The sequence below is a fragment of the Lacticaseibacillus jixianensis genome, assembly GCF_003946485.1.
GTDB classification, from domain to species: Bacteria; Bacillota; Bacilli; order Lactobacillales; family Lactobacillaceae; genus Lacticaseibacillus; species Lacticaseibacillus jixianensis.
Window position 1 is genome coordinate 1 of sequence record NZ_RHOJ01000002.1, and the last position, 115343, is coordinate 115343.

Consider the following 115343-nt stretch of genomic DNA (forward strand, 5'->3'; position numbering starts at 1 on the left):
CCCCGGTTGAGTATCGGGAACAAGTCATCGTGGCTTAATTCAAATTCTAATTCGTCTAACTTTTCTATTGCACTTCAATCGTCGTCAGGGTCTTTTTGGCGGGGCTTGGCTCAGTGCTGCTCGGTTGAAGCGGCGCTTGACTCAGTCGAACTGGCGGTGTCACTCGACTCAGTGTTGCTCGACGGCACGGTAGCGCTGGTGTCGTCGCTGACGCTGCTGCTCGAAGACTCGCTGCTCGTCGAAGCCGCCGGGGTGCTGGCGGTGCTAGTGGATTCACTGGTCGTTGATGAAGTGGCGCTGGTGCTGCTTGGCGTCTCGATCGCCGCCGTTTGGGTGGCCGGGCCGTGGCCGCGCACGTACAGCTCCCGGGTGGTGTTGGCCGTATTGCCGGTCACCGCGGTGCCCGGGTTGGAACCCTTCAGGATGTGGGCAACTTGAACCGAGCTGGGTTTGTGCCAATCCTGGTTCGGGAGGTTCTCTGAGTCAACGAGGTAGCTCATCATGGCCTTGTAGATCTGCTGGGCGATCAGGTTGGAGCTGGCACCCAGGCCGTTTTGCAGCGGCTTGTCGTAGCCGGTCCAGATCGACATCACGCGCTGGGTGGTGTAGCCGGTGAACCAGATGTCTTTGGCCAGGCCCGAAAGCGCGGGGTTGGTTTTCAGCTCGGGGGCGCCGTAGTCTGACGTGCCGGTTTTACCCGCTTCGTAAAGGCCCGGAATGCGGGCGTAAATGCCGGTCCCACGGGTCATGACGCTCTTGAGGATATCGGTGATCATGTAGGCGGTGCTGGCCTTCATCGCCTTCGTTCCCTGATGCTCAAACGTCGTGGTGCGGCCGTCCATGTCGACGATCTTGCGGACGTAGGAAGGCTTGTAGTAAGTCCCCCCGTTGGCAAAAGCGCCGTAAGCGGCGGCCTCTTGTTCGGTCGTCGCCGAGGCGCCGATCGCACTCGGGTAGACCCTCTGATTGCTCGGCAGCGTGATGCCGAGCCCCTTCAGAAAGTTCAGCCCCTTGGCGAGCCCGACTGCTTCCAGGGTGCGGCCGGCCACCGGGTTGCGCGACTTCACCAGCGCGTCGCGGATCGAGATGCGGCCCAAGAACTTGTGGTCGATGTTGTTCACCGGGACGTCGCTGCCAGGCCACATGTATGGTGCGTCCTCCATTTGCTGGTAGGTCGAGTAGTTCAAGTACTCGATCGCCGGCCCGTAATCGAGGAGGGGTTTCATGGTCGACCCGTTGCTCCGGTCATTTTGCGTGGCCCGGTTGTAGGCCAGGCGCACGTTGCCGGTTTTGCGGCCGCCGCTTTGCGCGATGACCCGACCGGTTTGGGGATCGGTGATGGTCACCGCCGTTTGCAGGCTGTCGTTCGGGAAGGTCACGTAATCGTTGGTGTTCACGATGTCGTACAGCCGGCGCTGCGCTTTCATGTCGATGTTCGTGTAGATCTTAAGGTTCTCGCTGTACGGATCGATGCCCGTTTCCTTCTTGACTTCCTTAATCACCGAGGTCAGGTAGGAATCGATCACTTTGTCGGTGGTCGAATCATTGGTCTGCGCCTTCTTCTTGGCGAGCCCATCGGTCACTGGCTTTGCCTTGGCGGCATTCGCCTCGGCTTGCGAAACCTTCTTGTTGGTCACCATGGCCTGCAGGACCTCGTTGCGCCGGTTCAAGGCCGCCTCCGGGTGCTCGTAGGGGTCATACCCGGCCGGGGACTGCGGCATGCCGGCAAGCAAAGCCAGCTGGGAGAGGTCAAGCTGCTTGAGGTCCTTGTTGAAGTAGTAATGCGCGGCCGTACCCATGCCGCGCTGCGCGTTATCCATGTAGACCTTGTTGATGTAGTACTCGAGGATCTGCTCCTTGCTGTACTTCTGCTCCAACTTGATGGCAAGCCACGCCTCTTGCGCTTTGCGCTTAAGCGTCTGGTCCGAGGCCTTGGTGGAAAACACTGACAGCTTGATCAGCTGCTGCGTCAGCGTCGAGCCGCCTTGCAGGCCGTTGCTGCGACCGGTCAGCCTGCCCATCACGTTGCTGAAGGTCGCCCCCACGATGCGAATGGGGTCGATGCCCCAGCGTTCTTGGTAGAAACGGCGGTCTTCGATCGACACGACGGCGTCCTTTAGGGTCTGCGGAATTTGGTCGGAATGGACGTAAGTGCGGCTTTCCACCCCGAGGGTGGTAAAGACGTGGTTAGACGCATCGTATAAGGTAGGGCTGCCGCCTGACTTGAGCTGCGCCTCGGTGACGGTCGGGGCGCTGGAGGCGTAGTAGGCGAACAGCCCCAGCCCGCTCACGACCCCGACCGCAAACAGGATCAGCAGGGCCTTGATGACCGTGAGCCAGCGGCGGGATTTTTTCTTGGGTCGTCTGGCTTGCTTGCGAGCCATTCGCGATGGCGTATTAGGCATGATAAGTTCCTCTCTTCGTTTCAATTAACCAATCGACGCCGTCCAGGTAGGGGATCAGCGGCTGCAGCTGGGGGTGCAGCTCGAAGCCGGCTTGTTCGATCGCCTTCAGCGGAATCGACTTGCGGCCGTTTTGCAGGCTGGCTTCCCACCAGTGATTCAGGGCGCTGACCGGGTACACAAACAGCCGCTTCAGCGTCACGAACCTGATGAGGGCAAAGCAGATCCCGCCCTGCGCCAGGCAGGCATTGAGGTGGGCCACTTGGTGCGGATGGAAGTTCTTCAGCGGAAAGCTCGCCTTGTTCTTTGTCTCTTTGGCGTCAAAGTCAACGTAATAGCCCTGATAAACCCCGTTGTAATCGGTGGTGGAAGGCGTCTTAAAGTAAGCCTCCTTGATCACGGCCTGACTGCGCTGAGGGTAGTCCACCTTGACGATCTGGATGGGGGTTGGTTTTTTATAAATGACCGCCCGTTTTGCGGCGCGGTAGTATTGATTGCTGGCATTGAGCTCGGCCTCAAGCGTCATCCCGCGGCTGCCATAGTTCACGGCCGCGTCTTCAGTTTGCCTGCCTTGCTCGTATGCTTTACCATTGGGGTAATGAATTGCCATATGTTCACGCTCCTAGCGTCATTATATCAATCTTGGTCATTCGTGACCTAATGAGAAGGGAACAGTTATGCTGACTCGCCTTTGGCTGACAGGCTACCGCTCGTGGGAACTAAGCACTCACGGGGAAGACGACCCGAAAATCACGGTCATTAAGTATAGTTTAAAAAATGCTTTGGTGCCGCTGCTGGATGACGGCTTGCGGTGGGTCATCACCGGCGGCGAACTGGGGTGCGAGCAGTGGGGCGCTCAGGTCGCCCTTAGCCTCAAGCCCCAGTATCCGGACCTGCAGGTGGCGGTGATGCTGCCGTTCGCCGATTTTGGCCACCAGTGGAACGAAGACAACCAGGGCCGACTGCAGCAGTTGATCAGCCAGGTCGATTTCTCCCAGGCCACCTCCAGCGCGCCCTACCAAAGTCCGCAGCAGCTCAGCGGGTACACGCGCTTCATGCTTCACCACACTGACGGGGCCTTGCTGGTTTATGATCCAGAGTTTGAGGGTAAGCCGCGCTTTGCCTACCAAGGGGCGCAGGCCGAAAGCAGCCGCCGCGACTATCCCGTTTCCTTGATCACCATGCCTGATTTAGAAGAGGCCGCGCGTGATTGGAGTGAAAACCAGGCAAATGAGCAGTTTTAAAGCCTTAGGTGGTATGCTACAATAGTTTCAGTAAGTCTTCGAAGAGGTGCTGGATATGGATAACAACGAGTCAACGTTCAATGTTCAACTTGACCCCAAGGCCATTTTGGATAAGAATTTTAAGAAGGTCATGCGCGGTGACGATCCGGACGAGGTCGATGAATTCCTTGACCAGATCATTAAGGATTACGAAATCTACAACGCCGAGCTCGACCGCTTGAGTGAGGAAAATGCCCGCCTGCGCAGTCGCGTCGACGAGCTGACCAAGCAGTTGTCTGTTTCCAAGTCCGTCGCTGCCGCCACCCCGCAGCAGCCTAGCGCCACCGCGACGAATTATGATATCCTGAAGCGGCTCTCCAACTTGGAGCGCCACGTCTTCGGCAGTAAGTTGTCGGATGGCGGTCAGGCCAGTCACGATGACCAGTCGCGCATCGATCAATACTAATTTTGTGAATGTAGTTGCAGTTCTTGAGTAATCGCGCCAGGCTTATGTCTGGTGAGGAAAGTCCATGCCCGCCCAAGCTGAGATGCTTGGAGTGTTCGCGTCAGGCCCAATAAGCCTGAGTACCGTTTTACGGTAACGGCGGCCCAAAGCGCTAAGGCTTCGGCTATGCGTGAGTCGGTCTGAAAGTGCCACAGAGACGATGCTGTTCGGGAAACCGGCAGTTTGGAACGGGTAAACCCCGCGAGCGAGTAACCCAAACTTTGGTAGGGGCGCAAGACCTAGGGAATTGAACCGATGGTCCCAACAGTGAAAACTGAGATAGATGATTACTGAAGGCACCTTGGCCTGACAGGGTGCTGGAACAAAACATGGCTTATAGAGAACTGCAACCAGGCACGGCTCGGGGATTTCCCCGGGCTGTTTTTTTAGGTGCAGAGGGTCGACGGTTTTAGCCCGACAGTCAGCCTAGCCCGAGGTATTGCCGCCGTACTTTGGCGGCGATGCCTCGGGCGTAGCTGAATGCTCGGGCGTTGTCGACCCGCCGCCCGATTAAGTTAGGTGCAAAGGGTTCGCGCACTTAGGGGAATGGCTAGCCTAGCTTGAGGCATTGCCGCTGGTTTTTAGCGGCGAGGCCTCAAGCGTAGCTAGACACTTCCCCGTTGCGAACCCGGCGCCCGATTACGCCAAGGTGCAGAGCCGGCCCCACTTAGCGGGATGCGCAGCCACTCCGCATGTCAGCCTGTATCGCCATAAATCGCGCCAGGCTGAGCGGGTAACATATGCGCTCACCACACCCTGCCTCTGCCCCGTTCTTTTCCGGTGACAGCGCCCTCAATCTGGGGTAACATTGAACCGATAGTAAAGGAGATTAACATGCAATATAAATTATTGGCTACCATGGCCTCAGGGCTTGAAGCACTGACCGCCCGCGAGATCCAAAACCTCGGGTTCGAGGAGCAAACGGACAATGGCAAGGTCTACTTCCAAGGCGACGAACGGGCGATCGCAAAGGCCAACGTGTGGCTGCGAACGGCCGACCGCGTTAAGATCATCGTCGGCCAGTTCACCGCGACGACTTTTGACGAGCTGTTCGAAGGCGTTAAGGCGCTGCCCTGGGATCAATACCTGCCGCTGGATGCCGCCTTCCCCGTCGCGGGCCGCAGCGTGCGGTCGAAGCTGCACTCCGAGCCCGACGTTCAGGCCATCACCAAAAAGGCCATCGTCGATAAGCTGGCGACCGTTTACCACCGCCGCGGGCGCCTGGCCGAAACGGGCAAGACCTACCCGCTGGAGGTGTCGATCCTGCGCGACGTCGCGACGTTGACCATCGACACGACTGGCCCCAGCCTGTTCAAGCGCGGCTACCGCATTGCCAAAGGGGACGCGCCGCTGAAGGAAAACTTTGCGGCGGCCCTGGTGCTTTTGACCAGCTGGCATCCCGACATGCCGTTTGTCGACCCAACCGCCGGCTCTGGCACCATTCCGATCGAGGCGGCCCTGCAAGGGCTGAACCTGGCCCCCGGCCTGCAGCGCCGCTTTGCGTTTGAGGATTTTGCGTTTATGCAGCCCCAGGTGCTTCAAGACGTCAAAGACGAAGCGATGGACCTTGCCGACTTCGACCGTGAACTCGACATCCAGGGCTTTGACCTTGATCCGAAAATGATCGAGATCGCGCAGGAAAACGCCAAGCAGGCCGGGCTCGGCCAGACGGTCCGCTTCAAGCAATTGGCGGTGAAGGATAACCGGTTGAGCAATGATCAGCGCGGCGTCCTGGTGTCAAACCCCCCGTACGGGAAACGGCTGGGCGAGTTGGACGCCGCGCGCGCACTTTACCGCGAAATGGGCCAGGTTTACGGCGGGCTTACCAGCTGGAGCCGCTACTTCCTGACTGCCGATCTCGAGTTCGAAAAGGCGTTTGGGCAAAAGGCGACCAAGCGGCGTAAGTTGTACAACGGGACGATTCGCACCGACTACTTCCAGTATTGGGCGCAGCGGCGCCACTAAGAAGGCGAGCGTTAATGAACATTCTCACGTTATTTGATCTGCCCGACGAGGCCAAAGGCGACTTTGCCGCGCATCCTGACTGGCACGTGATCGCCAAGGCCGCATATACTGCCGATCAGGCCGGCGTGATCGACGTTATTTTGGGCTGGAACCAAACCGGGGCCGCCATTATTGCTGGCCCCAACCGGGTCAAATTTGTCCAAGCCATGTCCGCCGGCGTTGACTACCTCCCGCTGGCCGCCTTCGCCAAGCAGGGGATCCAGCTCGCCAACACAAGCGGGATCCATGCCGAACCGATCGCGTCCTCGACGTTAGCCGCCGTGCTGGCGTTTGCGCGGGGCCTCATGCCGCAGGCCCGGCAGTGGGATAATGAGGCCCGGCGTGCGCACATGTGGCTGCCGGCGGGGCAAGTGGCAGTGGTCTTCGGGACCGGCCACATTGGCCGGGCGATCGCGCGGCGCCTGAATCAGCAGGGCATGACCGTGTGGGGGATCAGCCGGCAGGGGCGCCCTGCCGAAGGGTTTGCCAAGGTCGGCACCGATGCCGATGCCCTGGCGTTTGCGGCGCAGGCCACCGTCTTGGTCAACGTCATGCCGCTGACACAGGCGACGCATCACTTCTTTGACGCGAAGTTCTTTAACGCCCTGCAGGGAACACCTTTGTTCATCAACGTCGGGCGCGGTCAGACCACCGACACCGTCGCGCTGCGCAACGCGCTGCACGCCGGCCGGCTGCAAGGAGCCGCGCTGGACGTCTTTGAGCAGGAGCCACTGCCGGCCGCCGATCCGCTCTGGCAGGAGCCGCAAGTGCTGATCACGCCGCACGTGTCCGGAACGGTGCCGCACCTGCGCTCAGCCGTTTATCAAATTTTTAAACCAAACCTCGAGGCCTTGGTGGCCACTGGCCGCATCGCGCAAAACCAGGTGGACCTGACCGCCGGGTACTGATTTTTCGCCCCAAAACAGTTATACTGAAAGCGGTAACAATTAGCACCCAAAAGGAGGTTCTTGCTCATGGCGCAACGCACCACTGAGATTATTGGCTTACTGGAGGACGCACTTCTCACCAAGCGCAAGGTGTTGATCCACACGATCGACAAGAAGATCTTGAAGGGGATCATCGCTGAGATCCACCCGGGGACGGTCAAACCGTACCAGGAGCGGAGTACCGTGATCATTGAAACGCCAAAAGGGGCAAAACGGCTTCAGGAGTATGCCATCACGCGCATCGCCTGGGCTTAAGCCAGGCCGGGCCAACCATTCCAGGTTGGCCCGTTTTTTTTCGCGACTGGGGGTGATGCCGCCCCCAAAAGCAGTGGTGAAAAGCGGGAGCGCTTGCGCTATAATTAGCATTACATTAAGCGCTGGTGAGAGCCGGTGAAGGGAGCGACAAGAATATGGCAGAAGTGCGTTACCAAGATGACTTGTACGACGCCGTCAACGGCGAATGGGAAAAGACCGCGGAGATCGCGCCGGACAAAACGGCGACCGGCGGGTTCAACGACCTGGCCGACGACGTTGAGGCCAAACTGATGGCCGATTTTGCAGCGATCAGTGCCGGGAAGAAAACCGCCCCTGACGATTACTTTGCCGAGGCCGTGAAGCTGTACGATTTGGCCAAGGACTTCGACGCGCGCGACGAGGCCGGCATCAAGCCGGCCCTGGAGCGCCTGGTGCCGCTGGACGACACCACGGACATCGCCGCATTTAACGCCAAGGCGGCCGACCTTGAGGCCTCGCTTTTCCCAATGCCGTTTAGCAGCGGCGTTGAGCCCGACCTGAAGGACACCAGCGTCAATAAGGTCACCATCACCGGGCCGGCCACCATTTTACCGGACGTGCCGTATTACGCTGAAGACAACGCCCAGGGCAAGGCACTGCTCAAGGTGTGGGCAGACATGGTCAAGGAACTGCTGGCGCAAACCGGCCTCAGCGAAGCCGACCAGGCCCAATACCTGGCCGATGCACTGGCGTTTGACGCTGAGCTGGCCAAGCACGTCAAGACCCGGGAGCAATGGGCCGACTACCCGGCGGCTTACAACCCGCAGTCCTTCCAGGAAGTTTCGGCCCAGTTAGGCGATTTTGACTTCGCCCGGTTTGCCAAGGAGGCCTGGGCCGAGGTGCCGGAAACGATCATCGTCGCTGATCCAAGGTTTCTCAAGGAATTCACCCAGCTGTTCTCGAAGTCGACGTTCCCTCGCTACAAGCACTGGGCTTATGTGAGCGACCTGGTTTCCAACTCGGGCTACCTGAGCGAAGCCCTGCGTCAGTTGGGCAGCAAGTACGGCAAAGCCTTGTCCGGCAACCCAGAGTCGCCTAAGCAGATCAAGCACGCATACCGGCTGGCCAACCGCGTCTTTTCCGAGCCAGTGGGCATCTATTACGGCCGCACCTACTTCGGCGAAGAAGCCAAGCAGGATGTGACGAAGCTGGTCGAGAACATGATCGCCACTTACAAGCGCCGGCTGGCCAACTCCGACTGGCTCAGTCAGCCGACGAAGGATAAGGCCATCGTGAAGTTGGATAAGATGGTCCTCAAGATGGGGTACCCGGACCGGCCAAACGAGGTGTACGACCGCTTGCACGTGCAGGCCGATCAAGGCTTGTTTGAAAATGTGATCCAGCTGGCAGAAAAGCGCCACGCGTTTAACCTGGAGCAGCTGACCAAGCCGGTCGACCGCGCCGTGTGGAATATGCCAGGTCACTTGGTCAACGCCAGCTACGACCCGTCGCGCAACGACATCACGTTCCCGGCGGCGATCCTGCAAGCACCGTTTTATTCCCTGAAGCAAACCGCCAGCGAGAACTACGGCGGCATTGGTGCGGTCATCGCCCATGAGATTTCGCACGGGTTTGATAACAACGGGGCGCAGTTCGACGAGTACGGCAACATGACCAACTGGTGGCAACCGGCCGATTACGCCCACTTCAAGGAACTGACCCAGCAGATGATTGCCGAGTTCGACGGCATCGAAACGCCGGCTGGCAAGGTCAACGGCAAACAGATCGTGTCGGAAAACATTGCTGATGCCGGCGGGCTGGCAGCCGCGCTTGAAACGGCCCAGCGTGAACCCGACGTTGACCTGAAGGCCTTCTTCACCAACTGGGCCCGCGTCTGGCGGCAAAAGGCGCGGCCGGAGTACATGAAGTTCATCCTGTCGATCGACGTGCACGCGCCGGCCAAACTCCGGGCCAACATCCAGCCGCAGAACCTGGATGAATTCTACGAGGCGTTTAACGTTTTGCCTGGCGACGGCATGTACACCGAGCCGGCCAAGCGGGTTCACATCTGGTAAACACGCACTAGTCGCGCATTCTGCGCGGAAACGGCCCGGCTGACGCTGCGGCCGTTTTTTGGTGGCGGTACGGTGCCGCTCACGCCCTTGCCAATTTCGCGTTCGTGGCTCACAGTAAAGAAGACAGCATTGCCTGCCAAAGAAATGATTGGAGGTTAATCATGCAAGCTTTTCGGTTAAATAATCAAACAGATCTGCGCTTCGGGCCGCTCAAGGAAGCGGACCTCAGAGCCGCCGTCAGCCAGTTTGGCGACCGCGTGCTTTTCGTTTACGGCGGCCATTCGATCAAGGCCAGTGGCCTATACGATCGGGTGATCGAAGCCCTCAGTGGCCTGAACGTCACCGAGCTGCCAGGCATCGCGCCCAATCCCAAAATTGATTCCGTCCGCACCGGGCAAACACTGGCCAAGGCCAATGCGGTCCAGGTCATTCTGGCCGTTGGCGGCGGCTCCGTCATTGACGCGGCCAAGGTGATCGGTGAGGCGGCGAACTACGCCGGCGACCCGTGGGACCTCGTTCTTGACAGCAAGCTGGGCCTGAGCACGAAGCAGCTGCCCATTGTCGACGTCGTGACCCTGGCGGCCACCGGGACGGAGATGAACATCAACGCGGTCATTTCCAATCCGGAGACCAAGCAGAAGCTCGGCGCCCGCTGCAGCCGCACGCCGGCGGTTTCGTTCATGGATCCAAGCCTGACCTTCACCGTCCCGGCGCGGCAGACAGCGGCCGGGTCGATGGATATTTTCAGCCACCTGTGCGAGCAGTACTTCGACCGCGAGCCGGATAATGACGCCACCAAGGGCATGATCGAAGGGCTGATGCGCAGTGTGATCAAGTGGACGCCGGTGGCCCTCAAGCAGCCGGACTCACTGCCGGCGCGCCAGAACCTGATGTGGACCGCCACGGCGGCGTTAAACGGCGAAATGGGGGCCGGCAACCGCAACGGCTGGAGCTGTCACGCGATGGAGCACCAGCTGTCTGCCTACTACGACATCACCCACGGCGTCGGCCTGGGGATTCTCACGCCGCGCTGGATGCACTATGTGTTGACCACCGATCCCACGACCACTGCGCTGTTTGTGCGGTTTGGGCGCAACGTCTGGCACCTGACCGACGCGGATGACGCCGACCTGGCCGGCCATGCCATCGCCAAGACCCTGAGCTGGATCACGAGCCTGGGCTTTGGGATGACGCTGCCGGCGGTGGGCATCCCCGACGAGCGCAACTTCGCGCCGATGGCCCAAGCCGCGGGCAAGCGACTGGGCAATGCCTACCTGCCACTGGACGCGGCAGCCGTCACCGCGATTTACCGCGCCAGCATGACCCCGGGGCTGGCGTAGGAATGAGGCTGAGACCCAAAGCGGTTTTAGCCCAAAAAGCAAACGTCCCTGCATCACGCATTCGTACTTCCAATGCGCGGTGCAGGGACGTTTGCGTGTCTGGGCGTTGCTTTGGGGAACGCGACTAGGGCAATTATGTCTCGGCTCTATTTATTTGGCTTAATTGTTCGCCCTAAAACTTGTAGTCGTCGTCGGACATTGCTTCCACTTGCCCCAGCCGGTAGCCGTTACCGACCTGGGAGAAGAAGTCGTGGTTCGACGTCGACGTGGAGATCCCGTTCATCACGATCGGGTTCACGTCGGCCGCGGTGTCGGGGAAAAGGGGATCCTGGCCGAGGTTCATCAAGGCCTTGTTGGCGTTGTAGCGCAGGAACGTCAGCACCTCGTCCGTCCAATCGGTCTTGGCGTACAGGTCGTTTGTGTAGCCTTCCTCGTTGGCGTATAAATCGTACAGCAGGTCGTACATCCAGTCCTTCATCTTGGCCTGCTCGGCTTCGGGCAGGGCGTTGAAGCCCAGCTGGAACTTGTAGCCAATGTAGGTGCCATGCACCGACTCGTCGCGAATGATCAGCTTAATGATCTCGGCGACGTTGGTCAGCTTGTTGTTGCCCAGGTAGTAGAGCGGGGTGAAGAACCCGGAGTAAAACAGGAAGGTCTCCAGGAAGACCGACGCCACTTTTTTCTCCAGCGGGGACCCATTGTGGTAGATATCGTTGATCTTGTTGGCCTTGTACTGCAGGTGCTCGTTGGAGTTGGTCCAGTCAAAGATCTCGTCGATTTCCGCCGGCGTGTTCAGCGTCGAGAAAATCGTTGAGTAGGACTTCGCGTGCACGGACTCCATGAACTGGATGTTGTTCAGCACGGCGCGCTCCTGCTGGGTGCGGATATTGTCCATCAGACTGCGCATCCCGTCCTGGCTTTGCAGGGTGTCCAGCAGGGTGAGGCCGCCAAAGACGTGGCCGACGACCCACTGCTCATTCGCGTCCAGTTTGCGCCAGTCATCCAAGTCGTTGGAGACCGGGATCCGCGTGTCGAGCCAGAACTGCTCGGTCAGCTTCTCCCAGGTCGCCTTGTCGATCTGGTCTTCAATGTCGTTCCAGTTGATTGCAATGTACTGCTTTTCCGCCATTTTGCCACTCCTTAAATTGAGAAAATCGCCAACCGCGCAAAGGGCAGGGCCAAGCCCTGCCCAAGCGACGTTAAATCGAGCAAGATTCGCATGCGTTTGAGCCGATCTCTTCTTGGTCATCCGTGTAGGTGCGGATGTAGTAGATCGACTTGATCCCTTTGTGGTGCGCGTAGTTGCGCAAGATGTTCAGATCGCGGGTCGTCATCTTGTTGGTGCGTCCCTGTTTCCACGGGTACATGCCTTCCGGGATCGTCGAGCGCATGAACAGGGTGAGGGACATGCTCTGATCAACGTGCTGCTGGGCTGCCGCATAAACGTCGATCTCCTTGCGCATGTCGATGTCGTAGGCACTCTTGTAGTAAGGCATGGTGTCGTTCGACAGGCCAGGAGCGGGGTAGTAGATCGTCCCGATCTTCTTTTCCTGGCGGTCTTCGATCCGGTTGACGATTGGTTGCAGCGACGCGCTGGTGTCGTTGATATACGAGATCGAGCCGTTCGGCGCCACGGCGAGGCGGTTCTGGTGATACAAACCGTCCTTCATGACCGCGGCCTTCAGATCAGCCCAGTCCTGTTGCGTCGGGATCTTCACGTTCTTGAACAGCGCCTGGACCTTGGCGGTCTTCGGCGCCCAGGGCTGGGTGACGTACTTGTCGAAGTACGAGCCATCGGCATACTTGCTGGCCTTGAAGTTGTGGAAGGTCTCACCGCGCTCGGCGGCGATCTGGTTAGAGGCCTTAAGGGTGTAGTAGTTGAGCAGCAGGAAGTAAATGTTGGTGAAGTCCAGCGACTCCTCATCGCCGTACTGCATGTGGTTCAGGGCAAAATAGGTGTGCAGGCCCATGGCGCCCAGGCCGATGGAGTGGGCAAGCTGGTTGCCGTGCTGAACCGAAGGCACGACGTCGATGTTGCTGCTGTCGGTCACAAACGTCAAGGCGCGCACCATCGCCTCAACGCTCTTGCCGAAGTCTGGGCTCTTCATCAGGTTCGGGATGTTCGTCGACCCCAGGTTGCAAGAAACGTCTGTCCCCAGCACGTCGTATTCCTGTTTATTGTTGATCACGCTGGGTGTTTGCACCTGCATGATCTCGGAGCAGAGGTTCGACATGATGATCTTCCCGGCGATCGGGCTGGCATTGTTGGCCGTGTCGACGTTGACGATGTACGGATAACCGGATTCCTGCTGCAGTTTGGAGATCTCATTTTCCAAGTCGCGGGCCTTGATCTTGTACTTCTTGATGCGGGGGTTTGCGACCAGCTGGTCATACTCCTTGGTGATGTCCACGTAGGAAAACGGCTGGCCGTACTCGCGCTCAACGGAGTAAGGGGAGAACAGGTACATGTCGGCGTCTTGGGCCACCAGCTCGTAGTACTTGTCGGGCACGATCACGCCAAGGCTCAGCGTCTTGACCCGGTACTTCTCGTCCGCGTTTTCCTTCTTGGCGCCCAAGAAACTGATGATGTCGGGATGGAAGACGTTCAGGTACACGACCCCGGCGCCTTGGCGCTGCCCCAGCTGGTTGGAATAAGAAAAGCTGTCTTCCAGCAGCTTCATGACGGGCAAAACGCCACTGGCTGCGCCTTCAATGCCTTTGATCGGGGCGCCGGCTTCCCGCAGGTTCGACAGGGTCAAGCCGACCCCCCCGCCGATGCGGGAAAGCTCAAGCGCGGAATTGACCGCCCGGCCGATCGAATTCATGTCGTCTGCGACCTGCAGGAGGAAACACGAGACGAGCTCACCGCGGCGCTGCCGCCCGGCGTTCAGAAACGACGGGGTGGCCGGCTGGTAGCGCTGGTGGATCATTTCGTCCGCCAGGGCCATCGCCAGGTCTTCGTTGCCGTCCGCAAAGTACAGGGCATTGGCAAAGACCCGGTCCTTGAAATTCTCCAGGTAATACTGGTTATCGTCCGTTTTCAAGGCGTACTGCGCGTAAAACTTGTACGCCGCCATGAAGGACTTAAACTGAAACCCGGCGGCGGTCAGAAAGGCGTCGAGCTTTTCCAGGAAGGGCAGCTCGTACTTATCCAGCATGGTCTGCTCGTAGTACTGATTGTTGACCAAGTAATCGAGCCGCGCCTGCAAGGAAGCAAAGTGCTTGGTGTTCGGGGCCACGTTCTCTTCAAGAAACGCCGCCAGGGCCTGCTTGTCTTTGGCCAGCGGGATCTGGCCGGCGACGGGGATGTTGATCTCGTTGTTCAGCGCGTAATAGGACACGTCTTCGGGTTTGAGGGTGCTTAATGCCATAATGTCACCACTTTCACAAAGTTTGGGGGATGAAAAAAGCCGGCCGTTTAGCCAGCCAGCTGCTTCAATGCTTCCGGCCGAAAGCCGTAGAAGGACCGCATGCCATCGGCCTCGAGCACCGGCACCGCCTGGAAGCCTTGCTCTTTCAAGTAGCTGATGTACTGAGGCTCTTCGTTGATGTTATGTTCGGTGAACTGAATGTTGTGGGTGCGCAGGTAGTTCTTCGTCATCCGGCACTGGGGGCACCCGTTCTTCGTAAACAGCGTAACGTTGCTCATACCAATCACTCTTTCTTGTTATCTTATGCGACCATCATACCCAATGTTGGGGGTCAGGTCAAGCAAAAACACCACATCTTGTGGTTAAGATTTTTGCTCAACCCAAGACGTGGTGCCCGATGTGTTTTGTACATTAAGTATAACCCATGCGTCCACGGCAAAACAATCCTTGGACACTTCTAAAAGGTAAGTTTTTTGGCCCGCTAGGCTGACCTATAATGGACTTGTCAGGATCGGAGGTGAGAACATGAAAGACGACAAAAAGGCAGACCAAGCCGCAGCCGTTGACATGATCGACGGCCTGATCGATTACGCCAGCAAGCACGGGCTCAAAAGCCGGGACCTGGCCAAGACCCTGATCGCGGCGACCAAGGACGGGCTGGAAGGCGTGGACCCCTTATTTAAGGACGGCGGCCTGGAGCGCAAAAGCGTGGAGGACCTGGCCACGGGTTACCTCGTTGACCGCTACCACCTGGCCGGTGATGAACTTGCGGCCAAGCACGAGGCGCTCGTCAAGGAGGCCCTGGCGCTGCTGCGGCAGCATCCTGAGGCGTTTGACAAGTGGGTCAAGTAAAGCCGCGGGTTTAACCAAAAATGCAAACACCCCTGCCTCACGATTCGCTCGAAGGATCGCGATGCAGGGGTGTTTGCTTGGCCGGCCGCGGCCGCAACGCGGCGAGAAAATGTTGGCCCGCTTTTGGTGACTCGGCTATAAAACCGGGGACAACAGGCGGGAGAAGTACTGCTTGAAGCGCAGCCAGTGGCCCTGCTGCTTGATCACTTGCGGCGACAGGAACTGACAGTGCTTCAGGTCCTCATCAAACGCCGCGCTCAGCTGCTGGGCGATTTTGGCGTCGTAAATGAAGGCGTTGACCTCAAAGTTCAGCTTGAACGAGCGAATGTCAAAGTTGGCTGAGCCGACACTGGCGATCGCATCGTCGATGACCAGCGTCTTGGCGTGCAGGAACCCGTTTTGGTAGTGGTAGACCTTGATGCCGAAGCGGCTGAGGTAGTTCGCGTAGTACTGCGTCGCGCGAAAAATGAACGGGTGATCCGGCATGTCCGGCACCATGACCTGCACGTCGATCCCGGCGAGCGCGGCGGTGATCAGCGCGTCAAGGGCGGTATCATCGGGAATGAGGTAAGGCGTCTGCAACCGCACCGACTTGGTGGCACTGGCGATCATCTTAACGTAGCCGTACTTGATCTGCTGGGCGGAAGAATCCGGGCCGCTGGCGACGATCTGCATGGGCGCCTTGCCCAGCTGAATCTTGCTGGTGGCCAGCGCTTCCGGCGACAGCGGCGCCAAGTCGATCGCGTAAGGCTCGGCCTGGTCGTCCGGGACCGTGGCGTTCCAGTCCATCAGAAACTGCACCTTGAGCGCGTAAACGGTGTTACCGCGGATCCGTAGGTGGGTGTCGCGCCAGAAGCCGAATTTCTTTTTGCGGGAGACGTACTGGTCGCCGACGTTAAAGCCGCCAATGTAGCCGATCGCATCGTCGATCACCACGATCTTGCGGTGGAGGCGATAGTTCAGGCGGAAGTCAGAGATCAGGTGCTGGGAGGAGAAGTAGGCTTCCACCTTGGCGCCGGCAGCGATCAGGGGCGCCCAGAAGCGCTTGCCCGCCCCCAGCGACCCCCAGGCGTCGTAAAGCACCTTGACGGCCACGCCGGCGCGCGCCTTTTCGATCAGCAGGTCCCGCAGCTGGGTCCCGAGCTGGTCGTTGTAGATGGTGTAGTACTCGACGAAGAAGTGGTCGTTGGCCTGCTTGATGTCGGCAAACAACTGCGCGAACTTATCCTTGCCGTCGTAAAACAGCTTCACCGAATTGTCGCCGAGCACCGGGGCGCTGGCGGTGTTGAGAAAAAGGGTGGTCAGCTCCCGGGCGGCGGGGGTGGACACCGCGGCCGGCAGCAGCCGGTCGTGCGTGTTGGCGTGCTTTTGCATGGCGACAAAGGCCTTGGTCCCGCGCCGGTACTCCGTTTGGATCGTCCGGACCTTCTTGGCGGAAAGGCCCCGGCCGGCGAACAGGTAGATGCCAAAGCCGAGCACGGGCAGGAAAATCAGCACTAACAACCACGCCCAGGTGGTCGGGATATCCCGCACTGAGCGCAGGACGGTGAAAATGGCGGCGATGATGTTAAGGACCAAGATAAGCGAGATGATCAGGGTGAATACGGACATCAGCACGCCTCCTTTACTGGAATTTAGACTTTACTAACAAAAAGTACGCTGTTACACTTATTGATACACTACGAAATGAGGTTATCGAATTGAATACTGACTTACTGAACTTATTGCAGCAGCGCCGCTCGATTTACGCCTTGGGCAAGGACGTGACCCAAAGCAAGCAGGCCATCGTGGACCTCGTCGAGGACGTGATCCAGGCGACCCCCACATCCTTTAACTCTTAGACCACCCGGGCGGTCCTGCTGTTCGGCGAAAAGCACGACCAGTTTTGGGACATCGTGGTCGACCGGCTGAAGGCCGAGGTGCCAAACGAGGCCGCATACGCCAAGACCCAGGCGAAGATCGCCGCGTTCAAGGCGGCGTACGGCACGATCTTGTACCTGACGGACGATGCGATCGTGAAGCAGCTTGAGCACGATTTTCCGCTGTATGCTGACAATTTTGCCACGTGGGCGGAGCAGGCACAAGGCTCCAGCCAGCTGAACGTCTGGGTCGCGCTGGCGAACAACGGCATCGGGGCCAACCTGCAGCATTACAATCCCATCATCGATGACCTCGTCAAAAGCGCGTTTGCGCTGCCGGCCAACTGGACGCTGCGGGCGCAGATGCCGTTTGGTTCGATCGTCCAGCCGGCCCAGCCGAAGACCACCATGGCCAAGGCCGATCAGTTCATGGTCCTGGACTAGCCGCTAAACCGCTAGCCGCACGCATGCGGCGCCTTTTGATCACTCCCTAAAGCGTGCTGAGGCACGCTTTTCTTGTGCCTCGGCCGCCCGCAGGCCTTGCTGGGCCAGCATGTGCGCGCCGCGGTTTTGGTGGTCAGGCAGCCACTGCCACAAGACCAACGGGAATTGACTGACCAGAGCGGCCAATTCTGTGACATAATCGGCGTAGTGCTTCGCGTAGTTCTTATCCAGGGCCTCAATGACCAGCTTCGAGTCGCTGTAAAAGCTCACCGGCCCCGTCAGGCCAAGGGCCAGCAGCCGCTTAAAGCCGGCGATGGCGGCCTGAAATTCGGCTTCGTGATTAGTTGTTTGCGGCAGCGGTAGGTGGGTCTGGTCCTGCTGGCCTTCAGCGATGATCAAGATCCCGATCCCGCCAAGCCCAACGTTGCCTTTTGTCGCCGCATCTGTGTATAGTTTATTCATCGTTCTCCTTAAGGAAGTGAGCCGTTGAAGAAAGCATTTTGCATCCAACCTGGATGGCTTGATTTTAGCATGTTTTGGGGCATTATCGCGATTGGTCTGAGCGCGGCGGTCGTCTTGCAGATGGAATTGATCGGCTACGGGCCGGTCAGCCTGCCGGCACTGCTGCTGCTCTTGGCCATGGCACTCCTGGCCGGCGCGCAGGTGTGGCGCTCGCGCCTGATCATTGAACCCGCGCAAATCACGGTCAGGCGGCTCATGCCAGGCAACACGCTGGTCATCCGCCGCGGTGATCTGACCGCCGCCACGTGGACGAAGCACGGCGGCACGCTGAAGACGCGGACTTACGGCGACATCAATTTTTTACGGTTTGGTCATGGTGAGAACCTGCAACAGGCGGTGACAGCAGTGCTGTCAGAAAGGGGTTAATCGTGTCAGATATCGAAATTGCGCAGGCAAACGAGCAACGCGAAATGAAGCCGATCACGGAGATCGGGGCCATGGTGGGCCTGACCGCGGCCGAACTCGAGCCGTACGGCCGCAGTAAGGCGAAGCTGACGCTGGCGGCCATGAAACGGCTGCGGCAACAGCCGCTGGGCAAGCTGGTCCTGGTCACCTCGATCAACCCCACCCCAGCGGGGGAAGGTAAATCGACCGTCACCATCGGGCTCGGCGATGCGCTCCGGCTGCGGGATCAAAACGCGGTGATCGCGCTGCGGGAACCATCGCTTGGCCCCGTCATGGGCATGAAGGGCGGCGCGACCGGCGGCGGCTACTCCCAGGTCGTGCCGATGGAAGACATCAACCTCCATTTCACCGGGGACATGCACGCCTTGACCACGGCCGTGGACACGCTCGCCGCCTTGATCGACAACCACTTGCAGCAGGGCAACGCGCTGAATTTGGATCCGCGCCGCATTCAGTGGCGGCGCGTGCTTGACATCAATGACCGGGCCTTGCGCCACGTCACCATCGGGCTGGGCGGCCCCACTGCCGGCGTGCCGCGGGAAACCGAGTTCGACATCACGGTGGCCAGCGAGCTGATGGCGATTTTGTGCCTGGCCGACAGCCTGGGGGATCTGAAGCGCCGGATCGCGAAGATCGTGATCGGCTACACCTACGACCGCAAGCCCGTGACCGTCGCTGATCTGGGGGTCACCGGGGCCATTGCCATGTTGCTGAAAGACGCGGTCAAGCCTAACTTGGTCCAGACGCTGGCCCACACCCCGGCGCTGATCCACGGCGGCCCGTTTGCCAACATCGCCCATGGCTGCAACTCGATTCTGGCCACCCGCGCCGCCCTGGAGCTGGGCGACATTGCGCTGACCGAGGCCGGTTTTGGGGCCGACCTGGGCGCCGAGAAGTTCATGGACATCGCGGCACCCGCCTTGGGCAAGACGCCGGATGCGGTCGTGATCGTCGCGACCGTGCGCGCCTTGAAGTACAACGGCGGGCAAAAACTTGCCGACCTCAAAACCGAGGACCTGACCGCCCTGCAAACCGGCTTTGTCAACCTGCAGCGGCACATCCGCAACATGAAGCGCTACGGCGTGCCGGTGATCGTCGGCATCAATCAGTTCACGGAAGACACCGAGGCCGAGCTCAAGCTGCTGGTCGATTTGTGCAAGCAGGAAGGCACCACCGCGGTCCCAGCTGACGTCTGGGGCCAGGGCGGCCAGGGCGGCTTGGCGTTGGCCGACGCGCTGCTTGCCGCGTTGAAGCAGCCCGCCCGGTTTACGCCGCTGTATGACAACACGGCCGCCGTCAAGGATAAAATCGCCACCATCGTCACCAAGATCTACGGGGGCGCGCACGTTGAGTACGATCGGAAAGCCGAGCTTGCGCTGCGCACCATTGCCAAAAACGGCTGGGCGGACCTGCCGATCTGCATGGCCAAGACGCAGTACAGCTTTTCCGATGACCCGAAAGCCCTGGGGGCCCCAAGCGGCTTCACTATCAGCGTGCGGGACATCGTGCCGCGGCTGGGCGCCGGGTTCTTGGTCGTGATGACCGGGACGGTGCTGACGATGCCGGGCCTGCCGAAGGCCCCGGCCGCCTTGAACATGGACGTCTCAGACGACGGCGTGATCTCGGGTTTGTTCTAATCTAGCTTAAGAGGAGTATTCATGATTATCTATTTGGTTTTTGCCGGGCTGCTCGTGGGCCTGGATCAGCTGGTCAAGGCGTGGGTCGTGGCCCACATTGCGGTCAACCACACCGTCGCATTTTTGCCGGGGCTGGCGCTGACGCACCTGCAAAACGACGGGGCGGCCTTTTCCATGCTGCGCGGCCAGCAGTGGTTCTTCTACCTGATCACCGCCGTGTCGCTGGTGGTCGTGTACTGGCTGTGGCGGGACGCCGGCCGCAATCGCTTCTACAAAGTCGGCCTCACGCTGATCGTCGCCGGGACGCTGGGCAACTTCATCGACCGGCTGCGCCTGGGCTACGTGACGGACATGTTTGAGACCACCTTCATGAATTTTGCGATCTTTAACGTCGCGGACGCCTGCCTGACGATCGGCGTGGTCTTCGTGGTCATTTACTTATTGTTCATGGATGGAAAAGGGGAACAATCACGCTAGAATTCACGATTGACGAGCAAACCGGGCGCCTGGACAAGGTGATCGCCGCCCACTACCAAGACATCAGCCGCTCTCAGGCCCAAAAGTGGCTGGCCGCGGGCCTGGTGACCCTGAATGGCCAGGTCGCCAAGGGCAAGGCGCCCGTGCAGGCTGGCGATCGGATCCGGCTTGACCCGCCGCGCCCGCAGCCGCTGGCGGCCGTACCTCAGGACATCCCCTTGGACATCGTGTACGAGGACGATCAGGTCCTGGTCGTCAATAAGCCGCAGGGGATGGTGGTGCACCCGGCCCCGGGCCATCCTGACGGCACGCTGGTCAACGGGTTGCTGTTTCACACCAGCTTTCCCGGCATCAACGACGTCCTGCGGCCAGGCATCGTGCACCGCATTGATAAGGACACCAGCGGCCTGTTGATGGTGGCGAAGACCGCGCAGGCGCAGGCCAGCCTTTCGGCGCAGCTGAAGGCCAAAACCACCAAGCGCGAGTACTGGGCCATCGTCCACGGCGCGTTTCGCTCGGCAACGGGCACCATCGACGCCCCGCTGGCCCGCGATCCCAGGGACCGCAAGCGCCAAGCTGTGGTACCGGGCGGGCGCCACGCGGTCACTCACTACCAGGTCCTCGAGCAGTTTCCGCGGTACGCCTTGGTCAAGTGCGTGCTGGAAACCGGCCGCACCCACCAGATTCGGGTGCACATGGCTTCAATTCACCATCCGCTGGCCGGCGACCCGCTGTACGGCCCCCGCGTCACGCTGCCCGGGGCCGGGCAGTTCCTCCATGCGCGCACGCTGGGCTTCACGCACCCGACGACCGGGGAGTTTATGGCCTTCACGGTCGAACCGCCGGCCCTGTTTCAAAAAACCTTGGCGGATCTGCGGGCTGGCATTGACAAGACTCGGCGCGTTCGCTAGACTGTAACCAACTTGATAAAGCACCTTTAACTAAGTCCAGAGAGGCTTGGAAGGGCACGTGTCTGCCGCGGCAGACGATTTTTCGGCGAACCTCGCCGCCTTCTATACCCAAACTGGATATAGGAGGCGGCTTTTTCGTGCAGAAAAGGAGATCATTATGGCAAAACAGGTAGTAGATGCAGTCACGATGCAGCGCGCCCTAACGCGCATTTCGTACGAGATCATTGAACAAAACAAGGACTTGTCGGATCTGGTCTTGGTCGGGATCAAGACGCGCGGCGTCTACCTGGCCAACCGAATCGCCGAGCGGCTGAACCAGCTGGAGAACCTGGCGGTGCCAGTGGGGGACCTGGACATTCGCCTGTACCGCGACGACGTGCACAAGGCGGATTACCGCAAGCAGCCGGACGTCAAGGGGGCCGACCTGCCCGTGCCGATCACCGGCAAGCACGTGGTCCTGGTCGACGACGTCCTCTTTACCGGCCGCACGATTCGCGCCGCCCTGGATGCGCTGATGGATCAGGGTCGGCCGCGCAAGATCAGCCTGGCCGTCTTGGTCGATCGCGGCCACCGCGAGCTGCCGATCCGGCCGGACTTTGTCGGCAAGAACATCCCGACTTCCCGTCACGAGGAGATCAACGTGCAGGTGAAGGAGATCGACGGCCAGGACGGCATCAGCATTGCCAAGTTGGAGGCGTAGCATGAAGGAATTTCATGATGATGATGCGGTATTAGACATTCATGACAAACCGGGCTTCGGCCAGTGGGTCGGGCTGTCCATTCAGCACTTGTTCGCCATGTTCGGCTCCACCGTGCTGGTGCCGATCCTGGTGGGCCTGGATCCCAGCATTGCCCTGTTTTCCAGCGGCGTCGGGACGCTCATTTACATCCTGATCACCCGCGGCAAGATTCCCGCCTACATGGGCTCAAGCTTTTCCTTCATCGTGGTGATGCAGTCGCTGATGAAAACCACCGGCTACCCGGGCATCGCACAGGGGACCGTCGCGGTGGGGTGCGTGTACCTGATCGTCGCCTTGATCGTGAACTTTGCCGGCTCGGCCTGGATCGATAAGGCGCTGCCACCAATCGTGGTTGGCCCCATTGTCATGGTGATCGGCCTCAGCTTGGCCGGGACCGCCGCCACGGACGCAACCATGCGCGCCGTGTCCGCCACCAAGAGCGTGTACGACCTGCGCTACTTCGCCGTGGCGATGCTGACCTTGGCCTTCACCATCGTTTACAACATGTACCTGAAAAAGTTCATCAGCCTGCTGCCGATCCTGCTTGGCCTGATCACCGGCTACGTAATCTCCTTGCTGTTTGGGATCGTCGACTTTACCCCGGTCATGCAGGCCAAGTGGTTCTCGCTGCCGGCGTTCCAGGTGCCGTTTCTCACCTACCACCCGCAATTTTACTGGGGCGCGGTCCTGTCAATGGCGCCGATCGCCTTTGTTACCATGACGGAGCACATGGGCCACATCATGGTGCTGGACGAAATGACGCACCGCAACTTCTTCAAGGATCCTGGGTTGAACCACACGCTGGCCGGAGACGGCACCGCGTCGATCATCGCCGGCTTTGTCGGCGGGCCGCCTGTGACCTCTTACGGGGAGAACATCGGGGTCATGGCCATGACCAAGGTGCACAGCGTCTACGTGCTGGCCGGTGCGGGGATGTTCGCGGTGCTCTTCGCCTTCATCGGCAAGCTGAGCGCGTTGATCCGCACCATTCCCAGTCCGGTCATCGGCGGCATCTCGTTTCTGCTGTTTGGGGTCATTGCCAGCAACGGGCTCAAGGTCCTGATCGACAACAAAGTCGATTTCAACAAAAAGCGGAATTTGATGATCGGCGCGACGATCCTGGTGATCGGGATCGGGAACGCCAGCCTGCAGATCGGCGGCTATACTTTCTCCGGACTCGCGATCGCGACCGTCCTGGGGATTTTGCTGAACTTTATCCTGCCGCAGCAGGCCGCAAATGAGGAGGAACCCGTCGATGCCACAAAACTTTGAGCATTTTGTTTCGGAAACCCAAGTCACCCCGGCGATCGCCGAAAGCCTGATCGACCGCGCTGAGGCGTTCAAGCAGGGGGCAGCGCCGCGGCTTACCACACCGTACTACGCCGCCAACCTGTTCTTCGAAAACAGTACCCGCACCCACACCAGCTTTGAGATGGCCGAGCGGAAACTTGGCATGACCGTGATCCCGTTTGACCCCAACCACAGCTCCGTGACCAAGGGTGAAAGCCTGGAGGACACGCTGCGGGCGCTGGCCGCCATTGGCATTGAGGTGGCGGTGATCCGCCACCCGCAGGACGACTACTACCAGCCGCTGATCGAAGCCAAGGTGCCGCTGCACATTGTCAACGCCGGGGACGGGGCAGGGCAGCACCCCAGCCAAATGATGCTGGACCTGATGACCATCCGCGAGGAGTTTGGGCACTTCAAGGGCCTGCACGTCGGCATCGTCGGCGACCTGCAGCATTCCCGCGTGGCCCGCTCGGACATGGCAATGCTCACGCAGCTCGGCGCTACGATCAGCTTCTCCGGGCCAAAAGCCTGGTACACCAAGGACTTCCAGCAATACGGCGCCTACGTGCCGCTGGATGACCTGATCCCCCAAGTCGACGTGCTGATGCTGCTGCGGGTCCAGCTGGAGCGCCTGACGCCGGCGGAGAAGGAAGAGTTCTCCGCGGCGTCTTACCATGAGCGCTTCGGCATCAACCAGGCCCGCTACGACCGAATGAAGCCCGGCGCGATCATCATGCACCCGGCCCCCGTCAACCGGGACGTCGAGCTCGCGTCAGCCTTAGTGCTGGCAGACCGGTCGCGGATCTTTAAGCAGATGCACAACGGGGTATTCATGCGCATGGCCATGCTTGAGGCCGTGTGCGCGCAAGGAGGCAATCATGCACACACTGATTAAAAACGCGAAGGTGATGGGGCCGCAGTCCTTCACCGGCGACATCCTGATCGAAGACGGCAAGGTCAACGCGCTGGGGCGCCACCTGTTTGCGCCGGCGGACGCCACGATCATCGACGCCCAAAACAACGCCGTCCTGCCCGGGCTAGTCGACGTGCACGTGCACTTTCGCGAACCCGGCTTTGAGCAGAAGGAAACGATCAAGACGGGCGCCGCGGCGGCCGCGCACGGCGGCTTCACGACGGTGGTCGCCATGCCCAACCTGAACCCGGTGCCGGACAACGTCATTGACCTGCGCCAGCTGATCAAGAAGAACCACAGCGAAGCCAAGATCCACGTCGAACAGTTCGCCGCCATCACCCGCGGGCTGGATTCCAACGATCTGGATGACTACCAGGCCCTGAAGGACGCCGGCGCGCTGGGCTTTTCCAACGACGGCGTCGGCATTCAAGACGCCGCGACGATGTACCGCGCGATGCAAGGGGCGGCCAAAGCAGGCGCGCCGATCGTCGCTCACATTCAAGACGACGGGCTGATGGCTGGCGGGGTGATCAGCAACGGCACCAAGGCTAAGGCGTTCGGGCTGCCGGGCATTAACCACGTCAGCGAATCCGCGCAGCTGGCGCGCGATCTGACCCTGGCCGAGGCGACCGGCGTGCACTACCACGCCTGCCACGTCTCCACCAAGCAAAGCGTTGAGCTGATCCGCGACGCCAAGGCCCGCGGGGTCAACGTGACCGCCGAAGTCACACCGCACCACCTGCTGCTGGACTACGAACACATTCCGGCCAACGACCCGAACTACAAAATGAACCCACCACTGCGGGCGGAAATGGACCGCATGGCGCTGCTCGCCGGGCTGGAGGACGGCACCATCGACATGATTGCCACGGACCACGCACCGCACACGGCTGCCGATAAGGCCGGGGACTTTCGCACCGCCGCGTTTGGCATCGTCGGCAGCGAGACGGCCTTTTCCCTGCTGTACACCAGCCTGGTTAAAAGCGGGCGTTTCACCTTGGACCAGCTGATCGAATGGATGAGCACGAACCCCGCCAAGGCGTTCGGCCTTCCTGCCGGCGGGATCGGCATCGGCCAGCCCGCTGACCTCACCATTGTCGACCTGGCCAAGCAGTACAAGATCGATCCGCGCACCTGGCTGTCCAAAGGGAAGAACAGTCCGTTCATCGGCCGCGAGGTCTTTGGCCAGGTCCTGTACACCCTGGCTGACGGCCAGATCGCATACAAGGAGGAAAGCAAGTGAAACGCTATTTGATCCTTGAGGACGGCTCGGTGTTCCCAGGCGTTGGTTTCGGCGCCGAGACCGTCACGACCGGCGAGATTGTCTTCAACACCGGCATGAGCGGCTACCAGGAGACCATCACCGATCAAAGCTATAACGGTCAGATCATCACCTTTACGTACCCCCTGATCGGCAACGCCGGCATCAACCGCGACGACTATGAAAGCATCAACCCGACCGCCAAAGGGGTGGTGGTCCACGAGACCGCCCGGGTCACGGGCAACTGGCGGGCGCAAATGACGCTGGACGAATTTTTGCGGCGCAAGCACATCCCCGGCATTGCCGGCATCGACACCCGCGCGCTGACCAAGCGCCTGCGGGAGGCGGGGACCATGAAGGCCAGTATCGTGGACGCCGCTGATGAACACGCCTTTGATCAACTGCGGGCGCTGGTCCTGCCGAAGAATCAGGTCAGCCAGGTGGCGACCACGCAGGCGTACCCGGCGCCGGGCACCGGCAAGGACATCGTCGTGGTGGACTTCGGCCTCAAGCACAGCATCCTGCGTGAACTCTCCAAGCGGGAGTGCAACGTGACCGTCGTGCCGCCGACCATCACCGCCGCCGAGATCCTCGAGCTGAATCCGGACGGGGTCATGCTGACCAACGGCCCCGGCGACCCGAAGGACGTGCCGGGCGCTTTGGACATGATCCGCGGGGTGGAAGGGCACATCCCGATGTTCGGCATCTGCCTGGGCCACCAGCTGTTCGCCCTCGCGAACGGCGCCGACACCTTCAAAATGAAGTACGGCCACCGCGGCTTTAATCACCCGGTGCGCGAAATCGCCACGGGCCGCATCGACTTCACCAGCCAGAACCACGGCTACGCGGTCGATCCGCAGTCGATCGACCCGGATCAGCTGATCGTGACGCACGAGGAGATCAACGATCACACCGTCGAAGGACTGCGCCACCGGCTGTACCCGGCCTTTTCGGTGCAGTTCCACCCGGACGCCGCGCCTGGTCCACACGACGCGGATCACCTGTTCGACGAATTCATGGAAATGATGGACGCCTTCGCGGCCAACAAAGGAGCGAGTCATGCCTAAGCGTACTGATATTCACAAAATTCTCGTCATCGGGTCCGGCCCCATCATCATCGGCCAGGCCGCCGAGTTCGACTACTCGGGCACCCAGGCCTGCCTCGCGCTGCGCGAAGAAGGCTACGAGGTCGTACTGGTCAATTCCAACCCGGCGACGATCATGACGGACAAAGAGATCGCGGACAAGGTGTACATCGAGCCGCTAACGACCGAATTTGTCAGCCAGATCCTGCGCAAGGAGCTGCCGGATGCCATCTTGCCAACCATTGGCGGGCAGATCGGGCTCAACCTGGCCATGGCCCTGGCGAATTCCGGCATCCTCGACGAGCTGCACATCGAGCTGCTGGGCACCAAACTCAGCGCCATCGACCAAGCCGAGGACCGCGAACTATTCAAGAACCTGATGCAAAAGCTGCACCAGCCGATCCCAGAATCCGCGATTGCCCACAACTTCGCCGAAGCCAAGCAGTTTGCCGAGTCCATCGGCTATCCGGTGATCATCCGGCCGGCCTTCACCATGGGCGGCACCGGCGGCGGGATCGCCAAGACCGAAGCCGAGCTGCGCACCATCACCGAAAACGGCCTGAACCTCAGCCCGGTGACCCAGGTGCTAGTCGAGCGCTCGATCGCCGGGTACAAGGAGATTGAATTTGAGGTGATGCGCGACGCGGCCGACAATGCGATCGTCGTCTGCAACATGGAGAACTTCGACCCGGTCGGCGTGCACACCGGCGATTCGGTGGTCTTCGCGCCGGTCCAGACCCTGACCGACAAGGAAGTGCAGATGCTGCGCGACGCCTCGCTCAAGATCATCCGCGCCTTGAAGATCGAAGGCGGCTGCAACGTGCAGCTGGCGCTTGACCCGAATTCCTTTAAGTACTACGTGATCGAGGTCAACCCGCGGGTGTCGCGCTCGTCGGCGCTGGCCTCCAAGGCGACGGGCTATCCGATTGCCAAAATGGCCGCCAAGATCGCGGTGGGGCTGCACCTCGACGAGATCAAGAACCCGATCACGGATGCGACCTACGCCGAGTTCGAGCCGATGCTGGATTACGTGGTCGCCAAGATCCCGCGCTTCCCGTTTGACAAGTTCGAGCACGGCGACCGGACGCTGGGGACCCAGATGAAAGCCACCGGCGAGGTCATGGCGATCGGCCGCAACATTGAAGAAGCACTGCTCAAGGCGGTCCGCGGCCTTGAGGTGGGGGCCACCCACCTTGCGCTGCCGGCGGCCAAGCAGCTGGCCGACGAGGCGCTGACGGCACTCATCGTCACCCCGACCGACATGCGCCTGTTTTACCTGGCGGAAGCGCTGCGCCGCGGCTTCACCCTTGAGGAGCTGGCCGAGCTGTCCCACATCAACATCTTCTTCCTCGACAAGCTCAAGCACATCATCGAGATCGAGGATGACCTCAAGGCGCACCCCGGCGACCTGGACGTGCTCCGGCTGGCCAAGCAAAACGGCTTTGCCGACCAGGAAGTCGCCACGCTCTGGGGCCAGACCATGGACGCGGTGCGTGATCTGCGCCGCGAAAACCACCTGACCCCGGTCTACAAAATGGTCGACACCTGCGCCGGCGAATTTGCCTCCACCACGCCGTACTTTTACAGCACCTACGAAACTGAAACCGAAAGCACCAAGAGCGGGCGCAAGAGTGTGCTCGTGCTGGGCTCTGGCCCGATCCGCATCGGCCAGGGTGTCGAGTTCGACTACGCCACGGTCCACTCCGTCAAGGCGATCCAAAAGGCGGGCTACGAGGCCATCATCATGAACTCGAACCCGGAAACCGTCTCCACCGACTTCTCGATTTCCGACAAGCTTTACTTTGAGCCGCTGACGATCGAAGACGTCCTGAACGTCATTGATCTGGAGCAGCCGCTGGGCGTCATCGTGCAGTTCGGTGGCCAGACCGCGATCAACCTGGCCGCGCCACTGGCCGCGCACGGCGTCAAGATCCTCGGCACCAGCCTGGACGACCTTGATGCCGCCGAGGACCGCGACCGCTTCGACGAGATCATCACCAAGCTGGCCATTCCTCAGCCGGTGGGGGATACCGCCACCGACAAGGCCGGCGCCATCGCGATCGGCGAGCGGATCGGCTACCCGGTCCTGGTGCGGCCAAGCTACGTGCTCGGCGGCCGGGCGATGGAGATCGTGCATTCGACGGCGGAGCTGGCCGATTACATCGACCGGGCGGTATCCGTGTCGAATGACCACCCCGTGCTCATCGACCAGTACCTCGTGGGCAAGGAATGCGAAGTGGATGCCATCTGCGACGGGGACACCGTCGTGATCCCAGGCATCATGGAACACATCGAGCGCGCCGGCGTGCACAGCGGCGATTCAATGGCGGTTTACCCGCCGCAGGACTTCAGCCAGCAGATCCAAGGGCAGATCGAGCGCTACACGATCGCTTTGGCGCACGCCCTGCACTGCGTCGGCATCATGAACATCCAGTTCATCGTGCACGACGGCCAGGTCTACGTGATCGAGGTCAACCCGCGCGCCAGCCGCACGGTGCCATTTTTGAGCAAGGTCACCGACATCGCCATGGCGCAGCTGGCCACCCAGGCCATCCTCGGGCGCAAGCTCAAGGACTTGGGCTTTGCAAGCGGCCTGCAGCCGCTGCGCAAAGGGGTGCACGTCAAGGCCCCCGTCTTCAGCTTCTCCAAGCTGAACGACGTCGACAGCACGCTGGGGCCGGAAATGAAGTCGACCGGTGAGGTGATGGGCTCGGACAGCACGCTGGAAAAAGCGTTGTACAAGGCCTTTGAAGCCAGTCACACCCACCTGCCGGCGCACGGGATCGCACTGTTCACTGTGGCCGATCCGGACAAGCCCGAAGCGGTGGCGCTGGCCAAGCGCTTCCGCGAGGTCGGCTACCAGATCGATGCGACCGCCGGCACGGCAGAGGCACTGCGGGCCGCCGGGGTGCGGACGAAGGTGATCGCTAAGCTCGGCGAAAGCGGTGAGGACGCCATTTTGGACGCCATCGCCGAACGCAAGCTGCAGCTGGTGATCAACACCACCAGCCAGGACAAGGCGACGACCAGCGACGGCTACCGGATCCGGCAGGCCGCGATCATGCACGGGGTGCCACTGATGACCAGCCTGGACACTGCGCGCGCCATCGTGCAGGTGCTCGAATCCCGCGCCTTCACCACCCAGCCACTGTAGGAGGAAGCATGTCACCAATCATTGCACTGGATTTTCCCACCATCGAGGAAACGACGGCCTTTCTTGAGCGCTTCAAAGGCGTACGGCCGCTGACCGTCAAAATCGGCATGGAGCTGTTCTACGGCGTTGGCCCCCGCGCGGTCGGGGACGTAATGCTTCAGGGCGGCGTCAAGGTCTTCCTCGACTTAAAACTCCACGACATTCCGCACACCGTCGAGCGAGCGGCGTATCAAATCGGCCGCATGGGGGTTCAGCTGACCACGGCGCACGCGGCGGGGGGCAGCGCGATGCTGGCGGCCGCCAAGCGCGGTTTGCTCGCCGGCGCGGCCGCAGCCGGCTTTCCCGCCCCGAAGCTGCTCGCCATCACGCAGCTGACGTCGACTTCAGCCGCCATGATGCACACCGAGCTGCAGATCCCGGGTCCCGTTGCCGATTCGGTGCAGCACTTGGCGGCGGTCGCCCAAAGCGCTGGGGCAGACGGCGTCGTCGCCAGCGCGCAGGAGGCCCCACTGATCCGCGCCATCACCCGGCCGGACTTTCTGATTGTCACGCCAGGCATTCGGCCAGCTGGCAGCGAAAAAGGCGACCAAGTCCGCACCACCACGCCGGCGCAGGCCGCGCAGCTCGGCAGCTCGGCGCTCGTGGTGGGGCGGCCGATCACCCAGGCCGCTGATCCGGTGGCGGTGTACCAGCAGATCGATCAAGAATGGAGGCAAGCAAATGACTGAACTTGAAACAACGATCGCCACCGACCTGCTGACGATCGGGGCGGTGACGCTGCGGCCGAAGGATCCGTTTACCTGGGCCAGCGGCATTCACAGCCCGATTTACACCGATAACCGGCTCACGATCTCGTATCCGGCGGTGCGCACGCGCATCGCGGACGGCCTGGCCCAGTTGATCAAGGCGCAGTACCCGGACGTGCAGGTGATCGGCGGCGTCGCCACGGCAGGCATCCCGCACGCCGCGCTGGTCGCCGAGCGCTTAAACCTGCCTCTGGTCTACGTCCGCAGCAAGCCCAAGGACCACGGCCAGGGGCGGCAGATCGAAGGCAAGCTCGCCAAAGGCGCTAAGCTGGTGCTGATCGACGACCTGCTGAGCACCGGCGGGTCGGTGCTTCAGGCGGCCGCGGCGGCGCGGCGTGAAGGGGCCGCCGTGATCGGGGTGGCGGCAATTTTTAGCTACCAACTGCCGGCGTTGACGGCCAATTTTGCCGCGGCGAAGACCCGGTTCGCCACGCTGACTAACTACACCACGCTGATCCAGACGGCGCAGGCGCAGGGCCAAATCGACGCCGCCGAACTGGCCATGCTGCACGCCTGGCGCAAGGACCCGGCGCACTGGCAGGCTTGACTTAATTTGCACTGATCACAAGCTGAGAAAAGGAAGCGTATCGCATGTTGTCTCTTGCAACCGAAATTGCCGGCCGCTACTTTGCGTCTTGCCTGATGAACGCGGCGGGGATCCGCTGCCAGTCGCGCCGCGATCTCGACGCCCTGGTGCAGTCAAGCGCCGGCGCTTACGTCACGAAAAGCGCGACCCCCGCGCCGCGTTCGGGCAATCCCGCGCCGCGCATGGCCACGTTCCCCAACGGGAGCTTCAATTCCATGGGCCTGCCCAACAACGGGCTGGCCTATTACCTCGACTACGTGCTGGCCGATGAACAAAAGCGCCCGGGCAAAACCAACTTCCTGTCGCTGGCCGGCACGAGCCTAGCCGATAACCTCGCCATGCTGCACCAGATCAACGATTCGGCCTACACCGGGTTCGTGGAACTGAACCTGTCGTGTCCCAATGTGCCGGGCCACCCGCAAACCGGGTACGATTTCGAGGCGACCAGGCAGACGCTGGAAGCGGTCTTTGACTTCTACCAGAAGCCGCTGGGCGTCAAGCTGCCGCCGTATTTTGACCTGGCCCACTTCGATGCGATCGCGGCCGTGCTCAACCAGTTCCCGCTGAGCTTCGTCACCACGATCAACAGCGTCGGCAACGGCCTGCTCGTCAACGTCGAAACTGAAACGGTCGTCATTAAGCCCAAGGGCGGCTTTGGCGGCATTGGCGGGGCCAGCGTGAAGCCAACCGCGCTGGCCAACGTACGGGCCCTCTCGCAGCGGCTGAACCCCGCCATTGCGGTGATCGGCGTGGGCGGCATCATGAGCGGCAAAGACGCCTTTGAACATATTTTGTGCGGCGCGTCGATGCTGCAGATCGGCACCCAGTTCGGCTACGAAGGCGTGGCCGTGTTCGAACGGATCGCCAAGGAGCTGGGCGACATCATGCTGCTGAAGGGCTATTCCAGCATTGACGACTTTCGCGGCAAGCTCAAAACGCTCGCCTGACGGATCAAGCGGCCCGCAGCAGTGCGGGTTGGCACTACCGCAGACGCAAAAAAGCGGCACCCCAGAATTACTCTGGGGTGCCGCTTTTGAGTGGGAGCCCGCTAGATTGTGGGCTGATGGCGCAGCCGCTCGACGACTGCCTCATCCGGCGTCACGACCACCGTGCGCTGGCCCTCGTACACCACAAACCCCGGCTTTGCGCCGTTCGGCTTGCGGATCTTCTTGACCTCGATCCAATCGACCTGGACGTTCGCCGAGGCGCGGCTCTTGGAGAAGTAGGCCGCAAGCATCGCCGCCTCCAGCAGCGTCTTCTCGCTGGGCCGCGCCGCATCGATGATCACGTGCGAGCCAGGGACGTCCTTGGCGTGCAGCCAGATATCGGTTTTGGCGGCCTTGTGCAGGGTGAGCTGGTCGTTTTGCAGGTTATTTTTGCCGACCCAGATCTTCGTGCCATCAGAGGCGTAGAACTGCTCCGGCTGGGCAATCTTGTGCTTAGGGGCCTTCTTGCCTTGCTTGTGGGCCTTGAGGTAGCCGCCTTCCTGCAGCTCCGTGCGGATGTCGGCCAGGTCCTTGGGGCTGGCGATCTCGATCTGCGTCATGATGCCGGTCAGGTAGTCGAGTTCACTCTGGTTCTGGGCCATCTGCTCGTTGACGTAGGCCACGGCGTTGCGGAGCTTTTGGTAACGCGAAAAGTACTTCTGGGCGTTTTTCGACGGCGACAGCTGGTTGGACAGGCTGATCTTCAGCGGCTTCATGGCGTCGTAAAAATTAGGCAGGGTAACGCTGGTATCGCCGCGCTTGACCTGGGCCAGGTAGGTGGTGAGGATCTCGCCGCGGATCCGGTACTCGTCGGCTTGCTCGGTGTCCTTGAGGGTCTGCTGCAGCTTCTTTTGCTTCTTCTCGTCGCGCTCGATCAGCGTCTTCAGCGGCCGAATCAGGTTGTCGCCCTGCGTGCGGACCCGGTCGTGCTCGGCCTTTTGCGCGTAAAAGGCGTCCAGCATTTCACTGAGCGAGCCAAACGTTTGCGCCTGGCCCTCGTGCGTCTGGTAGGGCAGGGCGGAGAAGCTCACCTTGGCCCCCGTCGTGATGGTGGGCCGCGGGTGGTCGAGCTGGGCGAAGAAGTCATCCCAGGCTTCGTCAGGATCACTGGCCGCTAGCCTGGCCGCCAGTTCCTTGGCCGAATCGCCGGCCAGGCCCTGATAGTGGCGCTGGAGCAGCTGGGCGAGCGGCACGTCCGGGGTCTTCATCAGCTCGCGGTAGCCGCGGGTGTCATCCGTGAACGGGTCCACCTTGTCCTGCGCGGGTGCCGGCACGTAGGTTGCGCCGGGCAGGAGGGTGCGAAACCGGTCCTGGTCCGGCCCCACGTGGCGGATCAGGTCAATGATCTTGCCTGTTTTCAGGTTGACCAGGGTGAGGTTCGAGTGCCGGGCCATGATCTCGACCACCAGGCGCAGGCTCAGATCGTCGCCTAATTCGTCCCGGGTCGAAAAGTCCAGGTGGAGGACCCGGTCGTTTTTCACCTGGGTCAGGGCCTGCAAGGTGGCGCTGGCGAGGTACTTGCGCAGCGTCATCGTGAAGTTCGTGGGGACCTTGGGATTTTCGTAGGGGATCTGGGTGATCTGCACCCGGGCGAACTGGGGATTGGCCGACAGCAGCAGTGGCCAATTCTTCCGGTTCGCCCGAATGGTCAAGATGACCTCGTTATTGTATGGTTGGGTGATTTTATTGACGCGGCCGCCCACCAACGGCTGCAGTTCTTTCGCCATGGCATGCGTGAATAAGCCGTCAAATGACATCGCAAACCTCTTTTCTGCCCGCTCGGGGCCGCCAATTGCTGTCCTTTATTCTACCGGTTTTCTAGGCCCGACGCAAAGCGCCACCGCGCGTTATTCTTCTAAAATAAGACATAAAATGTTATGCTGTTCTAAGCAAATTCAGAAAAGTGGGTGTAGCAAATGAAGATCGCCGTCGTGACCGACAGCACCGCATACTTATCCGATCAGCAGATCGCGGCCAATCACATCAAGATCGTGCCGATCCCCGTTATCCTGGACGGCACCGTGTACGACGAAGGCAAGGACATCACCACTGCCGAGTACTACGCAAAATTGCGAACCGCTAAGACGTTCCCCAGCACATCTCAGCCGCCGTTGGGCGAGGTGCTGAAGCTATACGAAAACCTGGCCAACGAAGGCTACGACACCATCATCTCCATCCACCTGGCCAGCACGATCTCCGGGTTCGTGGAGACGCTGCGCGCGGCCGTCGCCGACTTCAAGCCGGCCCACGTCATCGTGTACGATTCCCAGATCACGGTGATCCTGATGGGCGAGCTGGTCCTGACCGCGGCACAAATGGCGGCGGCCGGGGCCACCCCGGACGAGATCATGGCAACGCTTGACCAGCTGCGGGCCACGATGGGCGAGTACTTCATCGTCAACGACCTCCAGAACCTGGTGCGCGGCGGGCGCCTGAGCAACGCGGCCGGGTTCATCGGCGGCATGCTGAAGATCAAGCCGCTGTTGACCTTCGACGACGATTCGCACAAGATCGTCGCCTTTGAGAAGGTGCGTTCACTCAAAAAGGCCTACTCGCGCGTCGAGGAACTGTTCGCCGCTGAGCTGGCAAAAGTCGACTACCCGGTCAAGGCCTGGGTCATCCACGCCAACGACCCCGAAGCGGCCGCGGCGTGGCAAGCCGACCTGGAGGCAAAATTCCTGCAGGTGGCTTTTGCCCAGTCCTACTTTGGGCCGGTCATCGGCACTCACCTGGGCGAGAAGGCCATCGCGGTGGCCTGGATCCAGAACCGTGCCCGCAGCGCGAAGTAATCCCGAGCCAGTCGTTAATTCGGCTGGTTTTTTGGTATCATGGTAAGTAGACTAACGCTTGCGTTAAATTCAGTTCACTAAGCGAGGCAATTATGTTTATTCAACCATCACCGCAAAAGGGCCGGATCCTGGCGGCCACCAAGGCTTATCATGGGTACATCTTTGACGTTATTCAGCAGACCATTGCCACACCGGACGGGCTCACGGTCGAGCGCGACTTGATCAAGCACGCCCCGGCCGTCGCCATGCTGGCGCTGACCCCGACCGATCAGGTGCTGATCAACCGCGAATACCGCGTGGGCATCAACGCCGAATCTTTCGCGCTGCCGGCCGGGCTCATGAACCCCGGTGAGGACCCCGTGCAGGCCGCGCGCCGCGAGCTGGAGGAGGAAACGGGCTACGCCGCCCTGGCGCTGCAGGAAATGTGTGCGATTCGCTCCAGTGAAGGCATGACCGACGAGCTGGTGCACTTGATGCTGGCCCGCATCGATCCGGCGAAGCGCACCGCAACCCACTTCGACCAGGACGAGTTCGTCACCAGCCAGCTGGTGCCCCTGGCTGAGGTCGTCGCCGCCGTGAAGGACGGGCGCATCGCCTCCGCCCAGAGCGTAGGGGCAATCAGCTACTACGAGGCATTCATCAAAGGAGCACACCAATGAGTTTAAAAGACGTCAAACTGATCGCCACCGACATGGACCACACGCTGCTCACCGAGGCCAGCACGCTGCCGCCGCGCTTTGAAGAGCGGCTTGACGCGCTGGCGGAGCTTGGGATCCAGTTCGGCATCGCCAGCGGCCGCCCGCTGTACACCCTCCAGGACCTGTTCCCGCAGCACTACCAGCAGCTGGCGCTGATCGCCGATAACGGCGGGGTGATCAGCTATCGCGGCAAGATCATCGCCAAAACGCTGATGCCAGTGGCAACGGTGCAGGAAATGGTGCGCGTCATCCGCGACGAAACCGACGGGCTGCCCTTGATCTGCGGGCTGACCAGCGCGGTCGGGCAGGCCACGGACCGCAAGTACGACGCGGTGTACCGGGAATTCTACCACCAACTTGATTACCTGGAGGATCTGACCGCTTGGACCGGCGAGGCCGATAAGGTGACCATCTACCTGCCAGGCGGCGACGCCCGCGCCGTGTTTGAGGACGTGATCCAGCCGCGCTTTGGCCAGCAGTTCTCGGTCGCCGTGTCCGGCCCAGTTTGGATCGACATTATGATGCCCGGCATCGACAAGGGCAACGGGATGCGCGCCATCGGCCAGCAGATGGGCATCACGTCCGACCAGATGATGGCCTTTGGCGACAATTTCAACGACGCGGAGATGCTGCAAACGGTCAAGTACAGCTACCTCGTCCAGAACTTCGCCCCGGGCATGGAGCAGTACGCCACCTATCGCACCGGCAGCAACGAGGCATACGGCGTGGTCCAGGTCCTCGATCAGGTCATCGCCGCCCATCAGTGACGCCGCGCATCAAGCAGGGATTTTTCAGCAAAAGTGAGGCAAATTCATGGACTTTGAGTATTCTCCTTATCAGGGATCACGCGTGAACTGGCTGACCACGCCGGAGGACCGAGCGGCGTTCACCGCTCACCGAGAGGGCGCAACGCTGGTTTCCTGCGGCGGCAAGCCGGTCGCGGCACTGACGACCTGGCGCAATCCGCTGCACCCGTACCTGCTGCGCTTCATGACGATCGCGGCCGCGGCGGCGGATTCGCTGCCGCCAGCACAGCTCGCCGACGCGCTGCTCACCCCGGTGGTCGATCGCGCCAAAAATGCGGGCCAGCGGGGGATGCTGACGGTGACCACCGACACCCAGTCGCCACTGCGGTCAGCCATGGTGTCGCGCGGGCTGCGCCGGATCCGCACCACGTTCAAGCCGCACTTGCAGCTTCGTGATGCCCGCACCGCCCCGGTGACCCTGGCGCCTGGGACCCGGCTTTTGACCCAAAGCGATCTGCTGAAGTCAGACACCCTCAGCACCACGCTGATCCAAACCGCCTACCTGGCCTACCAGAAGCGCCACGACGTCGATCCGGTCAAGCCGTTCACCGACACCGAATGGGCGCCGCGGATCTTGACCGACCTTGAGCCAACTGCCCCGCTGGCCCTGGCCCAGGGCAACAACGTCGTCGCGTACTGCCTGACTTACCTGCGCGGCAATCGCTTGGCGTTTGGCGGCGCGTGGGGGCAAGACCACGGGCTGTTAGACGGGCTGCTGGCGTACACGCTGCCCGCCCTGGCAAGCCGCTACCAGGTTCTGGAAGGGGACTTCGCCGACGTTGACGAAGGCGGCCTTCAGGTCTACATGACCTTCCCGGACCAGCCGGACGCCCAGGAGCAGGCGGCCTACGCCATCCTCTTTTAACTTCCCCAAAGGAGCAACGCATGATGAGACCACACCGCAATGCCGCCGGCCGGCTCAAGCCGCGGCCACTCACAAAAGGGGACCACGTGGCCATCGTCAGCCTCTCCGCCGGTACACTTGGTGAGCCGGTTGCGGCCCACCAGCTTAAACTGGGCCTAGCGCGGCTCGCCGTGTTTGGGCTCACCCCGAAGATCATGCCGAACGCGCTTGCCGGGAGCGCGGCGCTTTTGGCCCATCCCGAAGCCCGCGCTGCCGACCTGAAGGCGGCGCTGCTGGACCCTGAGATCTCCGGCATCATCTGCGCGATCGGCGGGGACGACACGTTTCGGCTGGCGCCTTATCTGATGACTGACCCTGACGTGGTCAAAGCGATTCAAGACCAGCCGAAACTGGTCACCGGGTTTTCCGACACGACGATCGACCATCTGATGCTCTACCGGCTCGGGCTGCAGACCTTCTACGGGCCCAATTTCCTGAACGACTTAGCGGAGCTTGATCAAAGTATGCTGCCGTACACGCAGGCGACCTTTGCGCATTACTTTGACACTGCGGCGCGCACGCAGATCTGCTCTAGTCCGGTCTGGTACGAGGAGCGCACGGACTTTTCGCCGGCCGCGTTGGGCACGCCGCGGGTGCGCCATCCCGAGACGCACGGCTTTGAAGTCCTGCGCGGGCAGGGGGTCATCAGTGGCCCCCTGCTGGGCGGCTGTCTGGAAAGCCTGGATGATCTGCTCGTTGATCACTTGCCGCAAGAAACGGAGATCAGCCAGCGCTTCGGGATTATGCCGTCGCCGACCGAGTGGGCCGGCAAAATTCTGTTTATTGAGACCAGCGAGGAGCGCCCGGCGCCTGCGAGCTACCGGCAGATGCTGCAGCACTTGCAGGCGTTTGGCGTGTTCGATCAGGTGGTCGCGGTCGTTGCCGGCAAACCGCAAAATGAGCGGTACTACGCGGAATACAAGCAGATTCTGCAGGAGGTGACGGCGCCTGATGCGCTGCCATTATTGTTCAACGTCAACTTTGGCCACGCTTATCCGCGCACAGCGCTGCCGTACGGGGCGAAAGCTGCGCTGGACTGCGACGCCGGGACGCTGACCATCACCGAGCCGTTTTTTACTTAAACCTTCAAGGATGACCTATTTCCGTCGTATCGAATACTCCGATTGTATGGTACAATAAGTAACCGAAATATCGTGCATCATTAAGGAGGACGCGCATGCGTCAGTTTCGTTTCCCTCGTTTAAAGAAAAGGTACCGGCCCTGGTTCTGGGCCTTAGTGGCCGTGATCATTGTCGTTGGCGTTAGCGTCCGCGTGGCCGCCAGCTTTCACACCGCCGCGTCCACGCCGCGGTCAAGCCAGCTAGCAAAGCCGGCTCATGCAGCGGCCAAATCAGCGGCCAAGGCGAAGCAGCAGCGCACTGACAAGCCGAAAGCGCACCAGGCGCCGTCAGTTATGCGCACGCCGATCGACTGGCAGCAGCCCTCTGAGACGGTCGCTTACCCCAAGCTAACGACCACCGACCACGTGACGCTTCAGGTCAGTTTGGCAAAGCAGCGCGTCTACGTGCTGATCAACGGCAAAACCAGTTACACCATGTACGCCTCAAGTGGGATCCACGGCCTCACGCCAAAGGGGCACTTCCAAATCGGCGGGCGCGGGGATCATTTCTACACGCCATCGGAGAAAATGGGGGCGAACTACTGGACGGCATTTTCCGGTTCGAGCTACCTGTTTCACTCTGTCCCCACTGACATCAACGGCAACTACATCCCGGCAGAGGCGGCCAAGCTGGGCAAGGAGCCCGGCTCCCACGGCTGCGTGCGGCTGAGCGTGCCGGACGCCAAGTGGGTCAACCAGACGATCCCAGCAGGCACTCCCGTGATCATCAGCTAACCGTTCCACCCAGGCGCCGGACTTGAGCGCCTTTTTTATTTGTAAGCGGGCGGGGAGTCTGCTGGAGCCGGCAGAAGTAATGAATAACACACAATTGATTGAGAGAAGGAACCCGAGATGGAATCGCAGCAGCCAAACCAACCCAGCCAGACGCCGCCCGCAAAGCGCTCGCCGCGCAGGTGGTGGGCCTGGGGCGTCCTGATCGTCATTGGCCTAGCCGTGACTGGCTTGGCACTGGGTCAACCAGGCCAGCCGGCACGGCCGGCCGTGCAAGCCCAGACGCGGCAGCAGGCAAAGCGGCCGCACTTGGCTAAGCGCGCTGGCTACGCAAGCAAGGCGAGGCCAGCGCGGCTGATGCGCACGCCGATCGACTGGCACAAGCCGTCGGAAACCGCTGCTTACCCAGTGCTCACGGGTGTAAAAGACCTGTCAATGACAGTGCGACTGGACCGTCAGCGGGTCTACATCCGCGGCAATGGCAAACGCCTTTACACGATGTACGCTTCAACGGGGGTGGCCGGCCGAACGCCAGCAGGCCACTTTCGGATTGGCCAGCGCGGACTGCATTTCTTCAACCCCAGTCCGGCGGTGCGCCTAGGGGCCAACTACTGGACCTCGATCTACCAAAACCGGATCCTTTTTCACACGGTGCCATTTGATGCCCAGGGCCACTACGACCTCAAGGAGGCAAACGACCTCGGCCTTCGCGCGGGCTCGCACGGCTGCGTGCAGTTGAGCATTCCCGACGCCAAGTGGATCTACGACAAGATTCCTGAAGGGACGCCCGTGGTCATCAGTCGGCACTAGCGGTCAGCTGACTTTCACAGGCTGGGCCGGATCATTATGAAATCGCCATCAGTCCTAATATTAAACGAAACCACCAATCATTCGATTGATGGCTTTTTTGGCATAGGCTGCACTTGCATCGGACCAATCTTCCGCTCATCGTGGCTCCGTTCGCTGGTTATATTCACGTTCCAAACGTCATTATGTGGGATAGTGACGTTTAAAACGTGAGGCCCACGATTCAAGAGTCATGTTCGAAGATATACCGAGATGAAATCGCAATACAAGTTAGCTGAATAAATACGAGGGGAGACCGCTTAGAATCTAGTTAAGTTGTTAAACTTTTACGAGGTATCCGCCTGCTATATTCTAGTTCACATAATATATATTATACGAAGTAGTGTCTGGGAGCCGGAATCACATAATCAACGACAATCTAGCCGTCACTCAGTTCGACAACCTCGTCGGCGAATGCCGTTCAACTTGATTGACCTTTCATTCGCACACCACATCAGCATGCGATCATGTGCTGGTTAACTTGCCATCTTCTTGAGCATGCAGTGCTGAACTGTCGTCAACGCCAACTCGGTGCCTGGAACCATCATGCCACCAGCTGATCAAGTCTTTCTCAAATAGCTGGCGTTTGACTCATGCTGGCATCTTGATTCTGAGGATCTAGGCGGTCGACTGTGCGTCTTCATGGCTGAAAATGCGCCACATTCCATGCTGATCGTGATATCTATCGTTGACGTATCCTGAGCGCAAAAACACGTCACACTGAATCAATGATCTTAACCAGCCGACCAGCGCTTTATCCTTAGGATCAGTGCCGCCATGCTGACAGGCATGATCTCTACGTAGCGCGGTTTGCTGCGAATCAACCGGCTTGCTGACGTGAAGTATTCGCAGGCACAATGATAACACGGCCTTTGAAACTAAACATAACGTTTATTGAAACTAGCATATAATTGCCCGTTTAAAAGTTAGATGTGGCTAACTTTTTACCATAACAAAAAAGCAACCGGCGTGAATGCCCGGTTGCAGTAGCTCTTTTAATCAACAGAATTAAACGATTCGATAGTTGCCTTGTCCAGCCGGCGCAGAATTTCCGTGCCCAGCTTGCTGGAAACCTGGAAATCGCTCAGCGCGGTGAACGTGAAGGCCGTGTGCTCGTAGCGCACTGGGATACCGACAACGATGGTCGGCACACCCTTCCAGTAGCCGATCGCCGCCCCGTTCTGGCCCCCACCCGTCCGCACGGCCCGGGTGTATGGCAGGTGCAGCTCATCGGCGAGGTCAGCCGCAAACTGCTGGAAATTCGGGTTAGCAATGTAGGTCGTATCCAGATCCCGCAGCATCGGCCCGGCTTTGACGCGGGTCTGCGACAGCCAGTCGGGCTCGAAGGTGTCGTCGGCCGGCACGCCTTCGTAAACAATGGCGATGTCAGGATCCACTTTGCGGGCCGTGACGTACGCGCCGCGGAGCCCCACTTCCTCCTGCGTTGACAGCCCGGCCACGACATCCACGGCTAGGTCATCGTCCTTGAGGTTGTCAAACGTGTCGATCAGTGCCGCGGCCCCTATGCGATCGTCGAATGCCTTGCCGAAAAACATTCCGTGTTTGGCGTCGTAGTCGCACTTAACGTCCGGGAAAATCGGGCAGCCCGTGTCGATGGCGTAGTCCTCAAGCGTTTCCTCGCGTGAGGTGCTGCCGACATCGATCGACATGCCAGCAATGGTTGGCACGGCATTGCGCTCTGCAGCCGTCATGAAGTGCGGCGGTTTGGTCGCAACAACACCGGGCACATACTCGCCGCGCTTGTTGCGAACGACCACGCGCATCGCCGGGACATTAGTCGGCACCCAGCCGCCAAGCGTGACGAACTTAATCAAGCCGCTGGGGCGAATGGCTTGGACCATGAAGCCCACTTCATCGGCGTGGGCATCCATTTGCACCACGGGCCGATCGCCGGTGTTTTGCTTGCGCGCCGCCAGCGCGTTGAACATACCGTCAATGGTGACGTCGGCGTAAGGCTTCATCTGGTCGCGGTACAGCCGCACCACGTCTTGTTCAAAGCCCGGCTCGCCGTACGCGTCGGAGAATTGTTTGATCAGGTTGATCTGAGTTTGTTCTTCCATTATTTGTATTTGTCCTCCTGAAATGGTTTCGGCTCGGTAAATGCCCCGCCCATCCCGCTAAGTGCACCAGCCTTACGCACCTTTGCCTAATCGGGCTACGGGGTCGACAACGCCCGAGCGGCTAGCTACGCCCCAAGCCTCGCCGCAAAATTCGGCGGCAATGCTCGGGGCTAGGCTAGCCGTCGGGCTAAGGACGTCGCCCCTCCGCACCTTAAACAAAAAGGCCCCGGCAGCTGCCTGAGCCTCAGTCAAATTACGCCTCAAAGGCCTTTTGCAGCGGTGGGACGACCTGCTTCTTGCGGGAAACAACGCCTGGCAGCGCAATGCGGTGATCCGCGTCGAACTTCTGGTTGAAGGCCGCTTCCAGCTTGTCTTCGTTCTTGCCGTAGAAGAACCCGGTCGAGTCAGAGTCCAAGATGTTGGTGGCAATCAGCAGGAAGGAGTCATAACCGTTCTTTTCGGCTTCGCTCTTCATGGTCGCCTCAATGGCCGCCTGGCGCTCGTACACTTCGTTCAGGTCAACGACATTGACCTGGCCGATGCGGACGGAGGAGCCGCCCATATCAAAGCTCTTGGCGTCGCCTTCGACAATGTCCATGTCTGACTTGGCCGCCAGGTTCGTGCCCGCCTTCAGCATGGCCAGTCCGTATTCCTGCAGGTCGATGCCGGCGATCTTCGCCAGTTCTGGGAGGACCTTACGCTCAACGTCAGTCGTCGTCGGGCTCTTCAGCAGCAGCGTGTCTGAGATCATGCCGCTTGCCATCAGGCCGGCCAGCTGCGGGCTGATCGTGAAGCCCTTCTCCTGGAACATCTCGTAAATGACCGAGTTGCAGCTGCCGATCGGCTCTGCCCGGTAGAACAGCGGGGCAGCCGTCTCGAAGTTAGCAATGCGGTGGTGATCAACAACGGCGGCGATGGTGACATCCTTGATGTCAGCGACGCTCTGCTGGAACTCGTTGTGGTCGACCAGCATGACCGTGTCGGTTTCGTTGGCGGCGGTCTTGATCACCCGCGGCGTTGCGTGTTTAAAGTAGTTCAGTGCAAACGCGGTCTCAGCGTTCACTTCGCCAAGCGCGACGGCCTCAACGTCGGTGTTGCCAAGCTGCTTTTGATACTCGGCAAAACTCATTGCGGAGGTAACGGCGTCGGTGTCGGGGTTCTGATGGCCAAAAATCAGTGTTGTCATGATTTGACTCCCTTTTTTCGATTATTGCGCTTACGCGTACTAAACCAGTTTAACACGGTTTTCGGCGACTCGCGACAGGTAATCCTGCTCTTCCAAGTACGCGTCGAACCGGTTCAGGAACTGCTCCACCCGCGGGATCGTATCCTTCCCTTTGCGGAAGATGAAGGCCAATTCGAAGGTCACTGCCGGCTCAAACGCCACCGCGTAGGCATCGATCTCGTCTTGGTGCGCCTGGTAGAACGAGTTCGGCAAGGCGGTGTTGACCCCGGTCAGATTAAGGAACTGCAGCAGCTGAAACGGCGTGGTGAACTGGGCCACGATATGCGGGTAGTCGACCATCTGGTTCTTGTACGCCTCGTGCAGGAAGTACGACAGGAAGTACGACTCGGGATACGACACCCACGGCTGCGCAATGGTGTCGCTGAAGTGCACCCGCTTGCGCTTGGCCAGCTTCTCGTTGTGGTGCAAGAAGAGCAGCTGCTCATCGACGATCTTCCGGCTTTCGTAAGGCTTCCAATTCTTGATGGTGTCGTCTGGCAGGTACATGATTGCCAGGTCGATCTGGTTGTTTTCGAGCTGTTCCCAGATCTCGTGGCGCGTCATGTTCAGGAAGATGATCTGCACGTCGGGATTTTCCTTGTAGTACTGCGCCGAAAAGCCGATAAACGCGGAGGACTCGATCGACGCGAGCATGCCGATTTTGATGACCCCAGAGTTCGCATTGCTGGCCTGCTGGATCTCATCGGTGGCCTGGTTGAGCGTTTCGTAGATCGAATGCGTGGCCTCCAGCATCGTGCGCCCGGCGTCGGACAGGTGCAGCTTCTTGCCGACTGAGTAAAACAGCGGGGCCCCCACCGTGCGCTCCAGCTTCTTGATCTGCTGCGTCAGGGCCGGCTGCGTGATCCCCAACAGTTGCGCGGCCTGAGTATAGTTCATGGTGTCAGCGAGTTGCAGAAAATACGACAACGTCTTCGATGAGAAAATGCTTTCTTGCTTCGTCTTCATGCTATAGCTCCTTTGTCCGGGCCACGCCCACGTACCACATCAACGGCATCTCGATCAATTAATAATTCACTTACTCAATAATAAGGTACAAAAAAAGAAAGAGCAACTAAAACGTCCTCTTTCTTATCATAACAATCATCAAATATTCTACTGTGCCGGCTTCCAGGTCTTCCACCCGAGGTAATCCGCCGTGTGCAAAAGTTGTTCCGCGTTCTTGACCCGGGCGGCCGTTGGCGGCTCGATGCCTTCCAGCGGGTAGGTAATGCCGAGTTCGTGGTACTTCTTCACGCCCAGCGTGTGGTACGGCAGCACCTCGACCTTCTGCACGTGGTCTAAGGTCTTGATGTAGTCCCCGAGCTGCTTAAGGTAGACGTCGTAGTCCGTGCGCTGCGGCACCAGCACGTGGCGGATCCACATGTCGCAGCCATTCTGCGACATCCATTGGATCATGTCGAGGATGTTCTCGTTGCCGATCCCCGTGAGCTTCTTGTGCTCAGCCGAGTTGATGTGCTTGATGTCGACTAGCGAAATGTCGGTCACGGCCATCAGCTGCTTGAACTTCGAAAACCACGGCTCGTCGCGGGTGAACGGTCCACCCGACGTATCCAGGCACGTGGAGATGCCGCGTGCCTTGGCCTTGGTGAACAGGTCAAGCAGAAAATCGATCTGCACCAAAGACTCCCCGCCCGAGCAGGTCAAGCCGCCGGTCTCGCCCCAAAACGCCCGGTAGCGCTCGGCGTTGTCGAGCAGCTCGTCGGCGGTCATTTCCGTGCCGACCCCGATGTTCCAGGTGTCAGGATTGTGGCAGTACTGGCACCGCATCCGGCACCCCTGCAGGAAGGCGACGAAACGAATGCCAGGGCCGTCGACCGAACCAAAACTTTCTAGTGAATGAACGTACCCGATGACCGGGCCCTTGTCTTCTACCCCAATGGAATCAAGCACATTCAGCGGGGTCGTGGTATTATCGATCAATTTCATCAATCTTGCCTCCTGTCAGCCTCAGCATACGCTGGTCTGCCCACAAGCGGCAAATAATTTTGCCGCCTCTGGGCAAAACGGGAGTCCCAAAGTGGTGACTCCCGTTTCGTCTAACTATTGAGATGTGATCACCGTGGCAAGTTGTTACATCTCTTCGAAGAACGTCCGGGCAATAACGTCGTCCTGCTGCTCCTTGGTCAGATCTGCGAAGTAGACGCAGTAACCAGAGACGCGGACCGTCAGTGTTGGGTATTCTTCTGGGTGCTTCTGCGCATCGATCAAGGTCTCCTTGTTGAAGACGTTGATGTTCAGGTGCATCCCGTTGTTCTCCATGTAGCCGTCGATCATGTGAACCAGCGTGTCCTTGCGAGTCTCATCGTCGTGGCCCAAGGTGTTCGGGGTCACACCGAACGTGTTGGAGATCCCGTCTGTTGCGTAGTGATAAGGGATCTTCGCCGTGGACATCAGGGAAGCCAAGGCCCCGTTCTTTTCAGCGCCGTAAGCCGGGTTTGCACCAGGTGAGAATGGTTCGCCCTTCTGGCGGCCGTTAGGGGTGGTCCCGGTGTTCTTCCCGTAAACCACGTTGGAGGTGATGGTCAGAACAGAAGTGGACAGCTTAGCGCCGTGGTACAGGTGGTGGGTGTTCATCTTGTTGTAGAAGTACTTGATGAGCCACTTAGCAATGTCGTCGGCCCGGTCGTCGTTGTTCCCGTAACGTGGGTAGTCTTCGTTTTCGGCCTTGAAGTCGATGGCCACACCGTTTTCGTCGCGGACTGGGTGAACCTTGCCGTACTTGATCGCGGAGATCGAGTCAACGGCGTGGGAGAACCCGGAGATCCCGGTGGCAAAGGTGTAATTCAGGTGCGTGTCCTTCAGCGCCAACTGAGCGGATTCGTAGTAGTACTTGTCGTGCATGTACTGGATCGCGTTCAAGGCGTTGACATAGACGTCGGCCAGCCAAGTTGCCTGAACGTCGAACTTCTTCATGAATTCATCGTAATCGATGACATCAGAGGAAATTGGCTCGGTTTCTGGCCCCACTTGGGTCTCGCCGATTTCGTCCATCCCCCCGTTGATGGCGTAAAGGATCGCCTTCGCCAGGTTGGCCCGGGCGCCGAAGAACTGAACCCCGTCCTTGATTGGCTGAGCGGACACACAGCAGGCAATGCCGTAGTAGTCCGTGCCCCATTCGGTGCGCATCAGTGAGTCGTTTTCGTACTGAATGGTCGAACTGGAGATGGAGACTTCGGTTGCGTAACGCTTGAAGCCTTCCGGCAGCTTCTCGTCCCACAGCAGCGTGATGTTTGGCTCCGGTGCGGCGCCCATGTTGTCAAGCGTCTTCAGGAAGCGGAACGCCGTCTTGGTGATGTGGTGCCGGCCGTCAAAGCCAACGCCGCCCAGGCTCAGGGTTGCCCAGATCGGGTCGCCAGAGAACAGTGAGTTGTACTCTTCGGTGCGGATGAAGCGCACCATGCGCAGCTTCATGACCAAGTGATCGATCAGCTCTTGGGCCTGGCTCTCATCCAACAGGCCGCGCTTCATGTCGCGTTCGATGAAGGCGTCGATCGTGGTGTCGATGCGGCCAACGGACATGGCCGCCCCGTTTTGGGTCTTAACGGCGGCCAAGTAGCCGAAGTAGATCCACTGAACAGCTTCCTGAGCGGTGGTCGCTGGCTTGGAAATATCAAAGCCGTAGCTGGCCGCCATCTTCTTCATGTCGTTCAGGGCCCGGTACTGGTCGGAAACCTGTTCGCGCAGGCGGATCACATCGTCGGTCATTTCGCCGTCGCCGATATTGTCAAAATCAGCCTTCTTGGCGGCCATCAGCTTGTCGATCCCGTAAATCGCGATCCGCGGGAAGTCGGCAACGATGCGGCCACGGGCGTATGCGTCAGGCAGGCCGGTCACGATCTTGTAGTGGCGCGCCTTGCGCATATCTGGCGTGTAAACATCGAACACCCCTTGGTTGTGGGTCTTGTGGTATTCGGTGAAGATCTTGTGCATTTCAGGATCTGGCGTGTAGCCGTAAGACTTCAACGCATCTTCAGCCATCCGGATCCCACCGAAAGGCATGAACGCACGCTTGAACGGCTTGTCAGTTTGCAGACCCACGATCTTTTCCAGGTCTTTGTTCAAATAGCCAGGGCCGTGGCTGGTGACCGTTGCGACGACTTTGGTATCCGCATCAAGGACACCGCCAGCCGCACGTTCCTGCTTCTTCAGGTTCAAAACCTGGTTGTTCAGGATCGTGGTTGCCTCAGTCGGGCCGGCAAGGAATGATTCATCGCCGTTATACTGTGTCAGGTTGTGCTGAATGAAATCGCGAACGTTGATCTCATCCTGCCAGTCGCCGCCATTGAAACCTTCCCAGTAGGTCTTGATGTCGGTTTTGTCTAACTGCTTCATCTGGATAGCCTCCTATTGTTGAACTTTTACCACAGTTCTTACGTAATTAGTATAACACGTCACAAGGGCTGTGCAAGCCTTTTCTTTCCCCCTTTAAAGGCAAAGAGAGCGGTGTCAGGAACGGGGCCCAATTGTAAACTTAGGTAAACTATTCACAAAGATTTTCGGCCAAAATGTTGATACTACGGCATTTCTAAGGTCCCCTGTCGCATCAAACTGTACTACAGTTATTCGAGTTGTGTATTGCAACAGAAGCACAAAAAACGAGGCGTCGCCGCCTCGTTAGAAAAAAATTAATTTTCTGCCGGTGTTTCGAGTAATTGGGTCAGGTGAACAAAACTTGGGGTCCCCTGCGTCTCGGTATCCAGGACGAAGGAGCCGTTCGAATACCGGTCGCCGTCTGGGTAATCACTGGCCGCAAGCTCGACCTGCTCGCCCTTGTCGGTGACGACGGTGATGAGCGTATTGTCGTCGACCACACTCATCGCCGCGATGCGGTGCGGATCGCGCTTCAGCTCCCGCAGGACCATCAGGCCGCGGCGCGCTCGGGCGCTAACGCCCATTTCCTTGAGTTTCATCTTCTTGAAGGCGCCGCGCTGCGTCAGGATGCCGATCTCGGTTTTTTCCGGATCATCAACCAGCGCAAAGTTGACCACATAATCGCCCGCCTTCAGGCTCATGCTTTTGACCCCGGTGGAGCGGGCCCCGATCACGCTGACGTCCGCCAGCGCGAACTGCAAGCCGTACGCCTGATGGGTCACGGCAAAGACCGTCTGCACTGAGTCCGGCGCGGCAAAGTAGACGTTGGTGACGCTCGCGCCCTTGCCCTTGAGCTTCATGGCCACCATCGGCCGGCTCTTGTAGCTGCGCTGCGGCTGCAGGTCCGCCAGCGCGGTTTGCTTGATGTAGCCATCCGACGAGCCCAGGACAAAATTGCCCTTGGCCGTCAGCGCATCGAAGCCAAACGCGCCGATCACGTGCTCGTCATTGCCGATCCCCACGGCCTGGGACAGGTGCTCCCCGGCGTCCTTCCAGCGGGAATCTTCCAGCTCGTGAACGGGCCGGTAGATCACGTTGCCGGCGCTGGTGAAGATGTAGAGGTGCTGCAGCGTCCCCATTTCGCGCTTGAAGACGGGAAAATCGTTGGTCTTGAGCCCGTTGTCTTCATCCGCCACGGCCTGGTAGGAGCGCAGCGAGCTGCGCTTCATGTAGCCGTCGCGGGACACCAGGACCATGACGCGCTCGTCGGCCACCGTCACGGTGGTATCGACCTCCAGCGCCTCGATCTGCGCCTCGATCGTCGACTTGCGGTCCTTGCCGTAGGTCTTGGCGATCGCCGCCAGCTCCGCTTCGATCACCGCGTCTCTGGCCGAATCGTGATCGAGGATATCATGATAGGTCGCGATGCTCTTGGCCAGCTGGGCGGCTTCTTCCTCCAGCGCGGTGATGTCCGTATTGGTCAACCGGTACAGCTGCAGGGACACGATGGCCTCGGCCTGGTCGACCGAAAAGGCGTACTGCTTGACCAGGTTGGCCTTGGCATCGGCTTTGTTGTCGCTGCTGCGGATGGTGTGGATGACCTGATCGAGGATCGAGATCATCTTGATCAGGCCTTGAACGATGTGCTGGCGCGCTTCGGCCTTGCTCAGATCGTACTTGGTCCGGCGGGTCACCACGTCCTGGCGGTGCTTGAGGTAGGCCTCGAGCATGGGCTTCAGCCCCAGCTGCTTGGGCTTCAGATCGGCAATGGCGACCATGTTGAAGTTGTAGTTGATCTGCAGGTCGGTGTTTTTGAACAGGTAGGTCAAGATGCCATCGGCGTTGGCCTCTTTTTTCAGCTCGATGACCACGGACAGGCCGAAGCGGTCGGATTCGTCGCGCACCTCGGCGATGCCGTCGACCTTCTTGGCCAGCCGCAGTTCGTCGATCTTCTTGATGAGCAGCGCCTTGTTGACCTCGTAAGGCAGCTCGGTGATCACGATCTGCTGCTTGCCGCCGCGCATCGTCTCCGTGTGCGCGCGGGAGCGCACCACGATCTTGCCGCGGCCCGTTTCGTAGGCCTGGCGAATCCCGGCCAGCCCCTGAATGATGCCGCCCGTCGGAAAATCGGGCCCCTGAACGAACTTCATCAGGTCGCCCAATGTCGCGTCGGGGTGCTTCATCAGGTAAAGCAGCGCGTTAATGACCTCGCGGAGGTTGTGCGGCGGAATGTCGGTCGCATAACCGGCCGAGATCCCGGTCGCGCCGTTGACCAGCAGGTTGGGAAAAGCGGCCGGCAGCACCGTCGGCTCCTCGGTGGTGTCATCGAAGTTCAGCACCATATCCACGGTGTCTTTTTCGATGTCCTTCAAAAGCTCACCGGCGATCTTCGCCAGCCGGGCCTCCGTGTAACGCATCGCGGCAGGCGGGTCGCCGTCCATGGACCCGTTATTCCCGTGCATCTCGATCAGCGGCTCTTCCAGCTTCCAGTCCTGCGACAGCCGCACCATCGCCTCGTAGATCGACGAGTCGCCGTGGGGGTGAAAATTACCCATGACGTTCCCGACCGACTTGGCGGACTTGCGAAAGCCCTTATCAAACGTGTTCCCATCCTGATTCATCGCATAAAGGATGCGCCGCTGAACGGGTTTAAGGCCGTCCCTGACGTCAGGCAGGGCCCGCTCTTGGATGATGTACTTGGAGTAGCGACCGAAGCGCTCCCCCATCACCTCTTCAAGCGTCATTTCTTGAATGTGATTTGCCATTACTTACCCTTCTTCGAAATCTGCTTTTTGATCTGGGCAACGCCAAACTGCATGTCGCTGTGGTCGGCGGTCTTGGTCTCCATGATCGAGCCCTCCTCGTCCATGTCAAAGTCGACGTTGCGCTCGATCCACTCGCGCCGCGGCTCAACCCGGTCGCCCATGAGCGTGGTGACCCGGCGCTCCGCCAGGGCTCCGTCTTCGACGTGCACCCGGATCAGCGTGCGCGTCTCCGGGTTCATCGTGGTTTCCCAAAGCTGGTCGGCGTTCATTTCGCCCAGCCCTTTGAACCGAGTCAACACGTAGCCCTTGCCCATCTTTTTAGTTTCTTTTTCCAGTTCGTCGTCGGTCCAGGCGTAGGCGATCTTGATGTTCGCGCCCTTACCCTTCTGCAGGCGGTAAAGCGGCGGCAGGGCAATGTAGATCTTGCCGGCATCCATCAGCGGGCGCATGTAGCGGTAGAAGAACGTCAGCAGCAGGATCTGGATGTGGGCGCCGTCGGTATCGGCATCGGTCATGATGATGACCTTGTCGTAGTTGGCCTGCTTGACGTCAAACTCGGCGCCGACGCCGGCCCCGATGGTGTAGATCATCGTGTTGATCTCTTCGTTCTTGACGATGTCCTGGAGCTTGGCCTTCTGGGTGTTCAGCACCTTCCCCCGCAGCGGCAGGATGGCCTGAAACTTGCGGTCGCGGCCCTGCTTGGCGGAGCCGCCCGCAGAATCCCCTTCGACAAGGTACAATTCGTTCTTGCTGGCGTTCTTGCTTTGCGCCGGCGTTAGCTTCCCGGACAGTAGCCCCTGGTCCTTCTTCTTGCGCTTGCCGGTGCGGGTGTCGTCGCGGGCCTTGCGCGCGGCCTCGCGGGCCTCCCGGGCACGCAGGGCCTTTCTGACCAGCTCCTGCGCGTCGTCGCCGCCTTCCATCAGCCAGAAGCTCATCTTCTCGTAGATGATCTGGTCGACGGCGGTGCGGGCCTGGGGCGTGCCCAGCTTGCCCTTGGTCTGACCTTCGAACTGCAGGATCTCCTCGGGAATGCGCACAGACAGCACGGCGGCCAGGCCTTCGCGGACATCCGAGCCCTCAAGGTTCTTGTCCTTGTCCTTCAGCAGGTTGACCTTGCGCGCAAAATCGTTGAACGCGCGGGTCAAGGCGGACCGCATGCCGACCTCATGGGTGCCGCCGTCGCCGGTGCGCACGTTGTTGACGAAGCTGATCGTGTTTTCCGAGTAGCCGTCGTTGTACTGGCCGGCAAAATCGACCACGATGCCGTCTTTGTCGCCCTCGAAGTTAAAGACGGGACTGACGGTGTCGCGGTCCTCGTTCAGGTACTTGACGAAGCTGACCAGTCCGTCCGGGTAATGGTACGTCTCGGCGCGGCCGGTGCGCTCGTCGGTCAGGGTGAACACGATGTTCTTCAGCAGGAACGCGGATTCGTGCAGGCGCTCCGCCAGCGTGTCGAAGCTGTACGTCGTCGTTTGAAAAATAGTCGGATCCGGCTTGAAGGTGATGGTCGTGCCGTTGGGCTCGTTGACCTTCCCCAGCTTTTGCAACCCGCCATCGGGGTGGCCGCCGTTGATGAAATGCTCCTCAAAGCCCTGCTTGTCGCGCACGACGCGCACGGTCAAGGCTTCGCTGAGCGCATTGACGACCGACGAGCCCACGCCGTGCAGGCCACCAGAGGTTTTGTAAGAATTCTGGTCGAACTTCCCGCCGGCGTGCAGCACCGTGAGGATGACCTCAATGGTCGGCTTGCCCGACGCGTGCATCCCCGTCGGCATCCCCCGCCCGTGGTCCTTGACCGTGATGGAATTATCCTGATGGATCGTCACCGCGATGGTGTCCCCGTACCCGGCGAGGGCCTCATCGACTGAATTATCGACGATTTCGTAAACCAGATGGTGCAACCCGCGGGCATCGGTCGAGCCAATATACATCCCGGGCCGCTTCCGCACGGCTTCCAGGCCGTGCAAGACCTGAATTGATGAATCGGTGTATGTTTCACTTGCTTTTGCCATTAATTGCTCCTCTTTTCGTGCAACTCCAATTACAATACACCAGACCGGCGTTTAGATGAAAGTCAATTTTATTAAAGGCTGCGAAGCCGAGCGCACTTAGCCCGACGACTAGCCTAGCCTGAAGCATTACCGCCGGTCTTTGGCGGTGAGGCTTCAGGCGTAGCTAGACGCTCGGGCGTTGCTCGGCTGAGCGCAACTAAAGGCTGCGAAGCCGAGCGCACTTAGCCAGACGACTAGCCTAGTGAACCGAAGCTGCCGCCGAATACCGAATACTTGTTCGGGCAACCTATTTTACGCAACATTCTCCCTGTCGTCAAAAAATGGTAAACTGGACCCACTGATATTTCCGCTAGAAGGTGTTTGCTTGCCAGACTTTCTCACTAAACCGACGCTGACGGCAGGCGCCGTCACACTGCGCCCGTTTAACGCTGCCGACATCCCCCGGATGCTCGAGATCCTGGCGTTGCCCCAGGTGAATCTGTTCACCGGTGCCTTAACGCACACGCCAAGCGCGACGGCGCGCTTCCCGGCCAATGCCAGCGACGAAAAGCGGTATCGGGCCTGGTACCAAACCCGCAACCAGCAGCCGGACCGCCTGGACCTTGCGCTCCACGCTAGTGGTCAGTTGGTTGGCGAAGTCGTGCTGAACGAGTACGCTGCGGCAATCAATTCCTGCAACCTGCGCGTGCTGATCGCCGATGATGCCACCGGGCGCGGCACGGGACCCAAGCGCTGACTTTGATGCTCGGGTACGCCTTCACTGACCTCCACCTGACGGCCGTCACGCTTGACGTGTTTGACTTTAACCCGCGGGCGCTGCATGTTTACCGCAAAGTGGGCTTCACGCAAACCGGCCGCATTGAACACGACCTGGTGCTCGACGGCCAGCCGCACACGACCTTCACCATGCGGGCAACTGCCGCCTCATTTGCTAAGAAAGGACCTCAGTTATGACACTCGCATTATGCTTCGTCCTTGCCTACCTGATCGGCTCCATCCCCAGCGGGGTCTGGGTCGGGCAAGCCTTCTTCCACCAGGACATCCGCACCGCCGGCTCCCACAACATCGGCACCACTAACGCGTACCGCGTGCTCGGCCCGGTCGGGGGCACCATCGTCCTGGTCATGGACATCTTAAAAGGCACACTCGGGGCCAGCCTGCCCATGCTGTTCGGCCTGCATCCCCACTGGCTGGTGCTGCTGGTCGGGCTGGCTGCCGTATTCGGCCACACCTGCTCGATTTTCATCGGCTTCAAGGGCGGCAAGGCCGTCGCGACCTCGGCGGGCATCGCGCTGGCGTACAACCCGCCGTTCTTCCTGTTCTGCTGCGCCGTCTTCATCAGCCTCGTGCTGCTGACCTCCATGGTCTCCGTCGCCTCGACGCTGGGGATGTTTCTGATCACACTCGCCACCCCGCTTTGGCACGACTGGATCCTCACCGCTGTGGCGGCACTGATCTGGCTTTTGATCATGGTGCGCCACCGTGCCAACTTTGCCCGCATCAAAAACGGCACCGAGAACATGGTCCCATTCGGGCTGGGCCAGTACCTGCGCAAGCGCAAATCCTAAACCAATGAATCAATTAACGCAAAACGCCAAGGCAATCCTGCCTTGGCGTTTTTTTTGCCTTTAGAAGATCTCGATCAAGTAACTGTGATCAAAGGTGCTGATCGGCGCCAGCTTGTTGATGCCGAGCTTCTGGGTGAAGTCGCCGGTCGCGTCCGTCGTGTCGGCAATGCCCCACCACGGCTCCAGGCAGACAAAGTTGCCCAGCGTCGGGTACGGGCTCCACACGCCGAGAAACGGGGCGTCCGCGACCGTCAGGATCACGCCGTGGCGCGTCTTGTCCGAGCGCAGGGAGAAGCTGGACCGCCCGTTCAGCTCGTAGATCACCGCGTCGTCCTTGAAGAACTCGTGGCTGAGCTGCAGGTTGGTGTCGGTGGCGGCCAAGGTGCGGTGCTGGTAGTCGATGCCCTCACCGGCGATCAGCGGCACCCGCACCCGCGACTTCAGCGGCTGAAAGCCCAGGTAGTAGTCCTCGAACTTGGTGTCATCCGTCAGCGGGATCTGAAACCCGGGGTGGCCGCCGACGCTGAAGTACAGCGGGTGGTCGGGATCCGGGTTCTCCACGTGGTAGCTCACCGTCAGCCCGTTGTTCTCCAGCAGGAAGGTCAGCTTGAGGACAAATTTGAACGGGTACATCTTCAGGGTCGCCGCATCCTCCGTCAGGGTGAACACCGCGGTGGTTGGGGTCTGCTCTTCGACCGCGAAGTCGCGGTCGCGGGCAAAGCCGTGCTGCGTCATGTGGTAGGTCTGACCTTGGTACTGGTACTCATCGTTCTTCAGGGCCCCCACGATGGGAAACAGCACCGGCGCGTGCCGCTTCCAGATCTTGGGGTCGGCCTGCCAGACGTACTCCCGGTTCGTGTGGTTGTTGATGATGCTCGTCACTTCCGCGCCGTGCGGATCGATCGTGACGGTCAGAAAATCATTGGTCAGCGTTACCATTTCACTCAGTCCTTTGATATATATTATCAGCCATAAAAGTCAACGTGTCTTATTTAACCATGGGAACGCTTCACTTTCAAGCCGGAAGTGCCGCCCGGGCCCGGCGTGCGCAAAAAGCGGCGCGCCACGTGGCCGCCGCTTTAAGGTCGCCGGTTACAGAATGTACCGCGTCATGTTCTTATCGGCCGCAATGTCGCCAACTTTATCGTTGACGTACTTCTCAGTGATCGTGATGTCGCCCATCTGCATGTCGGGCCCCTCGTACAGGATGTCTTCCAGCAGCTTCTCGAGGATCGTGGCCAGCCGCCGCGCCCCGATGTTGTCGGTGTCGCGGTTGACGTCGATGGCGATCTCCGCGATGCGGGCGATGGCCTCCTGGGTGAAGGTGACCTTGACGCCGTCGGTCTTGATCAGCGCCATGTACTGCTTGACCAATGCGTTGTCCGGCTCGGTCAGGATACGGATGAAGTCTTCCTTGGTCAGGTCCTTGAGCTCGACGCGGATCGGGAAGCGCCCTTGCAGCTCGGCGATCAGGTCGGACGGCTTGGCCGTGGCGAACGCGCCGGAGCCGATGAACAGCACGTGCTCGGTGTTCAGGGGCCCGTACTTGGTGTTGACGACGGACCCTTCAACGATCGGCAGGATGTCGCGCTGCACGCCTTCGCGGGACACTTCGCCGGACGTGTTCTTGTTGCCGGCCGCGATCTTATCGATTTCGTCGATGAAAATGATCCCGTTGTCCTGGGCGGACCGGATCGCGTTGTGGTAGATGTCGGCGTGGTTGACCAGCTTGGCGGATTCCTCGCGGATGAAGACCTCGCGGGCCTCGCGCACGGTCATGGTGCGCTGGACCTTGCGCTTGGGCATCATCTGGCCCATCATGTCGGACAGGTCGATGCCCATCGCGCCCATGGCGTCATTGGCGCCGGTGGGCTTTTTCTCGTCTTCCACCGCCACGGTCAGCTCGCGGTCTTCCAGCAGGCCTTTTTCCAGCTGGTCGGCAACGCTGAGGCGCTGGTTACGGATCTCGTCGTTCAACTCGCCGTCTTCTTCCTTGGGCTGCTGCGGCATGCCTTCGCCGTTTTGCAGGCCCTGCATCATGGTCATCAGCTCGGCCATCGGGTTTTGGGTCTTCTTCTCCTTCTTGATGGCCGGGACCAAAAGGCGCACCAGGCGCTTGTTCGCCTCGCGGGTCGCGCGGCCGCGGACATCCCCGTAAGCCTTGTCCTCTTCCATCTTGACGGCGGTGTCGGCCAGGTCGCGCACCATGGACTCCACGTCGCGGCCGACGTAGCCGACTTCGGTGAACTTGGTGGCCTCGACCTTCACGAACGGGGCGTTCACGACCTTCGCCAGCCGGCGCGCGATCTCCGTCTTGCCGACCCCGGTGGGTCCGATCATCAGCAGGTTCTTCGGCGTGATGTCCTGCTGCATCTTCTCCGGCAGCTGCATCCGGCGGTAGCGGTTGTACAGCGCCACGGCGACGGCGCGCTTGGCCTCGTCCTGGCCGATCACGTACTTGTCCAGTGCCGCAACGATTTCTTTAGGGGTTTTAACAGCCATAATGGGCCTCCTTAAAAGCTTTCGACCTTAATGTTCTGGTTCGTGAAAATGTCGATGTTCGAGGCGATCTCGATGGCCTCCTTGGCGATGGCCTCGGCGCTCATCTCGGTGTGGCGGATCATCGCCATCGCCGCGGCCTGGGCGTAGTTGCCGCCCGAACCGATCGCGACCACGTCGGCATCCGGTTCGATCACTTCGCCTTGCCCGGAGATCAGCAGCAGGTCGTCCTTGTCCAGCGCGATCAGCTCGGCCTGCAGCTTTTGCAGCGTCGGGTCCTTGCGCCAGTCCTGGGCCAGGGCGACCGCCGCGCGACGCAGGTTGCCGGCGTGGGTCTCAAGCTTCTTTTCCAGCCAGTCTTCCAGCGTGATCGCATCGGCGACCCCGCCGGCAAAGCCGATCACGACCTGGTCGTTGTAGATGCGGCGGATCTTCTGGGCGTTGCCCTTCATGATCACTTTCTCGCCAAGCGTCACCTGGCCGTCGCCGGCGATGGCGGTGTGGCCATTTTTTCTTACGGCTGCAATAGTTGTCATTGTTTAGTCTCCTATCTCGGTAAAATGACGTTCTGTCATAATGGTACCTAGTCTACCGGTCTGCCTGACCTGAAACATCAGCCCTTCGACTGATTTTAGCACTGTCGAATTGAGAGTGCTTAATTGTGCCGCGGGTAGAATTTCATGTAGTCCTGCTTGAGGTGGTCGGACGTGACGTGCGTGTAGATCTGCGTCGTCGACAGGCTGGCGTGCCCCAGCAGCTCCTGCACCGTGCGCAGGTCCGCGCCGTGGTTCAGCATGTGGGTCGCGAAGCTGTGCCGCAGCATGTGGGGATGAATGTCGGCGGTCAGGCTGGTCCGCTTGATCAGCTGATCGAGGATGTACTCGATGCCGCGCGGCGTGATGGGCGTGCCGCGCTGGTTGACGAACACGCAGGCGCTGGGAGCGGCCTTCTTCATCAGCTGGACCCGGCCGTCCTTTAAGTATCGCTGCAGCGCCCGCTTGGCGTAATCGCCGAACGGCACGTAGCGGTCCTTGTTGCCCTTGCCGTGGACGAGTATGACTTCCAGGTCAAAATCGATCTGCGGCAGCGTCAGGTTCGCGCACTCGGACACCCGCATCCCCGTGCCGTACAGCACCTCCAGCAGTGCGTCATTGCGCTGGTCGAGCGGCGAATCGCCGGCCGTCGTGGTGAACAGCTCCTGGATCTCCTGCTCGTAGAAAAAGCTGGGCAGATGGTTGTGCGACTTCTTGGTCTCCACGAGCTCGAACGGGTTGACTGCACACTTGCCCACGCGGATCAGGTAGCGGTAAAAGCTGCGCAGGCTGCTCATCTTGCGCGCCACCGAGCTGCGGGCCAGCCCGCGGTCGGCCAAGTCCGACAGGTACGTCTCCACGTCCAGCCGGTCGACTTGCTCAAACGTCGAAAAGTGCCCGCTGGCCGTCAGACACTGGGTAAAATCCGCCAGGTCCTCGCGGTACGCCCGCTGGGTATCTTCTGAATAATGGCGCTCCACCACCAGGTACTGCAAGAACTCCTTGACGTCCGCCTGCTTGTTTTCTGACTGCTCGACCACCGGCCCCGCCTCCTCTTTACTTTGTATTTTAACGCAAAAAGGACCGCCACTGGAGGACGATCCTGTGAGATCAAGCCGGTTGCACTGTGCGCGCCGCCAGCGCGGCCAGCGCCCGGTCCGCGTAGGCCTGGTTGCGTTCCAGCTTGTTTTTGATCAGCGGCAAAAGCGCCGGCATGATGCCGAAGTTGGCGTTCATCGGCTGGAAGTGGCGCGGGCTGGTGTGCGTGATGTAGTGCGCCATGGCGCCCATCTCGGTCTCCGCCGGGAAGGTCTCGGTGGCCTCGCCCAAAGCCAGGTGCGCCGCGTTGATGCCGGCGATCAGGCCGCTGGCCGCCGACTCCACGTAGCCCTCCACGCCGGTCATCTGGCCGGCGAAAAACAGGCCGGGGCGCTTGCTGCTTTCGTAGGTGTCCTTGAGCACGACCGGCGAGTTCATGTACGTGTTGCGGTGCATGACGCCGTAGCGCACGAATTCGGCGTGTTCAAGCCCCGGGATCATGCGGAAGACCCGCTTTTGCTCGCCCCACTTCAGGTGCGTCTGGAAGCCCACGATGTTGTACAGGCTGGCGGCCGCGTCGTCCTGGCGCAGCTGCACCACCGCGAACGGCGGCTTGCCGGTGCGCGGATCATTTAGCCCGACCGGCTTGAGCGGCCCGAACAACAGGGTGCGCCGGCCGCGCTGGGCCATCACCTCGACGGGCATGCAGCCCTCAAACACTTTCAGGTCCTCGAACTCGTGGCCGGCCGCGACCTCGGCGCCCACCAAGGCGTCTTGGAACGCGTAGTACTCGTCGCGGCTCATCGGGCAGTTGTAGTACGCCGCCTCGCCGGTGTCGTAGCGCGACTGCTTGAAGGCAATGTCAGTGTCGATGGAGCTGGCGTCGACGATCGGCGCGGCCGCGTCGAAGAAGTGCAGCCCGTCCTCGCCGTTCAGCGCGACGATGCGCTTAGCCAGCCCCTCCGCCGTCAGCGGCCCGGTCGCGACCACCGTGATGCCTGCGGGAAAGTCATCGACGACTTCGCTGATGACGTGAATGCGGGGATGATCCCGCAGCCGCTCGGTCACCTCAGCGGAAAACGAATCCCGGTCGACCGCCAGCGCACCGCCGGCCGGCACCGAATGGGCGTCGGCACTGTGCATGATCACCGAATCCAGCCGCCGCATCTCCTCTTTCAGCAGGCCGACCGCGTTGGTCACGGCGTTGGCACGCAGCGAGTTGGTGCACACCAGCTCGGCGAACTGGCTGGTGTGGTGCGCCGGCGTCAAAGTTTGCGGGCGCATTTCGTACAGGTTCACGTCAACGCCGCGTTGGGCGATCTGCCACGCGGCTTCACTGCCGGCCAGGCCGGCGCCGATCACGTTCACAGTGGGCATAAGCATCCTCTTTTCTGTAAAAAACGCCGCAGGGAGCCCCCGCGGCGTTCGTGTGCCAAAGTCCTCGCGCCGCGCGCTTAGGCCTTCACAGTTTCTTCTTTGTAATCCCCGTTCGGGCAGACGACCTGCACCTTGCCGCGGCTGCGCTTCTCGACTAAGAAGTGCCCGCACTTCGGGCAGTTGCGGCCGACCGGCTTGTCCCAGGAGACAAAGTCGCAGTCCGGGTAGCGCGAGCAGCCGTAGAACGTCCGGTTGCGCTTGGACTTGCGCTCGACGACCTGACCCTTGCCGCACTTCGGGCAGATCACGCCGATCTCCTTGACGATGGCCTTGGTGTTGCGGCAATCCGGGAAGCGGGAGCAGGCGTAGAACTTGCCGAAGCGGCCGAGCTTGATGACCATCGGCGCCCCGCAGATGTCGCAGTTGAAGCCGGCGGGCTCGTCTTTGATCTGGATCTTCTCGATGCCCTTCTCGGCGGTCGCGACTTCTTGCTTGAACGGCTGGTAGAAGCCGTCGATGACCTTGACCCAGTTCGTCTTGCCGGTTTCGATCGAGTCGAGCTCCGATTCGACGTTCGCGGTGAACTTGATGTCGACGATGTCCGGGAAGAATTCCACGATCAGCTTGTTGACGATCTCGCCGAGCTCAGTCGGCTCGAAGCGCTTGGCCGTCAGCTTGACGTAGTAGCGCTTCTCGATCGTCGCAATGGTCGGCGCGTAGGTCGACGGCCGGCCGACGCCGTTTTCTTCCAGCGCCTTGACCAGGTTGGCTTCGGAGTACCGGGCCGGCGGCTGGGTGAAGTGCTGCGCCGGGTCGGTCTTGATCAGCTTGGCCTGATCGCCCACCTGAAGGTCCGGCAGCAGGTTGTCCTTGCTTTCCTCGTCGCGGCTGGAGACGTAGAGCTTGGTGAAGCCGGCGAACTTGGTCTGGCTGCCGTTGGCGCGGAAGGTCGCCTCATTTTGCTGCAAGGTGACCTGCACCGTGTCGATCACGGCCGGGGTCATCTCGCTGGCGACAAAGCGACTCCAGATCAGGCGGTAAAGCCGCATCTGATCGCGGTCCAGCACCTTCTCCAGGCTCTGCGGGGTACGGTAGGTCGAGGACGGCCGGATCGCTTCGTGGGCGTCCTGCGCGCCTTCCTGAAGCTTGCCCTGGCGGATCTTCACGGCCGCGTATGCTTCGCCGTACTCCTCGTGAAGGAACTTCGAGGTCTCGGTCTTGGCGACGCTGGACACCCGCGTCGAGTCGGTCCGCATGTACGTGATCAGCCCGACCGTGCCGAGCTTGCCGCCGAGGTTGATCCCTTCGTACAGCTGCTGGGCCAGCATCATGGTCTTGCGGGTCGGGAAGCCGAGCTTGCGGTTGGCTTCCTGCTGCATGGAACTGGTCGTGAACGGCGGCGCCGGGAACCGTTTGCGCTCTTTCTTCACCACGTTGGTGATGGCAAAGGGCTTCTTCTTGTCGATGCCGCGCAGGATCTCCTGCACCTTGTCGTTATTCGGCAGGGCGGTCTTCTTGCCGTTCAGCCCGTAGAAGCTGGCGGCGAACTTCGCGCTGGTGCCCTTCTTGAACTCCGCGTCCAGGCTCCAGTACTCTTCCGGCTTGAAGGCGCGGATCTCGTTTTCGCGGTCGATGATCAGCTTCAGCGCGATAGACTGCACGCGCCCGGCGCTGAGGCCCTTTTTCACCTTCGACCACAAAAGCGGGCTGATGGAGTAGCCCACGATCCGGTCCAGCACGCGGCGGGCCTGCTGGGCGTCGACCAGGTTCATGTCGATCGACCGCGGGCTCTTGAACGCGTTCTTGACCGTGTCCTTCGTGATTTCGTTGAAGACGACCCGGTTCTTGTCGGTCGGGTCAAGGTCCAGGATGTGGCTGACGTGCCACGCGATGGCTTCCCCTTCACGGTCCGGATCGGCCGCGAGGTAGATATGGTCAGCCTTCTTGGCGGCCTTCTTCAGGTCCTTGATGACATCCCCCTTACCGCGGATGGAGATGTATTTCGGTGCGTAGTTATTGTCAAAGTCGATGCCCATCTGGCTCTTCGGCAGATCGCGGATGTGCCCGAGGCTGGCCACGACCTTGTAATTCCGGCCGAGGTACTTCTCGATGGTTTTAGCTTTTGCTGGCGATTCCACAATGACCAAATTCTTGGCGGTCATGTGCGCCCCCCTTTCGTTGAGCAGTTGCCCAAAATCCTTGGCTATCATATTCGAGCGGATAACGCTTTGTCAAATCGAACTGTCCACTTCAGGCCCCTGCAACCACGCAAAAGGGCTACTGGTCGCCCACTAGCCCCACTGCGAGTTTCTACTATTAATATTGCCCGTTCAGGGAAAAAAGTGCAACTCATCGGCAATATCTTGCCCGCTGGCGATGAGCTTGGCCCCCGCCTGGATCAGCGCATTGGTGCCCGCACTGAGCGGCGCATCGAGGCGGCCGGGCAAAGCGAATACCTCCCGGTTGTTCTGCAGCGCGTAGTTGGCGGTGATCAGACTGCCGCTGTGCGCTGCCGCCTCCGTGACCAGCACCCCGTGCGCCAGCCCGGCGATCACTCGGTTGCGCGCGACGAACTGAAACTTCTGCGGCAAGGTGCGCGGGGGATACTCGGACAGCAGCAGCCCGGCCTCGCCGATCAGCTGCTGCAGCTCCCGGTGCGCGGCCGGGTAGGCGACGTCCAGCCCGGAGGCGACCACCGCCACCGTCGGCCAGCCGCGGCTCAGGGCGAAGCGGTGCGCCATCCCGTCCGCCCCGGCGGCCAGCCCGCTGAGGATCACCAGCGGCGGCAGGGTCTCGCCCAGCCGGCGTAGCGCCAGTTCGGTGTAGTGCGTCGCCCGCCGCGCCCCGACCACTGCCAGCGTCACGTTATCCAGCAGGTCCAGCCTCCCGTGGTAGAACAGGACCAGCGGCGGCTGATTGCTTTCCGCCAGGCGCGGCGGGTAGGTGGGGTCAAAGCGCGTGACAAACAGGCCCGTGCGGTAAAACGCGCGCACCTCGTGCAGCCAGGCCGCATCGATCACGAACGGCCGCAGTTCCCGCAGCGGCGCCCAGTCGGCCAGCGCCGACACCGGCGCCGATTCCGGCAGCCGCCGCCGCGCGATCTCCTGCCACAGCCGCGCTTCCTTCGCCCAGCTCTTCTGGTAGAATGCCCAGTGCCACACCAGCATCAATTCTCGCAGCTCCATTCGCACCCCCGCCTTTCGCGGATAGATTACGAAAAAAGCCTGCGAATCCCGCAGACTAGCGTGAAGCGGCGTCCCGCACCGGGCTGAAGCTCATGCGGTGGATCGCCGTGACCCCGTACTCGGCCAGGCCTTCCAGGTGCTTTTTCGTGCCGTAGCCCATGTTGTCCTTGAAGTCGTAGCCTGGGTAAATGCCGTCGTACATCGTCATCAGGCGGTCTCGGACCACCTTGGCCACGATGCTCGCCGCGCCGATCGAGATGCTGTTGGCATCCCCGTGGATCAGCTTGCGCTGCGGCACCGGGCTCGGCACGTGCATCGCGTCGACCAGCAGGAAGTCCGGGGCGACGCGCAGGTTGGCGACCGCATCGCCCATCGCCAGCTCGGTGGCGTGGTAGATGTTCTCGCGGTCGATCATGTGGTTATCGGCGACCCCCAGGCTCACTGCCAGCGCCTGGCTGACGATCAGCGGGTACAGCCGCTCGCGCTCGTGGCGGGTCAACTGCTTGGAGTCGTTCACCGGCAGCTGACAGTCATGCGGTAAGATGACGGCACAGGTCACCACCGGCCCGGCCAAGGGACCGCGCCCGACCTCGTCGATCCCCGCCACGTGCGGGTACATCGGCCACAGCTCGTGCTCAAAGCGCGAGCGGTACCGCAGATCCAGCGCCTTGGCCTCTTCGTCGGCTTCCCGCCGCTCGTACCAGTCCAGCAGATTCTGGGCGCCGACGCGCGGATCCGCCGCCAGCTGCTGCAAAAGCTCTTCAGTTGGCTTCGTCAGCAGCTGTTTTTTCAACTCACTCAGCGTGGCCATCGAGATCACCTGGCACTTCCAGCGTGAACGGCCCGAACTTGCCCTGCCGCGCATCGAAAATCACACGCTCGGCCGCCCGGTTGAACTCCTCGCCAAAGCCCATCTTCTGGCTCAGCGTCACCATCAGGTCCGCCGGCGTTTGCGCCATGTCGTCATCATTGAGCCCGTACGCCTTGCGCAGCGCCTGCGGGTACTCGCGCTGGAAGAAGCCCAGCCCAAACAGCCCGACACTGTCCGCCTGGTAAACCGTGTCGGCGATCGCGCCAGTCAGCGCCAGCTTGTTGCCGACCAGCGCATCCTCAAACTTCGGCCACAGGATCCCCGGGGTGTCCAGCAGCATGAAGGTCTCGTCGGACTTAAGCCACTGCTGGTTCTTCGTCACGCCGGGCCGGTTGCCAGTGACCGCGATGTTCTTCTTCACCAGCCGGTTCAGCACCGTGGACTTACCCACGTTGGGGATGCCAATGCACATCGCGCGCAGGCCCGGATTGCGGATGCCGCGCGCCTTCTGCTTCTCCAGCTTGGCCTTCATCATCTGCCGCGCCAGCTGCGGAATCTGTTGCAGCCGCTTGGCGTGCTGCGCATCGATCGCGATGGCCTCAAACCCCTGGGCCCGGTAGTAACTCAGCCACTCCGCTGTCTTCTGCGGGTCGGCCAAGTCCTTCTTGTTCAGGACCATGATGCGCGGCTTCTGTCCGACAATCTGGTTCATCATCGGGTTCCGGCTGGCCTCCGGGACCCGCGCATCGACGACCTCAAGCACGAGGTCGACCAGCTTTAACTTTTCTTGGACCTGATTGCGGGCCTTGGCCATGTGGCCGGGGAACCATTGAATTTGTGCCATAGTTTGTAACTCCTTTAGTACCAAGGGGTTGAGGCCCTTGGGTTGTCATTTTTTCGTAAACGTGGGCAAAACGTGGGCAGCGTGGCTAACTTGCCAAACGCTACCGTTCAACTTCACCCGATTTTTTCAATGAACCGCGTGATGGCTTCGACCGATTTATCCTGATTTTCATCAAGGGTGTGGGTGTAGCCATCCGTGGTTTCGGCCCGAACATGCCCGACCCGCTTTTGCACTTCTTTGAGTGAAATCGACGGGTCATCGCGCAGCACCGAAATGTGAATGTGGCGGAAGCCGTGAGGAATCGCATTCTTCGTCCATTCAAAGCCATACCATTCTTGGCAGTGCTTCGTCAGCGACTTGTTGATTCGCGTTAGGATCTCACGAAAGCTGTGCGAGGTGATTGGTGAGCCGTACTCCGTCCTAAACAGCGACTTGGAAGCATGAAAGGCGTCCGCCGGAAAATCGGCCATGTGTTCGTCGAATGCCTTGTTACGGGCAATAACGCGCTTTAACGCCTCAATGGCAAAGCACGGCAGTTCTTCGACACGTTCACCAGCTTCGGTCTTAGTTGTGTCCTCGTAATACTCATCAACGCGCAGGTCGTGATACTGCAAGGACTTGTCGATTGTCACCAGCCGGTTCTCGAAATCAATATCCGCTTCCGTTAATGCGGCAGCTTCACCGATACGACAACCTGTCCCAATCATAAACAACGCCAGATCGTAATAGGTCTTGTGCCGCCGCTTGCGCAGTTCTGCCAACAAGGCATGAACTTCGTGCTCGTCAAGAAACTTTGCTTCGCGTCGCAGTCGCTTCTCGCGCTTCTCCTTTGAACTCGCAGAGAGCTTGATCACACGCGTAGGTGAGAACGGAATCGCGTTGTGCAGAACGCCGTAATCGAAGATCTTATTTAGCGAGCACTTGATATGCTGCATCGTCGAGTGGGTCGAGTGATACTCCTTCTTGTAATCGTTCAACAGGTTCTGAATCAACAGCGGCGTAATGACTTCTAGTAAGACGTCATCTGCCATCAGATTCTCAATGCGTTTCAGCACCATCTTCTCACGCGTGACGGTTGGCGGCTTAACCGTAGTCTGCCAAGTTTCCAACCATTTTGCTTTCAGGTCACCGAATGTCACCATCGCGGCTCCGTTGAAAGCACCTTGTTTCTCTGCAATCAGCTCCTCAATCTTTGCAGCTAAGTCGCGTTCGGCCTGCTTGCGAGCGCGCGCCGTGTTCGTGTAGAACTTGACGACTTCCCGTTTTGCTTTGCCAGTCAATGGATCAACATAGCGATCGACCGCATAATAAGTTGACTTACCGTTCTTGCGTTTTCTTTCTTCAAAATACATGTTTTATCCTTTCCGGGTAAGGAAAAGGGCAAAACTGAATCTCTATTAGCAGATTCTATTTTAACATCCAAACCCATTATTTTCTGCGCAATTTTGAATAGCCATGCGTCTTCCAGTACAAAAAGTCGTCGAATACCTCGAAATTTATGAAAACGAGCTTGTGCGTTGGGTTCAAGACGCCATCACGCCACAGCTTGTTGTCACGCATCTCACATAGCCAACGATTGAGCGTGTATTTGTTTAAGCCGTCGTATCGGCTCAAAATGGCGGCCTTGTTACCCCATTCAGCGTCACTATCCGATACTGGACTGTATTTGATTTTCATTCATTACCTCACTTGTTGTGTCTAGCATCTGTGTGAGATAATCAGCACAGATAGGACCCATATCTTATCTGTGAAGGGTGACTACTTGCTTTGGTCGGCGTGGTCATCCTTTTTTGATTGCTCACTTTCAGATGTCATTTCTTCAAACAATCCGTTCTCAAGTTGATCTGCGCCAACTGTGTACTGCTCAATGATTTGTCGATGTTTATCTGTCAAGATTGCCCCGCGAATCGATTGCATCGTTTTCTGGTTACCCCAGTACGCGTCAATCTCGTGGAGCACTCGCTCCATCGGTGCAACTTGCTTATCAATCCACGCTCGTGTTCGATTGAGATCGAGCGGTTCTGGGGCAGTGGTCAAGCGCAGCGGCTGGCGATCATGACCGATAAAGCGTTGCCAATTCTTGTTGAGCGGCCAATCCAATCGTGACTTGTCTTTTTGAGCATCAACAAAGCGCAGGTAGCGCTTGATAATGCCAAATATCGTGCGTTCTTCATCACGATAGCAAAGGAGATCATCAACAGCCTTTTCCGCCCGAGTGTTCTTTAAGCGAATTTCAAAACGGTTATAGATGTTCGTGGTTAAGCCTTTCTTGTGCTGTTCAGCGCCTTTCTCGTAAAGGCAAAAGTAAAGCTCGCTTTTGGTTGAACCAATGTATAATGTCGTACCAGTCTCATCATCAAATTCTTCATCGTCATCATGATAGATGTGTCCAGACACCGTGCCTTGGTATTCACGCATCACGGTGATGCACTCGTTGGCCTGAATCTTTTGAATCAAGTTTGGAATATCCAGCATATCAACCATATCGTTGACAGCTAAATCTAGTCGTTTCATCACGCCTTTCATGTCTAGGCACTGATTAAGAAAGTCATACCAAGTTTCGCCACGCCCTAGCAGAATGCTTTCCATTTGGCGACAACCTTGCCCGCGTAGTTCTACCAGCGTCCCCAGCTCCTTATGGCCCGGATCAGAGCCGTAGACTTTGATCTGGCCCAGTGAGCGGGTAAATTGATAACCGAACGCCGCACGATCTTCTGACAGAACGCAATCTGTTTGCAAGCGTAAGAGATCATCGACGATTTTGTCGATATCCTGTGTTGGAAACCGAATCCGCACATAGTCGATCAGCATCTGCAATTCCGGCTCATCTGTCCAATTATTGAGCGTCTTATCAATGTACATTTGTAAGCCGCTACTGCACGCCTCACCATTTTCGATGCGACTAAGGTGGCGTTGTGTAATGCCAAGCCGGTGACATAGCTGTACCTGCGTCAGATTCAATTCTTTGCGACGCTTTCGCACTGAATCACTCCAGTAACCCAAATCGTGTACCTCCTAATCATTTTGCCACCGGACATCAACTTGAATTGTCCAGTCGGTAATTTCCGTGTTGTATCAACGTTTCTACCCAGAAATCAGGTAGATAGGTGTCATTTACGACCCCCCTGTTAGTACATGGGGGTCTAGGCGGCCGGCTACGCCGACCGCCGCCGCTCACGCTTGCGGCTTTCGCGCTGCACGCCGCGCGTGGTGGCGAGTTTGCGATTTGTCCTTTCCCAAAATAACAGGTCGCGTCTACCTGTATCCTAATGGTAGCAAGGGTTTGGCCGACAGTAAATTAGTGAATCAGCCCGACAATATTGACGTAGGTAGGACTGAAACCTTGCATGGACGTCAGCCGCATAATATGATGATTGTGGAGGTGAGCACAATGATTGAAAATGTCGGCCGGAACATGAAACGACTGCGTGAGCAATACGACGTCACCCAAGAGGAGCTGGCTAAGATTGCCCAGCTTTCCAGAGATACAATCTCAAAAATCGAGCAGAACAAGCGCAACCCCAGTTTTGATTCGCTTGATCGAATTGCTCGGTTCTTCAACGTCGCACCCGTTGACTTATTTGGCTCGCCTGATGAACAGAAAGTCCATAGCACAACTGCGATGTTAGACCGAATTAACGAAACCCTCGACCGATTGGAAGAATATCGCCCAAAGCTTGAGCAGATACACAAACTTGCTTGGGAGATGGAAGGATATTCTCCTTATCAGCTCGAGCACCTCGAAGAGCAACTACACGATATATTCAGCTATTTTCAGCCGTATACTCCCACAGATGAGGATGGCGTTCCCAAGACTGATCGGAATGGACGAAAGATCAGCTCCGCTTCGCGCTACTCCGAATTACCAATCAAAGAAATAGATAACGTCTATAAGCAGCTTCAAGAAATCAAGAAGTTCAATGTCCAGAGTGACTAGCTATGGTAATACTTCAATACACAAAAATGAGACCTACCACGCTCATCGTGGCAGATCTCATTTTTGAATTGCACTAATCTAAGTCCCACACTGTGATTCCAACGTTATCGTCGAACTTTCGCGGAATTACACCTGCAACAGGCTGAATCGTGATTTCTCCGGTGTACATCACAGTCGCGCTGGTTAAGTGTCCCGCTACTACGCGTGGCTCACCGTCTCGCCCAAGTTCAGAAAACGTAGCGTGCGCGTGCTCATACAGAACCTCACCGTCGAATGTGATATTTCCGCTCAACGACACCAGCTCAAGCATTCCGCTTAAGTGGTGATCAGTGAAGTCATTCCTATCTGGCAGATACGTGGACAGCACCGCCGCTTGGCAGGCACCGATGCCACTAAAGGTAGCAGACTTAATACCCGCACCCGCACACACTTTGAGAATCTGAGTGAGAATCTCTTCGCCCTTATCCACACGTAAGTATATGGTTTGACCAAGTTGCTTGTACTGCATGTTCGGTACTTCCTTTCGCTATGGTAACACGACTACTTTTCCTAGACCGGAAGCAGTTGCAAGGTACTCGTGAGCCTCACGGGATTGGGCTAAAGTGAAAATTTTCTCTGGCGTAACGTCTACGTGATGCTTTGCAATGAAGTCAAATAACTTCTGTACGCGTTGCGCATCAACATCACCGGAGTAAAAGCCGGTCAAATAGCGGTTATTCGGAATATCCATAATTGGATCGAACCCCTCTAGTGTCCATACGCCGCCAAGCTGTCCAGTTGAGCTGACCACACCCCATTCGGCAGTGTGTGTCAGCGAATTACGTACGGCAGCCGGCCCAATCAAATCAACGATTTTATCGAACTCACCTGCGTCATCGGGTAAACACGTAGCGTCTGGTGTATGCACGATTACGTCAATGCCCATTGCTCTAAGCTCGGCGTCTTTGCGATCAGAACGGGTGGTACCGGTGACAGTCAAGTCCAACCCAGATGCTTTCATCAGCTTCAAGATTGCGATGCCAACTCCGCTGGTCGCAGCACGGATCAGCACTCGATCACCAACTTGCAATCGCAGGCTCTGATAAATTCCAAAGGCGGTGTAGAAAGTTTCGGGAACTGCTGCCAAACGCGCCCAATCCAAATCTGTTGCAACCGGATACACTTGCTCGTTGGGCAGCAATACATATTCGGCATAGCTCCCATCATACGCGCGGCCCATTTCACCCATCAATGACACCACCTTTTGCCCCGGTGTGAATCGTTCGGGCGCGCTAGTTGCATCGACCGTACCAACAGCTTCAATACCAAGTATCCGGGGGAACTGTACTGAAGGCGACTTGCCCTCGCGAGTAAAAATCTCCGAATGGTTAATACCAAACCCACGCACTTTGACTCGCGTCCATCCTGGTTTCACTGCTGGTGTTGGCACCTCTGTATATTCCAACACTTCTGGCCCGCCAGGGTGCTTCACAATCACAGCTTTCATCTTGATTCCTCCGATCATTTCTTAATTAAATCATGTGCTACTAAATACTGATGTGCAACCGTCGCTGCTTTTTGATGTTTAACCGTTACCTGATAATTCATTTCTTGCATTTCACTGGTTGTCACCTTGCCAGCCAACCGCTTTAGGCTCTTAACGATTCCTGGATGTGCTTTCGCAAACTTTGTATTCATCAACGGAGCACCTTGGTACGGTGGGAAAAATCGCTGCGTGTCCGTCAATACCGCGAGGTGATACTGTTTGATCTGCGGATCTGTCGTGTAGCCATCCGTGGCATCAATTTTGCCTTTGGCCAGAGCTTCATATCGCAACGCCGGTTCCATCGTCCGCACCGAATTAAATGTGAGACCATAAGCACTTTTCAGACCCGGATAACCGTCAGACTGCTGGTAAAAGTCTGGATCAAATGCAGCCCTAAATTTTGGAACATTCTTCAAATCTGCCACGGATTTCAAGTTGTACTTCTTGGCATCCGAGGCGCGCACTGTCATCATATAACCATTTTGATATTGCATCGGTGGCAGCAGCGTCATATCGTACTGCTTTGCGAGTAGTTTCTTCGCTAGGGCATATGCACGTTTCGGCTGATGGGGTACGCTTTGGTTCGTCTTGACAAGCGACTGTAAGACTGTGCCGGTGAACTCTGGGTAAATATCAATTTTACCGCTACGCAGCCCCTTGAACAGAAAACTCGTACCACCAAAGTTTGGTTTCAGCTCCACAGTAACTTTTGAGTTGTCTTCCTCGATCAATTCCTTATACATGTTGATCAAAATTTCTGGTTCTCCACCCATCTTCCCAGCAATCGTGACAGTCTGGTGTTGAGAGTTCTGCCATGAGCGAACTCCTGCAAACCCTAAACCCACAGCCAAAACCACAATTAAGCCAACTAAGACGTGTTTCAAATTCGTTTGAGCCAACAATTTGATTAAGGCACTGGCGGCCAGAGCCAATACCGCTGCTAGAATGGCCCCGACGAATAGGGCACTATTATTGTTCGTCTGAATACCAAGCAAAATGTAAGTACCGAGACCACCGCCTCCGATCAAAGCGGCCAACGTTGCCGTCCCAATCACCATCACCACAGCAATGCGCAGACCAGTCAGAATCATTGGCATTGCAAGTGGTAACTGAATCTTAAATAGCTTGTATCGTCTTGATACGCCAAACGCATCTGCTGCTTCGACTAGTAAGGGATCAATGTTGGTCAACCCTGCATACGCATTGGAAAATACCGGCATGATGGCATATAAGACAAGCGCAATTATGGCTGGAATCGTCCCGATGCCGACCAACGGAATGAGTAATCCTAAGATTGCAAGACTCGGAATCGTTTGAATCACACTTGCGACTTGCAACACAGCCTCACCAGCACGCCGGTGATCGATCAACACAATCGCCAACGGGAGTGCAATCAATACGGTTATCACGGTAGCAACAACTGAAATTGCGATATGTTGCCATAAAGCATTGAGAATTTCGCTACCATTTTTGCTCAAATAGTTAGTTAAGTCCTGCATCTCATTGCACCTCCCGAGTTTGAGCAAGATACGCAATCAAGTCTGCTGGAGCAAGCTGCATATCACCAATACCAACCGTTGCAGTTGGTGATTGTTGCAACAGTGCTGCCCAGTCTGAAAGCATCGCCGTTTCTGGAAGCGATACTAGCGCTGAACCTGTCGCCGGCTCTCCGAATCCCGCAGCTAACACTGATTTAACGTATTGGGATTGACGGCCCGCGTTAGCGAAAAATTCCGCAACGAATTGATTTGCAGGCGTTGCAAGAATCTCATCTGGCGTTCCAACTTGTTGCAGCTTGCCGTCGTGGATCACCGCCAGACGGTCGGCCAACCTCAATGCCTCGTCCATGTCATGCGTAACAAAAATGATGGTGGTGTTAAATTGCTTATGCAACTTCACGACTAAATCTTGCAGTTGACGACGCGACAACGGATCAAGTGCGCTAAATGGCTCGTCCATCAAAACGATATTCGGTTCAGCTGCTAACGCACGAACGATACCCACACGTTGCGCTTCACCACCAGATAACTCATTTGGCATCCTATTCATGAACTTGTCAGATGCTAAACCGACGGCATTTAGTAACTCGCGAACACGCGCATCCCGCTTATCTTGTGGGACGTTTTGTGCTGCCAGTTGGATTGAGGCATTCTCTGCTACCGTCATGTTTGGAAATAGTGCGCCAGCTTGCAGAACATAGCCGATTCCGCGACGAAATTCTCGAACGTCGGGCACCGCCATGACATCAAGATCATCAATCAAGACCTGTCCGCTTGTGGGTGTATTTAATCTGTTGATCATTTTCAATAATGTCGTTTTACCACTTCCGCTGGGCCCCACCAGCACGAATAGCTCATGACTTGCGATTGACAGACTGATGTCGGTCAATGCAGCTACACCTTGATATTTTTTGAAAACTTGCTGAAACTGAATCATCATGGTTACCTCTTTTGTTTCGGAATAGACTCACTATAATGGCAGCTTCTCAATAAGGGCTAGGTTTTTCGATAAATCACCCCCGAATTCCAGAAAATATGCTAAAATTATTGTAACCACAAAAGTTACGGAGGTATTCACATGCGAGTTTCAACTAAGTTCAGCGACACCATCCACCTGTTGGCATTCATCTCGGTGTATCAGAACATTCATATTACCAGCGCCGTGATTGCAACCAGTATTAACACTTCACCAGTTGTCGTCCGGCGTCTGATCGGGACATTGAAAGAAGCAGGCGTCGTGATGACTGACGCCGAAACGCATAACCCAATCTTCGCAAAATCACCCGATGAAATTACGTTGTTAGACGTTTACCTATTGACGGAAGGACACACACCACTTTTCGCGTTAGACAAAGAAACCAATCCACTTTGCATCGTTGGCGCTAACATTCAAGATGTTCTCACTGAAATTTATCATGACGCGGAAACAGCTGCGTTAATGGAGCTCGACCGACACACGATGCAAGACGTTATTGATCGGCTTCTAACTGCTGATAAGGTTAAGAAGGCACAGGCTGCCTCTGCATAGACAGCGTATTTACCCCCATTAGAAAATGATAATTTCCTTCAATAAACGAAAACGAGGACCGTATGTCAAGATTCCTAGATCACCGCGAAGCAGGTAAAATATTTCACGATTTCGAAAAACACAAGGACAGGTATCTGATTATTCATTATTCCTGCGAAAGCTTTTTTGATACCAATGGTGCAACGCCGCGGATTACCGCGATTGCCGTAAAGTCGCCATCAAGCGGTCAAACTGACCTCTTTGCGGTACATAAAGCGGCTGAATTGATGAAGATCAAACCAGAAGATATTGTAGAAAGGTACGAAGAAGTTGAGCGCATGATGCTAGATGACTTCTTTACCTTCGTTCAAGGCCACCTTGATAAAATATGGATTCACTGGAACATGCGCGATTCAAATTTTGGATTCAAGGCTTTAGAGCAACGGTATCGCGTTTTAGGTAAGGTTCCCGCAATCATTCCAGATCAGAATAAATTAGATATGGCTATCCTTTTCCGCAAGTATTACGGCAAAAGCTATATTGGTGATCCGCACATTAAAGCGTTGATGGACTACAACGGTATACACGTAAAAGATTTTATGTCTGGAAAAGACGAAGCCAATGCATTCAAAAATCACGAATTTATCAGATTAAGCTTCTCCTGCGCTGGAAAAGTCAATCTGTTTGATAAGTTTTTGACGAGGGCCATCGATAACGAGTTAAAGACCCAATCTAGCTTTCGAGATGAATATGGGAATGTTCCACTTGGAATCTATAATTTCGCCAATGAGTCCGCCTGGGGAAAGTTCCTCTTTTGGATAGCGAACCTACTTATTGGCGGCTTTGCTGGCGGGTACATTGGAAAACTATTTTTTTAAGTGTTTTGATCAAGGTAATGGTCACTTTGTCGAGAGCCCAACGTTGGTAAATGTCCGGGGTAACTATTTGCATGTACCGGGGTCTAATTCACAATCCCGGTCAGAAAAACGTGGGCAAATATGTGGGCAAAAGTTGAGGATTTTTGCCAAGCATTGCTCAAAATATGTGGATTTAATCTTAAAGACCACCATTAGTGATAACCTGATACGAATGCCCCAAAGCAACTAAAAAGCCCGAATTGACGGGCTTTTTTGCTAATTTACATTCAGAATTGTCAGAGGTTCCCTACCACCGTGAGTAGCATTGCCAATCAGCCTTGGTTCAACCATTGGATTTGTGGCATTTAAAAAGACTCCTTTATCGGCAACTCAAATGTTTCTGGATTATTCTACCATGAAATTTCGCTTCTATCAGAATTTCACGTCTTCAACGATAGTGCCGCAAATAGAAACCCGTAATCTCCTATCCAAAGCTTTTGTCTCATGAAGACGGCACAAATCAACGTCTCTTTTAGAAAGTTAAGATAACATCAAGCTCTACCGTATAAATCTGATAAAATATGATTGTTTACGAAAGTCGTGTAGTTACTCGTCCATCATTTATCTGAAAGGTGCCATTATGCAAGACTTAATTTCGATTGGAATTATTGCTCCCATTTCAGCCACTTTTAAACATTCAGCAGACTTCTTTAAACTCACCCGTCAGTATATCTCTGAAGCTCTACCGAAAGATATCTATAAAGAACCCTCACTTGTCAGCGATAAAGAAGGTAATGACAGACTAAATCGCATAATAGGGGGGCTGGTAGACAGCGATGTAGTTGTTGTAGATAAGACTGATAAAAACCCCAATGTCATGCTGGAGCTCGGCATGAGGGCAGCCTTCGATCTCCCCTTTGTACTCATTCAGTTAGAGAGTCAGGAATACCCGTCTGTTTTTAAGATGCAAGATATCATCCCTATCCCCAATACTAATGATGAGTCGACGATTAATAATTTCAAAGCAAGGCTCTTGGAAAAGGGTCAGCCAAGCTGCCAATCACCTCAATGAGGACGAATATTCACCCTTCTTGTCCCAGCACACTAGATATCACGCAAAGTTACTACCAACAAATTCGGACGAACTTAATACGACACTGACAGCGTTCCAAACTAGGCTAAGCCGACTTGAACAGCAAGCGGAATTGGTGCCGACAAGAAAAGAGGCACGCCAGTATGCAAGTGACATTAGTGCAGCTCGTATTGCTCGATACGATGGTTATCTCAGGTCTAATGCCATAATCGAACCCGATACCTTGCCTAATTTCAGTCTATGAACTTTCAGATTCGAAGAAACAACCCGCGTTTTAGAATCAAGATAGCCACTATCACCGCTACGCTGAGAAGTTAAAAAGGATTTACACTATCTAGTGTTGGAGAAATCCAACAGCGAGAGTGTAGGCGCTTCTTTTAATAACAAAATCAAAAGGGTATATACAAGGACACCCGTGCTATGATCTAAGCGACGAAACCAAAATCTAGCGAGGGGACCAATCGATGTCTCAGACGTTCGTGAAGAATATCGTGTGACAGGCTCCTAACACCGCAGAAATCTACAATCTTTGCAACACTTTCATATACGTGGAAATGCTGCCCTCTTTTCGGTTTGAAGCTTTGCAGACTAACTCGCATTCATGTCATAGGGGCCATTGAGATACCAAACATCCTGGATTTAAATAAGCAACGATGGTGGTGCAGTAACTGTCATTACTCAACAATCGTGACGCCCCCCTTAGTCGAGTTCAATCACTCAATTGCCAAAGAAAACCAGGAATCAGTTTTAAAGCTCTCATTGAAAAGCCAACCCTTGATGACAATTGCAGCGATCAGTGGGATCTCTGCCACGTCCGTCCAGCGCATCATGAATGCAAACGTCAACCATCATCCGGCAAGGAAGCTTCCGGAGAATCTTTGCTTTGATGAGTTTCGTTCAACCGGAAAAATGGCACCCTTTATCTGCATTGATGACGATGACCATTAACCTGTCCAGCTGCTGGTTGGTTGCCTGCATAACACCATCAAGTGCTTCTTCGTGTCCCACTACAGCCTCAAAGAAAGGACAATCACCATGGACATGAACGCGGCTTATCGCTCTTTATTCACGAGGTGTTTCCTCAAGACGAAATAATCATTGATTGTTTCCACATCGTGCAACTTCTCGGCCGGGCGCTGGATCAGGCTAGGATTGCGACACTAATACAAATTCAGAATCATCCCCTGCGCACCTACAAATTGCTTAAATTGCAATGACGGCTCTTCCACAAAGCTGATCCAGATGCGACTCATACTCGCTATTTATTTGGGCTCAACGAGTACATGACCGAGCAGAATGCGTTAAACATAGCCCCTGAATATATATCCGCCGCTAAAGATAATTTATGACACCTTTCTTGCCCTGCAAAGTGCGTTAATGGACGAAAATACTCAAAAAACTTTGGCTTATTTTGGATAGCTATCGCAACACTGGCACATCGCTAGATGCTGCCATGGAGACGTTAAGAAAGATCGTGCAGAAGTTTTGGCCATAACGCGATCGAAAGGCCCAATCGAAGGAATCAACCGCTTGATAAAGTCATAGAAATGTTCCTGTTTAGGCTTCAGGAACCAAGGCAATATCTTGGACCACATCTATCAACTGACCGCATAAGAAAACAAAAGAAGCCCTTTAAAAGTGAGGACTCCAAAATAGATTGAATTTAGCTTCAACACCCAGTGACATAGAGCCACATACTATCCAAACTTGTGGTTTCATATCAATGTTCTCTCCATTTAATAATTCGCCTCGGTTCAATCTCAGCACCCTTCCGGAGATTTTCTTCATCCAAGCTATGGTGCAGAAAATTCCTATAGCCTTAAACTAACAAGTTTTACTCATTTGAGTTCAATAGCTTTGTTAACTGAATTAGACGATCGCTATCGGAAACCTCACTTACGCTATTTCCAATTCGCTCATAATACTTGTCCTCATATTTTTCGGGAGTTCTTGTACTTGTGATCCTAAATGCTAGAACTCTTAGTCCATTCACGGCATAAGTATTAGGGCTTGTCAACATTACTCGCATTTCTTTGCTAATCGGTTGTTTTTGAATCAATGTGATTATTTTTTGAAGATAGCTATCCCATTTTAACTCGCTTAAAAATAAGTCTCGTTCTACACCAACTATATAGTTTTTGCCTATTTTAAAAATTGGCTTCTCATGTCGCTTCTGATATAGTTGGGCAGACTCGTCGGAATCAGCGATCCCAATGAAAATATATTTATCACGTTTCTGAGGGGTGTTCGCTAAGCTTGTTGCAACTTTACATATTTTTGAAATCACATCTGGATTAAAGGATGATTTTTTATTGGGTATATCATTATAGAAACCAATCTTAAATTCAAAAAGTGAACTTTCACCATTGGCTTCGGCTAATAAGCGTGTCAGAACATATTCAGAGCTCGCGTGATTTTTTTCTTGTTCTGATAGTGTGAAGAAATTTGAAATTCTACCCTTTACTGAATCAATATTGCTTGTTCGCTCATTAACATTTGCAGAATGTGACCCTCTTCTTAATGACTGTTCCAAGCCTAGAATGCCATTCCAAATTCCTTCAAAATTAGACGGGTATTGGTTTTGCCCAATCACCAAGTTAAAAACGGCCATGAAAAATGCATAAAAAGCATATTTAGCAGGATTTGTATTTGTATGAGATTTAGATACTGTCTTTTTAAAATTCGTATCCTTTGGCTGATGCACTATCAAAATTTCATTTATAACACTAAATACGTGCAGAAAATTTTCTTGGAGTCGCTTTGCACCATATTCTTTTAAATTCACTTCCAGCGTCTTTGCCATCGAATCATCTTCGGAATAAAGCCTATCAAAGTTCTCCTGACTGGCAGCAAAGGGACGGTCTGAGAGAACAGAAGCAACCAAATCAGCAATCAATTCCTCATCATCACTATGACGAATATTTTGTCTATTTAGAATACCAGTCTTGAACCAAAACATATCATCAATGGAAATACCATAGCCATTTTGTTGAGAAGAATCAGTTAGGCTTATGCTCGGCATCTTCATCAAGTCAATAATTTCTGAAGAAATGTCCCCCCGAATACTGCTCGATAAAGAATCAACAATGGATGAAAATTCGCTGGTTACGCCTGAGCGACGACGATCTTGGTTGCTCAATAAACGGCCTTGAGAATTTATTCTGCGAAATAAATCAATGGTTTCATCTCGACTTGCATCAATTATGTTAGTTGACAAAGCATAACCTACAAAATCTACACTTTTTTCATTAGAGAGAAGCAATGTTTTGTCTGTTTGTGGCTTGAACGCTTTCCTCTGTGCTGCAAGTCTTGCAGCAGGAAACGCGTCTATATCAAAGTACTTACCATTGTAATCAATTCGATTCTCAATAAAATCGAAAATTGCGGTTAATCTTTGCATACCATCAAGTATTTCCAAAGTATCAGGTGAATCTGCCGATTTAGAAAAAAGAAAAGACGGTAGAGCATACTGTTTGAAAATACTATCAATCAAAAGTTGCTTTTCTTGTTGAGTCCAAACCAGTTTTCGCTGATATAGTCTATTAACTAATAGATTATGTTTCCTGTATTGATCATATGCCTCAAGAATACTCATTGAATCAGGTTTACTCCGCATTGTCCAATCTCCTCATTCGTATTTTAGTATTGTCACTACTTACCATTAAATCATAATACATTACCCATTAAAACAGCACAGTTAAATTGTCAAATTGGATGTATCTATACCGTCATCTAGATTTTAGTCGCCTATGAACCTCGCACTGCCGTAATAATATCAGAACATTTCGACAGGTGCTGCCGTCAGTCCCCATATCCAAAGATTTAGTAACAATACGTGATAAATTAGACAAATTTCAAGGGAAAACTTGAAAACCTGTTCTCTGTGGGCCATGAGCCTCAAGTTAATGAAATGTTCTGATACGAAATTCTCCGTGTTAGATCATCACCGACATTCCAAATTACAGACATAGATTTTGCTTCGAGCAACAACCACGCACCCCGAGAAAAGTTTTCACGGAATTGAGCAACGAAATAAGGTCCCAGTTCTTCTCACACGCCAATTATTCTATTTGTGTACAAAATCAGACGCGAAGCGGCGTTATGGCAAAGATTGACGTGATTACCTATGCTTAATTACTCACCCTTCCTCAAAAGGTTGTAACACCGAAGCTTCTAGCACTTGCACCGCGCAATTTTTGAAAATTTGTCGTGTATCATTTTCGGCAGAATGGGTAAGATGCTCAAATTGACGAGACCCTCGAGAACTCTCGGTCGTATATCGGCTTGCCCAGTCGCACAAATGTGTCTGCGATCAAAAAGCAAACCGCAGATCTGGGCAGTCTTGCGTAACTGTTTTGGTAACGGTCTGCCTCATTTTCGGTTTCCTGTACCATGCTCAATGAGCATTTCAGACGATTGATAAAAGTATTGGACGTATAGCCAAACAGTCACTACAATTACTTCAATCAAAGCTAAGTGTTCTACTCAAGCCCTCGAAAGGACAAACAAAGCATGACAACCACCGCACAATCCGTAAAGCACGGCATCTTCCCCATGGGCGCCACGAACGACGCCTATGCCCAGTATTTTGTCGGCCAGAGCTACCTCAACACCCTGATCAGCGACCCGGCGATCAATGTCGGCGTCGGCAATGTCACCTTCGAGCCCGGCTGCCGAAACAACTGGCACATTCACCACGACGGCTTCCAGCTGCTGCTGGTCACCGGCGGCGAGGGCTGGTACCAGGAAGAGGGCCAGCCGGCGCGCAAGTTGCACCCTCGGGATGTCGTCGTCACCCACGACGGCGTGAAGCACTGGCACGGCGCAACGAAGGACAGCTGGTTCTCGCACATCGCCATCACCGCCGGCACGCCGGAATGGCTCGAACCCGTTTCTGATGAACAGTACATCGCACTAAGCGACTAGGAGGAATTCTGCATGATTAAAGATAAAGTGGTTGTAATCACTGGCGCATCCAGCGGCATCGGCGCCGCTACCGCGAAGCTGCTGGCGGCAAAAGGCGCCAAGGTCGTGCTGGGCGCACGGCGGGAAGACAAGCTGGCGCAGCTGACGGAAGCCATCAAGAACGCCGGCGGTCAGTCCGTGTATCGCGTCACGGACGTCACCAAGCCGGCAGATAACGCCGCGCTGGTGCAGCTGGCACAGGACACGTTTGGCCGCTTCGATGTGATGTTTCTAAACGCTGGCCTGATGCCGAGCTCCCCGCTGTCCGCGCTGAAGGTCGCCGAATGGAACCAGATGGTCGACGTCAACTTGAAGGGGGTGCTGAACGGCATCGCCGCCGCCCTGCCAACGTTTAAAGCGCAGCGAGCCGGTCATTTTATCACGACCAGCTCCGTCGCCGGGCTCAAAGCCTACCCGAACGGCGCGGTGTACGGTGCGACCAAGTGGGCGGTGCGCGACCTGATGGAAGTGCTGCGCATGGAGTCCGCCCAGGAAGGCAGCCACATTCGCACGGCGACGATCTATCCGGCCGCCGTCAAGTCTGAGCTGCTCAATACCATCACCGACCCTGGGGCCGCCGCGGCGATGCAGCAGACCTACGACACGTACGAGATCAGCGCCGAGCGCATCGCGCGGGTCGTCGCGTTTGCCATCGACATGCCGGAAGACACGAACGTGAGTGAATTCACCGTCGGCCCGACCACCCAGCCGTGGTAGCCCACTCATCCAGAAAGGAAGATCATAATGGTGAAGAAACAAACCGCAGGCCGCGACCACTTGGGCGAGGTCGCCCCGCAGTTCGCCGCGCTGAATGATGACGTCCTGTTCGGTCAGGTCTGGGCCAAGGAATCGGAGCTGCCCGCCCGTGACCGCAGCCTGATCACCTGCGCCGCGCTGATGGCGCAGGGCCTGTTCCCGCAGCTGAAGGCGCACATGGCCATCGCCAAGGACAATGACGTGACCAAGACGGAGATGTTCGCACTGATCACGCACCTGGCCTTTTACGCCGGCTGGCCCAAGGCGTGGTCCGCGTTTCCGCTGGCCGAGGAAGTCTACGGCAAAAGCGCGCCGGAGGACTAGCCGGTGCCCAATGTGCTGATAATAGGCGCCAACGGCCGCATCGCCAAGCTGGTCCGCAAGCGGCTCCTGCAGGAGACCGACGCCCACCTGACCTTGTACCTCCGCCGCGCCAAGCGTCTGGGCCAGGTCGTGCCGACCCGCGAAACCGTGGTCGAGGCCGACGTGAACGACTACCAGGCGCTGTACCAAGCCATGGCGGGCCAAGACATTGTCTACGCCAACCTCGACGGGCAGCTCGAACCGCTGGCGCGATCGATCGTGAAGGCCATGACCGCGGCCGGCGTGGCCCGGCTGATCGACGTCACCGGCCTCGGCCTGGACCACGAGGTGCCCGGCGCATTCGGCCGCTGGGTCGAAACCGACGTCGGCCCCGCCGTGATGGCAGACACCCGCCGGGCCGCGCACCTGATCGAGGTCAGCGCCTTGAATTTTACGTTGATCCGAGCCGCCTATCTGACCGACACCGCCGAAATTGACTACGAGCTCACGGCCAAGGGCACCCCTTTTAAAGGCACCAGCGTGTCGCGGGCGAGCGTTGCTGACCTGATCGTGAAGCTGATTGAGAATCCTGCGCTGCACAGCTATAGTAGTCTTAGCATCGATGAACCGGGCAGCGCGGGTGATCGGCCCGGCTGACCCACTGGAGGCACACACATGGAACTGAGGCTGCTGGAATACTTTTTGGCGATCGACGCGGCGGGCTCGCTGTCGCAGGCGGCCGAACGTCTGCACATCACCCAGCCCACCTTGTCGCGGCAGCTCAAGGGCCTGGAGGACGAACTCGGCGCGCCGCTGTTCACGCGCAGCCACCGCGGCCTCACGCTAACGCAGGCGGGCCTGTACCTGAAAACGCGGGCGCAGGAGATCCTGACCCTGACGCAGCAGACCGAGCAGACCTTCATCAATCAGCGCCGCGAGCTGTTCAGCGGCCACCTCAGCATCGGCGCCGTCGAGGCCGACACCAGCCACACGCTGGCCAAGGCGCTCGCCGCCTTCACTACCGAGTACCCGGCCGTGACGTTCGACCTGTTCACCGGCACCTCCGACGACCTGTTCGACCGCCTGGACAAGGGGCTGATCGACCTGGGCCTGCTGCTGGAGCCGGTCAACACGGACAAGTACGCGCACCTCACCCTCGCCCACACGGAGAGGTGGGGCCTAGTCGCCAACGTTGATTCGCCGCTCGCCACCAAGCCGGTGATCGAACCCGCCGACCTGCTGGGCATCCCCTTGATCATCTCCAGCCGCCAAGCTGTGCAGCAACTGCTGGCGGACTGGGCGCAGGTCAAGCTGGCAGATTTGACCATCGTCGGGCACTTCAACCTGATTTTTAACGTCCTGCCGCTGATCCAGGAAAACGCCGGCGCGGCGCTGACCATCGAAGGCGTCATCGACCCGCAGAACCACGCCGGCGTGCGGTTCATCCCCTTTTCCCCGCGGGTGCAGACCCACACCGTGCTGGCCTGGCGCAAGCACCGGCTGCAGACGCCGATTGCGACGGCGTTCATCGACCGGTTCAAACCATATACAAATTGACAGGCCTTCTTTGCCGCCACTGATAGCGGCTGAGAAGGCCTGTTTTGGTGTGAAAATAGGCAAAAGAGCACGCTGGCCGCAACAGCCAACGTGCTCTTCGAGGGGTTTTGCATTGTCAGTTAACGCTTCGTCATAGTCTGGAATCAGCCGTCAGATTGATCTCTGCAGCTTAGCCCATCCGCTGACGCTTCTTGTACCAACCGCCGAGCCCAAGCATCCCCAGCAGTGAGAGACCAAGCAGGATCAGCCATGGCTTCTGCTGCTCACCAGTTTGTGGCAGGGTGCCCTCCCGATGGGTCGTCGTGGGATTGACCGCCGTGGTGGGGTTGTTCACCGGAATTGGTCGAACCACGCTGCCGCCTGGGTTGGCACCAGTGTTGGTACCCTGGTTAGTGCCAGTGCTGCTACTACCACCGGTATCTGGGCCAGTGCTGCTACTACCACCGGTATCTGGGCCAGTACTGCCACCACCGCCCGTGTCTGGATCAGTAGTGCCACCGCCGCCTGTGTCTGGATCAGTGCCGCCTCCGCCGGGCTCACTAGGCTCCTTCTCATCATCTGCTTCGATGGTGTAAGTTGTCTGGTACATATCAGACAGGTCACGGTCAGGATACATTGCCTCCAGCCGGTCAATATATTCCTGCTGCAGGGCGAGGTTGTAAACGCCCGGTTCGGTCGGCGCGCCTTTGATCCCACCATCGTCAGTCAATAACCGACTACTTGGCAGTCCGGGAGCCGTCTTCGGCGTGTAGATCAGATGTTCCTTCCCGATTTCGATGCCAAGATCGTGCTCTTGCGCGATCTTCGGCAACTGATCGGTCCCGTCGTAGACTTTGCTGGTCGGCAAAGTGAGATACGGGTTTGCCACGCCGTAGATGGTGTATTCGCCGGTGAACCATTCGGCGGGGATACCTGCGCCGTAAAGCTCAGTGAGGTGGTCCTGCAGCGATTGCTGCTTATCCGGACTAAACCGGACGTCATACTGCCCAATTGCGGTCGGCAGACCATCGAACCATTTTTCCTCACCTTGGATTCTGTGCTGATAGGACGCTACATCAGGTGTCACCTCTAAGCCGCCAGTTGAGATGACAAAGTCGGTAGGCTGATCACTCGTGCCGTCGACCTGCTTTTTCCCCCCAATCTTAAGGGTGATGTCATCAAGGTCAGCGTGGGGCACGATCCGATACTGCCCGCTAAACATCCAATCAGGAAGGCCGGCGCCGTGCATCTCCTTCACTTCCTGTTGGATCTGTGCCTGCTTAGTCGCATTCACGCGCAGGTCATACTCGCCTACCTTGGTCGGCGCGCCCGCTTGCCAATCATCATCTGAAGCGCCAGCTGCGCGGTGTTCAACATCTCCCGCTCCCAGATGAACCTCAGAGTCCCATTGGCCTTCAAGCTGGACCAGCTCCAGCGGCAGGAAATCTGACTGGTCATACTCCTTTTCACCATCGATCACCATCGCCAAGCCGTCATAGTGAATGCTTGGGGTGATTTCATAGGTGCCTGAGAACATCCAGTCTGGCAAGGTCTGGCCATAATCACCAAGAATGACATTCTGGGTTCCTTGGCGAATCTCAGGTCGCAGTCTAAGCTCATACTTGCCTACCAGTAATGGCGTACCGTCAATCCACCCGCTTGTCTCCCCAAGTAAGCGGTACTGAAAGTCAGCCTCTTTTAAGGCAAACTCATATCGCCATGCACCAGTGTAGTGAATTGGTGTGCTGTTCAGCTGGGTACTTTGGTCGTATGGTTTCTCTCCATCAATGGCCAACGCCAGGCCCTCAAAGTCTGGGGATGGCGTAATTTCGTATTTGCCGCTAAAAGATTCCTCGCTGATATATTCGCCATACTTATCGTAGATGCCGGCCTGAATGAGTGACTGTTTCCCCGCATGGATGCGAATGTCGTACTGGCCGGCATAGAATGGTACACCCTGTGCCCAAGTCTCGCCATCCTCCAGCTTATACTCGTAGTCACTATTTTCCAAAGCCAGGTCTAGGTCTAGCTGTGACGACTGTTGAACAAAGTCGTTTGGTAAATCGAAGGTCTTATCGTACACTTTCGTTCCACCAATCGATAGTGACAACACCCGTTCGTGGATGGTGTAGTCGCCCTCGAAGTTATTCAACGGTAGGCGCGCCCCATATTCTTCCTCAATCTTTTCCTGAATTGCCTGGCGCGTCTCCTCATTCACCCGCACGGAGTACTCACCCGGTTCAATTGGCGTGCCTGGTGTCCAGTCCGTTTCAGAATCGGCGTTTGCGCGGCGGTATTCGTAATCAGCATCTGTTGGTGTGCCAAAGTCCCAGGATTCAGGCGACGGGCTGAAGAAGTCCGCTGGTAATGAGTCTGCGCCATCGAAGACCTTCTCGCCACCGATACTGATGGCCAGTTTGTTAAAGGCTTTAGGGGTCGTTATTTCGAAAGGCCCACGCGCTATTTGCCACGGATGGCCTGGCCCGTATGCATTCTGGATTGCCACATTAATAGAAAGTTGCTTCTCTTCAGTGAGCGTAAGACGATATCGATCCGCTAAAGTCGGCGTTCCAGGGTGCCATTCATCATTGCTGTCAGACCATTCATCAGTGCCGAGAATCTGATACCTGAAATCTTCTTCAGTGAATCCGAAGTCCAAGTCGAGATCCTCGGATTGGGTCACAAAGTCTGCCGGTTTCAGAGCGGTTTTGTCATACTCCCGGCTCCCGCCAATGTTCAGGCTCAAAAATAGCCGCTGCTTAATGGTATAGTCACCAACAAAGTCTGAATCCGGTAGGGTCTCGCCATATGCAGCCTTGATATCATCCTGAATTGCCTGTCGCCGTAACGGTTTCACTTGCACCTCGTATTCGCCGACTTCAATAGGAGTGCCGTCTTGCCACTCGGTTTCACCCTTAGCACGATATTGGTAGTCGTCTTCATTCTGAGGCTGGTCAAACATCCAATTAGGCGATGTCTTGAAAAAGTCGTCAGGCAATGTGTTCTCGCCGTTGTAGACCTTGGCCCCACCAACGCTGAAGGAAAGCTGATCAAAATCAGTTTTCAGGGTGATCTCGTATTCAGCAGTGTCTACTATGGATAAGGAATGGTTCGAACCATAATTCAGGTCAAATTGATCAACTATTCGATTCTGCGCAGACTCGGTCAGTCGAATCTCGTATCGACCCGCTGCTGATGGCGTGCCCTTGGTCCAATTGCCTTCGTCAGCAATGGTAAATTCAAAGTCATCCTTGGTAATGTTCAGTTCGCCTTCTAATTCTGGCGACTGTTCAATCAGCTGCTCCGGCATGACTGCCGTCCCATCGTATTGCTTATTTCCTCCTGTAACCGTCAAATTCAATTGCTTTGACTCAATCGTGTATTCGCCTGGATATACGGCGCCTACTTGGACATTACCGTTGAGTTTTTCAGCGATTAACACGTCAATTGCTGATTTCTTTGCTTCGCTCAGGCGGACCTGATACCTACCCGCATTGATCGGTGCTCCGGCGATCCACGCATCATCGGTATCGGCTAGCCGATACTCAAAGTCTGCCTTTGTGATACCAAGGTCCACATCCGCTACCTCAAGAGTGGACAGCAACTCTGCGGGTGACGGCGCGGTGGCATCATAGATCTTGCTGCCGCCGCCCACCGTCAAATCGACGCTAAGCGGATCGATAGTGTAACTGCCCTCGAATGCAGAATCCGGCAGAGCAGCGCCGTACTTCTTTTCCATGGCCCTTGTTATAACGGAACGATAAAGGTCCCGAACCCTCACGTCATAGTCGCCAGCCGCAGTTGGTAACCCACCTGTTAGCCAGCTGTCTGTTACCCAGCTGTCTGTTCCCTTACTTTTGTATTCGAACCACCACTCCCCTTCTGGGGTGGGTAGGTCTCCCCACGCGTCCAAATCAGCCACTTTGAAGAAGTCTGCGGCCGTGGTTGGAAAACTGACACTACCATCATAGGTCTTCCGGCCACCGATGCTCATCCCTAATTTTTCAAAACCTGGCGCTTCCTCAACAGTGAACAAATCATGATCTGTAATGGAAGGAAGCTGTAGCATCACATTCTCGCCGTATAAATCTGCCAGCCGGCGCTGAATACCCAACTGCGTTGCAAAATTAACTCGGATCCGATAAGTACCGACCCCCGGCGGGATCTGGGCATACCAATCTCCTGAAGAAAGATCATGTACCCCCACTTGTTGATAGTTGATATCATTTAATGAGAGGTTAAAGTCAACGTCGAGAATTTTATTAATCGGTACGTATTGGTCCACGGTGCCGCGAGTGCCATCCCAAACCCGACTGCCACCAGTCGCTCTTATCGATGCGACCAGTTGATGGATCGTGTAGGTTCCTTCGAACTTTTCATCGGCCCATGCATCGCCATAGATGTCCCTCATATCAGACTGAATGTGGGTCCGCATCCTGCTCGTCAGTCGCACTCGGTACGTCCCGACGTTCGTGGGCAGGCCATTCTTCCACTGAGATCCTTCCAGGTACTCAAAATCAGTCATGCTCATTGGCATGGACAGGTTCCAGTTAAACGACACATTAAAAAAATGATCGATACGCGTTGGAAAGCCATCCGTGGCGTCGTATGTCTTCTCACCGCCGATGTCGACGCTTAGGTCATCCAGTCCCTGAGCCGGGCCAAGCGCTTTGGGCGCCGAGGGTTCTGGGGCGTATGCCGGCGCATCAGTCACCTGTTCTTTTGGGGTTTGAAAAGCTTCTTCTGCCGGTGCAGCGGGGTCACTCTCGGCTTCGGCGGCTGGCGCGGCCTCTTCGCTCTTGTCTTCCTTGGCTGCAGCTTCACTGCTCTTGTCAGATGCGTCCGACTCGGCGGCAACAGGCTCCTCTTGAGCCGACTCGGCCGCCGCTTTTGTGTCTGCCGCTGGTGGCAGCGTATCGACAGCGGATGCGACGGTCACCAGCGGCTGCGCCATGGTCAGGCCCAGCGTCAACATCGTGATGCCACGAACGACCCAGCGCTTGCCGGATTTGCGCATGTGCTTGCGGTGCTTAGATTCTGTTAAGGCTTGACGGAATTGATTTATTTTTCGCATTTAACGACGTCCTCCATTTCGGGGGGCAATCAGCCTCATTTCTTCAGCTGATCAAGTGATCAACGTAAAATACAGTAGTTCTGCGGTTTGCCAGCTATAGCAGCTGATGGCTCAGTTCCATGGATTGCCTCCTTTCATTCGTCGAACTTATGCTAATGCTCAATATTTCCCTATCTTCACCGTATCATGGTGCCGTTTCAGAAAGGAAATCTAACGCTTGCAATTTAATTCCCTAGCTGAGCGATACCAACACCCTAATTAAAGTCAAGATCATCAAGTGTATTTTGGTCGATGCAAATATTGCTCGACTGGTTCATTTTTGACTGGATAAAAAATCCCTGCCTTAACGTATACGCGCTGAGTCAGGGATCGGACGAGCAAATTTAAGGGACACGTGGTCCTCGTTAAGGCCGGCTGATTAGTAGCCGTGTTTCGACCTGCGGATCTATGACCATCTGGTGAGCCGCCGCAGCCAACCGGACTAGCGGTAATGCTGGGGCACCAGCCAGTCGGTCAGCGGCCACCACTAGCCACTTGTCAGCTTGCCGAACGAATTAACCACGGGCCCGGCTGATGCATATGCCAATCAAAACGGTGTTCATCGAGCGGTTCAAACCTTTTACGGACTAGCAAAAGACCCCGTCGAGGCGCGAACCATCGGCAGGGTCTTTGCTGTCACTACTAAGGCATGCCGATCACTCAGCGGCCAGCTGGGCGCGCAACGCCTGCTGGCCCAGCGTCATCGCGGTGATCATTGGCGTCAGCCGGCGGTACATGGCGGTCCCTGGGGCATACTTGGCGCGGGCCGTGGTGGTCTTATGGATGATCGAGTCGATGGGCGCCACCGCTGCCGCCAGGGTCGCCGCGTCAAAGCGCGCCTCGTTCTGGCCGACCAGCGCAGTGATCACCCGCAGCGCCCTGATGCGGTTCGTTAGCAATGACGCTTGCGCCGTGCCGGCGGCAAACTTTGGCTGCATTCTCTGACAATTCTTGATCGTTGCGGCGAAGATCTTCAGCGCCTGCAACTCTGCGGCAGATAAACTCATGTTACCCTCCTCGCTTCTTTACCCGAGCGATTCATCGTGGTCGCCACTCCTGGCTGGCATGCCCCACCGAATAGCTGATTGTGAAAAGAAAAATAAACAAACTGCATAAAACGAAGTTAAATCGGTAGTCAAAGGTTGCCAGAGGCGTTATTCTGGTTGCGGATGATGGGAGGGCGAGGAAGGAACAACCTCGTCAGAGTCACCCGGAAACTACCTGGCAATCCAACCTCGCCTTCGCGGGGGAGACCAGGCATGCTGAGCCTTCCGATCGGTTTGGCGATGAAGACCATGTGGAAAGCATGGGGTCCTTTCAGGACGCATGGCAGGATACCTGTTACCATTCCTAACTGAATACAGCGAACCTTGGCGGCGACGTCATGGCGGTAGCAGTCCCGGGCAACCGGGAAATACAAATCCCCCGGGGGCAACCCCGAGGGTCGGGACACCATTTCGCAAGGGATGGTGCCCTTTGCGTGGTTTCCAAATGCGGACGAAGCGCCCGGCGCCCTTTCTTGGTAATTTCAAGAAAAGGCGCCGGGCGTTTTTGACATTCGCCAGGCGTGAGCCCTGGTCACGCCGCTCGGCTCGTCAGTTATTCGCCGAGGTTTAGGTCACTGAGACGTTCTGCTAGATGAAGCGCGTGTTGCTGATGATACTGGTCAAGCAGCGCGGTTGGCTCAGCTCCGTATGCCGGCCAGGACCCAATCAGCCCGATTGAATCAATCTCCAGCTCACCGGGAATCATCACTGTATTGAGCGCGCCGGTGAGCTTTTGAATCATCTCCGGCACTGCTTTGAGAATCGCTTCAGGCGACTGCGACGTATCCACGTCCAGCCAGTGGCGATTTTGCTCGATGATTGGCGCGACCGCCTGTTTGATCTCGCGCATCTTCTTGCGCCTGAGCTGAACATCCCCATCGACTGTCTCTGACCAATGTGGTGCTTTGGCAACAACATGCACCAGCACATGCGGACCGATAGTGATCGAATTATCGTAAACCTCGACGTCGCCTCCATCCATGTCAATGGTGATTGGCACCTGTTCGATTTTCATGAGCTTCTTCTCCCGCTTCTCTTTGGGTCCATCTTAGCGGACTGCCAACAATTATGGCAAGGTAATCAGCAGCCGAGATTTCACCTGTGGGTTCATGACCATCGCATGGGCCTTTGCGGCATCACTTAAAGGCAACCGCTCGACGGTCAGTGGCGTAAAAGCGGCCGCGTGCTGAAGCAGCCAGTGATTCGCCTGCGTCAGACTCGCCAAACTCGCCCGGCTGATGACAAACCCGCGCAAGCGCTGAACGTTCATGTAGAATCTGGGCAGGTCAAAGCTCACTTTAGGTTCTTGGGTGGCGGCGATCAAAATGATCTGACCGCCCACTGCAAGCTGATCAAGGTTTAACTGCAACGGGACGCGACCTGAAGTATCAATGATGGCATCCACTGGACCGGTCAACTTTGTCTCCCACCCTGGCGCGTAGTCGATGACCTCAGCGCCCAAGGCCGTCACAGCAGCAAAATCTCGCGGATTCGCCGTGGCAATCACTTGAAGGCCACAAATTTTCGCACACTGGATCAGCATCCGGCCAACGTGCCCCGCGCCCCCTTCGACCAGCAGGGTCTGGCCAGACTGAAGCTTTAGGAGCTGCGTGACAATGATGGCCGCCGTTGCGCCGGGATGAACCAGCGCGAGCCAGCTGCTTGGGTCACCATCAGGCATCGCGACCAACCGAGCCTCAGGAATGGCGGCGTACTGCGCCGTGACGCCTTGGCGGCCGCCGTAGCCCATGCTGTTGGTCCAAACCCGGTCGCCAACATGGAAAGCCGTCACCTCTGCACCCACGGCCGCCACCATACCCCAGGCGTCTCGCCCGATGATTTGCTGCGGTTGAAGCGGCGTTTTAAACGCCCCGGAACGCACATAAGCATCGACGCGATCGACTGCGGCCTCGTGGATCCGGACCAGGACTTCATCCGGACCGATCCCCGGCACCGGCAGCGGTCCCACCTGGATCTGATCGGCATCCCCGACGGTAGTAAAATAGGCCGCCTGCATCATTTTGGTCTCGGCTTTCAATGATTTTAATCCTTTCAATAATACGCTGTCGAGTCGGCTACTTTACCAACAGACTCGGACACCGATGTTAGGCTAAGCAGCCAGAAAATACTACTTTCAGCCAACATTCCTGCCTTAATTGTACTGATAGCGAGAAGGAAACGTAAGTGATAGTTGGGATTGAGACCTCGCGTCTCCCAATTAGTACTGACCAGCCCCCAAGGCAGCTACCAGTTCATCTGCGGCTATGCGCTATGCTAAACTGAATTCAATAATAATGTTTGACAGAAACCATGGAGGTTGCGAATGGCCACTCAAAAACAAATCGTCAACTTCTTTGAAGTCAGTATGATTGCCGATGCGCTCGGCGTGCCGGTTGAATTCAGACCGCGTGACAGTTATCACGTGACGGGTATGATCGGCCACGGCACATACGATCAGCCGATCGGCTCATGGTCGGATGACAGCTCACTGACCTTGTGCCTGGCGGAGACGCTGACTGAAGGCGGCGGCCCGACCCAGCTGATGCAAAAGTTCACTGCCTACCTGGACGGCGACTACACGCCGCGCGGCATTCGCTTCGACATTGGCATCGGCACCAGTGAGGCCATCAGCCGCTTCAACACCGGGCGCGTGCCTGCAACTGAGGCGGGCAGCCGGTCGGTTAACGCAAACGGCAATGGCGCGTTGATGCGCATTGCGCCCCTCGCCTTCGCCCTGAATGGGCAAAACTGGCCGATTAGCCGGCAACGCATCACAGACTTTACGACAGTGACACACGGCCACGAACGCGCAATCATCGCCAGCTGCCTGTATGTTGAGACGTTGCGGCAGTTGCTGGCTGGCCAGGCGCTCGCCGACGCGCTCAAACAAGCCGATCAGTTGGTACAACAGAGCGATTTTCCTGCCGAGGAGCTGGCCTATTTTGACCGGCTCTTTAGTCCAGACTTTTTCACCGCATCGCGCGGCCAAATTCGCTCAAGCGGCTATGTGGTTGACTCGCTGGAAGCTGCCGTCTGGTGTGCAGCGAATGCGGCGTCTGTGCAGCACCTGATCCTGACCGCGGCTAACCTTGGTGAGGACACTGATACGATTGCCCAAATCGCTGCCTGCTTGTATGCGGCCGGCCACTTGGACGAGCCGGCGCCGATGCAGTGGCGCCAAGTATTGATTCGCACGCCACAGAGCGAGCGTATTATTCGAGAATTTGCAGCAAAGTACGGTTTTCGCTGAAACCCAACTAAGCTAAACGTATCACGTACGAATTAGTACTGCTTGACCCGGGCAGTGTTTTTTTATACGCCGACCACAAAAAGTCGCATCTGGTGAGACACGACTTTCATTTCTCGCTTACGATTGAGGTTAATCATTCACGACTGAAAATTCTGAACGATATCGCTTGCTGGGTAAATCTTTTCCCTATAACACCAAATTTAACCAGCTGGAAATTTTCTTCTCGTACTCACCAATCAGCTGTTCTTGCTCAACAAGCAGACCGAGACGGTTGATGCTGACCATCTCCTTTTTCAGGTCAGGATCCTGTACAGACTGAAAGCGAGTTCTAGCCGGATCGCGCTTACCCCAACTGCTCAGCTGCTCGAGTACCCAGGCAGGCGTCTGAATCGCCAAAAAGTCGGGAGTGTCAGGCAATGCCTGCTTCAAGGTATCAGCAATTCGCACGCCAGTCGCATCCAAGTCACCAAGATAAGTCACCGTTAAGCCGCGAGTGACCAGCTTTGCGAACAGTGTCAAATATGTCTCTTGAAAATCATTGCCACCCTGATCAATCAGCGGCCAGTCAGGATGGAGGTGATGCAGCCAGATGAAAACGCCATTGTTTTCGATGATCACAGCCCGTTCAGCTGCCAACGGCCAGTCCTGCATCTTCTCCGCCTGCCAAGGATTTAGGGTCAGTGGCTGGGGCAAGTCCGTGGCAAACACGTTCGCGCTCACAAACACCATTCCAATCAGTTTGGCACTCATCTCATTCACAGCCGGCAAGTGCAGGTACTGCTTGATCGCCCATTGATAATAACGATAGTGCTCAGGGTCGGCCTTATCATCGACTAAAGCGTGCGCCACCAACCCGGCATCGACTGACTGCTGACCGCGCGGCGGCAATCGCTCCCCTCGCTTCATCGCGTCGAACAGTCGGTCCAAGGCTGGATATTGGATTGGTGGCTTCTTCCCAGTGGCTTGCTGGTAAGCCTCTGAATACTCACTCATGTTGTACCTCTGGGTGCCACGACAGCACTTCATGAACCTGGTTGGCATGAAATTTACCATCCTTTCGCTTGGGCGCCAGCACTTCGTAGGCCCGGTTTGCCACACCGTCTGCCAACAACTTGGTCTGCCCGCCGGACGGCATGGTGGCGATAAAATTGAAACCAAACCGACTGATGGTCTGAGCAAAGGCTTTGGCCGTTTCAGGATCAAGCTTGTCTGCAAATTCATCAAACATGACCAAGTGTGGTGCATCTGCCTTGCCGGCTAAGCGTAGACGCATCTTCGGCACCAGCAGCAAGGGTAAGACCATGGCCTGGGCCTTTTCCGCACCAGACCCACCGGACTGGACAAAGGTGTCGTCAACGACTTCTTCTTCGTCGGAGTTTTTACGGTTGATCGTAATTTCAAACTTCGACCAAAGCCGGGTATCAAGCAACTCGACTGCCTTGTCAATGAACGCCTCATCGTCACTTGCCAGCTCAACGTCTTCAACCAGACGATTGATCCGGTCCTCAACCAGCTTCGCCAAAGCAGGCCGCGCCGATGCCTGCAGATCCCGCGCTTCCGCGATTGCAGGTTCAGTGCTGCCCGGCAGCGGCAGCAATTTAATGTGCAGGCGAATGCCATCCGGGTCCGTGCCTTCAGTGAGCATTTGATTGTACTCCGGGATAATCGCATATTGCTGGCTAATGCTCATTACGGCCGCATTAATGTAAGTCTCCAGTGCAAGATTCTGGCCACTGCTGCGCTCGTCAACTGACTTTGCCACCGCCGTAATGTCCTCTTTCAATACACTTTGCGCCTGGCCAAGATCAAACGGGACAACGGTCAACTCCGCGGCACTGGTCGTCCGCTCTTCATGAATCGCCGTGGCAATTGCCGTGGTTCCCCGCTGACTGAACAGCTCATCCAAGGCTAAGCTGTTTTCGCCACCATCAATGGCGTCACGCACTTTGCCGCCGACGTCTCCAAAAGGATGTCGACGGATCACGGCGCGATTGCCATGAACAAAATCCAGGAGAGCAGTAATGCCATCGAGCTGGATTCCCTCTGGTGTATAAGCCTTCAGCACCGCCAGGGCAGCCGTTAAGCGGGCATCGACGGCCTGCAACTCCTGCTGTGCCGTTTGGGCAACGCCCGTTTGGGTGGTCATGATGCCCTGCTGCTGACCTTGTTTCACTTGTAAGTCAGTGGCGGTTTTTTGCAGATCGTTACCCTTTTTTTGCTGATCATCAAGCTGTTGACCAAGAGTTGGATCGATTTTCAGGCCATTCCGTTGAGCTGTAAGTTCAGCGATGGTGGTCTGAGCTTGCTCGGGTGAAAAGTTGGGGTCAATACTGGCCACCAGCTGATCCCGCTGGGCGGTTTGACCATCCAGTTTGGCCTGTGAAAGTTTCTGCGCGGCACTGTTCTGGTTCAGCAGATCCAGAATCCCGCTAGCCTGTTTTGACAGTTGTGCCAGCTGGTCGAGTCGTTCTGGATCAGCGAGCAACACTGCCAGATCTGGGGCATGATCGATCAGCGCATGCCGTTGTTGCTGAAGCGTTGCCACTGCGGTGTTCATGGTAGCGGCGCCCTGCTCATGAATATCGCGATTATCCTGATGCAGAGCTGCATTCACAGTTTTGACCAACATGCCGGTCGCGCGGCGGTCGATGGCCGTGTCCATTTTTCCTTGCATGCCTTGGACCAGCGCGATGTCTTCGCTGGTTCTAGTTATGGCGTCACTCAGATGCTTATACTCTTTGACCAGCCGCTGATGCGTCGCCAGATAATCTGCAAGACTCTGAATCATCTGTTTCTGCTCAGTCTGCGCCAGCGCCCCGGTCAGCTCGCCCATATTGGCGGACTGACCATGCAACTGAGCAATCACGGGATCCAACTGTTCGGTCTGAATCTGTTGACCGCGGCTGACCAGTGCAGCCAGCTTGACTTGTGCCTGCTGGACCGTTTCTTCAAGCTCTGCCAGGTCCTGCTGCTGTTTCTCACAAATGGCTTGCCGCTTTTGTAGGTCAGCGATCTGATGGTCAAGCGAGCGGCGCGTCTCCTCGATTACCTGCTGCTTGGCCACCGCAGCTTGAAGGGTTTCAAGCTTAGCCGCGGCCGCTACTTGATTCTCTTTGATTAACCTCAACTGTTCAGTCAACTGATTAATTGCGGCATTGGCGGCGCGGACTGCCTCCTTAGCCTGAGTCAAAGCCTTGGCCTGCTTGAGATGCGTATTGAGCATGCTGTCGCTGGATTCAGCTAACCGATTCAAATTGCCCCAGAACAGTTCTAGCTTGATTTTGTCTAACCGTTTCTGCCCGTTTTCTAATTCTTGCTGCAGCGCCTTGGTCCGATTAAGTTGACGCTGAGACTCAGCTAGCGGCTGAATAATCTGGTCGCGATCAATGGGCTCTTGCGCCTCGCGCAAGGCAATGGGGATTGGCGCGAAGCGGGCATTACCGCCGGTCAGAATCGGTGAGGCCAGCAACCGATAAGCGTTGGCGAGTTTGCCTAAGGTCTCGCCGGAATCAAAGCCGTAGATATTCACTGCTACAAAACTGCGGTAGTCTTCCCAGCGTTTAAAAATCACCAACTCCTGGCCGAATCCGGCATTGGCGTCACTAAACGCCTCTTTATCAAGACCCAGCCCTTGCCCATCAACGCAGACCAGATCATCAACTGACTTGCTTTCAAGCACAAACCACCAAGTCTGAGACTTGAGCCCATCGCTTTGTCGGTGCGCCCCAATACCCAAAACGACCTGCCTGGTATTGGATTTCAGTGTCATGTACGTATAACCGGTCCTGACCTTAAACGCACTGGCACCCCAGCCCAGGAGCATGGAACTGAAAGTCCGCTTATCCTTCAGGGTATTGCGCGGCCGCGTGGACTGGGTGATCGCATCTGAACTGCGCGCTGGGTTGAAGGACGGCGTGGCGATTGAACCGTCAACGAGGACGGGAAACCACGAATTGGCTAAGGTCGTTTTGCCGACCGCATTAGCCCCCAGCAACGTCAGATTGCCAGCTTGCGAAGCCGACAAGTCTAGCCATTGATACTGACCGAAATCCCGCAGATGGTAACTGATTGGATGCAAGAAATCATTATTTTCCATCACTATCTCCTAACGTGATCGCAAACCGCTTGGCGACCGGGGTGGCAATCCAAAAACCATTCTTCTCCTGCGCCAAGCTGTTATTCTCGATTTCTTCTTTAACTTGAGTCTGATTCACAACGGCCTCGGAATACAGCTGACGGGACAGCATTTTAATACGCTGGCCCAAATCAGCATCTGGCACACCGGCACCGAGAGAACGCGCCACTGCCAAGGCGACGAAGTACTGCCGAGACTGGAGCTGGCGCCGCGCGCCGTCAAGGAGCAGCGCGTAATCATCCCCGACCTCCAGGTAAAACCGCTGAAGCGGGGCCCACATGTCCGCGACTGCCACTTTGTTAGCTTTCAACGTGGCCCACAACTGCGGCTGCGTCTGATCAAGGTACCGATGCTTGAGCAAATATCGATTAACTTGCTGCAGCGGCGTGGCACTTTCCAAGTTAGGCTTCAGTCCCGTTTTGAGCGCCGAGACCAACAGTTGGGCGGCCGAGACGAAATCCTCTGCCACGTCCCAGTATTCCTGCACAGTACTGTTTTTCTCCTCTGCCACTTCAGGATTATCCGGCGTTAGCAGTTTGAACCGCTCAACAAACAGACTATCGATGATCTTGCGAATCTTGCGCTCGCCTAATTCTGGCACTGCAGAGTGAACGGCGGCAATCACTGGCCGGGCCTCAATCACACGGTCGGCCTCGATGCCTTGGGCGGCCGGCGTATTGATCACCGCTTTTAGAGTCGCGAGCAAAACCGTGACGTGAGTAGCGGGCAGTTTTTCCGGTCCCATTAACCAAAGCCAGTTGTCACGAAAGCCAGTCGGTGCTTCGCCAAAAAGGCGTGAGAACCAGCCTTGAATCCGTTGCCTCCCAGAAGGGCTTTGATACACCTCGCGGGACTTCCTTTCACTTTGGCGCATTCCTTGGTCAATCGACCCCGTGAAAATGGCATGATCAAGCAGTTGGTTGATGGCCAACCGGTGGGCTTTTTCTAATTCTGCCACTTGTTACCCCTCTTTCTGGAAAGTGACCCGAAAACCATGTGGCAGGGTCACCGCAAACAGTTCGCCTTGCAAGTGAAGCTGAATCGGTTGGTCAGTCGTTACCGCTGCCTCTTCGACACTGCGGCCAAACACGCCAAACCCTGCTGGATCAACGTACTGAGTCGCCGGATACAGGGCCACGACCGCATCACGGGCCAACTGAGTCGTAAACTCCAAGTCATGGGTGATGTCGACCACTCGCCTGGAAGTCATGGTCAGCGCTGCAAACTCTTGAATCGCGGCCTGCTCATCAGCAGCCAGGTCACCATCCACCGCCGCTTCAGGATTATCTGCAGCGGTGACGGTGTTGCGGACGGCTTCTGTCACGGGGCGCGTCACGGGTTCCATTGTCCCGGCTTCAAGCATATCAGCGCGAACCGAACTGGTGAGGTCCGCCATCTTATCGGCGCGTTGATCTCGAGGCAGCGACTCGACTGCCGCCATTTCCGCCCTGCTCAGCCGGTCCATGGGCAGGTGCAACGGCAAAGCATGAGGCACTGTAAGGCGCGACGCCTTCGTAATCAACTGATCGATATCGTCAGTCAGGGCCCGCAAATCGATTTTCTGCCGCCTAACATGCTCGTACTCACGCGCGAGCAACTGTGAGGCGTCATTAAGCGTTTGGTACAGCAAGTAAATCGAGTCAAAACTGGTTTGAATCGCTGAAGTTGATGGGTCAAAGCTCTGAATCATGCTGGCGAGCCGGCGCTGGACAAACGCCTTGGTTTTCTCGCGTTCGCTTTCAAGTGCGCTTTCGTCACCGATCGCGACGGCAACATCAAGGTTCCCCTTTGCCTGCCGACTGATTGCAACTGCTTCGCCGAATCCTTCCTGCAAACTCAGCCACCGCAGGAGTGCCGCCTGCTTGATCATTTGGGTATAGGCCGGAATCGCCTGTTCATGCAGCATCGTTTGCAGATGAAGTGAAGCATCACCGAGGCGATCAAAGGCGAGATCGGTACTGATGTCATGAAGATCGACGTCCAGTTTACGCAGGCCTTGTGTCACCTCGTCGTAAGCCGAAAGCATGCGATTGAAATCTTCGTAAAGCTGCATATCGGTTGTCGACATGCTGTCATATTGCTGAAAGGTCTTGACCAACTGGCAGTACTCGGTGATGCGCTTGGTCGAGGCCACGACCGTGTTCTCCGCGTCAATCACGCGCTGCATGGCCTTTAGATATTCAATTCCGGCGGCATTGATCCGGTAGACGGAGGACTGAATGACGTGAAACTTGCCAGAGTTCATTCGTTCCCGCACTTTGCGCGTCGACTCGGCCACCAGGTGGGCTTGTTCCACCAGCACCTTAACGATTGGGCGCAGGACGTCATCATCAATCAGCGGCTCACCAGGTTCTAAGTAGTCGCTATTGTAATGATCGACCAGATACCTTATCGTCATTGGCTCACCAGTGGTACTACCATCGCGATAAAGAATCATCAATACCTGCCAGCCACCCAGCGGATGGTTGGTATTGCGCCCAAGATTCATCGCCGTTAGCAAAGAGCGCAGGGGGCCAGAAAGTTGTGATGCCATTTTATCCCTCCATTAGGGAAACCTATCAAAGCTGAAACGTGTCAGCCATTAAATACACATTTCGAGACACCAGGGGCAAGCCTAGACAGCGCCTGTAGTAAAGTCAACACGCCGCTGAACCCGACGCGAAAATTTGCGGATAAAAATAAATTTTTATTCTTAAATTATGCATAGTCCCGAGGAAACCGTTTCTATTTTTCAGCTTGATACCAACGAATAAAAAACAAAAAGCGTTATCATAAGTACTTATCCGCCAATTTCGGCTAAATCCCCAGAAAAATGTTAATTGATGACCGAAAATCACCGAATTTCCGCCCTGGACCAGACCCTACAACGAAACTCTGGCGGCCTAACGGATTTATTTTTTCTTGGGTGGGCGCCAAAACGTTGATCTAGTAAGGTTTGTCAGTCGGCAATCCACAACAGTCGGCCACCAGTCGACAGGCGACCGGCAGTTAAAAAAAGTTTGTCGGTAAACAAACCGGGTCTGATTCATTATTTCAACCACCCGCCTACTTGTAAAGACCGAACCAACGACGCAGGTAACTGCACAAGCCGGGTTGAAAGCCTTTGGGGAAAATCATGAAGTGTACCGTCTGAAGTAGGTCTCCCAACTCAAACTTATTCAAGGGTACGAGAAAAGCCGGATCTTTTCAGACCCGGCTGTTGGCGGAATTGGTTTAGTATTTGGCTTGAATCTGTTTGATCAGCTTGGCGATCGCTTGCTGCTGGAACTTGGCGGTGATCTGCTTGACCAGCGCCTGCTGGTCGGCTTGACTCATGGCCGGATCCTTTTTCATCGCCGCGGCGACCTGGGCCTGAATGGCTTGGGCCATCTGAGCCTTTTGCGCGGCACTCGGATGTTGTAAGGCCTTCGCCTGCTTGCCGAGGGCCTTGGCCTGCTTGGTGGTCAGGTTGTACCAACCCTTCGGCAGCGAGAACGTGTTGGTCTGGCTGATCAGCAGATGGTTGTTCTGATGGGCAAACAGAGTGGCGTAAAAGCCTGACTTGTAGACCCACTCGGTGCGCCGGACTTTCATCTGCGCCACGTTGTCAGTCGTAGACACGACCTTGTTGTGAATGTCGTAGTCCGCCTTGGTGTGCGTGGCCTTGCCCTTTTCGCTGGTCTTGTAGATGACCACGCTGTGCTTGCCGGCGGTGCCGATGTCCTGATGCAACAGCAGTTTCAGCCGCGGGCTCGGTGAAGCACTGTAGATCACTTGCGTGGATTCGGTGGTGACTTTTTTCATGCCAAAGTGCTGGGCATCGTTGGTCTGGATCAGCGCGATTGCTCCCAAGAGCATGACGAGAAACAGCGCGCTGAGGCACGTGCGCAGCCAGGAGTTCTTCATCAGCATGAAGCTGAGAAACAGCAAGGCGGTGCTAATGATCAGTATCCATAGAATCATTTTGCCGCCTCCTTTTTAGTGTCAGGCTTGAGGTCGACTTCAACGGAGCCGGTCTTCTGGTTAAGGAAGAACGCCAGCAGCCAGCCGAGCGTCGAGAAGCCGATCGCGAACCAGAACGCCGCGTGGTAGCCGTTCAAGGTCGCGTTGAAGAACGCGTGCTTGTAGGCCAGCGGGTCGGCCGTGAGCAGCGCCTTGGCCGGCTTGGACGCGTTGGTGACGTCGCTGAGCACGGAGATCATGATCGCGGTCGCAATTGAGCTCGCGATCTGCCGCACCGTGTTGTTGACGGCGGTGCCGTGGGCGATCATGTTCTGCGGCAAAGCGTTCATGCCGTTGGTGGTCAGCGGCATCATCGTCATCGAGATGCCGAACATCCGGACCATGTACAGCATAGTGATGTAGATCGACGGCGTGTTGGCCGTGACGAACGCGTACGGCACGGTGGCAATGGCCAGCAGGAACAGGCCGAGTTGGGCGAGGCGCTTGGCCCCGATGCGGTCAAAAATGTTCCCGGTAACCGGACTCATCAGCGCCATCATGATGGCCCCAGGCAGAAGCGTCAGCCCAGATTCGAGCGCCGTTTTGCCGTGAATGATCTGCAGGTACATCGGAATGACCATTTCGGCCCCGACCATCGCCATGTTGGCAATGGAGCCCAAGATGGACGACAGCGTGAAGATTTTCGTCTTAAAGACCCGCAGTTCCAGGAACGGCTGATCCAAGTGCAGCTGACGGGACGTGAACAGTGCGATCACGAGCACGCCAACGATAATGGAGCCGTAGACGATCGGCGAGCCCCAGCCCTTGTCCCCGACTTCCGAGAAGCCGTAGAGCAAGGCGCCAAAGCCGATGGTCGACTCGATGAGCGACAGCACGTCGAGCTTCGGGTTGCGGTCAGGCAGCACGTTCGCCATGAAGAAGAACGAGCTGATCAAGACCAGCGCCGCCACGGGGATGATCATGCCGAACAGCATCCGCCAGCCGAACTGGTCGATGACCCACCCGGACAGGGTCGGGCCAATCGCCGGGGCGACCCCGATGGCAATGCCGGCAACGCCCATCGCTGCCCCGCGCTTGTCCGGCGGGAAGATCGTCAGCATGATGTTCTGCAGCAGCGGCATGGTGACGCCGACGCCGACGGCCTGAATCAAGCGGCCCGTCAGCAGCACGCCGAAGCTGCCCGCCACATAGGCGACGATCGTCCCGATCAGGAACGTGCTCATCGCAAACAGGTACAAAATTTTGGTCGGCACCTTGTTCACCAGGAACGCGGTGACTGGGATCATGATCCCGTTGACCAGCATGAAGCCCGTCGTCAGCCACTGGACCGTCGAGGTGGAGATATTGAATGTATCCATCAAGGTCGGATACGCGGTGGAGAGAATGGTTTGATTCAAGACGGTGGTGAAGGTCCCCACAAGCAGGGTGATGATCATCATCAGGGCATGGATCGGTTGGCCATTCACATCTTTAGCATTTTTCAGACTATCCATATGATGTTTTAGGCTCCCTATCTAATTTTTTGTTACGCGGATATAACATTGTGTTACAATCACAAGTGAAAATATTACGTCAGTTGTAATTACATGTCAATGTGCGGGAGGAAAAAATCTTGGATGAATTCAAACGTCAGGTCCAAGACCTTGACGTGTCAATGGGGATCGGCGAGACCAGCCGGGTCACCGGCGCCACCGCGACCCAGATTCGGTACTGGGAGAAAAAAGGCATCGTGCACCCGATCCGGCACGGCGTCGGGCAAAACAAGCGGTACAGCTACCGCGACATCGTCACCATCAGTTTTGTTAAGTCGATGATCGATCAGGGCTACACGCTGGCCAAGGCGGAAAAAGACGCCGCCACCCACTTCACCTTCGCCGAGGCCCTGCAGATGATCGTCAAGGAGCGCGTGCACCTCGCCGCCCAAACTGGGCACACCCTGACGCTGAACTTCGGGCCGCTGGACAATGACCCCGGCTACGACGTGGTGGCCGAAGTCGGCGACCAGGTCTCGCTTAAGCGGGTGCCCCACCAGGCCAAATAATCCTTGCCGCCATTCAAAAGGCCGCCTGCTGCAGCGCGCAGCGGGCGGCCTTTTCACATGGAGTCTGAGTTGATTAGACGAGCACGACCACCTTGCCGAAACTATCCGGCTCGTCCAGCGCGGCCTGGGCATCCCCGGTGTGCGCCAAATCAAACGTCTTGCGTGGCTTCACATCAATATGGTGATTCTCGATCAGCCGCATCATATTCGAGAAGCGCTCCGGCGTGATCTCGGCACCAGAGCCGAACGAGGTCAAGGAGGCGCCGGTCGGAATGACAAACGGGTCAAACTCCGGCACCGTCCACTGATTGGCCAGGCCGCCAACCAGGCAGCAATAGCCGCGCGGGTTCAGGTGCGACAACGAGTCCGTCAACGTCGCCGTCCCGACCAGCTCGATGATGGCATCGAACTTGGCGTCAGTCTGGACCTTGCCGGCCTGATCCAGCAGCGGCTCATCGCAGCCGATGGCCTTCAGTTCAGCAAATTTCTCTTGGTGGCGCGTGGAGCCGGCGATCTTAATGGTTGGATCCATCGCCTTGGCTAACTTGATGGCCGCACTGCCGACGCCGCTGGTCGCACCCCGGACCAGCAAACTGTGGGCGCGGTTCAGGTGCGCATTGTGCAGCGCCCCGTAGGCTGTGAAGTACGTCTCCGGGATCGCGGCGAACTCGGCCCAACTCAAGGCCGTAGCGACGGGGATGATCTGCTTGTTTGGCAGGAGCGCGTACTGCGCGTAGCCCCCGTCAAAGGCGCGGCCCATCCCGCCCATCAGGCTGGCCACCTTTTGGCCAACGGGCAGCCGCTCGGCATCGGTCGTCTCGGCAATCTCGCCGACGCATTCGATGCCCAAGATTCGCGGAAACTTGACAGTCGGCGATTCCCCGTTGCGGGTAAAAATCTCGGAGCGGTTGATCCCAAAGCCTCTGACTTTGACTAAGCTCCAGCCTGGTTTGACCTGCGGCGTTGGCACCTCTTTAAGTTGCAGCGCTGCCGGGCCGCCGGCGTGTTCAATCACGATTGCTTTCATCGGAATTCCTCCATTCGAATTGAAACCCGACTCCAGTTTACCACCGCTCTCCGGTCGCCCCACCGCTCATTTTTCCTTAGTCTGGTTGAATGTGCGCCACAGCGGGACCGTGCGCCAAAGGACCACCGCCGCGGCGATGATCAGGAGCGTGCCGACCCCCATCGCCAGGTGCATCCCGCTGATGAACCACGGCTCATGCCCCAGCGGAAACGTGGTGATGCGGCGCTCGGCGAGCACACTCATGCGCCCGAACAGCAGCGTCGTGGCGGTGCTGGTCCCGGCCACCATGCCCAGGTTCCTGGCCAGCGCGTTGAAGCTGCCGGCGATCCCGAGCTGACTCACATCCGCAACGGACATCACGATGTCTCCGATCGGCGACTGGAACACACCGCTGCCGATGCCCAGCAGCACAGTGATGATCACAAAGACCCACAGCGAGCTGTGCAGGCCAAGCAGGAGGTAGCCGGCGCTGCCCACCGCGATCACCAGCACGCCAAATAGCGCAACCCCCGCAACGTTCAGCTTATCGGCCAGAATACCGCCCAGCGGCGCAAAGAAGACCATCATCAGCGGATACAGCGTCAGCAGCGCCCCGGCCGTGCCCGGACCCAGGCGCAAAGCGTCCTCCAGGTAAAACGGCATCAGGACGGTCGTGAAGAATTGGACCATGAAGACAAGAAAGACCGCCAGCACCCCCAACGCAAAGATGCGATTGCGAAAGATCGTCAGGGGCAGCAGCGGCGCCGGGGTGTGCAGCTGATGCCAGATGAACCAGGCGGCCGCGGCGATGGCCAGGGCCAACAGGCTCACCACCAGCGGCGCGGTAAAGCCGTCGGTCTGGCTCAGGTTAAGGCCCCAAAAGCCCGCGGTGATGGCAACCCCCTGCGCCAGCGCCCCCCACCAGTCGAAGGGCTGGGCCTGCGGGGCACCATCGCCCATCGCCCACAGCGCCAGCCCCAGGGCGACCAGGCCGAACGGGACGTTGAACCAGAAGATGACCGGCCACTGCGCGACGGCGAGGATCAGCCCGCCGACCGCGGGTCCAGCAACGCTGCCCAGCGCCACGAAGGTCCCCACGAACCCCATGGCCTTGCCGCGCTCATTAGCGGCGAAGCTGGCCGTGACGATCCCGTACGTGTTTGCCAGCGTCATTGCGGCCCCCGTCGCCTGCACGATCCGCGCCAGCATCAGAAAGTTGAAGCCTAGGTCAATGCCGGCCAGCAGGGAGCCGAGGATGAACCCGGCGGTGCCCCACTTGAAGATGCGCGGCTTGCCCACCAGGTCGCCGAGCTTGCCGAACGGCAGCAGCAAGGCGCTAAGGACGATCAGGTACACCGACGTCGCCCAAACCATCCGGCTGGCCGCCACGTTCAGGCTTTTGGCCATCACCGGCACCGCCACGTTGACCACCGACCCGTCCAGATTGGTCATGAACGCAAAAAAGCCCAGGGCCGTCAGCGCCCACCACCGGCGTGTGCTCGAGATTTCCATCATTGCCACCCCCATGATTCACCAATTTTGGCCTAGTCTAGCACACGGCGGTCAAATGAGCAGGTCAGACGACTTGCGGGGGCCGCGGGCGCATCAGGTGCCTTGGCACGCAAAAGGCGCGCCCGCATGGTGCTGGACGCGCCTTCGCCTTACTTGTCCAGTTGCTTGACCGCTGCCGTCATGGCCGCGTCTTCCGTCTGCAGCTTGGCAGACAAAAGTGTGATCATCTTCGTCAGCATGGCCCCATTCGTCTGGCCGGTCGCCGGCAGGCCATTTTGCTGCTGGAACTGACGGACCGCCGTTTGTACGGTCGGGCCAAAGTAGCCGTTGACCGTGCCCACGTTGTAGCCCAGCGCCGCCAGGCTGATCTGCAGCGACTTCACGTCTGGGCTTTCGTCGCCCAGCTTCATCGTAGTCGTCGCAAAGCCGGCGATCTGCGCCCAGGCCGGGTAAGCCGCCTTGATGGTCGGCGTCAGCCCCTTCTTGTTGATCCAGGAGCCGTTGGGCGTCAGCCACTTGGCCACCGTCAGCTTCACTTCGGCGTTATCGCCGAGCGCAGCCACATTTTGCACGGTGCCCTTGCCGTAGTTCTGGGTCCCGATCAGCGGGACCTTGGCGCTTTGGTTCCAGGCCGCGGCCAGGATCTCCGAGGCCGAAGCCGAATTGCCGTCGATCAGGACCGCCAGCGGTTCTTTGATCTTGAAGCCTTCGTCGTAGCCCTTGCCGGCCTTGTAAACCTCGGTCTTGCCGGCGCGGTCCTCGACCTTGACGATGGTCTGCCCGTTCTTCAGGCCCATCGAAGCCATCCGGAGCGCCGTGGTGAGCTCGCCGCCGGGGTTGCCGCGCAGATCAATGATGAACTTCTTGGCGCCTTGCTTGCGCATCGTCTTAACTGCCTTTTCAAACTGGCTGGCGGTCGGATCCGAGAAGCTGGCGACGGTGATCACGCCGATCGTCTTATCCGTCTTATTCAACGCGGCGGTCACGGTGTCCTGCGTGATCTTCGCCCGCTTCATCGTCAGCGTCTGGTCGGCGCCGCCGCGGCGGATCGTAACTTTCACCGTCGTGCCGATCTTACCGCGGATCTTGGCCACGGCCTCGGTGACGCTCTGTTTAGCCACCGATTTGCCGTTGACCGCCATCAGCTGGTCGCCGGTGCGCATCCCCGCCTTTTTCGCGGGGCTGGTCGGCTGGATGCTTTGGATCATCAGCTTGTCGCCAGTTTGCTGAACGGTGGCGCCGATCCCGCCGAAACTGGCGGAAATCGTGGAATCCAGGCTCGACTTGGCGTCGTTTTGCAGGTAGGTGGAGAACTGGTCGTCCAGGCTCCCCATCATGCCGCTGATGGCGCCGTCGGCCAGCTTGGCCGGCGAGACCTTCTTGTAGTAGTTGGCCTGAATCGAGTTGTACGTCGCGATCACCTTGCCAAATTCGGCCGGCACGTGCAGCTTGTCCCCGGGGTTCAGCTCGGGGTGCAGGGCGTAGCCGAGGCCGGCGCCGCACAGCAGGGCGACGGCTGCGATCAGGGTCGTGGCCCAGGCCGGAAAGCGAAAGCCGCGGTGCTTGCGGTCAGGCTTAGCCGGGTCCGCTTGGGAAGTTTGATCTGGGTGCTGAGGTTCGTTATCCATGCGCTAATTCCTTCCGACGTGTTCGTGGGTGAGGTACAAATTGTAGGCCTCATCGAAGACACTCATGCTGGGCAGGTAGCCCGCGTTCAGTTCAAGGTAGTTTGACAGCTGCTCAAAGTCCGTCTCCTGCTTGGGAAAGGCCTGATCTAAGAAGGCGTTTTGCGCGAAGTTCGCGATCTCGCCGTGATCATTGGGATTGCGCAGCGTCATGAGAAACTGATAAAACGACTGGCGCATTACTGCTCCCCCCAGTTCTTGTCAATGAAGGCCTGGCGCTGCTGGTGCTCTTCGGCGTAGCGGCGCGGGTTGTGGGCGTAGAACTGCTGATGCTCCGGCTCCGCCTCGTAAAAAGGCTTGGCGTCCTCGATGGTCGTGACGATCGGCCGGTCAAACCGCCCGCTGGCCGCCAGGGCCTTTTTTGAGGCCTCGGCAGCTTGGCGCTGGGCAGCGCTGGCCACGTAGATCACCGGCCGGTAGTTGTCGCCGCGGTCCTGGAACTGGCCCATCGCGTCGGTCGGATCGGTCTGCTGCCAGTAGACGGTCAGCAGCTGCTCATACGAGATGATGCTGGGGTCGAAGGTGATCTTGACCGCCTCGGTGTGGCCCGTTTCGTGCGCCTTGACCTGCTGATAGGTCGGGTTGGCCACGTGGCCGCCGGTGTAGCCCGACACCACCTTCAGGATGCCCGGCTGCTCTTCAAACGGCTTCACCATGCACCAGAAACACCCGCCAGCAAAAATTGCGGTTTCGCTCATTTTAATGTCCCCCTTTGGTAAGGCCCTGCCCCACCACTATTTTTTCGGCAAGAAGACCGAGAAGTTGATCTCGGAGTTCGGCAGGTCGATCTTGGTCGCTTTGATCTTCATCCCGCTTGCCATCTTGAATTTGTTCAAGTCTAGCACAACGGTTTTCTTCTTGCTATCCATCCTGACCCAAGTCGGCAGCTTGAAGTTGCCGTGCGCGTAGCTCATCACCGCGGACACCGGCACCGGCAGACTGCCGACGTTCAGCTGGCGGGCCTTCAGCTCCACGTTGCCGTTGGGCAAAACCAGCGGGTCAAACAACAGCTGGAACTTGACCGGTTGGCCGAAGAACTTGAAGGTGCCGCCGAGCACCGCCTGGTCGGCCAGCGTCAGCGAGTACTTGACCGGGCTGCCCTTTTGCAGATCGTTCAAGTAGTAGGTCACGATCTCATTGGCCTGGCGCTTGGTCAACGAAACCGTCATCGCCGGATCGGTCGTCTGCGGCTGGGCGGTCGAGGCCGGCTGCTGGACCGGCGTCAGCACGCTGGTTGCCAGCCAGGCGCCAGTGCCGAGGATCAGGCCGATCAGGATGAGGGCGGTCAGGCGCCAGCCGTTGAAGTGGCGCTGGCCCGCCTGATGCAGTTTGGTGCGTGTTGCTTTGTTCTTCATTATCTTCCCCACCATTTCTGAGTCGCTTGCATTTTCTTCCACAGCTGCGAGGTCATCAGCGCATACCCCGCGTTATTCGGGTGGAAGTGATCCGTCTCGAAGATCAGCGGATTCTTGCTGCTGTCTGCCATGGCATCCTTCAGCTTGGCCTTGTCGGCTGACGTGGTGCCCTGGACCCCAGTGCCCTTCGTGAGCACCGAGTCGATGTCAACGAAGCTGACGCGGTTGAACTGGCTCAGCGTGGCCTTAGTCGTCTCGTTCCAGGTCTTCACGCTGGTGGTCATCGCCGTCAGCTTGGGAAAATAGACGTAGAACGGATTGTAGATGCCAAACACGTAGATCGGGGCCTCGGGATTGAGCTTGCGCAGCGCCGTCAGCAGGCTGGTCAGGTGCCGGCGGTAGGCCTTGGCCCCGGCCGCCACGTCCTTGGCCGACAGCGTCAGCAGGTGCTTTTGCAGCACGTGCATCAGGTCGTTGCCGCCGACCGTGACGGTCACAATGTTGGCCCGCTTCACGGCCGCCTGGAGCTTCTGCTGCTGGTTGACGCGCTTCAGGATCTGCGTGCTGGTGTCGCCTGACACCCCGTAGTTGGCCGCCGTGACCTGGTAGACGCCGGACTGCTCCAGGTCGCCCTGGATCAGGCCCACGTACCCGCCGTTGTCCGTTTCATCGCCGACCCCGTGGGTCAGCGAATCCCCGACGGCCGTGAGCTGCAGGTGCCGCACCGTCTGCACCTGCCCTTTGAGCTTGATCGGCTGCGCCTCGGGCCCGGCAAGCCGCCAGACCATGAAGGTCGCGGCCGCCGCCGCGAGGACCGTCAGCACTGCATATAAGAACTTTTTCATGGCGTCCCCTTATCTAGTCTTAGTGAACGAATGCTTGAGACCAGGACAAAATGCCCTAGTCGCGTTCCAGCCTGTTCAAAAAAAGGGCCGGAGTCTCCGGCCCGAATGAGTCTATTTTAGTCGACGTAGTACGTGATTGCAAAGGCCCCGTCGCCGGTGTGCGTGGCGATCACCGGATCGGTCGGCTGCACCAGCAGCGCCGTGTCGGGCAGCGCCGCCCTGACCTTCTCACCGATCGATTCGGCAAACGCCTTGCCGCCGGCGTAGGACACGCCCACGCCCTTCACGTTGCCCAGGGCCGCCATCTTCGCCACGGTCTTGTCGGCAAAGTTCACCAGCGTCTTCATGCCGCGCCCTTTTTGCAGCGCCTTGAGCTCGCCGCCCGTCACCTCAAGGATCACCTTGATGTTGAGCAGCGACGACAGCATCCCCGACACGCGGCTGATGCGGCCGCCCTTGACCAGGTTATCCAGCGTGGACACCCCCATGACCAGTTTGGTGTGATCGCGCACTTGTTCCATGCGCTTAATGACCTCGGCCATCGGCTTGCCCGCCTGAATGCACTTGGCGGCCTCCAGCACCTGGAACGCCAAGGCGCGGTCGGTGAACTGAGAGTCGATCACCGTGACCTGGCCCTTGCACAGCTCGGCGGCCTGGCGCGCGGAATTGACCGTGCCGGAGATGGCCTCCAGCATGTGCACGGCGAGCACCTCGCTGCCGTCCGCGGTCAGCTCGTTGAACACGTCAAGGAACGTGCCGATCGCCGGCTGTGAGGTCTTGGGCAGCGCCTGCGCCGCGGCCATTTTATCCATGAACTCGGCCCGCGTGATCGTCTCGCCATCCACGTAAACGGTCGAATCGATCATGATCGAGAGTGGGATCACATGAATCCCGTACTCGGCGATTTCTTCTTGAGTCAGCTGAATTGAGGAATCCGTCACCAGTTTGATGTTTGCCATTTAAGCCACGCTTTCTATTCGTAGTCTTGCACTGCGTTCAGTATACCAAAATCAGTGGGGGTTTGTCAGTATTGGATGATGCGGTTTTTAAAACTAGATAACGTTGTTTACACAGCTTCAACATGCTAAAATAAGAGTAAATCACCCAGGAGGTTCTCACATGCAGCTGAATAAACCATTCAAGTCGGCTAATTATAAGTTTAATGATCAAATGCTGAGCGCCGTCACCCACGCCTTTGCGCTCGGGCTGGCCGTCGTCGGCACCGTCGCGCTCGCGTTCAAGGCCTCGACCCCGCTGCGGCTGGTCACCTTCCTGGGTTTCGGCATCTCGCTGATCATTCTCTACCTCGGCTCGACGCTGTTTCACGGGTTCTACTTCACCAAGGCGCGCCACGTCCTGCAAGTGATCGACCATTCGAGCGTGTACATCCTGATCGCGGGCTCGTATTTGCCCTACTGCCTGGTTGGCATCGGCGGGGTGCTCGGGTGGTGGCTGCTCGCGGTGATCTGGCTGTTGTGCGCGGCCGGCATCGTCTACAAGCTGTTCTTCCTGGGCCGCTTCAAGCACGCCGAGACGGCGATTTACGTCATCCTTGGCTGGATGATCCTCATCGGCATGAAGCCGCTGTGGACGCACCTCGGCCTGATCGGCTTTTGGCTGCTGGTGGGCGGCGGCGTTGCTTACACCTTTGGCGCCCTGCTGTACTCGCAAAAAAAGATCCCGTACATCCACGTCGTCTGGCACGTGTTCGTCATGATCGGGTCGGCCTGCATGTACGCCTCGATTTACCTATTCGTTTAACGAAGAACAAATGGATCAACTAAAAAGTTGGCCGCGGGATTTTTCCTCCGCGGCCAACTTTTTATGTGGTGCTAGTTGCGGTCCCAAGTTTCAAACACATGGGTCTTGGCGGGATCGGCGTCGACGACTTCACGGCTTTCGACCTGGGTAAACGCCTGCCACGGCAGCGCCGGCATTTTCACGTCGCCGTCAAACGTCCCGGCCAGCTTGGTCACGTAAAGGCGTTCCACCACGTCGGCAAAGGCGCTGAAGATCTGCGCGCCACCGACGATCATGAGGTCCTGCTGCGGGTGCGCCTTGGCGTAGGCGAGCAGGCTGGCGCGGTCGTGCACGACCACTGCGCCTGGCGCCTGGTAGTCTGGCTGGTGCGTCAACACTAGGTTCACCCGGCCGGGGAGCGGCTTGTTCGGCAGCCCCTCGTAAGTGGTCCGGCCCATTGCCACCAGCTGGCCGAGCGTCAGGTGCTTGAACATTTTGAGGTCATCCGGAAGGTGCCACGGCAGCCGCCCGGCTTTCCCGATCGTGCCGGCTTGGTCCTGTGCCCATACAAATGCGATCATCACGTACCTCCTGTGGTGGTCAGACGGCGACCGGGGCCTTTATGGCCGGCGCGGGATCGTAATCCTCCACCTTGATGTCTGCCATGGTCAACGTGTCGATGGTCTTGCCCGGCGTCAACACCAGGCGCGGGCTGTCCTTGGGGGTCCGGGCAAGCTGCTCTTTCACCTGCGCCACGTGGTTGGTGTAGATGTGCGCATCCCCAAACGTGTGGATGAAGTCGCCCACCTGAAGCCCCGTCTCCTGCGCCACAATGTGCAGCAGCAGCGCGTAGCTCGCAATATTGAACGGCACGCCGAGAAACATGTCCCCGCTGCGCTGATACAGCTGCAGTGACAGCTTGCCTTCGTTCACGTAAAACTGAAACAGGGTGTGGCAAGGCGGCAGCGCCATGCTCGGCACGTCCTCCGGGTTCCAGGCCGACACGATCAAACGCCGCGAATCCGGCGTTGTTTTGATCGCCTCAATGACGCTGCCCAGCTGGTCGATGGTGTCACCGCGGCTGGTGCGCCACGCCCGCCACTGCTTACCGTAGACGTTGCCCAGGGTGCCGTACTGCTTGGCAAAGGCTTCGTCTGTCAGAATTCTATCATCGAACGCCTGCATTTGCGCGTGATAAGTCTTGGCGAAGGCGGGATCGGTGAGCCGGCGCTGCCCAAAGTCGGTCATGTCCGGGCCGCGGTAGTCGGCAGACGCGACCCAGCGAGCAAAGGCCCACTCGTCCCAGATGTGATTGTGGTGCGCAAGCAGAAAGCGAATGTTGGTGTCACCGTGCAAGAACCACAGCAGCTCGCTTTTGATCAGCCCGAACGGCACCTTTTTGGTCGTCAGCAAGGGAAAACCCTGGCTGAGGTCAAAGCGCAGCTGCGCGCCGAAAAGCGAGTACGTCCCCGTGCCGGTGCGGTCGCCCTTAAAATCGCCTTCGGTCAGCACCCGCCGGAGCAGGTCTAAGTATGGTTGTTCGGTTGCCGTCATTGCGGTTCCTCCTTCAATCAGCGCCTAATCTGCAGCGTACTCGTCCAGTGCGGCGAAGCGGTCGAACATCGCGTCCAGTTGCGCATTCTTGGTGTCGATCTGCTGCTGCAGGTCGCCGAGCTTGACGTAATCCTCGCCGGCAATGGTGCCCATCTCCTGCTTGAGCGCGGCGATCTCGTCGTCCAGCGCATCCATCTGCGTTTGCAGCTGGTCGTGCTCGATCTGCTCCGCGTACGTCAGCTTGGTTTTCGGCGCGGCGGGCTGCGCCGGTGCGGACTTGGCCGCCGCCACCGGCTTGACCTTCGCGCTGGCGGTGCTTTCCTCCTGGCGCTCCTTCTTCAGGTAATCGGTGAACAACCCGACGTGGCGGTCGATCACGCCGTTGCCTTCAAAAAACAGCAGATGGTCGGCGACCTTGTCAAGGAAATAGCGGTCATGGGACACCGTGATGATGGTGCCGGGGAACTGGTGCAGGTAGTCTTCCAGCACCGTGAGCGTCGCCACATCCAGGTCGTTGGTCGGCTCGTCGAGCAGCAGCACGTTGGGCTGGCTCATCAGGATGCGCAGCAGGTAGAGCCGGCGCTTTTCCCCGCCGGACAGCCGCGCGATCAGCTCGCCGTGCATGCTGCGGGGAAACAGGAACTGCTCCAGCAGCTGGGTGACCGAAATGCGCTCGCCGGCGTTCGTGACCAGCTCCTCGCCCGCCTCTTGCAGGTAGGCGATCACGCGCTTGGTCGGGTCCAGGTCCACCGCCAGCTGGGTGTAGTAGCCCAGCTTCACGGTTTCGCCCAGCTCGCACGTGCCCTGGTCCAGCTTGACCTTGCCGGCGATCACGTTGAGCAGCGTGGACTTACCCGCCCCGTTGACCCCGGAGATACCGATGCGCTGGCCGGGCTGAACCAGCCAGGAGAAGTCCTTGAGGATGCGGTGGGGCCCCAGCGTGAGGCCGGCGTGGCTGAATTCGATCACCTTTTTGCCCAGCCGCGTCGAGGCGACTTTCATCTCAACGCTGCCGGTTTGCGCCGGCTGGCTGTTCATGTTGTCCTTCAGCTCAACGAAGCGGTTAATGCGGGCCTGCTGCTTGGTCGAGCGCGCCTGCGCGCCGGCGTGCATCCAATCCAGCTCCTGCTTGTAGAGCTGCTGCTGCTTGTGCGAGCTGGCCGCATCGCGCTCGTCGGCTTCCGCCTTCTGCTCAACGTAAGCCTCGTAATTGCCGGCGTAGCGGTTGAGCCGACCGCGGTCAAGCTCCCAGATCGCGTTGGTCACGTGATCCAGGAAGTAGCGATCATGGGTCACGACCAGCAGCGCCCCCTTGTACTTGGCCAGGTAGCTTTCAAGCCACTCGATGGAGTCAAAATCCAGGTGGTTGGTCGGCTCATCCAGCATCAATAGGTCCGGCGCCTCGATCAGCACCTGAGCCAGGCCCACCCGCTTCTGCTGGCCACCAGACAGGCTGCCAATTTTCTGGGTCAGGTCATCAATGTGCAGTTGTGTCAGGATGGTCTTGATGTCGGTCTCCGCGTCCCAGGCATCCAGTTGCGTCATGCGGGCATCGGCCTTGGTGTACGCTGCCTGCGTGGCCTCATCCATGGGCGCCTTGGTGTAGTCAGAAAGCGCCTGCTCGTAGGTGCGGATCGCCGCAAAGACCGGCGACGTGCCGCCGTAGATCGCGTCCATGATCTGCTTGTCTGGATCCAGTGCCGGCTTTTGCGCCAGGTAGCTGATGCGGTAGTTCTTCGGCGTGGTGAGCTGGCCCCCGTCGAACGGGTCACTGCCGGCCAGCCCGTTGAGCAGGGTCGTTTTGCCGGTGCCGTTCACGCCGATGAGGCCGATGCGGTCCCCTTCGTTGATCAAAAAATCCAAGCCATTAAATAGCTGCTTGTCGCCGTACGCCTTGCGCACGCCTTCTGCGGTCAATGTTTGCATAATCATCCTCGCTTCTTCTGTCCACCATCATAACATGGAATCTGGACAGAGAGAATTGCCCCGCCTGGCCAAGCAGCCGTAATCGGGTTTCGCGTTCGCAACGCGGGAGTGGGCTGCTACGCCAAAGTCCTCGCCGCGAAAAACCAGCGGCAATGCCTTTGGCTCTGATCAGCCTGTAACCATTGATGGCGTACAGGGTGACATGCGTAGCGGCTGCCCATCCCGCTAAGTGCGCGAACGCTGCACACCTTAACCAAAAAGGCGGCACTTGCGCGCTTGCCTGCAGAATTATTGCTGGGCGGCCGCCAGCAGCGCCTGCTGGTCATTCGGCAAGGCACCGAACACCACGGCGCGCTCCAGCCGGTTCAGCGTCTGCCCCAGCTGCGGCCCGGGCTGAAACCCATTGGCCATCAGCGCTTTGCCGTCGATCGCCATCTCGCTCTTTTCGTGGATCGGCAGCGCCGCGTAGGCCTGGGCCACCCGGGCCCCGTCAAAGGCCGGATCCAGCGCCGCCTGGGCCGTCAAGGCGACGTCCAGCGCGGCGTTGCCCGCCTGGTACAGCGCCCAGTCATCGGCGGTAGGCAGCAGCGCCAGGAGTTTGGCGGCCGCGGCCGTCAGACGGATCAGGTCGTTGGCCTGCTTCCAGGTCCGCAGCAGCTTGTCCGCACGGATCCCCGTCAGGTGCACCAGCAGGGTCCACCCCACCGCCGGCACCTTAAACTGCGGGGCGTGCAGGCCGGCCAGCTGCGCCAGCGCGGCCTTCTGCCCGCCCAGCAGCGGCGCGTGGGCGTACAGGCCGGTATCCAGAAACGTGGTCAGGCCCGCCTGCCGGTCGCGGCCCAAAAGCAGTTTGGTGAACTCGGTCGCGGTGCGCTCGACGGAAATTTTTTCGAGCAGCGCCGCGTTATCCTTGATGGCCGCCGCGGTGGCCGCCTCAATGGCAAACCCCAGCTGGCTTTGAAAGCGCACCGCGCGCATCATCCGCAGCGCGTCCTCGTGAAAGCGGGCGTGGGGATTCCCCACCGCCCGCAGCACCTTGGCCCGCAGGTCGGCCAGCCCATCAAACAGATCGATGACCGTCCCGTCGTGGCGGACCGCCAGCGCGTTGACGGTGAAATCGCGGCGCTGCAGGTCCTCTTTCAACGAGCGCACAAACGTGACGTGATCCGGCCGCCGGAAGTCCTGGTAGCCGGACTCGGTGCGAAAGGTGGTCACCTCGTAGCCGACCCCGTGGTGCAGGACCATCACGGTGCCGTGCTGAATACCGGTGTCGACGGTCCGCTTGAAGATCTGCTTGATCTCCTGCGGGTAGGCCGAGCTGGCGATGTCGACGTCGTGGATCGGCAGGCCCAGCAAGGCGTCGCGTACGCTGCCGCCGACAAAATAGGCCTCGTAGCCGGCTTCCTCTATTTTTTTCATGATGGGGATCGCCGCTTGGAAATCCGGATGGCTCAAATCGATCTTCATACGTACTCGCTCCTTTTTGTCCTTTCTATAATAGCAAACTTAGGTCACCCTGACGAAGGTCTGGTAGTATTAGAGCTAGGACGATAAGGAGGCGCGAGATGGCAAAGAAAACGCAGCGGATGGTGATGGACCTGGCCCTGATCACGGTGGGGTGCGCCTTGTACGCCTTTGGCCTGGTCACCGTCAACATTGCCAACCACCTGGCGGAAGGCGGCATCACCGGCATCACGCTGCTGATCCGTTTCTGGTGGCACATTGATCCCGCCTACTCCACCCTGATTCTGAACGTGCCGCTGATCATCGTCGGCTACAAGTTCCTCGGCAAGCGCGCCTTGGCCTACACCGTGTACGGCACGGTGATGCTGTCGGTGTTCCTGTGGCTCTGGCAGCGCCTGCCGGTCAGCCTGGACATCCACCACGACCTGTTCATCGCTGGGGTCATGGCCGGGCTGTTCGGCGGGATCGGCAGCGGGCTGATCTACCGCCGCGGCGGCACCACCGGCGGCTCGGACGTGATCGCCCGCATCCTGGAAAAGCAAACCGGGATCCCGATG

The 115343-nt window shown here is 57.6% G+C and carries 99 protein-coding genes, 1 other RNA gene and 1 pseudogene (1 of these 101 running past the window's edge); 47 read left to right on the top strand and 54 right to left on the bottom strand.

Features of this window, described 5'->3' with window-relative positions; translation table 11 throughout:
• Window positions 1–110: 110 nt before the first annotated feature.
• On the bottom strand, window positions 111–2405 hold the full coding sequence (locus tag EKM85_RS01095; RefSeq protein WP_125584434.1) for a transglycosylase domain-containing protein: 2295 nt from the start codon (window positions 2403–2405) through the stop codon (window positions 111–113).
• Window positions 2398–3012 carry a Holliday junction resolvase RecU gene (gene recU, locus EKM85_RS01100; protein ID WP_125584435.1) on the bottom strand — a complete coding sequence of 205 codons (615 nt, stop codon included), beginning with the start codon at window positions 3010–3012 and terminating at the stop codon, window positions 2398–2400. The genes EKM85_RS01095 and recU overlap by 8 nt, the downstream gene beginning before the upstream one ends.
• 67 nt (window positions 3013–3079) lie before the next feature.
• Between recU and EKM85_RS01105 the strand changes: the two genes are divergently transcribed.
• The 8 genes from EKM85_RS01105 (at window position 3080) to EKM85_RS01140 (ending at window position 10730) form a co-directional block, all read left to right on the top strand.
• Complete coding sequence (locus tag EKM85_RS01105; protein ID WP_164510627.1) at window positions 3080–3646, top strand: DUF1273 domain-containing protein; 567 nt, start codon at window positions 3080–3082, stop codon at window positions 3644–3646.
• A 55-nt stretch (window positions 3647–3701) separates the two neighbouring features.
• Entirely contained in the window at window positions 3702–4091 is a 390-nt protein-coding gene (gene gpsB / locus EKM85_RS01110) for a cell division regulator GpsB (protein ID WP_125584436.1), read from the top strand.
• A gap of 19 nt (window positions 4092–4110) precedes the next feature.
• An RNA gene (gene rnpB, locus EKM85_RS01115) (RNase P RNA component class B) lies at window positions 4111–4472 on the top strand.
• A 492-nt stretch (window positions 4473–4964) separates the two neighbouring features.
• Window positions 4965–6095: a THUMP domain-containing class I SAM-dependent RNA methyltransferase gene (locus EKM85_RS01120; protein WP_125584437.1), complete on the top strand. Its 1131-nt coding sequence runs from the start codon at window positions 4965–4967 to the stop codon at window positions 6093–6095.
• Window positions 6096–6109: 14 nt separating this feature from the next.
• Window positions 6110–7042 (top strand): NAD(P)-dependent oxidoreductase, encoded by a 933-nt coding sequence (locus EKM85_RS01125; protein WP_125584438.1) that lies wholly within the window; start codon window positions 6110–6112, stop codon window positions 7040–7042.
• Window positions 7043–7108: 66 nt separating this feature from the next.
• Window positions 7109–7336, top strand: a complete 228-nt coding sequence (locus EKM85_RS01130; RefSeq protein WP_125584439.1) for a hypothetical protein — start codon at window positions 7109–7111, stop codon at window positions 7334–7336.
• A gap of 155 nt (window positions 7337–7491) precedes the next feature.
• On the top strand, window positions 7492–9390 hold the full coding sequence (locus EKM85_RS01135; RefSeq protein ID WP_125584440.1) for a M13 family metallopeptidase: 1899 nt from the start codon (window positions 7492–7494) through the stop codon (window positions 9388–9390).
• A 161-nt stretch (window positions 9391–9551) separates the two neighbouring features.
• Entirely contained in the window at window positions 9552–10730 is a 1179-nt protein-coding gene (locus tag EKM85_RS01140) for an iron-containing alcohol dehydrogenase (protein WP_125584441.1), read from the top strand.
• A 172-nt stretch (window positions 10731–10902) separates the two neighbouring features.
• Here the strand turns inward: EKM85_RS01140 and nrdF are convergent, their stop codons facing one another.
• The 3 genes from nrdF to nrdH all read right to left on the bottom strand — a co-directional run bounded on the left by nrdF (window position 10903) and on the right by nrdH (window position 14379).
• Window positions 10903–11859: a class 1b ribonucleoside-diphosphate reductase subunit beta gene (gene nrdF / locus EKM85_RS01145; protein ID WP_125584442.1), complete on the bottom strand. Its 957-nt coding sequence runs from the start codon at window positions 11857–11859 to the stop codon at window positions 10903–10905.
• Between the two features lie 70 nt (window positions 11860–11929).
• Complete coding sequence (gene nrdE, locus EKM85_RS01150) at window positions 11930–14101, bottom strand: class 1b ribonucleoside-diphosphate reductase subunit alpha (protein ID WP_125584443.1); 2172 nt, start codon at window positions 14099–14101, stop codon at window positions 11930–11932.
• Window positions 14102–14148: 47 nt separating this feature from the next.
• On the bottom strand, window positions 14149–14379 hold the full coding sequence (gene nrdH / locus EKM85_RS01155) for a glutaredoxin-like protein NrdH (RefSeq protein ID WP_125584444.1): 231 nt from the start codon (window positions 14377–14379) through the stop codon (window positions 14149–14151).
• A 247-nt stretch (window positions 14380–14626) separates the two neighbouring features.
• Between nrdH and EKM85_RS01160 the strand changes: the two genes are divergently transcribed.
• A complete protein-coding gene (locus tag EKM85_RS01160; RefSeq protein WP_125584445.1) occupies window positions 14627–14953 on the top strand; it encodes a hypothetical protein in 327 nt (108 codons plus the stop codon).
• 135 nt (window positions 14954–15088) lie between these two features.
• Here the strand turns inward: EKM85_RS01160 and cls are convergent, their stop codons facing one another.
• Window positions 15089–16564, bottom strand: coding sequence for a cardiolipin synthase (cls, locus tag EKM85_RS01165; RefSeq protein WP_125584446.1), 1476 nt, complete (start codon window positions 16562–16564; stop codon window positions 15089–15091).
• A gap of 89 nt (window positions 16565–16653) precedes the next feature.
• On the opposite strand from cls, the pseudogene EKM85_RS01170 reads away from it, so the two are divergent.
• A pseudogene (locus EKM85_RS01170) lies at window positions 16654–17256 on the top strand (nitroreductase family protein).
• 39 nt (window positions 17257–17295) lie between these two features.
• On the opposite strand, the gene EKM85_RS01175 reads toward EKM85_RS01170, so the two are convergent.
• Window positions 17296–17718, bottom strand: coding sequence for a ribonuclease HI family protein (locus EKM85_RS01175; RefSeq protein ID WP_125584447.1), 423 nt, complete (start codon window positions 17716–17718; stop codon window positions 17296–17298).
• A gap of 24 nt (window positions 17719–17742) precedes the next feature.
• Here EKM85_RS01175 and EKM85_RS01180 point away from each other — a divergent pair, with 24 nt between their 5' ends.
• The 13 genes from EKM85_RS01180 (at window position 17743) to EKM85_RS01240 (ending at window position 31990) form a co-directional block, all read left to right on the top strand.
• A complete protein-coding gene (locus EKM85_RS01180; protein WP_125584448.1) occupies window positions 17743–18144 on the top strand; it encodes a hypothetical protein in 402 nt (133 codons plus the stop codon).
• A 2-nt stretch (window positions 18145–18146) separates the two neighbouring features.
• The gene (locus tag EKM85_RS01185) at window positions 18147–19820 is read left to right on the top strand and encodes a formate--tetrahydrofolate ligase (protein WP_125584449.1); all 1674 of its coding nucleotides are present in this window, start codon (window positions 18147–18149) and stop codon (window positions 19818–19820) included.
• A gap of 21 nt (window positions 19821–19841) precedes the next feature.
• The gene (gene lspA / locus EKM85_RS01190) at window positions 19842–20297 is read left to right on the top strand and encodes a signal peptidase II (RefSeq protein ID WP_125584450.1); all 456 of its coding nucleotides are present in this window, start codon (window positions 19842–19844) and stop codon (window positions 20295–20297) included.
• On the top strand, window positions 20288–21208 hold the full coding sequence (locus EKM85_RS01195; protein WP_125584451.1) for an RluA family pseudouridine synthase: 921 nt from the start codon (window positions 20288–20290) through the stop codon (window positions 21206–21208). Before lspA ends, EKM85_RS01195 begins: the two co-directional genes overlap by 10 nt.
• A gap of 151 nt (window positions 21209–21359) precedes the next feature.
• Window positions 21360–21908, top strand: a complete 549-nt coding sequence (gene pyrR, locus EKM85_RS01200) for a bifunctional pyr operon transcriptional regulator/uracil phosphoribosyltransferase PyrR (RefSeq protein WP_125584602.1) — start codon at window positions 21360–21362, stop codon at window positions 21906–21908.
• Window position 21909: 1 nt separating this feature from the next.
• On the top strand, window positions 21910–23220 hold the full coding sequence (locus EKM85_RS01205) for a uracil-xanthine permease family protein (protein ID WP_125584452.1): 1311 nt from the start codon (window positions 21910–21912) through the stop codon (window positions 23218–23220).
• Complete coding sequence (locus tag EKM85_RS01210; RefSeq protein ID WP_125584453.1) at window positions 23204–24133, top strand: aspartate carbamoyltransferase catalytic subunit; 930 nt, start codon at window positions 23204–23206, stop codon at window positions 24131–24133. The genes EKM85_RS01205 and EKM85_RS01210 overlap by 17 nt, the downstream gene beginning before the upstream one ends.
• Window positions 24117–25394 (top strand): dihydroorotase, encoded by a 1278-nt coding sequence (locus tag EKM85_RS01215; RefSeq protein ID WP_125584454.1) that lies wholly within the window; start codon window positions 24117–24119, stop codon window positions 25392–25394. Before EKM85_RS01210 ends, EKM85_RS01215 begins: the two co-directional genes overlap by 17 nt.
• Window positions 25391–26479 carry a carbamoyl phosphate synthase small subunit gene (locus EKM85_RS01220; RefSeq protein WP_125584455.1) on the top strand — a complete coding sequence of 363 codons (1089 nt, stop codon included), beginning with the start codon at window positions 25391–25393 and terminating at the stop codon, window positions 26477–26479. The genes EKM85_RS01215 and EKM85_RS01220 overlap by 4 nt, the downstream gene beginning before the upstream one ends.
• Window positions 26472–29651 (top strand): carbamoyl-phosphate synthase large subunit, encoded by a 3180-nt coding sequence (gene carB, locus EKM85_RS01225; RefSeq protein ID WP_125584456.1) that lies wholly within the window; start codon window positions 26472–26474, stop codon window positions 29649–29651. The genes EKM85_RS01220 and carB overlap by 8 nt, the downstream gene beginning before the upstream one ends.
• Window positions 29652–29659: 8 nt before the next feature.
• A complete protein-coding gene (pyrF, locus tag EKM85_RS01230; RefSeq protein ID WP_125584457.1) occupies window positions 29660–30379 on the top strand; it encodes an orotidine-5'-phosphate decarboxylase in 720 nt (239 codons plus the stop codon).
• A complete protein-coding gene (pyrE, locus tag EKM85_RS01235; protein ID WP_125584458.1) occupies window positions 30372–31004 on the top strand; it encodes an orotate phosphoribosyltransferase in 633 nt (210 codons plus the stop codon). Before pyrF ends, pyrE begins: the two co-directional genes overlap by 8 nt.
• 44 nt (window positions 31005–31048) lie before the next feature.
• Window positions 31049–31990: a dihydroorotate oxidase gene (locus EKM85_RS01240; RefSeq protein ID WP_125584459.1), complete on the top strand. Its 942-nt coding sequence runs from the start codon at window positions 31049–31051 to the stop codon at window positions 31988–31990.
• A 101-nt stretch (window positions 31991–32091) separates the two neighbouring features.
• On the opposite strand, the gene EKM85_RS01245 is transcribed toward EKM85_RS01240, so the two are convergent.
• Complete coding sequence (locus tag EKM85_RS01245) at window positions 32092–33786, bottom strand: Rqc2 family fibronectin-binding protein (protein WP_125584460.1); 1695 nt, start codon at window positions 33784–33786, stop codon at window positions 32092–32094.
• Window positions 33787–33945: 159 nt separating this feature from the next.
• Between EKM85_RS01245 and EKM85_RS01250 the strand changes: the two genes are divergently transcribed.
• From EKM85_RS01250 to EKM85_RS01280, 7 genes are all read left to right on the top strand, one after another.
• Complete coding sequence (locus EKM85_RS01250; protein ID WP_125584461.1) at window positions 33946–34818, top strand: DegV family protein; 873 nt, start codon at window positions 33946–33948, stop codon at window positions 34816–34818.
• A 92-nt stretch (window positions 34819–34910) separates the two neighbouring features.
• Entirely contained in the window at window positions 34911–35477 is a 567-nt protein-coding gene (locus tag EKM85_RS01255; protein ID WP_125584462.1) for an NUDIX hydrolase, read from the top strand.
• Window positions 35474–36283 carry an HAD family hydrolase gene (locus tag EKM85_RS01260; RefSeq protein WP_125584463.1) on the top strand — a complete coding sequence of 270 codons (810 nt, stop codon included), beginning with the start codon at window positions 35474–35476 and terminating at the stop codon, window positions 36281–36283. The genes EKM85_RS01255 and EKM85_RS01260 overlap by 4 nt, the downstream gene beginning before the upstream one ends.
• A gap of 46 nt (window positions 36284–36329) precedes the next feature.
• Window positions 36330–37187, top strand: a complete 858-nt coding sequence (locus tag EKM85_RS01265) for a hypothetical protein (RefSeq protein ID WP_125584464.1) — start codon at window positions 36330–36332, stop codon at window positions 37185–37187.
• Between the two features lie 23 nt (window positions 37188–37210).
• The gene (locus tag EKM85_RS01270) at window positions 37211–38308 is read left to right on the top strand and encodes a S66 family peptidase (protein WP_125584603.1); all 1098 of its coding nucleotides are present in this window, start codon (window positions 37211–37213) and stop codon (window positions 38306–38308) included.
• Between the two features lie 95 nt (window positions 38309–38403).
• Window positions 38404–39081 (top strand): L,D-transpeptidase, encoded by a 678-nt coding sequence (locus tag EKM85_RS01275; protein WP_125584465.1) that lies wholly within the window; start codon window positions 38404–38406, stop codon window positions 39079–39081.
• A gap of 117 nt (window positions 39082–39198) precedes the next feature.
• Window positions 39199–39888, top strand: a complete 690-nt coding sequence (locus EKM85_RS01280) for a L,D-transpeptidase (RefSeq protein ID WP_125584466.1) — start codon at window positions 39199–39201, stop codon at window positions 39886–39888.
• A gap of 1031 nt (window positions 39889–40919) precedes the next feature.
• Here the strand turns inward: EKM85_RS01280 and EKM85_RS01285 are convergent.
• From EKM85_RS01285 to parE, 7 genes are all read right to left on the bottom strand, one after another.
• Entirely contained in the window at window positions 40920–42005 is a 1086-nt protein-coding gene (locus EKM85_RS01285) for a M42 family metallopeptidase (RefSeq protein ID WP_125584467.1), read from the bottom strand.
• 253 nt (window positions 42006–42258) lie between these two features.
• Window positions 42259–43191: a manganese-dependent inorganic pyrophosphatase gene (locus EKM85_RS01290; RefSeq protein WP_125584468.1), complete on the bottom strand. Its 933-nt coding sequence runs from the start codon at window positions 43189–43191 to the stop codon at window positions 42259–42261.
• A 39-nt stretch (window positions 43192–43230) separates the two neighbouring features.
• A complete protein-coding gene (locus tag EKM85_RS01295; RefSeq protein ID WP_125584469.1) occupies window positions 43231–44196 on the bottom strand; it encodes a LysR family transcriptional regulator in 966 nt (321 codons plus the stop codon).
• Window positions 44197–44343: 147 nt separating this feature from the next.
• Window positions 44344–45177: a pyruvate formate-lyase-activating protein gene (gene pflA / locus EKM85_RS01300; RefSeq protein ID WP_125584470.1), complete on the bottom strand. Its 834-nt coding sequence runs from the start codon at window positions 45175–45177 to the stop codon at window positions 44344–44346.
• A gap of 144 nt (window positions 45178–45321) precedes the next feature.
• Window positions 45322–47583: a formate C-acetyltransferase gene (gene pflB / locus EKM85_RS01305; RefSeq protein ID WP_125584471.1), complete on the bottom strand. Its 2262-nt coding sequence runs from the start codon at window positions 47581–47583 to the stop codon at window positions 45322–45324.
• 293 nt (window positions 47584–47876) lie between these two features.
• Window positions 47877–50327 carry a DNA topoisomerase IV subunit A gene (gene parC / locus EKM85_RS01310; protein WP_125584472.1) on the bottom strand — a complete coding sequence of 817 codons (2451 nt, stop codon included), beginning with the start codon at window positions 50325–50327 and terminating at the stop codon, window positions 47877–47879.
• A complete protein-coding gene (gene parE, locus EKM85_RS01315) occupies window positions 50327–52339 on the bottom strand; it encodes a DNA topoisomerase IV subunit B (protein WP_125584473.1) in 2013 nt (670 codons plus the stop codon). Before parE ends, parC begins: the two co-directional genes overlap by 1 nt.
• Window positions 52340–52703: 364 nt before the next feature.
• Between parE and EKM85_RS01320 the strand changes: the two genes are divergently transcribed.
• From EKM85_RS01320 to plsY, 3 genes are read left to right on the top strand one after another with little or no spacing between them, the layout of a single operon-like run.
• Window positions 52704–53075 carry a GNAT family N-acetyltransferase gene (locus tag EKM85_RS01320; protein WP_125584474.1) on the top strand — a complete coding sequence of 124 codons (372 nt, stop codon included), beginning with the start codon at window positions 52704–52706 and terminating at the stop codon, window positions 53073–53075.
• Between the two features lie 5 nt (window positions 53076–53080).
• A complete protein-coding gene (locus EKM85_RS01325) occupies window positions 53081–53293 on the top strand; it encodes a GNAT family N-acetyltransferase (RefSeq protein WP_125584475.1) in 213 nt (70 codons plus the stop codon).
• A complete protein-coding gene (plsY, locus tag EKM85_RS01330; protein WP_125584476.1) occupies window positions 53290–53907 on the top strand; it encodes a glycerol-3-phosphate 1-O-acyltransferase PlsY in 618 nt (205 codons plus the stop codon). Before EKM85_RS01325 ends, plsY begins: the two co-directional genes overlap by 4 nt.
• A gap of 60 nt (window positions 53908–53967) precedes the next feature.
• On the opposite strand, the gene EKM85_RS01335 is transcribed toward plsY, so the two are convergent.
• The 12 genes from EKM85_RS01335 to EKM85_RS01390 form a co-directional block, all read right to left on the bottom strand.
• On the bottom strand, window positions 53968–54846 hold the full coding sequence (locus tag EKM85_RS01335; protein WP_125584477.1) for an aldose 1-epimerase family protein: 879 nt from the start codon (window positions 54844–54846) through the stop codon (window positions 53968–53970).
• A gap of 153 nt (window positions 54847–54999) precedes the next feature.
• Window positions 55000–56412, bottom strand: coding sequence for an ATP-dependent protease ATPase subunit HslU (gene hslU, locus EKM85_RS01340; RefSeq protein WP_125584478.1), 1413 nt, complete (start codon window positions 56410–56412; stop codon window positions 55000–55002).
• Window positions 56413–56420: 8 nt separating this feature from the next.
• Window positions 56421–56942: an ATP-dependent protease subunit HslV gene (hslV, locus tag EKM85_RS01345; protein ID WP_125584479.1), complete on the bottom strand. Its 522-nt coding sequence runs from the start codon at window positions 56940–56942 to the stop codon at window positions 56421–56423.
• Window positions 56943–57061: 119 nt separating this feature from the next.
• Window positions 57062–57979, bottom strand: a complete 918-nt coding sequence (xerC, locus tag EKM85_RS01350; protein ID WP_125584480.1) for a tyrosine recombinase XerC — start codon at window positions 57977–57979, stop codon at window positions 57062–57064.
• Between the two features lie 70 nt (window positions 57980–58049).
• Window positions 58050–59354, bottom strand: coding sequence for a methylenetetrahydrofolate--tRNA-(uracil(54)-C(5))-methyltransferase (FADH(2)-oxidizing) TrmFO (trmFO, locus tag EKM85_RS01355; RefSeq protein WP_125584481.1), 1305 nt, complete (start codon window positions 59352–59354; stop codon window positions 58050–58052).
• Window positions 59355–59431: 77 nt separating this feature from the next.
• Window positions 59432–61516, bottom strand: a complete 2085-nt coding sequence (gene topA / locus EKM85_RS01360; protein WP_125584482.1) for a type I DNA topoisomerase — start codon at window positions 61514–61516, stop codon at window positions 59432–59434.
• 168 nt (window positions 61517–61684) lie between these two features.
• Window positions 61685–62539, bottom strand: coding sequence for a DNA-processing protein DprA (gene dprA, locus EKM85_RS01365; protein WP_125584483.1), 855 nt, complete (start codon window positions 62537–62539; stop codon window positions 61685–61687).
• A 55-nt stretch (window positions 62540–62594) separates the two neighbouring features.
• Window positions 62595–63350, bottom strand: a complete 756-nt coding sequence (locus EKM85_RS01370) for a ribonuclease HII (protein ID WP_125584484.1) — start codon at window positions 63348–63350, stop codon at window positions 62595–62597.
• Window positions 63334–64194, bottom strand: a complete 861-nt coding sequence (gene ylqF / locus EKM85_RS01375) for a ribosome biogenesis GTPase YlqF (RefSeq protein WP_125584485.1) — start codon at window positions 64192–64194, stop codon at window positions 63334–63336. The genes EKM85_RS01370 and ylqF overlap by 17 nt, the downstream gene beginning before the upstream one ends.
• Before the next feature lie 113 nt (window positions 64195–64307).
• Entirely contained in the window at window positions 64308–65546 is a 1239-nt protein-coding gene (locus EKM85_RS01380; RefSeq protein ID WP_125584486.1) for a tyrosine-type recombinase/integrase, read from the bottom strand.
• A 76-nt stretch (window positions 65547–65622) separates the two neighbouring features.
• Entirely contained in the window at window positions 65623–65871 is a 249-nt protein-coding gene (locus tag EKM85_RS01385) for a DNA-binding protein (protein WP_125584487.1), read from the bottom strand.
• An 81-nt stretch (window positions 65872–65952) separates the two neighbouring features.
• Window positions 65953–67197, bottom strand: a complete 1245-nt coding sequence (locus tag EKM85_RS01390) for a replication initiation factor domain-containing protein (RefSeq protein WP_125584488.1) — start codon at window positions 67195–67197, stop codon at window positions 65953–65955.
• 388 nt (window positions 67198–67585) lie between these two features.
• On the opposite strand from EKM85_RS01390, the gene EKM85_RS01395 reads away from it, so the two are divergent.
• A complete protein-coding gene (locus tag EKM85_RS01395) occupies window positions 67586–68131 on the top strand; it encodes a helix-turn-helix domain-containing protein (protein ID WP_164510630.1) in 546 nt (181 codons plus the stop codon).
• Between the two features lie 73 nt (window positions 68132–68204).
• Here the strand turns inward: EKM85_RS01395 and EKM85_RS01400 are convergent, their stop codons facing one another.
• Genes EKM85_RS01400 through EKM85_RS01415 form a run of 4 tightly spaced genes read right to left on the bottom strand, consistent with a single transcriptional unit; the run spans window position 68205 to window position 72092 of the window.
• The gene (locus tag EKM85_RS01400; protein ID WP_125584490.1) at window positions 68205–68639 is read right to left on the bottom strand and encodes a PPC domain-containing DNA-binding protein; all 435 of its coding nucleotides are present in this window, start codon (window positions 68637–68639) and stop codon (window positions 68205–68207) included.
• An 18-nt stretch (window positions 68640–68657) separates the two neighbouring features.
• Window positions 68658–69617 (bottom strand): zinc-binding alcohol dehydrogenase family protein, encoded by a 960-nt coding sequence (locus EKM85_RS01405; protein ID WP_125584491.1) that lies wholly within the window; start codon window positions 69615–69617, stop codon window positions 68658–68660.
• Window positions 69618–69631: 14 nt separating this feature from the next.
• Window positions 69632–71155 carry an ABC transporter permease/substrate-binding protein gene (locus EKM85_RS01410; RefSeq protein ID WP_125584492.1) on the bottom strand — a complete coding sequence of 508 codons (1524 nt, stop codon included), beginning with the start codon at window positions 71153–71155 and terminating at the stop codon, window positions 69632–69634.
• A gap of 1 nt (window position 71156) precedes the next feature.
• The gene (locus tag EKM85_RS01415; RefSeq protein ID WP_125584604.1) at window positions 71157–72092 is read right to left on the bottom strand and encodes an ATP-binding cassette domain-containing protein; all 936 of its coding nucleotides are present in this window, start codon (window positions 72090–72092) and stop codon (window positions 71157–71159) included.
• A gap of 141 nt (window positions 72093–72233) precedes the next feature.
• On the opposite strand from EKM85_RS01415, the gene EKM85_RS01420 reads away from it, so the two are divergent.
• The 4 genes from EKM85_RS01420 to EKM85_RS11700 all read left to right on the top strand — a co-directional run bounded on the left by EKM85_RS01420 (window position 72234) and on the right by EKM85_RS11700 (window position 75829).
• Complete coding sequence (locus tag EKM85_RS01420) at window positions 72234–72683, top strand: Rrf2 family transcriptional regulator (protein WP_125584493.1); 450 nt, start codon at window positions 72234–72236, stop codon at window positions 72681–72683.
• A gap of 62 nt (window positions 72684–72745) precedes the next feature.
• Window positions 72746–73540 carry a hypothetical protein gene (locus EKM85_RS01425; protein ID WP_125584494.1) on the top strand — a complete coding sequence of 265 codons (795 nt, stop codon included), beginning with the start codon at window positions 72746–72748 and terminating at the stop codon, window positions 73538–73540.
• A 619-nt stretch (window positions 73541–74159) separates the two neighbouring features.
• Complete coding sequence (locus tag EKM85_RS01430) at window positions 74160–74591, top strand: hypothetical protein (RefSeq protein WP_125584495.1); 432 nt, start codon at window positions 74160–74162, stop codon at window positions 74589–74591.
• A gap of 1136 nt (window positions 74592–75727) precedes the next feature.
• Entirely contained in the window at window positions 75728–75829 is a 102-nt protein-coding gene (locus tag EKM85_RS11700; RefSeq protein ID WP_379881878.1) for a hypothetical protein, read from the top strand.
• 617 nt (window positions 75830–76446) lie between these two features.
• Here the strand turns inward: EKM85_RS11700 and EKM85_RS01440 are convergent.
• Entirely contained in the window at window positions 76447–78228 is a 1782-nt protein-coding gene (locus EKM85_RS01440; RefSeq protein WP_125584496.1) for a GmrSD restriction endonuclease domain-containing protein, read from the bottom strand.
• 896 nt (window positions 78229–79124) lie between these two features.
• Here EKM85_RS01440 and EKM85_RS01445 point away from each other — a divergent pair.
• The 5 genes from EKM85_RS01445 to EKM85_RS01465 are packed head-to-tail and all read left to right on the top strand — an operon-like array spanning window position 79125 to window position 82193.
• On the top strand, window positions 79125–79538 hold the full coding sequence (locus EKM85_RS01445; protein WP_125584497.1) for a cupin domain-containing protein: 414 nt from the start codon (window positions 79125–79127) through the stop codon (window positions 79536–79538).
• Window positions 79539–79550: 12 nt separating this feature from the next.
• A complete protein-coding gene (locus EKM85_RS01450) occupies window positions 79551–80294 on the top strand; it encodes an SDR family oxidoreductase (protein WP_125584498.1) in 744 nt (247 codons plus the stop codon).
• A 27-nt stretch (window positions 80295–80321) separates the two neighbouring features.
• On the top strand, window positions 80322–80657 hold the full coding sequence (locus EKM85_RS01455) for a carboxymuconolactone decarboxylase family protein (protein ID WP_125584499.1): 336 nt from the start codon (window positions 80322–80324) through the stop codon (window positions 80655–80657).
• Window positions 80658–80660: 3 nt separating this feature from the next.
• Window positions 80661–81293 (top strand): NAD(P)H-binding protein, encoded by a 633-nt coding sequence (locus EKM85_RS01460; protein ID WP_125584500.1) that lies wholly within the window; start codon window positions 80661–80663, stop codon window positions 81291–81293.
• Window positions 81294–81311: 18 nt separating this feature from the next.
• Window positions 81312–82193 (top strand): LysR family transcriptional regulator, encoded by an 882-nt coding sequence (locus tag EKM85_RS01465; protein ID WP_125584501.1) that lies wholly within the window; start codon window positions 81312–81314, stop codon window positions 82191–82193.
• Between the two features lie 169 nt (window positions 82194–82362).
• On the opposite strand, the gene EKM85_RS01470 is transcribed toward EKM85_RS01465, so the two are convergent.
• The 4 genes from EKM85_RS01470 to EKM85_RS01485 all read right to left on the bottom strand — a co-directional run bounded on the left by EKM85_RS01470 (window position 82363) and on the right by EKM85_RS01485 (window position 90369).
• Entirely contained in the window at window positions 82363–87246 is a 4884-nt protein-coding gene (locus EKM85_RS01470; protein WP_125584502.1) for an MBG domain-containing protein, read from the bottom strand.
• A 695-nt stretch (window positions 87247–87941) separates the two neighbouring features.
• Window positions 87942–88292, bottom strand: a complete 351-nt coding sequence (locus tag EKM85_RS01475; protein ID WP_125584503.1) for a hypothetical protein — start codon at window positions 88290–88292, stop codon at window positions 87942–87944.
• A 592-nt stretch (window positions 88293–88884) separates the two neighbouring features.
• Window positions 88885–89346, bottom strand: a complete 462-nt coding sequence (locus tag EKM85_RS01480) for a hypothetical protein (protein ID WP_125584504.1) — start codon at window positions 89344–89346, stop codon at window positions 88885–88887.
• A gap of 51 nt (window positions 89347–89397) precedes the next feature.
• A complete protein-coding gene (locus EKM85_RS01485) occupies window positions 89398–90369 on the bottom strand; it encodes an alcohol dehydrogenase catalytic domain-containing protein (RefSeq protein ID WP_125584505.1) in 972 nt (323 codons plus the stop codon).
• A 285-nt stretch (window positions 90370–90654) separates the two neighbouring features.
• Between EKM85_RS01485 and EKM85_RS01490 the strand changes: the two genes are divergently transcribed.
• Window positions 90655–91581, top strand: coding sequence for an ADP-ribosylglycohydrolase family protein (locus tag EKM85_RS01490; protein WP_125584506.1), 927 nt, complete (start codon window positions 90655–90657; stop codon window positions 91579–91581).
• Window positions 91582–91767: 186 nt separating this feature from the next.
• On the opposite strand, the gene EKM85_RS01495 is transcribed toward EKM85_RS01490, so the two are convergent.
• The 6 genes from EKM85_RS01495 to EKM85_RS01520 form a co-directional block, all read right to left on the bottom strand.
• Complete coding sequence (locus tag EKM85_RS01495) at window positions 91768–92574, bottom strand: DUF2399 domain-containing protein (protein ID WP_125584507.1); 807 nt, start codon at window positions 92572–92574, stop codon at window positions 91768–91770.
• Window positions 92567–95677 (bottom strand): SbcC/MukB-like Walker B domain-containing protein, encoded by a 3111-nt coding sequence (locus EKM85_RS11560; RefSeq protein WP_225418913.1) that lies wholly within the window; start codon window positions 95675–95677, stop codon window positions 92567–92569. The genes EKM85_RS01495 and EKM85_RS11560 overlap by 8 nt, the downstream gene beginning before the upstream one ends.
• Window positions 95667–96674, bottom strand: a complete 1008-nt coding sequence (locus tag EKM85_RS01505) for a hypothetical protein (protein ID WP_125584508.1) — start codon at window positions 96672–96674, stop codon at window positions 95667–95669. The genes EKM85_RS11560 and EKM85_RS01505 overlap by 11 nt, the downstream gene beginning before the upstream one ends.
• A 3-nt stretch (window positions 96675–96677) precedes the next feature.
• Window positions 96678–98249 carry a hypothetical protein gene (locus tag EKM85_RS01510; protein WP_125584509.1) on the bottom strand — a complete coding sequence of 524 codons (1572 nt, stop codon included), beginning with the start codon at window positions 98247–98249 and terminating at the stop codon, window positions 96678–96680.
• A 680-nt stretch (window positions 98250–98929) separates the two neighbouring features.
• Window positions 98930–99658, bottom strand: coding sequence for a DUF4811 domain-containing protein (locus EKM85_RS01515; protein ID WP_125584510.1), 729 nt, complete (start codon window positions 99656–99658; stop codon window positions 98930–98932).
• Window positions 99655–101151, bottom strand: a complete 1497-nt coding sequence (locus tag EKM85_RS01520; RefSeq protein WP_125584511.1) for an MDR family MFS transporter — start codon at window positions 101149–101151, stop codon at window positions 99655–99657. The genes EKM85_RS01515 and EKM85_RS01520 overlap by 4 nt, the downstream gene beginning before the upstream one ends.
• 119 nt (window positions 101152–101270) lie before the next feature.
• Between EKM85_RS01520 and EKM85_RS01525 the strand changes: the two genes are divergently transcribed.
• Entirely contained in the window at window positions 101271–101699 is a 429-nt protein-coding gene (locus tag EKM85_RS01525) for a MerR family transcriptional regulator (protein WP_125584512.1), read from the top strand.
• 73 nt (window positions 101700–101772) lie between these two features.
• Here EKM85_RS01525 and EKM85_RS01530 read toward each other — a convergent pair whose 3' ends face one another.
• From EKM85_RS01530 to EKM85_RS01565, 8 genes are all read right to left on the bottom strand, one after another.
• Complete coding sequence (locus tag EKM85_RS01530; RefSeq protein WP_125584513.1) at window positions 101773–102726, bottom strand: alcohol dehydrogenase catalytic domain-containing protein; 954 nt, start codon at window positions 102724–102726, stop codon at window positions 101773–101775.
• A 66-nt stretch (window positions 102727–102792) separates the two neighbouring features.
• Window positions 102793–104220 (bottom strand): MFS transporter, encoded by a 1428-nt coding sequence (locus tag EKM85_RS01535; protein WP_379881837.1) that lies wholly within the window; start codon window positions 104218–104220, stop codon window positions 102793–102795.
• Between the two features lie 146 nt (window positions 104221–104366).
• Complete coding sequence (locus EKM85_RS01540; RefSeq protein ID WP_125584514.1) at window positions 104367–105845, bottom strand: S41 family peptidase; 1479 nt, start codon at window positions 105843–105845, stop codon at window positions 104367–104369.
• A 3-nt stretch (window positions 105846–105848) separates the two neighbouring features.
• Complete coding sequence (locus tag EKM85_RS01545; RefSeq protein WP_125584515.1) at window positions 105849–106082, bottom strand: YozE family protein; 234 nt, start codon at window positions 106080–106082, stop codon at window positions 105849–105851.
• A complete protein-coding gene (gene msrA / locus EKM85_RS01550) occupies window positions 106082–106600 on the bottom strand; it encodes a peptide-methionine (S)-S-oxide reductase MsrA (RefSeq protein WP_125584516.1) in 519 nt (172 codons plus the stop codon). Before msrA ends, EKM85_RS01545 begins: the two co-directional genes overlap by 1 nt.
• A gap of 36 nt (window positions 106601–106636) precedes the next feature.
• Entirely contained in the window at window positions 106637–107257 is a 621-nt protein-coding gene (locus tag EKM85_RS01555; RefSeq protein WP_164510631.1) for a YpmS family protein, read from the bottom strand.
• A complete protein-coding gene (locus tag EKM85_RS01560) occupies window positions 107257–108102 on the bottom strand; it encodes an SGNH/GDSL hydrolase family protein (protein ID WP_125584518.1) in 846 nt (281 codons plus the stop codon). The genes EKM85_RS01555 and EKM85_RS01560 overlap by 1 nt, the downstream gene beginning before the upstream one ends.
• A gap of 116 nt (window positions 108103–108218) precedes the next feature.
• Window positions 108219–109061: a DegV family protein gene (locus EKM85_RS01565; RefSeq protein WP_125584519.1), complete on the bottom strand. Its 843-nt coding sequence runs from the start codon at window positions 109059–109061 to the stop codon at window positions 108219–108221.
• 160 nt (window positions 109062–109221) lie between these two features.
• On the opposite strand from EKM85_RS01565, the gene trhA reads away from it, so the two are divergent.
• On the top strand, window positions 109222–109863 hold the full coding sequence (trhA, locus tag EKM85_RS01570; RefSeq protein ID WP_125584520.1) for a PAQR family membrane homeostasis protein TrhA: 642 nt from the start codon (window positions 109222–109224) through the stop codon (window positions 109861–109863).
• A 71-nt stretch (window positions 109864–109934) separates the two neighbouring features.
• On the opposite strand, the gene EKM85_RS01575 is transcribed toward trhA, so the two are convergent.
• From EKM85_RS01575 to EKM85_RS01590, 4 genes are all read right to left on the bottom strand, one after another.
• The gene (locus tag EKM85_RS01575) at window positions 109935–110423 is read right to left on the bottom strand and encodes a dihydrofolate reductase (protein ID WP_125584521.1); all 489 of its coding nucleotides are present in this window, start codon (window positions 110421–110423) and stop codon (window positions 109935–109937) included.
• A gap of 19 nt (window positions 110424–110442) precedes the next feature.
• Entirely contained in the window at window positions 110443–111396 is a 954-nt protein-coding gene (locus EKM85_RS01580) for a thymidylate synthase (protein ID WP_125584522.1), read from the bottom strand.
• 24 nt (window positions 111397–111420) lie between these two features.
• Window positions 111421–113322 (bottom strand): ABC-F family ATP-binding cassette domain-containing protein, encoded by a 1902-nt coding sequence (locus EKM85_RS01585; RefSeq protein WP_125584523.1) that lies wholly within the window; start codon window positions 113320–113322, stop codon window positions 111421–111423.
• Window positions 113323–113610: 288 nt separating this feature from the next.
• A complete protein-coding gene (locus EKM85_RS01590; RefSeq protein ID WP_125584524.1) occupies window positions 113611–114789 on the bottom strand; it encodes a CCA tRNA nucleotidyltransferase in 1179 nt (392 codons plus the stop codon).
• Window positions 114790–114887: 98 nt separating this feature from the next.
• Here EKM85_RS01590 and EKM85_RS01595 point away from each other — a divergent pair, with 98 nt between their 5' ends.
• On the top strand, window positions 114888–115343 hold the 5' portion of the coding sequence (locus tag EKM85_RS01595) for a YitT family protein (RefSeq protein ID WP_125584525.1). It continues 423 nt past the right edge of the window; the window shows 456 of its 879 coding nt (coding positions 1–456); the start codon lies at window positions 114888–114890; its stop codon lies beyond the right edge, outside the window.

Excerpts from the sequence above, each read along its gene's own strand:
- topA (WP_125584482.1), bottom strand. The coding sequence starts at position 61,516 with ATGACCGCCAAGAATTTGGTCATTGTGGAATCGCCAGCAAAAGCTAAA.
- EKM85_RS01395 (WP_164510630.1), top strand. The coding sequence starts at position 67,586 with ATGATTGAAAATGTCGGCCGGAACATGAAACGACTGCGTGAGCAATAC.
- EKM85_RS01555 (WP_164510631.1), bottom strand. The coding sequence starts at position 107,257 with ATGAAGAACAAAGCAACACGCACCAAACTGCATCAGGCGGGCCAGCGC.
- EKM85_RS01410 (WP_125584492.1), bottom strand. The coding sequence starts at position 71,155 with ATGCAGGACTTAACTAACTATTTGAGCAAAAATGGTAGCGAAATTCTC.
- EKM85_RS01420 (WP_125584493.1), top strand. The coding sequence starts at position 72,234 with ATGCGAGTTTCAACTAAGTTCAGCGACACCATCCACCTGTTGGCATTC.
- EKM85_RS01430 (WP_125584495.1), top strand. The coding sequence starts at position 74,160 with ATGCAAGACTTAATTTCGATTGGAATTATTGCTCCCATTTCAGCCACT.
- EKM85_RS01290 (WP_125584468.1), bottom strand. The coding sequence starts at position 43,191 with ATGACAACACTGATTTTTGGCCATCAGAACCCCGACACCGACGCCGTT.
- EKM85_RS01285 (WP_125584467.1), bottom strand. The coding sequence starts at position 42,005 with ATGGAAGAACAAACTCAGATCAACCTGATCAAACAATTCTCCGACGCG.
- EKM85_RS01530 (WP_125584513.1), bottom strand. The coding sequence starts at position 102,726 with ATGAAAGCAATCGTGATTGAACACGCCGGCGGCCCGGCAGCGCTGCAA.
- EKM85_RS01135 (WP_125584440.1), top strand. The coding sequence starts at position 7,492 with ATGGCAGAAGTGCGTTACCAAGATGACTTGTACGACGCCGTCAACGGC.
- EKM85_RS01580 (WP_125584522.1), bottom strand. The coding sequence starts at position 111,396 with ATGACGGCAACCGAACAACCATACTTAGACCTGCTCCGGCGGGTGCTG.
- EKM85_RS01455 (WP_125584499.1), top strand. The coding sequence starts at position 80,322 with ATGGTGAAGAAACAAACCGCAGGCCGCGACCACTTGGGCGAGGTCGCC.
- EKM85_RS01585 (WP_125584523.1), bottom strand. The coding sequence starts at position 113,322 with ATGCAAACATTGACCGCAGAAGGCGTGCGCAAGGCGTACGGCGACAAG.
- pflA (WP_125584470.1), bottom strand. The coding sequence starts at position 45,177 with ATGAAATTGATCGATAATACCACGACCCCGCTGAATGTGCTTGATTCC.
- EKM85_RS01325 (WP_125584475.1), top strand. The coding sequence starts at position 53,081 with ATGCTCGGGTACGCCTTCACTGACCTCCACCTGACGGCCGTCACGCTT.
- EKM85_RS01440 (WP_125584496.1), bottom strand. The coding sequence starts at position 78,228 with ATGCGGAGTAAACCTGATTCAATGAGTATTCTTGAGGCATATGATCAA.
- EKM85_RS01450 (WP_125584498.1), top strand. The coding sequence starts at position 79,551 with ATGATTAAAGATAAAGTGGTTGTAATCACTGGCGCATCCAGCGGCATC.
- EKM85_RS01370 (WP_125584484.1), bottom strand. The coding sequence starts at position 63,350 with ATGGCCACGCTGAGTGAGTTGAAAAAACAGCTGCTGACGAAGCCAACT.
- EKM85_RS01560 (WP_125584518.1), bottom strand. The coding sequence starts at position 108,102 with ATGAAAAAGTTCTTATATGCAGTGCTGACGGTCCTCGCGGCGGCGGCC.
- EKM85_RS01095 (WP_125584434.1), bottom strand. The coding sequence starts at position 2,405 with ATGCCTAATACGCCATCGCGAATGGCTCGCAAGCAAGCCAGACGACCC.
- lspA (WP_125584450.1), top strand. The coding sequence starts at position 19,842 with ATGATTATCTATTTGGTTTTTGCCGGGCTGCTCGTGGGCCTGGATCAG.
- EKM85_RS01470 (WP_125584502.1), bottom strand. The coding sequence starts at position 87,246 with ATGCGAAAAATAAATCAATTCCGTCAAGCCTTAACAGAATCTAAGCAC.
- EKM85_RS01250 (WP_125584461.1), top strand. The coding sequence starts at position 33,946 with ATGAAGATCGCCGTCGTGACCGACAGCACCGCATACTTATCCGATCAG.
- EKM85_RS01210 (WP_125584453.1), top strand. The coding sequence starts at position 23,204 with ATGCCACAAAACTTTGAGCATTTTGTTTCGGAAACCCAAGTCACCCCG.
- EKM85_RS01480 (WP_125584504.1), bottom strand. The coding sequence starts at position 89,346 with ATGAAAATCGAACAGGTGCCAATCACCATTGACATGGATGGAGGCGAC.
- EKM85_RS01565 (WP_125584519.1), bottom strand. The coding sequence starts at position 109,061 with ATGGCAAACATCAAACTGGTGACGGATTCCTCAATTCAGCTGACTCAA.
- pyrF (WP_125584457.1), top strand. The coding sequence starts at position 29,660 with ATGTCACCAATCATTGCACTGGATTTTCCCACCATCGAGGAAACGACG.
- EKM85_RS01270 (WP_125584603.1), top strand. The coding sequence starts at position 37,211 with ATGAGACCACACCGCAATGCCGCCGGCCGGCTCAAGCCGCGGCCACTC.
- EKM85_RS01400 (WP_125584490.1), bottom strand. The coding sequence starts at position 68,639 with ATGCAGTACAAGCAACTTGGTCAAACCATATACTTACGTGTGGATAAG.
- pyrE (WP_125584458.1), top strand. The coding sequence starts at position 30,372 with ATGACTGAACTTGAAACAACGATCGCCACCGACCTGCTGACGATCGGG.
- hslV (WP_125584479.1), bottom strand. The coding sequence starts at position 56,942 with ATGACAACTATTGCAGCCGTAAGAAAAAATGGCCACACCGCCATCGCC.
- msrA (WP_125584516.1), bottom strand. The coding sequence starts at position 106,600 with ATGAGCGAAACCGCAATTTTTGCTGGCGGGTGTTTCTGGTGCATGGTG.
- EKM85_RS01425 (WP_125584494.1), top strand. The coding sequence starts at position 72,746 with ATGTCAAGATTCCTAGATCACCGCGAAGCAGGTAAAATATTTCACGAT.
- EKM85_RS01520 (WP_125584511.1), bottom strand. The coding sequence starts at position 101,151 with ATGGATAGTCTGAAAAATGCTAAAGATGTGAATGGCCAACCGATCCAT.
- carB (WP_125584456.1), top strand. The coding sequence starts at position 26,472 with ATGCCTAAGCGTACTGATATTCACAAAATTCTCGTCATCGGGTCCGGC.
- EKM85_RS01385 (WP_125584487.1), bottom strand. The coding sequence starts at position 65,871 with ATGAAAATCAAATACAGTCCAGTATCGGATAGTGACGCTGAATGGGGT.
- parC (WP_125584472.1), bottom strand. The coding sequence starts at position 50,327 with ATGGCAAATCACATTCAAGAAATGACGCTTGAAGAGGTGATGGGGGAG.
- trhA (WP_125584520.1), top strand. The coding sequence starts at position 109,222 with ATGCAGCTGAATAAACCATTCAAGTCGGCTAATTATAAGTTTAATGAT.
- EKM85_RS01475 (WP_125584503.1), bottom strand. The coding sequence starts at position 88,292 with ATGAGTTTATCTGCCGCAGAGTTGCAGGCGCTGAAGATCTTCGCCGCA.
- EKM85_RS01445 (WP_125584497.1), top strand. The coding sequence starts at position 79,125 with ATGACAACCACCGCACAATCCGTAAAGCACGGCATCTTCCCCATGGGC.
- cls (WP_125584446.1), bottom strand. The coding sequence starts at position 16,564 with ATGTCCGTATTCACCCTGATCATCTCGCTTATCTTGGTCCTTAACATC.
- EKM85_RS01140 (WP_125584441.1), top strand. The coding sequence starts at position 9,552 with ATGCAAGCTTTTCGGTTAAATAATCAAACAGATCTGCGCTTCGGGCCG.
- EKM85_RS01175 (WP_125584447.1), bottom strand. The coding sequence starts at position 17,718 with ATGAATAAACTATACACAGATGCGGCGACAAAAGGCAACGTTGGGCTT.
- EKM85_RS01160 (WP_125584445.1), top strand. The coding sequence starts at position 14,627 with ATGAAAGACGACAAAAAGGCAGACCAAGCCGCAGCCGTTGACATGATC.
- EKM85_RS01465 (WP_125584501.1), top strand. The coding sequence starts at position 81,312 with ATGGAACTGAGGCTGCTGGAATACTTTTTGGCGATCGACGCGGCGGGC.
- gpsB (WP_125584436.1), top strand. The coding sequence starts at position 3,702 with ATGGATAACAACGAGTCAACGTTCAATGTTCAACTTGACCCCAAGGCC.
- EKM85_RS01515 (WP_125584510.1), bottom strand. The coding sequence starts at position 99,658 with ATGATTCTATGGATACTGATCATTAGCACCGCCTTGCTGTTTCTCAGC.
- pflB (WP_125584471.1), bottom strand. The coding sequence starts at position 47,583 with ATGAAGCAGTTAGACAAAACCGACATCAAGACCTACTGGGAAGGTTTC.
- EKM85_RS01335 (WP_125584477.1), bottom strand. The coding sequence starts at position 54,846 with ATGGTAACGCTGACCAATGATTTTCTGACCGTCACGATCGATCCGCAC.
- dprA (WP_125584483.1), bottom strand. The coding sequence starts at position 62,539 with ATGGAGCTGCGAGAATTGATGCTGGTGTGGCACTGGGCATTCTACCAG.
- EKM85_RS01205 (WP_125584452.1), top strand. The coding sequence starts at position 21,910 with ATGAAGGAATTTCATGATGATGATGCGGTATTAGACATTCATGACAAA.
- EKM85_RS01265 (WP_125584464.1), top strand. The coding sequence starts at position 36,330 with ATGGACTTTGAGTATTCTCCTTATCAGGGATCACGCGTGAACTGGCTG.
- nrdE (WP_125584443.1), bottom strand. The coding sequence starts at position 14,101 with ATGGCATTAAGCACCCTCAAACCCGAAGACGTGTCCTATTACGCGCTG.
- EKM85_RS01590 (WP_125584524.1), bottom strand. The coding sequence starts at position 114,789 with ATGAAGATCGATTTGAGCCATCCGGATTTCCAAGCGGCGATCCCCATC.
- nrdF (WP_125584442.1), bottom strand. The coding sequence starts at position 11,859 with ATGGCGGAAAAGCAGTACATTGCAATCAACTGGAACGACATTGAAGAC.
- EKM85_RS11560 (WP_225418913.1), bottom strand. The coding sequence starts at position 95,677 with ATGGAAAATAATGATTTCTTGCATCCAATCAGTTACCATCTGCGGGAT.
- ylqF (WP_125584485.1), bottom strand. The coding sequence starts at position 64,194 with ATGGCACAAATTCAATGGTTCCCCGGCCACATGGCCAAGGCCCGCAAT.
- plsY (WP_125584476.1), top strand. The coding sequence starts at position 53,290 with ATGACACTCGCATTATGCTTCGTCCTTGCCTACCTGATCGGCTCCATC.
- recU (WP_125584435.1), bottom strand. The coding sequence starts at position 3,012 with ATGGCAATTCATTACCCCAATGGTAAAGCATACGAGCAAGGCAGGCAA.
- EKM85_RS01240 (WP_125584459.1), top strand. The coding sequence starts at position 31,049 with ATGTTGTCTCTTGCAACCGAAATTGCCGGCCGCTACTTTGCGTCTTGC.
- EKM85_RS01490 (WP_125584506.1), top strand. The coding sequence starts at position 90,655 with ATGGCCACTCAAAAACAAATCGTCAACTTCTTTGAAGTCAGTATGATT.
- EKM85_RS01535 (WP_379881837.1), bottom strand. The coding sequence starts at position 104,220 with ATGATGGAAATCTCGAGCACACGCCGGTGGTGGGCGCTGACGGCCCTG.
- EKM85_RS01405 (WP_125584491.1), bottom strand. The coding sequence starts at position 69,617 with ATGAAAGCTGTGATTGTGAAGCACCCTGGCGGGCCAGAAGTGTTGGAA.
- trmFO (WP_125584481.1), bottom strand. The coding sequence starts at position 59,354 with ATGCCCACTGTGAACGTGATCGGCGCCGGCCTGGCCGGCAGTGAAGCC.
- EKM85_RS01130 (WP_125584439.1), top strand. The coding sequence starts at position 7,109 with ATGGCGCAACGCACCACTGAGATTATTGGCTTACTGGAGGACGCACTT.
- EKM85_RS01275 (WP_125584465.1), top strand. The coding sequence starts at position 38,404 with ATGCGTCAGTTTCGTTTCCCTCGTTTAAAGAAAAGGTACCGGCCCTGG.
- EKM85_RS01540 (WP_125584514.1), bottom strand. The coding sequence starts at position 105,845 with ATGGATAACGAACCTCAGCACCCAGATCAAACTTCCCAAGCGGACCCG.
- EKM85_RS01255 (WP_125584462.1), top strand. The coding sequence starts at position 34,911 with ATGTTTATTCAACCATCACCGCAAAAGGGCCGGATCCTGGCGGCCACC.
- EKM85_RS01545 (WP_125584515.1), bottom strand. The coding sequence starts at position 106,082 with ATGCGCCAGTCGTTTTATCAGTTTCTCATGACGCTGCGCAATCCCAAT.
- nrdH (WP_125584444.1), bottom strand. The coding sequence starts at position 14,379 with ATGAGCAACGTTACGCTGTTTACGAAGAACGGGTGCCCCCAGTGCCGG.
- EKM85_RS01415 (WP_125584604.1), bottom strand. The coding sequence starts at position 72,092 with ATGATTCAGTTTCAGCAAGTTTTCAAAAAATATCAAGGTGTAGCTGCA.
- EKM85_RS01380 (WP_125584486.1), bottom strand. The coding sequence starts at position 65,546 with ATGTATTTTGAAGAAAGAAAACGCAAGAACGGTAAGTCAACTTATTAT.
- EKM85_RS01245 (WP_125584460.1), bottom strand. The coding sequence starts at position 33,786 with ATGTCATTTGACGGCTTATTCACGCATGCCATGGCGAAAGAACTGCAG.
- EKM85_RS01260 (WP_125584463.1), top strand. The coding sequence starts at position 35,474 with ATGAGTTTAAAAGACGTCAAACTGATCGCCACCGACATGGACCACACG.
- EKM85_RS01495 (WP_125584507.1), bottom strand. The coding sequence starts at position 92,574 with ATGAGTGAGTATTCAGAGGCTTACCAGCAAGCCACTGGGAAGAAGCCA.
- EKM85_RS01125 (WP_125584438.1), top strand. The coding sequence starts at position 6,110 with ATGAACATTCTCACGTTATTTGATCTGCCCGACGAGGCCAAAGGCGAC.
- EKM85_RS01120 (WP_125584437.1), top strand. The coding sequence starts at position 4,965 with ATGCAATATAAATTATTGGCTACCATGGCCTCAGGGCTTGAAGCACTG.
- EKM85_RS01295 (WP_125584469.1), bottom strand. The coding sequence starts at position 44,196 with ATGAAGACGAAGCAAGAAAGCATTTTCTCATCGAAGACGTTGTCGTAT.
- EKM85_RS01105 (WP_164510627.1), top strand. The coding sequence starts at position 3,080 with ATGCTGACTCGCCTTTGGCTGACAGGCTACCGCTCGTGGGAACTAAGC.
- EKM85_RS01575 (WP_125584521.1), bottom strand. The coding sequence starts at position 110,423 with ATGATCGCATTTGTATGGGCACAGGACCAAGCCGGCACGATCGGGAAA.
- parE (WP_125584473.1), bottom strand. The coding sequence starts at position 52,339 with ATGGCAAAAGCAAGTGAAACATACACCGATTCATCAATTCAGGTCTTG.
- EKM85_RS01510 (WP_125584509.1), bottom strand. The coding sequence starts at position 98,249 with ATGGCATCACAACTTTCTGGCCCCCTGCGCTCTTTGCTAACGGCGATG.
- EKM85_RS01215 (WP_125584454.1), top strand. The coding sequence starts at position 24,117 with ATGCACACACTGATTAAAAACGCGAAGGTGATGGGGCCGCAGTCCTTC.
- EKM85_RS01280 (WP_125584466.1), top strand. The coding sequence starts at position 39,199 with ATGGAATCGCAGCAGCCAAACCAACCCAGCCAGACGCCGCCCGCAAAG.